Raw genomic sequence first — 112,224 nt, forward strand, 5'->3', positions numbered from 1 at the left:
GCCCGCCAACCAGGCGCGCAGCGCCCGGCGCGCGAAGCAAAGCGAAGCGCCTCCCCCGAGGAGCGGCCCCTCGGGGCCCGACGAGCGGGAGGAAAAAAGAAGAGCGTGGGAGAAAAAGAAAACACGCGGGAGAAAAAGAAAAGGAGCAAAAGAACCCACCCGTCACCGGGCCCGGCGGCGACCCAGGAGCACCGAGCCCGCCAGCAACGCGAGGAGCGCCGCGGCGATCAGCCACGTGGAGGCGGTGCCGCCCGTGGCGGCGATGGGGCCGCCGTCGGGCCGGGCGGGACCGACGGGCTCCGTCGGATCGGGGGCCGGCTCCGTCGGGTCGGGATCGGGGTCCGGCGTCGGGTCCGGCTCGGGGTCCGGCTGCGGGTCCGGGCCGGGCTGCGGGTCCGGATCGGGGGCCGGGAGCGCTTCGTAGGCGAAGGCCCGCGGCGCCGTGGCGGTGCCGGCCGGCGTGGTGACGGTTACGTCGACCTCGCCCGGCGCGTGCCGCGGCGTCGTGACCTCGCAGACGTCCTCTCCCCCGACGCGACCGCACGTCACGTCCGTGCCGGCCACGCCGCCGAACGCGACGGAGGGTTGCCCCGCCGCCCGCTGCAGGAGAGCGGGGGGCGGGAACAGGTCGGTGCCCGCGATGCTCACGCGCGTGCCCCCGCTTTCGGGCCCGCGGTCGGGAGAGACGCGGGTGATCGCCGGCGGGGCTGCAGCCACCGTGACGGTGAAGCTCGTCGCCCCGCAGGCGCCGCCGTCGTCGCACACGCGGACGGTGACGCTGAACACGCCGGGCCGGTCGAACCGGTGCTCGATCGCGAACCGTGATCCATCGAGCGCCAGGGGCTCCGGCCCGCCGCCGAAGTCGACCGTGGCCGTCCAGGTGTTGTCACCGGGATCGGCGAAGGTGCCCTCGGCGCGCAGGGTTCCGCCCGGGGCGAGCTCGGCGTCGTCGATCGGCGACAGCGCCGGGGCCACGTTCGTGACGGTGATCGTGCGGCGAGCGGTGTCGGCCAGGCCACGTTCGTCCGTGACGCGCACGGCGACGTCCCGCGTGCCGAAGGAGCGCAGCTCCACGTCGACCTCCGCGGTCGCGGCGTCGTCGAACTCGCCGTCGCCGTCGAGGTCCCACGCGAACTCCAGGTCGCCCTCGCCGGTCGAGGCGGCGGCGCTGTACGTCGCGGTCGTGCCCTCGGCGACCTCGGTCGGACCGGCGATCGCCGCGACCGGCGGCGGGAGCTCGCCAGGCGTGATGGTGCCGGTCCCCCGGGTCGCGATCACGTCCCGCCCGGAGGACGCGCTCGCGGCCGAGACGTCGAGCAGGAAGCGCTGCGGCGCCTCCCGCTCGCCCGCCTCGACCGTCACCTCGACGACCGCGGACGGGTTCTCGGCCGTCAGCTGTACGACTCCGGACCCCGCCACGCCGTCCGGGGTCGGGTCGCCCTCCTGCCAGGGCGCCGTCACCGACCAGGGCACCGTGACGGTGTCGCCGGGCACCAGTTGGGGGGCCGAGATCGTGAAGGGCACGACCACGGTCTCCGCCGGGGCCGGGACGATCTGGTCGCTCGCCTCCACCAACACGGGCTCGTCGTCGACGATCGTCGCCTCCGCCGTCCCGGTGCCGATTGTGACTCCCCGCGGGTCGAACAGCTCGACGGTGAACGTCTCGTCCGGCTCCAGCACGGTGTCGCCGTTGACCCCGACCGGGACCGTCGCGCTCGTCTGCCCCGGCGCGAACGTCAGGGTGCCGTCGGCGCCGATGTAGTCGCCGGTCGAGTGCGCGGTGCCGTCGACCGTGCGCCACGACACGGACGTCTCCGCGTGGCTGGGACGGTCGAGCGTGACCTCGAAGACGACGTCGCGGCTGCCGGTGTGTCCCTCCGTCACCGGCGCGGGTGACGAGACGGAGACGGCGGGCGCGGGATCGTCGTCGGAGATGGACACGGTCGCGACGTCGTCGCCCAGCGACGCCCACGCCGGCGGCGACGACAGGACCACCTCGAAGGCGCGCTCGAGACCGTCCTGGGCGATGTCGTCGTCGAGCGTCGGCACCTCGATCACCGCCGTCGTCTCGCCCGCGGGCACGACGACGCTGCCGCTCGTCGCGACATAGTCACGGCCTGCCGCGGCGGACCCGTCCCGCGTCTCGTACGCGACCTCCAGGTCGACGCGCGCGGGATGCGTGATCGTCACGTCGATCCGCGCGACATCCCCCTCGGCGACTGACGCATCCGCGACGGAGGCCTCGATCCCGGGGCCCCGCACCTCCGCCAGCCGCTCGAGCGGATCGCCGACCTGCGCGAGCGCGAGACTCTGGTGGAACGCGCCGCTGATCGCGGCGTCGATGGCCGCCACCGGACGGTCACCGGGCATCGGAATCAGGGTGGGCACGTCGACACGCGTGCCGGCCGGCAACCCGATCTGGCCGTTGCGGTTCCAGCCCCAGCCCAGCACGCTGCCGTCCTCGCGGATCGCGAAGCTGCCGACCGTCCAGTGCTCGATCGCCACCACGCGGGGTCCCTCGGGCAGGTGGATCTGCTCGGGCAGCGGGCGGACGCGGTCCGGCGCGGACTGTCCCTCGGTGCAGCCGAGCGCGCAGTCGTAGTCCTGGCCCCAACCCCAGACCGTGCCGTCCGTCTTCAGCACGAGCGTGCTCTGCAGGCCCGCCACGACCTGGGCGACCTCGCCGGGACCCATGCCCTGCACCTGGCCGACGATCCACCCGTGCGTGTTCGGCGGCAGGGTGCGGCCGATGTAGCCGTTCACGCCACACGAGAGCAGCTCCCCGTCGCGGGTGAGGAAGAACGCGCTGCCCGCGGTCTGTTGAACGACGGCCTGGCGGATGTCGTCTCCCACGCTCTCGATGACGACGGGGAGGTTGCCGACGTTGCCGCCGCCGGGTGCCTTGCACGGGTCGATAGAGCCGCTGCCGAAACCGAGCACGCGCCCGTCCTCCAGCACGGCGAGGTTGCCGTGCGTCGCGACGGCGATCTGCGCGACACCCGTCAGCGGTTCCGTGCCGGTCGGGTCGAGCACGAGGGTGGGATGCGGTCGGTATCCCTGCGGCACGCCGTCGCCCGCATGGCCGCCGCTGCTCCCCCAGATCGCGACCTGCCCGCCGTCGAGGATCGCGGCGAACTTGCCGCCGTGCCCCACATGGGAGCCGAAGGCGCGCGCACGAAGCTGGGACCCCTCTGCTCCGCCCACTCCGAGCACGGGACCCGGGACGAGCCGCGTCGGTCCACCCGGCCCCGTGTGCCCGGCACCGAGGTGCGAGGCCGAGCCCCACGACCAGACGAGCCCCTCCCGGTCGATCCCCGCCCCGGCGACGCCGTTGAAGCGGATGTCGCGGAAGGACGGCAGCGTCGAGACGGTCGGGGCGAGGTTGTCGCCGAGCACGCCGATTCCCGCCGTGCCGTAGGAGGCCGTGCCCCACACCACGAGCGGCCGGCTGCGGCTGAGCACCGCGTAGGTCACCTCGCCCGCGTCCCCGACCGCCGCCGAGTAGACCGCACTGCCCCCGGCGACCTGCTCCGCCTCGGTCGGCGTGGCCGTGCCGCCTCCCCACGTCACGAGCGTCCCGTCGGCGCGCGTCACCGCCGCCCGCGCGCCGCCGGCCGAGAGCCCGGTCACCGCCGCGCCCTCCGGGAGAGCCACCGCCCGCGGGACCGAGCGGTCCGCACCGGGCGCGCCGCCGCCGAGCTGACCGACGTCGTCGCGTCCCCACGCCCACGCGGTTCCCGCGGCGTCCAAGACGAGCGAGAACCCGTCTCCGGCGGCCAGGCGCGCCGGTCGCGCGCCGTCCTCCCCGAGCTCGATCGCCACGGGAGCGCCGATCTCGGCCGGCCCCTCCCCGAGCTGGCCGCGGTCATTGGCGCCGCAGCCGTGCAGCGTGCCGTCGGCGAGCGCGATGAGGAGGTGCCCGGCGCCGCCGGCGAGCGCCACAGCCGGCCCCGGAAGCCCGGGCACGCGCGCCGCGGTGCGACCGGCCTCGGTGCCGCACGCTCCTCCCGTGACGTAGACGTCGCCGTCGCTCACGACCGCGGCGAAGGTCCCCGCCGCGGCGACGGCCGTGGCGTCTGTCAGCACACCGTCGGGGCCTCGGACGAGCTCGGGCACGTTGCGCGACGTCGCGGCACTGCCGGTGCCGAGCGCCCCGCGGGCGTTCGGCCCCCAGGCGGCGGCGGTGCCGTCGGCGAGGAGCGCGATCCCGATGCGGTTGCTGTCCATCTCGGTCACCGCGGGTCCTTCGACCCCCAGCTGTCCCGTGCCCGACAGCCCTGTGACGGCCACCGGTGTACCTGCCTCGGCGTTGCTGCCGCGGCCGAGCTGGCCGTCGGTGCCGTATCCCCACGCCCACAGGGCCCCCGTGTCGGTGAGTGCGAGGCCCATGCGATGTCCGGCCGCCACGCGCCGCACGCCGTCGAGGCCGCGGATGTCGGCGGGCGTCCGGGACAGCTCGACGTTGCCCGCCGAGCGCCCGAGCACGAGCGAGTTGACCTCCGGAAGCTCACCCCAGGACGAGACGGTGCCGGCCATCCCGTCGCCCGGCACGTCGGACGTGCCCGGGTTGCAGTCGTCGTCGACCCCGTTGCCCGGGATCTCCGTGCGCCCCGGGTGGACGAGCGCATCGGTGTCGTCGCAGTCGGCGGTGGCGACCCAGCCGTCGGCGTCGTCGTCCACGTCCACGACGCTGAGGTACCAGTTCTCGACGGCACTGCCGCCGTGCGGCGCGGTGACCACGAGGTCCAGGTGGAAGACGCCGAGGTCGTCGCGCGTCGGCGTGAAGACGAAGGTGTCCCCGCTGCCCGCGGGCTCGCCGTCGAGCAGCCACTGGGCCGTGCCCCCCGAGAACGGCACCGAGAGCGTGAACTGCTCCCCCGCCTTGGCCGTGAGGAACACGCTGCCGTCGTTGTCGATCGTGGGGCGGTCCCCGCGATCCAGCGTCAGCGGCGCGTACGCCACCGACACTGCGCCGTCCTCCGCGGTCACGCGCACGCCGATCACGCCCGGCGTGGTCACGGTCGGCACGAATGACGCCGACTCCCCGGCCGCGTCGTCGAACGCGCCGTCGCCGTCGAGGTCCCACTCATACGCGGAGATCGCGCCGCCCGTCCCGGCCACCGAGGCACGCGCGTCCACGGCGAGCTCTTGCCCGACCGCCGCCGTGTACGGGCCGCCGGCATCCGCGACCGGCGCGGTGCGGGGCACGGCCGACTGCGCCTCGAGCCCGGCGATGACGCCCTCCAGCCGTTCGGCGTAGGCGCGCAGCTCGGCGGCCATGGCCCCCTGGCCGGTCTCGAGCCGCCCGAGGTTCTCCTGCATGGCCGCGACCGTCCGGCCCGCGGCGTTCGCGAACGGGCCGGCATCGCTCGCCACCCGGTGCGCCTCGGTCATCTCCTCCGGCGTCAGACCCAGGTTCAGCAGCGTCTGGCGCTGCGCGGGCGTCCACGTGCCCGTCCGGAGCCGACCTGCCTCCACCACCATCCCGTACACGGTCTCGTCCCAGCGGGTCAGCTCGCCGACGCTCTCGCGCAGCTCCGCGACGGCCTCGCCCGTCGACTCGCTCGCCACCGCGAGCGCCAGGGCCAGCTGCCGCAGCTCCCGCGCGTGGATGAGCGCCCACTCGCCGTCCGACGCGTACGTCGCCCCCTGATAGCGCTCGAGCGCGTGCAGGAACGCGTCGGCGAGCGCGGTCTCGGTGGCCGAGGGCGCGGCGAGGCCCTCGAGCGCGGCCTTCGGCCCGAACGCGGACGCGGCCGGCAGGGTCTCGATCGGCTCGATGACCGTGGGCTGGCGGTAGTCGTGGTCGGGCGGGTCCTCCGCGATCGCGAGCCAGCGGTTGGCCTGGGAGGCGGCGAGGTCCACGGTGCCCTGGATGACCGCGGCAGGTCCGCCGGAGGCGGGCGTGAGCTTCTTCTTCAGCGCGACCATCTCGTCGATGAGGGTGATGAACCACCCGGGCGACGTGATGATGGCGTCCACGAGCGACTTGGGGTCCTTGCCCTCGTACGCGCCCTTGAGCGCCTGGACGAGGATGCTGGTGGTGATCCATAGTGCTGCCGACTCCGCGGCCTGCCGCTTCAGCTGTCCGATCGAGTCCCGGTACGGCGGCAGCACCGCGGGGTACTGCACCGTGATCGCGCCCGGGAAGACGCTGTCGTAGACCGGGTTGTAGACGCCGTCCTGGCAGTTGTTGATCACGACGTCATAGGTGCCCTCCCCCAGCGCGCCCTGTGGTCCGGTGATCGCGAGGATCTCCTCCAGGAACGCCCCCGAGCTGCCGAAGCCGATGACCGTGGCGGGTTTCGTGCCGTCCGCCTGCGCGAGCTTCTGGAACGGCCGCGCCGAGCCCGCGGCGACGATGAAGATGTCGGACGCCGGAAAGGCGAAGTCGTTGGTGCCGCCGGGCAGGCAGGTCACCACGGAGCGCAGCGCGCCGTGGGCGCGGATGACGCCGTTCGCGCCCGCCGTCATGCGCGGTTCGCCGTCGCCGAAGTACAGCAGGTCGCCGCCGGCCGCCCCCGCGGGGCTCGCCGGAGCGGCCACCATCAGGGACACGAGCAGGATCACCGCACCCAGGGAGGCGACGAGCCGACGGAGCGGAGATCGGAGGGAGGACGGACGCAGGAGGGAGGCGGTCATGGGCACACGGTCTCGGGTTCGGCGCAGGCGGGGGCCGCGCGGGCGCGACCTGCGCCCAAGGGCATGGTGACGCACGTGTGTCCCGGGCGGACAGGGACGGCCGTCCTCGTCCGACCAGGGACATCCGCCGTCGGTTCCGCGACCGCCAGACGGTGCCTATGCCATGAAACCGAGCGCCTCGCAAGGTTCATGCGCTCGAAACAGCCTGCCCCTACGCTGGCGAGATGACGGTGGCGGGAACTCTGGGCGTGGAGGAGGAGTTCCATCTGATCGACGCCGGTAGCCGCAAGCTGTCGGCGCGTGCGCCGCAGCTGCTCGCCCGCCTCCCCGCGCGCAGCTACTCCGCGGAGCTGCAGCGCACGACGGTCGAGACGAACTCCGGGATCGCGCGGACGCTCGACGACCTGCGGCAGGACATCCTGGGCCTCCGACGCGGGCTCGCGACGGTCGCGGCCGACGCCGGCCTCGCGATCGCGGCGGCCGGCACGGCTCCGCGCTCGGAGTTCGCCGACTTCGAGCTGACGGCCAACGGAAGGTTCGGGCGGATGCAGGAGCAGTACCGGCTGCTCGTCGACGAGCAGCTCATCTGCGGCGCGCACATCCACGTCGGGGTCGACGACCGGGACCTGGCCGTCGAGATCGCGCAGCGCGTGCAGCGCCACCTGCCCACCCTGCTGGCGCTGTCTGCGAGCTCGCCGTACTGGAACGGTCACGACACCGGTTACGCGAGCATCCGCACGATCATCTGGCAGCGCTGGCCCACGACCGGAGCGACGGGCCCCCTCGCGTCCGCCGCCGAGTACGACCAGCTCGTGGCCGACCTCATCCGCACGGGCGTCATCGCCGACGAGAAGATGGCGTACTTCGACGTGCGCCCGTCCTCGCACGCTCCGACGCTCGAGCTGCGCGTGTGCGACGCATGCCCGGTCGTCGACGACGCGGTGCTGCTCGCCGGGCTGTTCCGAGCCCTCGTCCTCGCGACGGCGCGCGACGTCGAGGCGGGCGTCCCGTTCACGCCCGTCGCCCCGCCGCTGCACCGCGCGGCCATCTGGCAGGCGGCGCGCGGGGGCCTCAGCGGCAACCTCCTGTCGCTCGACGCGCATCCGCGTCCCGTGCCCGCCGCGGCGGCCGTGCGCGGCATGATCGCGGGCCTGCGTCCCCAGCTCGAGGAGCTCGGCGACTGGGACGAGGTGCAGCGACTGGCCGAGACGCTGCTCGTGCGCGGCAACTCCGCCGATCGCCAGCGGGCGGGCTTCGCCGAGCGCGGAGACCTCGACGACGTGGTGGACCTCGTCGTGGCCGAGACCCAGGGGCCCGCCGAGGGCATCGTGCCCGAGGTGCCGGCGCTGCGCACCTACGCCTCGCGCGCCGGCGACGAGGCCGTCGGTCCGGGCGCGCGCCCCCGGCCGCAGTACCGCCGGATCGTCGACTTCTACCGCCGGCTCAAGCCCGCCGCGATCGAGGAGCGCCAGGAGCTTCGCGACCGGCTGGCGGCCGAGGCCGAGCTGTCGTTCACGGTCGACGGACAGACGCGCGGGTTCCACGTGGACCTCGTGCCGCGCCTGGTCAACTCGTACCAGTGGTCCGAGCTGCGGGCCGGGCTCGAGCAGCGGGCGCGCGCGATCGAGGCGTTCCTGCAGGACGCCTACGGCGAGGGGCGGATCTTCCGCGACGGCGTCGTGACGGCCGCCGAGATCAAGGACGGGCCCGGATGGCGTCCCGAGGCCCTGCGTCTGCCTCCCACGGCCGTGCGCGCGCCGGTCATGGGATTCGACGTGGTGCGCAACGAGTTCGGCGGCTGGCGCGTGCTGGAGGACAACGTGCGCACTCCCAGCGGCATGGCCTTCGCGATCGCGGCCCGCGAGATCATGGACGGCGCCGCCGCCGAGCTCGTGCGCCCGCCGCGCCTGCTCGATCCCCGCGCCGCGCTGCCCGCCCTGAGGCGGACGCTCGCGGCCCATGCCCCGGGCGGGACGATCGTGCTGCTGTCCTTGGGCGGCGACAGCTCCGCATGGTACGAGCACCGCCGGCTCGCGGCGGGCGCCGGTATGCTGCTCGCCACGCCCGACGACGTGACGGTCGCGGACGGGCGCGTCGTGCACCTGCCGACGGGCGCGCCGATCGATGCGCTCTACCTGCGGCTGGACGGAGAGCTCGCCGACCTCCGGTCGGTGGCGCATCCCGAGCTGGGACGCGCGATCCTCGACGTCGCGGCCGAGGGGCGGGTGGTGCTCGCCAACGCGCCTGGCAACGGCATCGCCGACGACAAGGCCGTGTACTGCCTCGTGCCCCAGCTGATCTCGTATTACCTGGGCGAGCGGCCGCTCATCGAGTCCGTGCCGACCTATCGGCCGGGCGACGAGGCCGAGCGACGCATCGTCCTCGAGCGGGTAGGAGAGCTCGTGACCAAGCCCGTCGACGGTCTCGGGGGTCACGGAGTGCTGATCGGTCCGACGGCGACCGCGACGGAGGTCGCGGAGCGGCGCGCGCAGATCGCGCGCGAGCCCGACCGCTGGGTCGCGCAGGAGGTCGTCACCCTGTCCTCGCATCCGACCTTCGCGGGGACCGTGCTGGAGCCCCGGCACATCGACCTGCGCGCCTTCGTGTTCGTGCGCGGGACAGGCCCGGACGACGTGGAGCTCGCCGACCTGGGCCTCACACGCGTCGCCGCCGCCGGGAGCATGATCGTGAACTCCTCCCAGGGCGGGGGCGCGAAGGACACCTGGATCCTGGGACCAGAGGACTGACGACAGGAGGAGACCCATGTGCGGACTCGCCGGCGAAGTGCGCTTCGACGGACGCCCGGCCGACCTCGACGCGCTCGCGGAGATGACCCGATGCCTCGTGCATCGCGGCCCGGACGGGACGGGAGTGTGGGGTAACGGTCCCGTCGCGCTCGGACACCGCCGCCTGTCGATCATCGACCTCAGCCCGGCGGGCGGGCAGCCGATGGTCGACGCGCACCTGGGGCTCACGATCGCGTTCAACGGCTGCGTCTACAACTATCGCGAGCTGCGCGCGGAGCTGGAGGCGGCGGGGCACCGCTTCTTCTCGACCTCGGACACGGAGGTCGTCGCGAAGGCCTACGCGCAGTGGGGCAGGCAGTGCGTGGAACGCTTCCTGGGCATGTTCGCCTTCGCGATCGTGGAGCACGCGTCGGGCCGCGTCATGCTCGCGCGCGACCGGCTCGGCATCAAGCCCCTCTACCTCGACGCCCGGCCCGGACGGCTGCGCTTCGCATCGACGCTGCCGGCGCTGCTCGCCGGCGGCGGCGTCGACACGTCGATCGACCGCACCGCCCTCGCCCACTACATGACCTTCCATTCGGTGGTGCCCGCGCCGCGCACGATCCTGACCGGCGTGCGCAAGCTGCCGCCGGCGACGGTCCGGATCGTCGAGCCCGACGGCACGCAGCGCGACCACGTGTACTGGGAGCCCGAGTTCACGCGCGATCCTGCGCGCGCCGACTGGACCGAGCGCGACTGGCAGGACGCGCTGCTGGAGGCGCTGCGGACGGCGGTGGACCGCCGCATGGTCGCCGATGTCCCGGTCGGGGTGCTGCTGTCGGGCGGCATCGACTCCAGCCTCGTCGTCGCCCTGCTGGCGGAGGCCGGGCAGACGGGCCTCGCGACCTTCAGCATCGGCTTCGACTCCGCCGGCGGCGAATCGGGCGACGAGTTCGAGTACTCGACGCTCGTGGCCCGGCGGTTCGGCACGGATCACCACCGCATCCGGATCGACGCCTCGCGGCTCCTTCCCGGCATCGACGGTGCCGTGCGGGCGATGAGCGAGCCCATGGTCAGCCACGACTGCGTGGCGTTCTATCTGCTGAGCGAGGACGTGTCCCGCTCGGTCAAGGTCGTCCAGTCCGGGCAGGGCGCGGACGAGGTGCTCGGTGGTTACGACTGGTACCCGCCGCTCGCGAACGTGCCGCGGGACCAGGCCGCCGAGGCGTACGCGCGGGTCTTCTTCGACCGCAGGTTCGCCGAGCTCGACGGACTGCTCGCGCCGGAGTGGCTGCCGGACGAGGACGCGCCGTCGGCCTTCATCGCGGAGCGTTTCGGGCGCCCCGGCGCCGAGACGTCCGTGGACGCCGCGCTGCGGAACGACACCACGATCATGCTGGTGGACGATCCCGTCAAACGCGTCGACAACATGACCATGGCGTGGGGGCTCGAGGCCCGCGTGCCGTTCCTCGACCACGAGCTCGTCGAGCTGGCCGCGCGCATCCCGCCCGCGCTCAAGCTCGCCGACGGCGGCAAGGGCGTGCTGAAGCGGGCCGCGCGCGGCATCGTGCCCGACGAGGTGATCGACCGGAGGAAGGGCTACTTCCCCGTGCCCGCGATCCGACAGCTGGAGGGGCCGTACCTGGACCGCGTGCGCGACGTCCTCACGGACCCCGCGACCCTCGAGCGCGGCCTGTTCGACCGTGCCGCGGTCGACCGGATGCTCGCCTCCCCCAACGACACCCGGACCACGCTGGGCTCCAACGCGCTCTGGCAGCTCGCGCTGCTCGAGCTGTGGCTGCACGAGCACGGGATCCGCTGACGACCGCCCCGGCTACGACCGCGACAGGATCGAGGCGACCGACATGACCGACATGACCGACACCACCGACACCACCGCCGACATCCCCGCGACGCGGGACGGCGCCGAGCCGACCGACGCGGTCGCGCTGGGCGACGCCCTCGCGGAGGCATGGGGCAGCTGGGGTCCGACCATGACGCCCGACGCCGGCCGCGTCGCCTTCATCAGCGACCGCTCCGGCCGCCCCGAGCTCTGGGTGCAGGACGTCGACCCGGACCGTCCCCCGGCGCCTGCTCGGCGGATCCCGCTCACCGAGGACCCGGTGGTGGCCGTGCAGTGGTCGGCGGACGCGTCCTGGCTCTCGGTCGCGATCGCGACCGACGGCGGCGTGCGCACCCAGGTGTGGGTCGTGCGACCCGACGGCTCCGACGCCCGCCGCATCTCCGGCCCCCCGTCGGTCCACGCCGAGCTCGGCCCGTGGACCCGCAGCGGCCACCACGTCGTGGTGACCTTCCCGGGCGAGGAGCCCGAGGAGCCGACGCGGTCCTTCCTGGTCAACCCGGTCACGGGCGAGTCGCGCCTGCTCGCCGTCGGCGATCTCGTGCACGTGCTGGACCTCTCGCTCGAGGAGCGCCTCGTGGTCCTGCTCGACGGGCGCCGGGGTCAGCAGTTCTGCGTGGTCGTCGACCGTCTCTCGGACGAGAGCCATCCGCTGCTGCCCGGCGAGAGCACCGGGTCGACCGACGTCGCGCTGCTGCGCCGGGCGCCCGACGACGTACCCGCCCCGCTCGTCGCCTACGTCGTCACCGACGTCGGGCTGCCCCGCCGGCAACTGGTCTCGATGCCCCTGCACGTGGAGGGCTGGCGCGGCCAGAAGCGCGTGCTCGCCGCGCGCGAGGACGCCGAGCTGGAGGCGTTGGACGCCGACGACGCCGGGCGGCTGCTCCTGCTGGTCTGGAACGTCGCCGGACGCAGCGAGCTCGAGCTGCTCGTGACGTCGACCGGCGAGCGGATCCCCGTGCCCGAGCTGCCGGGCGCGGTGGCGGCGACGCCCGTGCTCAGCCGCGACGGGCACGCGGTGATCCTCGCTGTGGAGGGACCGGCGCAGCCGCGCTCGCTCTGGCACCTGGACACCGGCACGCGCCGCTGGAGCCGGATCAGCGAGAGCCCGCGCCTGCCCACGCAGGAACTGATCGAGCCCACGCTCGAGACCTTCACCGCCAGCGACGGGCTGGAGCTCACCGGGTGGCTCTACCGCGCGCGCGGCGGCGACGAGGGGCCCGGCCCTGCCATGCTCAGCCTGCACGGCGGGCCCGAGGCGCAGGAACGGCCCGTGTTCCACCCCCAGCACCAGGCGCTCGCGGCGGCGGGGATCACGGTATTCGCGCCCAACATCCGGGGTTCCTCCGGTTTCGGGCGGGCCTTCGTCCAGGCCGACGACGTCGGGCGCCGCTACGACGCCTTCCGCGACGTGCTCGACGCGCGGCGCCACCTCGTCGAGGCGGGTATCGCCGATGCCGACCGCATCGCCGTGACCGGCCGATCGTACGGGGGCTATCTCACCTTCGCGTCACTGGCCTTCTCCCCCGGCGAGTTCGCGGCCGGGGTCGCGATCTGCGGGATGTCCGACATGCTGACGTTCTATCGGGACACCGAGCCGTGGATCGCCTCGGCGGCCTACAGCAAGTACGGGCATCCGGTGAGCGACCGGCCCCTGCTGAAGGACATCTCCCCGCTGCGCGCGGCGGACCGGATCGAGGTTCCGCTGCTGGTCGTACACGGAGAGCTCGACACCAACGTGCCGCTGGGCGAGTCGCTGCAGATGGTCGAGGCGTTGCGTGAGCGTGACCGCCCCGTCGACCTCCTGCTGCTGGAGGGCGAGGGCCACGAGTTCCGCCGTGCCGAGTCACGCAGGACCCTCGTCGAGCACATGATCCGCTTCCTGCGCGAGGCGCTCGGCGTGCCCGTCCCAAGAGGAGAAGCGTAGTCGCCGACCCGGTGCTCAGGCCAGGGCGACGGCCATTCTCGACGCGCGCGCGAGCGCGGTCTAACCTGCGATGACAGCACCCCGAAACGACGCCACGAAAGGGGCTTCCATGACCGACGTCGCCTCCCAGGGACCGGCTCCGAGCGAGGAGAACCGCCCGATCCTGACCAACCGTCAGGGGCATCCCGTCTACGACAACCAGAACTCCCGGACCGTGGGCGACCGCGGGCCCGCCACGCTGGAGAACTACCAGTTCCTCGAGAAGATCAGCCACTTCGATCGCGAGCGGATCCCCGAGCGTGTGGTGCACGCGCGCGGTGCGGTGGCCTTCGGGCACTTCGAGGCGACCGGCACGTGGGGCGACGAGCCGATCGCGAAGTACACGCGTGCCAAGCTCTTCGCCGAGCCGGGCAAGAAGACCGACCTCGCGATCCGCTTCTCGACCGTGATCGGCGGCCGCGACTCCTCGGAGGCGGCGCGCGACCCGCGCGGGTTCGCCGTGAAGTTCTACACCGAGGACGGCAACTGGGACCTCGTGGGCAACAACCTCGCGGTGTTCTTCATCCGCGACGCGATCAAGTTCCCGGACGTAATCCACGCGCTCAAGCCCGATCCCGTGACGTTCCGGCAGGAGCCGGCGCGCATCTTCGACTTCATGTCGCAGACGCCCGAGGCGATGCACATGCTCGTGAACCTGTTCAGCCCGCGCGGCATCCCGGCCAACTACCGCACGATGCAGGGCTTCGGCGTGAACACGTACAAGTGGGTGAACGCCGAGGGCGAGACGCACCTGGTGAAGTACCACTGGATCCCGCGCGCCGGCGTCAAGAGCCTCACCGAGAAGGACGCCGCGAACATCCAGGCCACCGACCTCGGGCACGCGTCGAAGGACCTGTACGAGGCCATCGAGCGCGGCGATCACCCCCAGTGGGACCTGTACGTGCAGCTCATGAGCGACGACGAGCACCCCGAGCTCGACTTCGATCCGCTCGACGACACCAAGGTGTGGCCGGAGAACGAGTTCGAGCCGAAGCTCGTCGGCACCATGACGCTCACGAGCAACGTCTCGGACCACCACAACGAGAACGAGCAGATCGCGTTCGGCACGGGCGTGCTCGTGGACGGCCTCGACTTCTCGGACGACAAGATGCTCGTCGGCCGCACCTTCTCGTACTCCGACACGCAGCGCTATCGGGTGGGGCCGAACTACCTGCAGCTCCCGGTGAACAGCCCCAAGAACGCACGCGTCGCGACCAACCAGCGCGGCGGGCAGATGTCGTACGGCGTGGACCTCGGGGAAGGCCAGAACCCGCACGTCAACTACGAGCCGTCGATCACCGGCGGCCTGCGCGAGGCCGAGTACCCCACCCACGACGAGCAAGGGCCGGAGATCCGCGGGCGCCTCACGCGCAAGCGGATCCCCCGCACGAACGACTACACGCAGGCGGGCCAGCGCTACCAGCTCATGGAGCAGTGGGAGAAGGACGACCTCGTCGCCAACTTCGTCGACCTCATCGGCCAGGCCGCCCGTCCCGTGCAGGAGCGCATGGTGTGGCATTTCCTCATGGTCGACGACGAGCTGGGTCTGCGCGTGGGCGAGGGGCTGGGCATCTCGGTCGACGATGTGAAGCACCTGGAGCCGCTGCAGAGCCAGACGCTCAACGACGAGGAGCTGCAGCGCCTCGCAAACCTCGGCAACAACGGCCCGCGCGACGTCACGGGTCTGAAGATGACCCACGTCGTTCCGAACGAGCACGTGGTGATCGAGCGCTGACGCGCCCCGGGAGGGGCATCCCGTCAGGGACGTCCCTCCCGGGACTCGCGGGTCAGCCGGGCGGATCGCCGAGCTCTGACAGCTCGAGCAGCTCGCGCAGGTCGCTGACGATCCAGGCGGCGCCGGCGTCGCGCAGCCGCTCCGGGCCCGCGTAGCCGCCCGCGACGCCGACCGGCTGGAAGCCCGCCTGCCGTGCGCACCTCATGTCGTACTCGGTGTCGCCGACGTACACCGCCCGGCGCCGCAGGGGGCGGTGGGCCCGCAGGATCGCGAGCTTGTCCGAGGTGGACGTGTGCACGGAAGCGAGCAGCTCGCGAAGGCCGAAGCGGGCGGCATCGGCCGCGACGCTCGCGTGGGACGCCGCGGACACGACGCCCACGTGAGCGCCCCCGGCCGCGAGTGCCGCGAGCGATTCGCGGGCACCCGGCCGGGCAGCGGCGCTTCCACCGATCATGGCCTCGTTCCACTCCGCCTCGGCTCGCGCCAGGTCCGCCGGCGCCACCCCGAGGGCGCGGAACATGTCGTCGAACGGCAGGTGGAAGCGCTCGCCGAACGCCGCGGGGTCCAGCCGGCCGAGGCCCCGCGGCTCCAGCACGCTGTTCAACGCGCCGCGGGCACGGTCGTGATCGAGCACGACGGTCCCGTTCCAGTCGAACAGCACCAGCAGGTCGCCGAACTCGACGGCGGCGGGCGTGCGATCCGCGGAGGCGACGGGGCCGCTCACGCGGCCTGCCCGACCGCCGCGCCCAGCTCGGCGGCCGAACCGACGCGGAGGCCCGTTTCCGAGCTGTACACATGCACCCGGTCGGCGCTCGTGCCGACGGTCACGCGCTGACCGGGCCGCGGCGCCTCAGCGATGCCGCACCGGAACGAGACGGCCTCGCCCCGGTCGCTGATCATCTGGACGACGCGATCCATGCCGGTCGCCTCGACCAGCCCCACGACGCCGGAGACGCGCCACGGCGCGTCCGCGGCGCCGACGAGTCCGAGGTCCTCTGCCCGCACTCCGAGGGTCACGCCCGCCTCGCGCGGCACCGGGCCTTCGAGAGACGAGTCGCCGGCCGCCGTGACCGCCAGGAGGTTCATCGGCGGGCTGCCGATGAATCCCGCGACGAACAGCGTGGCGGGCCGGGCGTAGAGCTCGTCCGGCGTGCCGACCTGCTCGAGCCTGCCGTTGTGGATGACGGCGATCCGGTCGGCCATCGCCATCGCGTCGAGCTGGTCGTGCGTGACGTTGATCCCCGTGGCTCCCGCCGCGCGCAGCATCGAGGCGATCTCGAGTCGGAGCACGGCGTGCAGCTGCGCGTCGAGGCCCGACAGCGGCTCGTCGAGCAGGACCACGCCGCTGCGCCGGGCGAGCGCGCGGGCGAGCGCGATGCGCTGCCGCTGCCCGCCCGACATCTCACGCGGCTTGCGGTCGAGCAGGTGCTCGACCTGCATCCGCGTCGCCAGCTCCACCGCCCGCGACTCCGCCTCCGCCTTCGACAGCCCGAGCCCGTGGCGCAGGCCGAGCGTGATGTTGGAGCGCGCCGTCAGATGCGGATAGAGGGCGAAGTGCTGGAAGACGATCGCCACATCCCGCCGGTGGGGCGGGACATCGCGCTGCGGCGCGCCGTCGATGAGGATCTCGCCGCCGTCGGCCGGCTCGAGGCCGGCGATCACGCGCAGCAGGGTGGACTTCCCCGACCCGGACGGGCCGAGGATCGCGACGTTCTCGCCGTCGGCTACCGAGAGCTCGACGCCGTCGAGCGCCACGACATCGCCGAACGACTTGCGCACGCCCTGGATGTCGACCGCGCCCACGTCACTGCCCCAGGATGCTGTCGACCGTGGCGGCCGCGCCGCTGACGGTGGCCTCGGGGTCCGCACCGGTCTGGAGCTGCTGGGCCATGGTCCGGAACGAGTCATTGATCTGCGCGGTCACGTCGCCGTCGAAGCCGCCCCAGGGCGTCAGCTCGTAGTCGTAGGTCCACGCGTAGGTCAGCTGCGGCGTGGCCGAGGGGCTGGCCAGCAGCTTCTCGGCCGCGGCGGTGTCGACGGGGATGTAGCTGAAGCCCTCACCGCTGGCCGCGAGCACGCCCTCTTCGGAGAGCAGGTTGCCGACGAGCTCGTTCGCGAACGCCGCGTGGCAGGCGTCGTCGCTCAGCACGATCCAGCCGTTGCCGCCCGCCGGGAGGGGACCCTGCACACCCTCGACCGTCGGCAGGTCGATCGGGAGCCACTGGAACGAGTCGCCGATCGCGTCCTGCAGCATGGCGACCACCGAGGTGGTGCTCACGAGGAACGGCACATTGCCGCTCATGAACTGGCCCCACGCGTCCTGGTCGTCGACCACGCCGAGCTCGAGGCCCGCCTCGTGCATGCGCGTCCAGATCGACAGCGCGTCGATCCCGCGCTCGTCGGCGAACCCGGCGCTGCCGTCCGGCGCCACGAACGTGCCGCCCGCGCCCTGCACGAACGCCTGCGCGAACCAGTCCGCGAGCCCCAGCGTGGGGATCGACACCGACGGCTTGCCCGTGTGAGCGGTGACCTTCTCGGCGGCCGCCATCCACGCGTCGTAGTCGGAGATGTCCGCCGCCGCGCCGGCGCCGGCCGCCTCGAGCGCGTCCTGGTTGACCATCAGCACGGGGGCCGAGATCTGGGCGGGCGCGAGGTAGACCGTGCCGTCGATCGTCCCGGCGGGCAGGAACTGCCGCTGGTAGGTGTCGGGCAGGGCGTCGACATCGATCGGCGCCGGGTCGTAGGTGTCCACCCAGAACCGCAGCTGTCCGAGCCCGGCCATGATGAGGTCGGGGCGCTTGCCCACGGCGATGTCGGCGACGATGGTCTGCGTGAGGTCGTCGTAGCTGGAGGTGGGCGACGCGACGGCGCTCACCTCCACGCCGGGGTAGTCCTCCCGCAGCTTGGCCACGGCGACCTCCATCGCCTCCTCGGCCTGCTGGCCGAACGTGACCGTGAGCGAGACCTCGCTCGGCTCGCAGGCGTCGATGCTCGCCGCCTCGGCGACGGCGGCGCCCGGGCCGGCGGTCCCGCCGCCGCATCCGGCGAGGACGAGGGAGCCGGCGGCGAGCGCCGACAGGGTGAACGGGGCGTGCTTCTTCATGGGGGGCTCCAGTTTCTTCGGGTGGGTGGGGAGGGGCTCTGGGGAGGGGGGCGGCGGGTCAGCCGGGGATCTCGGTGCCGCTCATGCCCTGTACGAAGCGCTTCTGCGCGAACAGGAACAGCAGCACCACGGGAGCTGTGACGATCGCGGCCCCTGCGGCGAGCGCTGCGTAGTCGAAGCCGATGTCCATCTGCTGGAACACGGCGAGCGCGAGCGGAGGGGTGCGCAGCTCGGGGCTGCGGGCGACCAGCAGCGGCCAGAGGTACTCGTTCCAGTGGACGAACACCGAGAACACGCTGAAGGCGGCGATGCCGGGGGCGGCGAGCGGGGCCACGACGGTCACCAGGATGCGGCCGTGTCCCAGGCCGTCGGCGCGCGCCGCCTCGAGCAGCGCGTCCGGGATGGCCGTCATCTGCTGCCGGAGCAGGTAGATGCCGAACGCGCTCGTCATGAACGGCAGGATGAGCGCCGCCATCGAGTCCGCCAGACCCACCGCGTTGATCCCGATGAAGGTCGGGATCAGGGTGGCCTGCGAGGGGATGAGGAGGCAGGCGAGCACCAGCGAGAGCGCGATGCCCCGCCCCGGGAATCGCACCTTGGTCAGGACGTAGGCGGCGGGGACGCAGGTCAGCAGTTGCAGCAGGAGGATGCCGCCCGTGACGATCACTCCCGTGACGATCGCATCCCCGAGTCCGCCGCGTTCCCAGGCTCGGGCGAACCCGGACAGATCGATCTGCGAGGGCACCAACGAGATGCCCTGGAAGAAGATCTCGTCCGCGGGCGAGACCGCCGTGCGCAGCATCCAGTAGAAGGGGAAGATCGACACCAGCACCGCACCCGCGAGCACGATCCCGGTGCCGAGCTGTGCCAGCGTCCGCAGCAGCCTCGCCCGGGCGGCGGACGAGCCCCGCGTGGGGGAGGTCGTCGAGCTCGCGCCCGCCGTGCTCGGACTGGTCGTGGTGGCGCTCATCGCGCTCCTCCCGTCAGGGTGCGCCGCTGCAGGATGCCCACGGTGATGAGCGCGAGGAGCAGCAGCAGGGACAGCGCGGATGCCGCGCCGAGATCGAAGTAGCTGAAGCCGAGCTTCCAGATCATGGTCAGGATCGTCTCGCTCGAGCCCTGCGGGCCTCCCTGCGTCATCACGTTGACGGTGTCGAACACCTGAACGGACGCCAGCACCGACAGCACGGTCGCGAACACGACCGTCGGCCGCATGATCGGGAGGGTGACGCGGGTGAGCTTGGCCCACCCGCGGATGCCCTCGGCGCGGGCCGCCTCATCGATCGCCACGGGGATCGTCGCGAGTCCCGCGAAGAAGATCATCATCGTGAGGGAGGCCGTGCGCCAGACGCCCACGAGCGCGACCGTCAGCAGCGAGGTGGAGGGGTCCCCCAGCCAGTTGACCGGGGCCAGCCCCAGCACGGCCAGCAACTGGTTCGCGAATCCGTCCTGCGCGTTGAAGATCCAGCGGAACACCACGGCCATGGCCACGAGGTTCGCGGTCATCGGCAGGAACAGCAGCGTCCGCACGAGCGGACGCGCCCGCCCCGCCCGGTTGGCGAGAAGCGCGAGTGCCAGGCCGAGCGCGAGGCTCGGCACGATCGTGAGGGCGGAGTAGACCAGCGTGTTGCCGATGGCCTGCAGGACGATGGGATCCGTGAGCACGCGCTGGTAGTTCGCGAGCCCCACGAACGTCCACGGCCCGCCGGCGATGGGGATGCGGAAGAAGCTGCCCACGAAGGAGAGCAGGGCCGGCACCAGGACGAAGAGGACGATGCCCGCCGCCGCCGGCAGCACGAGCAGGAACGGCACGAGCCTGCCTCGGCGCGCACGACCCGCCGCCGCACGCGTCGCCGAGACCTCCGCCGTGGCGCGCGCGGGGGGCGGCGCCGTCTCCGCGAGGGTCATGCTCCCACCTCGGCCCGCGCCGAAGCGGTGTCGACGAGCGTCTCCGCGGCGAGGGCGACGACGTTGCCGTCGGTGCCCAGCGCGAGCACGACGTCCCGACCGGATGCTGCGTCGCCGGCGACGACGAGGCCGCCGGCGAGGGGCGACGCGAGCTGGACCCGGCCGGTCTCGGCCCCGTCCAGGCCGATCGTGCGGACGGTGCCGTCCAGCCCCGCGAGCAGCAGCACGTCGCCGTGGAGCACGGGCGGGGCGAAGACCGGATGGGCGCGCTTGGTGTACGACGCCATCGGGAACGGCGCGTCCCCGTCGATCGGGAGGTCCCAGATGGTGGCGCCCGTGGCCGGGTCCAGCATCCGCAGGCCGTGGCCGGCCACCGTGACGACATAGCCGCGGGGGGTGACCACGGGGCTGGCCGGGCTGAAGCCGCCCGGGTGGGACGTCGCCCAGCGCGCCGTGCCCGTCGTGCGGTCGACGCACGCGGTGCCGCCGAATCCCGGAAGGAGGACCGCGTCCTCGCGCGGATCGTGCACGGCCGTGCCGGTGATGAGCAGAGCCTTCAGGTCGAAGAACGACGCCCCCTGGTCGACGGACGCGGTCGCCCACACGGTCTCGCCCGTCCGCGCGTCCAGTCCGACCGGGTACTGCGGCGTGGGCCAGAATCCCATCACCAGCAGGTCCCCGATGACCAGCGGCGCCCCGTGGTTGACGAGGTTGTGGTGCGGCGAGAGGTCGGTGCGGCGCCAGCGGACCTCGCCGGTGCGCACGTCGATCGCACGCAGGTCCGAGGGGTCGCCGAGGAAGGCGAGTCCGTCGGCGACGGTGGGAGAGCCCCACGCGAAGCGGCGCAGCGGATCGCTCGAGGGCAGCGTCCACAACACCTCGCCGCTCTCGCGGTCCAGCGCGTGCACGTCGCCGGACACCTCGCCGACGATCACCCTGTCGCCCGCGATCGCAGGGGTCGACTTCACGGCGGATCCCAGTGGAGTCCGCCACACGAGCGCGCCCGACCCCAGCTCGAGCGCCTCGACCCAGCCGCGTGGCTCGTCCTCCACCTGGGTTCCGGCGAAGACCCGGTCGCGGTCGACCGCGATGCGCTGGCGGTGCCCCGCTCCCCCGGTCCTCGTGCGCCACAGCGCGCGCTCCTCGCGCGGTGCGGCGGTCGTCGAGAACGTGGCGCGCGTGACGTCGGCGAGCGCAGCGGGCCGGGCTGCGGGCAGCGTCTCGGTCCGCATCGAGACGCGCTCGCCGTCCCACGTCACCCTCCGGTACGCCGGGGGCGAGTAGTCGAGGCTCGCGAAGAAGGACGTCGGGCTGTTCACGTGGAGCGTGCCGTCGACCTCGACGACGCGCGAGGTGTGCCAGTGCCCCGAGAAGGCGGCGACCGGCTGCCACGGCAGGTGCGCCGTGAGGGAGTCGTTCGGCTGGTCGTGGAACAGCAGGATCCACGGGGCGCCCTCCGGCAGCTGCGCGAGGTCGTTGCGCACCCACGCGTTCTGCAGCTCGTGGTCGAGACCGAGCTCGTGGCTGTGCCAGTCCATGGCCACGACGTGGCAGCCCGGGATGTCGAAGCTGTACCAGCGCGGCCCGAGGTGGGCCTCGTAGAGGGCGGGGTCTCCCTCATTCGTCAGGTAGTTGTTGCGGCTGATCCGGAACCCGTGCGTTCCGTTCATGTGGTCGTGGTTGCCGGGGATGACGTGCACGGGAACGGGGCTCGCGGAGAGCGCCTCGGTGTAGGCGCGGAACTCGGCGTCCAAGCCGTGGTCGACCAGGTCGCCCGTGATGAAGACCGCCTGTGCGCCCGGAGCCCGCTCGGGAAGACGGCGCAGGAAGTCGACGAGCTCGTGCGGGAGGCTGCCCTCGCGGTAGAGCCCGAAACCGGCGTCGTCTCCGTACACGGAACGGTCGGGGTGGGTCATGTGGGTGTCGGTGAGGTGCACGAACTCGAACGGCAGCTGCTGAGGGTGCTCGCGCAGCTCGAACCGGAGCGGTTCGTCGCGCTCCGCCCCGGGATCGACCCGCACCCACCATCGGTCGGTGTCGTAGCCCGCGGGGCGCGTGATGGAGATGAAGGACGTGACGACGGGCAGCTCGAAGCGTCCGTGTTCGTCCGTGCGGACGACGTCGCGGCCGTTGGTGACGGCGACGCCCTCCAGAGGCCGGGAGTCGGTGGTGGTGACGTGTCCGAGCATGGGGGCTCCTCGGGTCGGGGATCGGGTTAGATGCGGTGCTCGATGAGCACGTCCTGGGTCATCAGGAGCGCGTCCTGGCTGTGGGGCTGCTCGAGCGCGATCAGCACGTAGAGCGCGTCCAGCACGGCGAGGTGCACGATGCGGCTCGCCATCGCCTCGACGCGGTAGGCCGTCTCGGCGCTGCCCGCGATGAGGCTGAGATCGACCACCTCGGTCAGCGGCGAGGTCGCGAAGCTCGTCAGAGCCACCGTCGTCGCTCCGGATTCCTGGGCCGCGCGCGCGGCGGCGAGCGTCTCGAAGGTGGAGCCGGTGTGACTGATCGCGAAGAACAGGTCCTCGGGGCCGAGCATGCGGGCGGTGACGTGCTGGGTGTGCACGTCCGGCACGAACGTGGCGGGGATGCCCACGGTGGTGAGCCGATAGGCGATGTCCTGGGCGAGCGGGGCGGACGTGCCCACGGCCCCGACCAGCACGCGGCGAGCCCCCATGATCCGCCGCGCGATCGCCGCGAGCACCGACGCGTCGAGGGAGTCGGCGGTGCGGGCGAGCGCGTCGGATGTCGTGCCCAGGACCTTGCGGGCCACTGCGTGGGCGTCGTCCCCTTCCGCGACCGCGTCGTGCACGGCGCGGGCGCCCGGGAGCGCCTCGCGTGCGAGCGTGATCTTCAGCTCCTGATAGCCGCGCAGTCCCAGCGTCGTGCACAGGCGCACGACGGTGGCGGCGGAGCTCTCCGCTTCCTGCGCGAGCTGGGAAACGGACTTGTGGATCACCGCCAGCGGATCGCGCAGCACGACGCCGGCGACCCGGCGTTCGGCCGGCGTGAGTCCGGCGAGGGCGGCGCGCAGCCGCTCGACGAGCGGCGCGTCACCGAGGTTGCTCGGGGCCTCTGGAGTAGTGGTCGTCACGTCGAACGACGCTAGGCAGCCACAGTGAACGCACGTCGTTCCAGAGATGAACGGAGAATGAAAGTTTCATTCACCGCACTCGCTGAAACTTAATTTCACTGCGGCTGCCGCGCCCGTTCGCGCAGCGACCGATTCAGCGGCCCAGGCCGGCGCGATCCACCCGGCGGTGGTAGCGCATTCCGCCGATCCCGCCGAGCACGGCGCCGCCGAGGCTCACCAGCAGCGCGCCGATCGCGGTGATGATGCCGGCGGTGGTGAGCTCGCCCTCGTTGAACGGCAGGCGCGGGAACGTGTTGACGTTGGCGAGGATGTTCCACTGGGCGCCGGCGATCGCGGTGATGATCGCGACGACGACGGCGATGATGAGCGCCCACAGCCACACGGCGACACCCTGCAGGGCGCCGCTGAACCGCGCCATGCGTCCGGCGACGTAGCCGCCGGCGTAGTAGGAGATGAAGAGGATGACGAGGACGGCGATGGCCCCGACGATGCCGATCGTGTCGGCATTCTGCATGGCGTCGTCGGCGGCCTGGCCGGGATCGACGTTCGCGCCCAGGCCGAGGGCGGCGCCCGCGCCCGCGACGAGCGCCGTCAGGAGCACGGTCATGCCCATGGCACAGAGCCAGCCGAAGAACGCCGACCCGAACTTCATGCCGCCGAACTCGTCCTTCTCCCGCGCGACGACCTCCTCGCGGACGGTGCGGCCCGCGCCGGGCGTGATGCCCGCGCCAGCGGCGCCCGCGGCGCCCGCCGTCGCAGCCCCGTCGCGGTCGCCGTCTCCGTCGCGGTCCCGCGGCCGATCGTCGTCGTGACGCCGCTCGGCGTCGCGCGTGCGGTCCGCGTCGCGGTCTCGATCGCGGACATCGTCGCGTCGCTCGCGGCCGTCGTCGCGGCCGTCGCGATCGCGGTCCGCGTCGGTCGCATAGGCGCGCGTCGGCTCGTCGCTGCGGTACCCCGCGTCGCCGTCGCCGCCGACGTAGGTGCCGTGCTCGGCGGCGCGCGAGTCGCCGCCGTCGCGCACTCCGTCCCCGGCTCGATCCGCGCGCACGTAGGTGTTGCCGCTCTCGTCGCGGATGTAGTCGGGGGCGGGCGGATTCGGCTCGCCGCCCTCGCGGCGCGGTTCGGGTGAGTTCGTGGGAGTGCTCATGGCGGTGGTCCTTTCGAGCTCAGTTGCCTGTCCGTCCAGTCAATTCGCGGCAACGAGGACCGGCAAAGGCATTGCGAAACGCCGCGATGAGGCGTATGGGACGCGGCCGGTTTACGAAGTGTGTCGTCACGATGCGGGAATCGGCCGCGGTGCTGACTACCGTCGCTGTGTGCCCCGGCGCGCGCCGCGGAGCAGGACGACGACACGAGACGAGGCGATCCGGGCGATGACCGACACCCCTGGCGCCGCCCCGCACGCGCCGACGGTGCCGGCTGTGGAGCTCAGCGGGGTCGGGCGGACGTTCGAGACGCGAGGGCAGCGACGTCGCGTCCTGCGGGATGTCTCGTTGCGCATCCCCGCGCGCAGCATCGTCGCGATCATCGGCGCGAGCGGCTCGGGCAAATCCACGCTCCTGCGCCTGATCGGGGGTCTCGGCAAGCCGTCCGACGGGACCGTGTCGATCGACGGCACGCCGGTCGTCGCCTATGACCGCCGCTGCGCGTTCGCGTTCCAGGAGCCGCGCCTGCTGCCCTGGCGCACCGTCGAGCGGAACGTCGCCTACGGCCTGCCCCGCTCCCAGGATCGCGAGGCCGGCGCCCGGCGCGTCCGCGAGCTGCTGGGCCTCGTGGGCCTGGCCGACTTCGCCGGGCACCGCCCCCGACAGATCTCCGGCGGGATGGCGCAGCGCACCTCCCTCGCCCGCGCGCTCGCGCGCACGCCGCGCGTGCTGCTCCTCGACGAGCCGTTCGGCGCGCTCGACGCCCTGACACGGCTGCGCATGCACGACCTGCTGCTCGACGTGCACGCCGCGGAACCGACCACCGTCGTCTTCGTGACGCATGACGTCGACGAGGCGCTCGTGCTCGCCGACACGATCGTGGTACTCGGACACGACGAGAGCTCGGACGAGCCCGGCGCCACCATCCTCCGCACGGTCTCCCCCGAGCAGCCCCGACCGCGCGACCACGCGCACCCGGAGTTCGTGGCTCTGCGGCACGAGCTCCTCGCCGCGCTCGGCGTGCACCTCCACTCCGAGATCTGAGACCCCGGACCCGACGTCCGTCCGCCCCCGAAAGGACCCCGATGAGAACCCCCACGAGACTGTCGTTGCTCGCACTGACCGCCGGTGCCGCTGTGCTGCTGAGCGGCTGCGCCGGGGAGGGCTCGCGGGCCGGCTCCGGCGACGGCGATCTCACCGAGCTGAACGTCGACTACGCGACGTACAACGTCCTGAGCCTCGTCATCAAGGATCAGGGCTGGCTCGAGGAGGAGCTCGACGGGGTCGCCGTGAACTGGGTCTTCTCGGCGGGTTCCAACAAGGCGAACGAGTTCCTGCGCTCGGGCTCCATCGACTTCGGCACGACGGGCGGCGGCCCCGCGCTCCAGGCGCGCGCCAACGGAACCGAGATCAAGACGGTCTACATCACGCACGCCAGCGAGGGCTTCGGCCTCGCCGTCCCCGCCGACTCGCCCCTGCAGGACGTCGAGGACCTCGTCGGCGAGTCGGTCGCGGTCACGCGCGGCACGGACCCGTACTTCTTCCTCCTGCAGGCGCTGGACCTGTTCGACGTGCCGGTCGAGGACGTCACGCTCGAGAACCTCCAGCACGCCGACGGCCGCGCGGCGCTCGACAACGGCACGGTCGACGCCTGGTCCGGCCTGGACCCGATCCTCGCGGGCGCCGAGGTCGCCGGCTCCCGTGTCATCTACACGAACCCGGAGCTCATCAGCCCCATCTTCCTCAACGTCACCGAGTCGTTCGAGCAGCGTCACCCCGAGACCGTGCAGCTCGTCATCGACGTGTACGAGCGCGCCCGCGCGTGGGTCCTCGACAACCCCGAGGAGGCGCTCGAGATCTACGCCGCAGAGGCCGGCCTGGAGCCGGAGGTGGCCGAGCTCGCCTTCAGCCGCTTCAACCACGACGTCGACGGCGTGCCGGACGCCGCCCAGCTGGCGCCCGTGCTGACGACCATCGGAGGGTTCATGGTCGAGTCGGGCGATGTGCGCGATCAGGCGTCGCTCGATGACGCGCTCGAGAGCCTGTTCGAGCCGAAGTACGCGCAAGCGGCCGCGGAGTAGGCCGTGGCCACGCCGACACCGCCGACCAAGGAGCGGCGCAGGACCGGCGCGCCCGTGGCGCTGCTGGGCGTGCTGGTGCCCGCGCTGCTCGTCGGCCTGTGGGTGTGGAGCACGTCGGCGGGCGTCTTCACACCCGTGCAGCTGCCGCCGCCGCAGGACGTGTTCCGCGCCGCGGTCGACCTGCTCGAGCGAGGACAGCTTCTCCCCCACATCGGGATCTCCACGCAACGCGTCCTGCTGGGCTACGCCATCGGGGCGGCGCTGGGCATCGTCGTCGGCGCGATCGTCGGGCTCTCGCGCCTCAGCGAGGCGCTCTTCGCCCCGACGGTCGGCGCGTTCCGCGCGGTGACCGGACTCGCGTGGGTGCCGCTGCTGGCGCTGTGGGTCGGCATCGGCGAGGACTCGAAGGTGACGCTCGTGGCGATCGGCGCGTTCTTCCCGGTGTACACGACCGTCGCGGCGTCGCTGCGGCACGTCGACGCGAACCTGGTCGAGGCCGGGCGCGCCTTCGGCCGCGGCGGGCTGTCGCTGCTGCTCAGCGTGCAGCTGCCCGCCGCCACGCCGTCCGTAGTCGCCGGGCTGCGCCTGGCACTGGCGCAGTCCTGGCTGTTCCTGGTCGCCGCCGAGCTGCTCGCGTCGTCGATGGGGCTGGGCTTCCTGCTGATCGACTCCCAGAACAACGGACGCACCGACCGGATGATCCTGGCGATCATCCTGCTCGCCATCCTCGGCAAGCTGTGCGACAGTGCCTTCGCGCTGGCCCAGAAGCGCGTGCTCGACCGCTGGGCCTGAGCGGGCCGGTTCCCGCGCCCTGGGGCGGAGGACGACGCGTCAGGAGGCGTCGCGCAGCGCCTCGAGGCGCCGGACCCGCGGGATCACCTGCTCCGCGAAGCGGGCGAGCTCGGGCAGGTGCGGGGAGAACTGCAGCAGGAACGTCGACACTCCCACCTCCGCGTAGCGCAGGAAGCGCTCGGCGACCTGGTCCGGCGTGCCGATGAGCTCGGGACGCAGCCCGCGGTTCGACACCGAGTAGTCGCGCAGGCCCACCTCGGTGTCGAGCTTCGACTTGCTGACGAAGTCGCGGTAGGACTCGTATCCGGGGCCCGAGCGCACGTCCGTGATGCGGTCCAGCTCGGCGCGCGCCTCGTCCTCCGTGTCGCGCACGATCGCGTAGGCCGCCATGCCGAAGGCCTCGAACGGCGGCCGCCCTGCTTCCGCGCGGCGGCGGCGCATGTCGGCCACCTTGGTGCTGAGCTCCTCGACCGTGCCCCCGTGCGTGAGGTAGGCATCTGCGAACGCGGTGATGGCGGCGCGGCCCGCCTCGCTCTCGCCGCCCGCGTAGATACGCGGCGTGACGCGCGGCTTGGGCGCGAGCTGCGTGCCCTCGAGCGTGTAGTAGTCGCCGCGGTAGCTGAACGGCGTCTCGCTCCACAGGCCGCGCAGCACCTCGACGAACTCCCGCGTGCGCGCGTACCGGTCGTCGTGTTCGCTGAACACGCCGCCGTACTGCCGCGCCTCCTCGGCCCACCACGCCGAGACGACGTTGAGGGTGAAGCGCCCGCCGCTGATCTCGTCGATCGTCGCCGCCTGCTTGGCCGCGACCGCCGGGTTGTGGAAGCCGGGGCGGACGGCTGCGAGCAGCTCGAGCTTCTCCGTCACGGCGGCGAGCGCCGTGGTGACGGTCCACGCGTCCAGCGAGGGCGCGCCGGGCCCCTTGATGTCGTTGAGATTGAGCTCGGGGATGAGCGTCAGCTCGAATCCGCCGGCCTCCGCGACGCGCGCGATCTCCTTCAGATGCGCGAAGTCGACGGGCGTCTGCTCGTCCTCCACGTTGCGCAGCCATCCGCCGAAGATGGGGGTCCAGTAGCCGAATCGGATGGGAGCGGGGCGCGACGACGAAGCGGACATCCCATCCATCTTCCTCTCGCCCGGGCGGGGCCGCCCGAAATATGACGCCGCGTGACGCGATGCGGCGCGACAGGCCGGCGGGATGTGCATGCGATCGTGAGCGGGCGCGGAAGTAGGATGACGGAACGCACACCACGAAACCGGGATATCCACGATCATGGCTGAGTTCGTCCTCGTCGCCGTTCTGGGAGTCCTCCTGCTCAATGTCGTGGGCGCGCTCCTCGCCTCCATCCGGCAGCGCTCGGCGGATTCCTGGCTCCTCACGCTGCTCCTGGCGAGCACCTCCGCTGCGGCGATCGTGGCGGTGCTCGCGGTGATCACCGACGCTCCTCGGCTCGTGGAGATCTCCCTCGTGTTCACCGCGACGGCTGCGGTGACCGCGGCCATCCGCCTGACCGCGCAGCGCCGACGCGCCGGCTCGGGCGCCGGCTCGAGCGCGGGAGGACGGTGAGGATGGCCGTCGTGCTCGAGGTCGCGGGGCTCGTGCTCGTGGTCGCCGGGACGGCGTTCTTCACCGCCGGCACGCTGGGCCTGATGCGGTTCCCCGACGTCCGCACCCGCCTGCACGCGCTGACGAAGGCCGACAACCTGGGACTGGGCCTCCTCCTCGGCGGGGTCGCGCTCCTGCTCGGCGAATGGCGTACGGCGGCTCTCCTGCTGATCGCGTGGCTGTGCGCGCTGATGGCGGCATCGGTCTCGGCGCACGTCCTGGGCTCGCTGAACGCGAGCGCCGACCCCCGCGAGCGCGAACGCGCCGCGTCGCCCCGGGACGGCGCGTGACGCCGGCCCCGCTCACCGCGGTCGACATCGCGCTCGGGATCGCGGCGATCGCGGCCGCCGCCGTGACGCTCGCGGTGCGCTCGCGCGCGACGCAGGCCCTGGGGTTCCTCGTGCTCGGGGCCCTCCTCACCGGCGTGTGGCTGTCGCTCGGAAGCATGGACGTCGCGCTGGCGGAGGCGGCGCTCGGCAGCGGCATCCTCGGGGCGATCCTCGTGTGGCTCGCCGTGTCCGGTCCCCGCCGCGCGGACGCCTCCGCGCCCGCCCGCCCGCCCCGACGAGCCGCGCGCGTCGCGATCGGTGCCGTGACGGGCGCGCTGGTCACGCTGGTCGCCGCCACCGCGTGGGTCCGCGTCGCGGACACGCTGCCGCGGTGGGACTCGCCGCTGCGCGCGCGGCTGCCGGACACGGGCGTCGCCCACGACGTCACGGGCGTGCTGCTCGCGTTCCGCGCGTACGACACCCTGCTCGAGTCTGCCGTGCTGCTGCTGGCCGCGGTCGCCGTCCTCGCGCTCGGCCGCGACGACGGCCTGACGCAAGCGGCGCACCGCCGTCCGACGCCGCCGTCCACGCTGGTGTGGGCCGTGCGGATCAGCGCACCGCTCCTGCTGCTGTTCGGCCTCTGGCTGCTGTTCGCCGGCAGCTCCGACTCGGGCGGCGCCTTCCAGTCCGGCGCGGTGCTGTGCGCGCTGCTGATCCTGATGCACACCGCGGGCTTCTCGATGGCCGGGTTCGCGCGGCACTGGATGCGCCCGCTCCTGGTGGTCGGCGTGATCGCGTTCATCGTCGCGGGCGGCGCCGGCCCCGTGCTGGGTGATCCGTGGCTGACGTGGCACCCGGCCTGGGCCTTCGCGGCGATCCTGACCGTCGAGACCCTGCTGACGGCGGGGATCGCCGCGGGGCTCTTCGCGATCTACCTCGCGCTCGAGAACCCTCGCGGCCTCTCCCCCGCCCGGCCCGCGCGGCGCGGGGAGCGGGAGGACTCCGGCGCATGACCGTCACGCTCTGGTATCTGCTCGTCGGCAGCGCGATCGCCGTCGCGGCGTGCGCGCGCATGCTGCTGTCGCGCGACCCGGTCGGCCGGCTGATCGCGATGAACGTCGTGGGCGCGGGCGCCTTCCTGATCATGCTGGCCCTCGCCGCGCGCTCGGAGCAGTTCGACCCCGTGCTCGCCGCGCTCGTGATCACCGGGCTCGTCATCACGGTGGCGTTCACGGGGCTGGGCGCCGTGCTGATCCGCCGGATCGAGGGCGCCGAGGCGGCGGACGGGGACGACGACGGGGACGACACGGGCGACGACGGCCGCTCCGGCGACCGGGCGGGAGGTGAGTGATCGTGACACACCTCACACAGCTCGCCCCCGCGGCGCTGGTCCTGCTGCCCCTCCTGGCCTCCGCGGTCAGCGTCACGCTCCGCGATGTGCCCCGCCGGATCCTCGGCTGCGTCGTCGGCGTGCTCGTCCTCGCGCTCACGGTGCCCGTGCTCGTCGCCGTGTCGGGCGGCACGGTCGTGGCGATGCCGCTCGGCGGCTTCGCCGCGCCGCTCGGGATCTCCGTGCGGGTCGACGGGATGTCGGCGGCGTTCCTCGCGCTCACCGCGCTGGTGGGCGCGGCGGTGTCCGTGTACGCCGCGGCGATGCCGTCGTCGACCGGGGTCGCGCTCGTCTCCGACGGCACGCGGCCGGCCGCATGGCGGGCCTCCCATCCGGGCTTCTGGCCCCTGTGGCTCGGGTGCTGGTCCGGCCTGAACGCCGTGTTCGTGTCGGGCGACCTCTTCAACACCTACGTCGGCCTGGAGCTGGTGGGGCTCACCGCGGTCGCGCTGGTCGCTCTCGGCGGACCGGGTTCCTGGGCTGCGGCGCTGCGCTACCTGTTCGTCGCGGTGATCGGCTCGCTCCTGCTGCTGATCGGCGTCGCGATGGTCGTGTCGCTCACCGGCACGCTCGACATCCCGCAGTCGGCGGACGCGCTGCGCGCACTGCGGAAGACGGACCCCGCGAGCGCCGAGCCCGCGCTGGGTCTGGCGATCGTGCTCATGACGGTCGGGATGGCGCTCAAGGTCGCGCTCGTGCCGATGCACCGGTGGCTCATCCCCGCGCACGCCGGTGCGCCCGGGGCGGTCTCGCCCCTCATGTCCGCGCTGGTGGTGAAGGCGGCGCTGTTCGTCGTGCTGCGCATCTGGCTGGACCTGCTCGGCCGGCCGACGCCACCCCTGGTGGGTCTCGGCTGGATGCTGGGTGTGCTGGGCGCCGCGGCGCTGCTCGTCGGCTCGGTTCTCGCGCTGCGGCAGTCGCGCCTGAAGCCGCTCATCGCGTACTCGACGGTCGCCCAGGTGGGGTACTGGTTCCTGCTGTTCCCCGTGCTGGTGGCACCCGACACGGAGAACCTCATCGACCAGCCGGCGATCGCGCCGGAGACGGCCGAGGTCGTCGCGGGGGCCGTCGCGGCCACGGTCATCCTGGCGCTCGGGCATGGGCTCGCCAAGGCGTCGCTGTTCCTCGCCGCGGGGTTCCTGAAGGACGCGTACGGCACGGACGAGATCGCGCGCCTGCGCGGCGTGGGACGTCACCATCCCGCCCTGGTGCTCTCGATGGGTCTGTCCGCGATCGGGCTCGTCGGGCTCCCGCTGTCGCTGAGCTTCGCCGGAAAATGGCAGCTGGCCACCACGGCCGTGGCCGCCGGCCACTACTGGATCCTGGCCGTGCTCGTCGTGGCGACCCTCCTCTCGGGTGCCTACATGCTGAAGATCCTGGCTCCGCTCCTGATCGAGGCGCAGGACGGCCTGCCCGGCGACGCCGCTCCGAGCCCGGCGCCCGGGGATCACCCGGCGCTCGCCCGGGCCATCCCGCTGGCCCTGGCGATCCTGGTCATCGCCACGGGCTTCGCGGGAGCCTGGCTCAACGACCTGCTCGCGGTGGGTGATCTGCGATGACGGCTCTCCCCGACGCGCTCGTGGCGTCCGTCCCGCTGATCATGGTGCTGCTGTCACTGCTCGCGGCCGTGGTGATCTTCGCGCTGCGCGACGACCAGGTGCGCCCGCGCACGGCCGTGAACCTGGTCGCCGCGGTCGCCAAGATCGGCCTCATCGTCGTGCTGATCCCGCCCGTGGTCGAGGGCGGAGCCCGGCCCGAGTTCGTCATGCCGTTCCTGCCCGGCATCGATTTCGTGCTCCGGGTCGACCCACTCGCGCTGTTCTTCGGCGGCCTCTCGGCGCTGCTGTGGCTGCTGACGACGATCTACGCGATCGGCTATCTGCGGGGCAAGCCGCACCTGAGCCGGTTCTTCGGGTTCTTCTCGCTGTGCGTCATGGCCACCGTCGGGATCTCGTTCTCGGGGAATCTCCTGACGTTCCTGGTCTTCTACGAGGTGCTCACGGTCGTCACGTATCCCCTGGTCGCCCACTGGGGCGACCGCCCGTCGCTGCGGGCCGCGCGCGTCTACCTGCGCTACGCGATCACGGGCGGCCTCGCCGTGCTGATCGGCGTCGTAACGCTGACGATCTACGCCGGACCCGTCGACTTCGCCGAGGGCGGTGCCCAGGGCGTGGCCGACCTGGCCGCGGAGTCACCCGCCGTCGCGATCACGATCTTCGCGCTCCTCGTCGGCGGGCTCGGGGTCAAGGCGGCGCTGTTCCCCTTGCACGGCTGGCTGCCGCGCGCCATGGTCGCGCCGGCGCCGGTGTCGGCGCTGCTTCACGCCGTCGCGGTCGTCAAGGCCGGCGTCTTCGGGATCGTCCGCGTGGTCGACGACGTCTACGGCGTGAACCTGGCGCAGAGCCTCGGCGTGCTCGCGCCCCTGGTCGTGGTGGCGTGCTTCACGATCCTGTACGGCTCCTACCAGGCGCTCCGCTCCCGCGATCTCAAGCAGCGCCTCGCGTACTCGACCGTGTCGCAGGTGAGCTATGTGGCCCTCGGGATCGCGCTGGCGACACAGCTCGCCGTGGCCGGCGGGGTCGTGCACCTGGTGCACCAGGGCATCATGAAGATCACGCTGTTCTTCTGCGCCGGCCTGTTCGCCGAGCAGCTCAAGGTGTATCGCATCGACCAGCTCGACGGCCTCGGCTACCGGATGCCGCTGACCTCCGCCGCGTTCACGGTGGGCGCGCTCGGCATGATCGGGCTCCCCCCGACGGCGGGCTTCATCTCGAAATGGGAGCTCGGCCAGGGCGCTCTGGTGTCGGACCACCCCTGGGTCCTGTGGGTGCTGATCGCGTCCTCCCTGCTCAACGCGGCCTACTTCCTCCCCCTCGTCTACCGGCTGTGGTTCCGGGATCCCGACGCGTCCCCGGGCCTCGCCCGCGTGACGGAGCCCGCGATGATGTCCGTCCCCGCCGCCATGACGGCCGCCTTCACACTGCTCGTGGGCCTGGCCGCCTCCGTCCCGTTCTCGCCCCTGGCCATCGCGTCGTACATCGCGGAAAGGGTCTTCGGATGACGCCCGCGCCCGCGCTCGGCAGCGCGCTCGTCCTCGTGACGCTCGCGGCGCCACTCGCGCTCGTCGCCCTCCTGGCCGTCGCCGGCTGGGCCCCGGACGAGCGTCGGCACCGGTTGCGCCGCGCGCTCGTCTTCCTGTCCCCCGCGGCGATCGTGCCCGGCGTCGCACTCGCGCTGCTGGCGGACACCGGCGGGGGCACCGCGGGCGCCTCGGGGACCTCTCTGACGATCCCGTGGCTGCTGCTCGGCACGCACTTCGCCGTCGACGACCTGGGGCGGCCGCTGCTGATGATCGCCGCCGTGCTGTACGGCGGGGCCCTGAGCGCCACGGGCTGGATCAAGATGCGCGACGCCGAGCGCCGCGGGGCCGCGCTGTGCGGGTTCCTGCTGACCGCCTACGTCGGCAACATCGGGACCTATCTCGCCGCGGACTCCGTGACGTTCTACCTCTCGTTCGCCGTGATGAGCTTCTCGGCCGCGGGCCTGGTCGTGCACTATCGCACGCCGACGGCGCATCGCGCGTCGCGCGTGTACCTGACGCTGTCGGTGCTGAGCGAGAGCGCCATCCTGGCCGCGCTGCTGCTGACGGTGTCGGCGGGAGGCATGCTGCTCGCCGACGTCCCCGCCGCGGTCGCGGAGTCGGATCGCACCGGGCTCGTCCTGGGCCTGCTCCTGTTCGGGTTCGGGGTCAAGGCCGGAACGGTGCCGCTGCACATCTGGCTGCCCCTCGCCCACCCGGCTGCGCCGCCGGCGGCCTCCGCGGTGCTGTCGGGCACGATGGTCACCGCGGGCCTGATCGGCTGGCTGCGCTTCGTGCCCGTGCCCGGCGCGAACGGACCCGGTGCCCTCGGCTCCGGCCACGACGCCGGGATCGTCGCGAACGCGGGCTGGACGCTGCTGATCCTCGCGCTGGCCGGAGCATTCCTGGCGGTCCTCTTCGGAGTCCTCCAGAACGACCCCAAAGTGATCCTCGCGTACTCCACGATCTCGCAGATGGGCTTCATCAGCGCGGTCATCGCGGTGGGCATGATCGTCCCCGAGCTGTGGCCGGGCACATCCACGGCGGCCATCCTGTATGCCGTGCATCACGGTCTCGCGAAGGGCGCCCTGTTCCTCGGGGTCCCCGTGATGAAGCACTTCGGAAGCGGCGCCGCGAGCGTCGTGGCGATGCTCGGCATGATCGGGGCTGGCCTCGTGATCGCAGGAGCACCGCTGACGTCGGGCGCGCTCGGCAAGTACGTGTCCAAGGACGCCGTGGAGGGGATCGCCCTCGCGGCGGTCGAGCTGCAGTACATCCTGCCGCTCGTGGCGACCGGGTCCACGCTGCTGCTGATGCGCTTCGGATGGGTGCTGTGGCACAGCGAGCGCCGGCCCTCACGCGCCGTCGACGGCGAGTTCGCATCGTGGGCGGTCATCACGGTCGCGGCGCTGGCGCTGCCCTGGTTCATCGGCGTTGCCTGGTTCGACGAGGGCGCGCTTCCGCTGCCGTCCTGGATCCTCGGAACCGTGTGGGACGCGACCTGGCCGATCCTGCTCGGCATCGCGCTGGGCGCGGGCGCGTGGTGGCTGACGGCGCGCGGGCTCATCCCACGGCGGCTTGCGGCCGCCGACGGCACGCTCGTCGCGCCGGGCGATCTGCTGGTCCCCGAGGAGCGCGCGCTGCAGGGTCTGTCCCGGGGCGCGCAGGGCGGCCAGGCCGCCGTGCACGCGTTCACGGGGCATGTGGCCGCGCAGTGGGGGCGGATGTGGCGCGCCGTCGCGGCGCGCACGCGCCGCGCAACCGGCCGCGCGGAAGCCCGCCTGTCGGCCGCGGAGGTGTCGGGGGCCGCGGTGCTTCTCGTGCTGGGCGTGGCCGCCGCCTTCCTGGCGATCGGAGGTCTGTGGTGAGAACCCCGTCCGCATCCCCGTCCCCGCCCACCGGCCCGGGCAGGGCGCTGCGGATCGTGCGCGCGGTGGTGCTGCGCGGCGCCGTGCTCGCGCTGGTCTGGGTCGTGCTCGCGGGATGGGATGCCGCCTACGCCGGGTACGGGGCGGTGTCCGTCGGGGCCGCGACCGCGCTCAGTCTGGCGATGTTCCCCGTGACGGCACCGCCGCCGGGCACCGTGCCGCCGTGGCGACGCGCGCGGGCGATCGCGGAGCTGCCGCTGTGGTTCCTCGGCAAGTCGATCGTGGGCGGCGCCGACGTCGCCTGGCGCGCGCTGAAGCGACCGGTCGACATCCAGCCCGCCGTGGTGCGCGCGCCGTGCGTGCTCTCCGAGGGGAACACACGACAGCTCGCGCTGCTGATGATGAACCTCATGCCCGGCACGATGGTCCAGCGCGTCGTCGACGACGGCGCGACGGTGGAGCTGCACACGCTGGCCGAAGCGCTCCACCCCGCGCGCCAGTGGGAGGAGCTGCAGCATCGCGTGGCCGCGGCCTTCGGCCAGCCGACACGCTGACCGAAGGCCGCGCCGAGGCGCCCGTGGCGGCTCAGGCCCGGGGCAGGCGGAGCACGCTGGCGTACTCGCCGCCCGTGCGCACCGTCCAGGTCCCTTCGTTGCGAAGGCTCTCGTGCAGGATCTGGAGCGGCGGGACGCCGTCGGCCGGCGGCCGCTTGATCCAGTCACGACCCTGGACGGTGAGGACGAGCTTCTCCCCCGCGTGGAAGACGGTGCCCGACGCCCAGATCTCGATGTCGAGCCGCACCGGCTCTCCCGGCGTGAGCGGCTCCTCCCGGCGATGCGGATGGACCGGCACCAGGTTCGTCGAGGCGTCATCGTCGAGCTCGCGGTGGCTGGCACGCAGCCACCCCAGCGCGACGGGCCCGTCCGCGAAGAGCGCGTTGAACGGGAAGTAAACCTCGGAACCGTCGGCACGCAGCTTGCGCAGCACGACGAAGACGTCGGCATCCGTGGCCTGGTCGGCACTGAGCCAGAGCGTGAGCGAGGCCGGTCCGATGATCTCGGTCTCGGCCGGGAACTCGTACACGAAATCCGCAGACTCCGTCATCGGGTCGAACGTGCGGACCGACCCGTCGGCCGGCGCGCGTTCCGCGAGGGCGCCGGACGCGGCGTCCAGGTGCAGCGAGGTGAACTCGTCGGCCGCCGGCCATTCGGGCAGCACACGCCAGGAGGAGTCGGCCGGATCGCCCGTGTCTCGCACCTCCACGCGCACGCGAGGCCAGTCCTCGATGCCGCGCTCCTGGCCCTTCAGGAACGTGTCGAAGAAGGCGCGCTGCCGCTCCATGCTCTCGGGCTCGTAGAAGTACGCCCACTTCTTCTGGCCGTGCACCTCGAGCCACTTCTGCTCGGATCCCATGAGCGCAAAGGCGTTCAGGGTGCCGCGCGAGTGCAGCCCGTGGTCGCTCCACGACGCCACGACGTAGGCAGGCACCTCGATGTCCTCGAACGGGCCGTACTTGTCGGCGTAGTACCAGTCGTCGAACGGGTGGGCCTCGAGGTTCGCCGCCGTGTTCTCCGTGCGGGACAGCCCGTAGGAGACGTTCGTCGACACCCGGGGCCTGAAACCCGTCTCGGGAATGCCGCCGTGTGTCGCGAACTCCCGGTACCAGTCCGCGAAGCACTCCCACGGGCTGATGGCCTTGAGCGACGGCGGACGGACGGAGGCGGCCTGGTACTGCGCTCCCGCGAGATACGAGACGCCGAGCATGCCGACGTTGCCGTTGGACCATGCCCGCGACCCGAGCCACTCGATCGTGTCGTACAGGTCCTCGCGCTCCTGAGGCCCGTTGTGCGAGAAGTCCCCCTCCGAGTGCCACAGTCCGCGCGGGTCGGCGAACGCCACGGCGTACCCGTGCCGCGTCCAGTAGACCGGGTCCGGCGACTCGAATCCCGTGAAATCCGAGATCCATGCGGGGTCGACTCCCGACCCGCTGAAGGTCCGCGACGTCACCCAGTGCTTGCCGTACGGCCCCCATGCGAGGAGGACGGGAAGATCCGTCGCTTCGAACGAGGGACGATAGATGTCGAGGTAGATCGTCGTGCCGTCGCGCAGTTCCACGGCGGCGTCCTTCTCGACCACCAGGGTGTCGTGCCGGACGAGCTCATGGCCCAGCGGCGGGGGCGGCGGCTTGCCGAACACGGTGGCGGGGTCGACGCCCGGCCGCGTGATGATCTCGCGCGGCACGTCTTCTGCTGTACTCATCGGGTCCTCCTCAGAACCGCACGTCGGGGCGGGGAAGGCCGAGCTGATCGCGCAGCGTCGGACCGGCGTACTCGCTGCGGAACAGGCCGCGGCTCTGCAGCTCCGGAACGAGCTTGGTGCAGATGCGCTCGAACCCGTCGGGGTTGTACGGCGAGTTGAGGTTGAACCCGTCACATGCCGGGGTCTCGAACCACTCCTGCATCCGGTCGGCGATCGTCGCGGGGGTGCCGGCGATCCACTGATGCCCGGTCGAGCGGGCGCGGTCGAAGATCAGCTCACGCAGCGTCAGGCCCTGCTCCACCGACTTCCGCCGGTAGATGCCCTGACGGCTCGAGAGCTTGCCGATGCCGTCGAAGCGCTCGACCGGCACGGGCTCGTCGAGCTCGAGGTCGGACAGGTCCACGCCGAGGTCGCCCGCGATCTGGGTGCGCCCCTGTTCGACGTCGAGGAAGGAGCTGAGCTCCGCGGCGATCTCGTCCGCTTCGGCCTGGGTGTCGGCGACCACCGGAACGATGCCGGGGAGGACCTTCACCTGGTCGGGGTTGCGGCCCGCGTCCGCGATCATCTTCTTCACCGACGCATAGAACTCCACGGCCTGCCGGTAGTCGGGCTGTGCCGTGTAGATCGCGTCGGCGACGGCCGTGCCGAGCGCCATCCCGGGCCCGGACGAGCCGGCCTGGACGAGGACCGGACGCCCCTGCGGCGATCGGGGCATGTTGAGCGGTCCCTCGACCTGGAAGAACTCGCCCTCGAAATCGATCCTCCGCAGCTTCGCGGTGTCGAGCCAGGCGCCGCTGGCGCGGTCGACGACGACCGCGTCATCCGACCAGCTGTCCCACAGCTGGCGCACGACGGACACGAACTCGGCCGCCCGGCGGTAGCGCAGCTCGGGGTCGGGGGCCGCCGGGATGCCGAAGTTGCGATAGCCGTCCGCCGACGTCACGATGTTCCATCCGGCGCGCCCGCCCGAGAGGTGGTCGAGCGACGCCAGCAGTCGCGCGGCGTTGTACGGCTCGTACATCGACGTGGACAGCGTGCCGATGAGGCCGATGTTCTCCGTCCGTGCCGCCAATGCCGCGAGCGTGGTCATGGGCTCGAAGAACCCGTTCATCATCGTGTCGCCGCGCATCGTGGCCGTCGCATGGACGATGTCCCCGAAGAACAGCGCGTCGAGCTTCGCGGCCTCGGCGGTGCGCGCGATGTCGGTGAGGAAGTCCAGACCCGGCACCTCCTCGGCGCGGCTGCCGGGACGGCGCCAGCTGTTGCGGTGATAGCCCAGCGGCATGACGAACGTCGTCAACGCCATCTGTCTCATGTCGTACTCCTTCGTTGCTTCGTGCGGATGCGCGCTATCGGCGCGAGCCCTTGAGCGCGGCGCGGCTGGTCGCGAGCGTCTGGGTGGCGCTGGCCTCCACGGGGGTCGACGGGGTCGGCCCGAGCGTGGGGACGGGCGGCTCGGCGCCGCGCGGCGGGAGCGCGAGGCGCCGGATGACGAGCCGCAGGAGGGTCGCCAGCAGATACAGCGCGGCGAACCCGAGGATGAGCAGCACGAACGCCGCCGCGGCGACCGGTGCCCGGCCCTCGGTGTACAGCTTGTAGACCTCGACCGAGAGGAACGTCGCCTGCGGCCCCGCGAGCAGCAGCGGCGCCGAGAGCGTGCCGCAGATGATGACGAAGCACAGGACCCACCCGCTGACGAAGCTCGGCAGGATGAGGCGCCCGACGATCATGAACAGTCCCTTGGCCTTGGACGCGCCGCTGGTCCACGCCGCCTCCTCGAGGGAGCGAGGGACCTGCGCCATCGCGCCTCGCGTGGCCTGGCTCGCGATGGGCATCGTGATGATGAACAGCGCGAACATCAGGATGATCGGCGTCCCGTAGAACTGGTGGAGGAACGGCAGCCCGAGGAAGAGCCACAGCACGCCCAGCGCGAGCACGAGCCCCGGCATGGCGAGGCCGATCCACTGGCTGAACTCGATGATGCGCGCCATCGGGCCGGCCCGGAAGCGCGCCGTCCAGGTGAGGATCATCGAGGCGGTCACCGCCAGGAGCCCGCCGATCGCGGCGATCGCGGCGGTGTTGCCGTACGCCTCGATCATGCGGCTGTCGCCGAGGACCGCCTCATAGTTGCGCAGCGAATACCCGCTCGTCGCACCCAGGAAGGGCGAGAGCGAGACCATGACGAGCTGGATGCTCGGCAGCACCGTCGCGAGGAGGGCGTAGATCACGATGAGGCCGCTGAACAGCCACTTCCACTTGCCGACGTCGCGCAGGAGACCCCGGGCCTCCTTGCCGCCGACCGTCGTGAAGGAGCGCCGGCCGAGGATCCTGATCTGCACGAGCACCAGCGCGAACAGGATGATCATCAGCAGGATCGACAGCGTGCTCGCGTGGGCGTACTGGGGGCCGGTGGACTGCGACAGGTACGCGTAGATCTCGGTCGGGATGACGTAGATGTTGGCTGGTACGCCGAGGATCTGCGCGACGTCGAACGACTCCAGGAAGAGGATGAACACGAGGATCATCACGCCCGAGATCGCCGGCAGCAGCACGGGCAGCTGAATCTGGAAGAAGGCGCGCGTCGGGCTCGCACCGCTCATACGAGCCGCCTCGTCGAGCGAGTTGTCCATCGCGAGGAACGGTCCCAGCAACAGGAAGAACTGCAGCGCGACGAGCCGGATGGCCGAGGCGAACACCACGCCCCACCACGACTCCATGTTCACCACGCGCGCGGCCTCGCCGAACAGGGCCGCCAGGCCCTCGTTGATCAGGCCGATCCGCGGGTTGCCGAGGAGGCCCCACGAGATGGCGAAGAACAGACCCGGCGTCGCGACGACGATGCCCATGATGACCGGGATCAGCGTGCGCAGCGGGGTGCGGGTGCGCGTGTACACCGCCGCGAACGTCGCCGCGACCAGCGTCGAGACGAGGACCGTCACCAGGCCCATGCCCACGGTCGTCCACACCACGTCCCACGTCCGCGGGCGAGTGAGGACCGAGAGGAATGACTCGGTCGTCCAGTCCGTCTGGCCCACGGCTGCGGTGCGGAACGCGCCGCGGATGACCATCACCGCGGGTGCGACGAAGCACACCACGCACACGATCACTGCGGTGATCTGCGGGTTCGTGACGACCGCGCGGATCCGGTTCCGGCTGCGGACGAGGGTGTCGCTCATGATCGGCCGTAGCCGCCCCCCACGACGCGGTTCTGCTCGGACGCGGCGGCGAGCTCGTCGTCGTGGTCGGGCGCGTGGACGCGGAACCACAGCTTCGAGATCTTCCACTCGCCGTCGACCCGGCGGTACTCGGCGTCGTACTGCCCCTCGGACCACGGCCCCCAGATGCGCATGACGCCCAGCGCGGTCTTGAAGTCGGCCTGCAGCCGGTGCCACGTCCAGATCGCGTGGGCGGTGTCGCCGTCGACCGTGATGTTCGGGGAGGAGAGGATGTACCCGTCCTTGGAGTGGACGACCGGCAGCAGTTCCTCGGCGAACATCCCGTCGATCGCCTCCCGTCCCACGTGCACGCCGTGGTGACGGATGTCGCAGATCGCGTCCTCGGTGTAAGCCGCGGCGACGGCGCTCCAGTTGCGCGCGGCGAGGTTGCGGACGTAATCGTTGTGGAGCTTCGTGATCGCCTGGATCGACTCGAGCCGGTCGATGCGCTCGAGGAGCTCCGCGATCTGAGCCTCGGTGTTCTGGGTGGTCATTTCTGTCGCTTTCAGATGTGGGGAGGGGCGGCCACGACGCCGCCCCTCCGGTTTGTTGTTATTCCGTGAAGATCGACTGGAACATCGGGGTGTACTCCGCCATCGCCGGGCGCAGCACCTCCTGCGGCTCGAGCGTCACGAAGTCGACGTCCTCCAGCGCGGGCCACCCGTACGGCGAGGTGAGCGACGGGTCCTGGTTCGTCGGGAAGTTCCCCGACTTCAGCGCCTGCTCCTGCGCGTCGACCGTGTGCAGGTAGTTGAGGAACACCTTCGCGGCCGCCTCGGCGGGAGCGCCGTTGGCGAGCATCCACTTCTCGGTCGCGATGACGTTGCCCTCCTCGAGGAAGTGCACCTCCACGGGCGCGCCCTGGTTCGCGGCGTTGATGATGGAGGTCGTCGCCGACAGCGGCTGCAGCGGGAACTCGCCCGAGGAGATGCCCTGCAGCGCGAGCTGGTCCGTCGCCACGATCTTGGTGTTGGCGCCGATAGCGCGCAGGTCGTCCTCGGTGAGCATTCCCGCGTTCACGAGCTGCGTGAGCGTGGTCATGGTGCCACCCGGCGTCCCGGGGTTCATGAACGTCAGCTTGTCGTTCCACTCGGACCCGCCCAGCTCCGCCCACGTCGCGGGAAGGTCCGCCTCGTCGAGCAGCTCGGTGTTGTACGACATGTTGAACATGAGGGTCCACGGCGAGTAGTACATGTGCTCGCCGTCGGTGAGCTGGGTCGGGTCGACACGGCCCTCGAGCGCGGGGTTGACCTCCCACACGGCGAGCTCGTAGGGCTGCACGAAGCCCTGCTCGGCGTAGCGGTCGCCGTTGGGGTTGGAGATGACGGAGGCGACGTGACGGCCCGTCTCGTTCTCCGCCTCCAGGAGCGACTGCAGCTCGGCGCCGTAGTAGCTGCCGGTGCTGACGGTCAGCCCGGGGAAGCGGGCCTCGAAGCCTTCGTAGATCGCGACGAACTCGTCGTGGTGCCCCGCGTAGATCATCACGTCCGTCTGGCCGGACTCGATGGCCTCGTCGTACAGGGCCGTGAGCTCCTCCTCGACCTCGGCCGAGAGCCCGAGACCCTCGAAGTCGGGGCCCGAGCCGGCAGCCGCTCCGCCCCCGCCGTCCGAGGAGCAGCCGGTGAGCACGAGGGCCGGGATCGCGGCGCCGGCGATCGCGATCGGCAGGATTCGCTTGGTCAACTTCATCGTTGGTCACTCCTGTCTGCGCCGCGTGCATCCTTGAAACGCGACGGGGATGGCTGTGTTCAGGTGGAAGCGAGACTAGGGTTTCGTACCGGATTCAGTCAACTCCTGAATCAGATTGGCGGGCGTGTCGTCGAGCTATCCGCAATAAATCGCGGTTCGGTCTCTGACATGGGGACACAGTGTGAACCATCCGATTCACAACTTTACTAGTTGCGGGATTCCGGCTACAGTGCTGCTCACGGTCGGCGCGCAGGTGCGCCGGCAACAGCAGGGAGCCAACAAAGATGTGGGACCTCATCGTCGTCGGAGGCGGGTCGGCGGGAGCCGTCGTCGCCAGCCGACTCAGCGAACAGCCCGACCGCCGCGTCCTGCTGCTCGAGGCGGGGCTCGACTACGTCGGCCGGGACACGCCGCACGAGTTCCGCGATCGCACGCGCGGGCTCGGCATGCAGCTGGCCACACCGCCGACCATGCGCAGCCCGCACTTCTACTTCCAGGGCGTCACGGCGCGCCGCGGCGAGGGGCACGAGGTCTTCGGTTATCGCCGCGGACGGGGCCTCGGGGGCTCCTCCACGGTCAACGGGCTGTACGCCATCCGCGGCGTGCCGGACGACTTCGCACACTGGGAGGCCCTCGGGGCCGACGGCTGGGGGCCCGAGCAGATGCTCGAGAGCTACATCGCGATCGAGGACGAGCACGACTTCCCGGAGGCGCCGTGGCACGGGGCCGGCGGCCCCTTCCCCGTCTACCGGGAGCCCGAGTCCGGCTGGGGCGGCATCGATCGCGCCCTGCGCGACGCCGCGCTCGACGCCGGGTACGCGTGGGCACCCGACCACAACGATCCGGCGAGCACGGGCGTCTCCCCGTTCGCGATGCACATCCGCGACGGCCTGCGCGTGTCGACCAACCACGCGTGGCTCGACCCCGCGCGGGGGCGCGCCAACCTCGAGATCCGCGGGGACGCGCACGTCGACCGGGTGCTCATCGAGGGCGAGCGCGCCGTCGGCGTCGTCGACGCGGACGGCACCGAGTACCGCCTCTCGCCCCGAGGCGAGGTGGTGCTGTGCGCCGGAGCGGCCCACTCCCCCGCCATGCTGTGGCGATCCGGGATCGGGCCCCGCGAGGATCTCGCCCGGATCGGCGTGGACACGATCGTCGACGCCCCCGTCGGCGTCGGCGCACAGGACCACGCCGTGGTCTTCGCCGAGATCACGGTCCCCGAGAGCGAGCAGCGCAGCGTGGGCAATCGCCCCACGAACATCATCGTGCGCTACTCCTCGGGCATGGCCGGGGCACGCGAGAACGACATGATGCTGCTGGCGACGAACCACAACTACTGGTTCGGCCAGCCCACCGCGGGGGTCGCGATCTCGATCGAGCAGCCGCTCTCGACGGGTTACATGACCCTCGCGTCCGCGGATCCCCGCGTCGATCCGCACTTCGAGCTGAGGATGCTGTCGGACGACCGCGACCTGGACCGCATCCGCGATGGCGTCGAGCGCACGCTCGCGCTGATGGAGCACGACGCGTTCACGTCGCGGGCGACGGGGTCCGTGTCCGCCCCTCGCGACGACGCCGCGCTGCGGGAGACCGTCAAGGACACCATGCACCTGACGTCGACCGTCCGAATGGGTGCCCCGGGCGATCGCGACGCCGTGCTCGACCCGGACCTGCGAGTCCAGGGCGTCGAGGGCCTGCGCGTCGTCGACGCGTCGGTGATGCCGACGGTCGCGTCCGCGAATACCCTGCTGACGGTGCTGGCGATCGCCGACAGGTTCGTCCGGCGCAACCCCGAGATCGGACTGTAAGGAGCACGCGATGCACGACGACACCGCAGCCCGCGAGTGGTACGACCGCCTGCACGAGACGCTCGGCGCGCACGGCGTGACGGTGCCGGAGGACACGCCCCGGGCGCGCCGGGTGACCGTGCCCTGGCGCCGGGAGTGGGGATTCTGGCACCTGGACGCCACGCCCGAGCAGGCCGACGCCGCCGTCGCGGCGGCGCGCGAGGCGGGGAAGGCGTGGCGGGCCGACGAGGGTGCCCGCCGCGAGGCGCTGCGGGCGCTGGCCGACGCGGTCGCCGCCAACTCCGAGGTGTTCACGCGACTGATCTCGTTCGAGAACGGCAAGCTCGCTCCCGCCGCGGCCATGGAGGTCGGTGCGTCCGTGGGCTCCCTCCGGTTGTTCGCCGATGCGGAGATCCCTGTCGAGGTGCTCCGCCGGACGGAGACCGAGACGCTGCGGCTCGTCCGCGAGCCGATCGGCGTGGTGGTCGCGATCACGCCGGCCAACATGCCGCTCCTCATGCTCGTCAACAAGGTCGCCACTGCGCTGCTGACGGGGAACACCGTCGTGGCGAAGCCCTCCCCCTACACGCCCCTGTCGGCGTTGCTGCTCGGCGCTCTGGCGGCCCCGGTGCTTCCGCCGGGTGTGTTCCAGGTCGTCCCCGGGGACGCGGAGATCGGGCGCGCGCTCGTCGAGCACCCCGACACGGGCATGATCACGCTCACCGGATCGCGGGCCGCGGGCAAGGCCGTGATGGCTGCGGCCGCGGGCACGCTGAAGCGGGTCCAGCTCGAGCTCGGCGGAAACGACCCGGCCATCGTGCTGCCCGACGCCCCGCTGGACGAGGTGCTCCCCGAGATCTTCCGTTCGGCGTTCGCGTCGAGCGGCCAGGCCTGCGTCGCCACCAAGCGCGTCTACGTGCCGGCCGAGCGGGCCGAGGAGGTCACGGCGGCGCTCGTGCGGCTTGCCGACGCCGCGCGCGTCGGAACGCCCTTCGACGCGGAGGCCACGCATCCCGCCCTGACGAACATCGACCAGTATCGCCGCGTCGCCGCGCTGATCGAGACCGTCGGCGCCGACGGCGGTCAGGTGCGCACGGGGGGCGTGGTCGACACCGACGAGGGGTTCTTCATCCGGCCGACGGTCGTCTCCGGGCTCGGTGACGGCGCGGAACTGGTCGACGAGGAGCAGTTCGGCCCCGTGCTGCCGGTCATCCGGTACGACGACGTCGACGCCGTGATCGACACGGTCAACTCCGGCCCCTACGGCCTGGGCGCCACCATCTGGACCGCGGACGAGGCGGCAGCCGAGCCGCTTGCACGCCGGCTCGACGTCGGAATGGCGTGGATCAACCGCACGCCCCGCCCGGACCCGACGATCCCCTTCGGCGGCATGAAGGAGAGCGGCATCGGCCGCGAGGGCGGCAGCGCCGGCCTCGACGCGTTCTGCGAGCTCAAGGTGATCGGCGCCTCGGGAGGTGCGGCATGAGCACCGGTGTGGAGCGCATCACCGTCAACGGGTTCTCGGATTTCGTCGCCCTCGCCGAGGAGCGCGCGCGGACGGCGTTCGGCGGATCCGCGGAACGCCAGCACGCCGTGACCATCGGGTTGTTCATGCGCCGCGTGAACACGCTCATGGGCGTGGACGCGGAGCGGGAGATGGGATTGACCTGGACGGCGTTCCGCGTCGGCTTCGCGCTGTGGGTCGCCGGCCCTCAGGAGCCGCACCGCGTCGCGATGATGGCGTCGATGAGCCGCGCCGCCGTCTCCGCCGCACGCAAGGCCCTCGAAGCCCTCGGCTACGTCGCGACCGTGTCGAGCGAAGCGGACCTGCGCTCGGTCGTGATGTCGCTGACGCCCGAGGGCGCCTCCCACATCGAGGGCGTCTACCGACGACACCTCGAGCTCACCGAGGAGTGGCTCTCGCCGTTGTCCGACCCCGAGAAGCTCATCCTGATGGGCCTGCTGGGCAAGATCATGTCCAGTCCGCGCGCGAGCGAGTACGGCCCGGGCCGGGTCGTCAACACGTGATCCCGGGGAAGCGATGAACTTCACGCAGGCAGCCAAGAGCATGATCGACCAGCAGGGCGGCGCACTGTAGCGCCCGGCCCTCCCATCGGAAAGGAACTCGCGTGGGCGACATCCTCATCGAAGGTCTCGACAAGACCTTCAACTCCACCAGAGTGCTCCACGCTCTCGACCTGCAGATCACGCAGGGCGAGTTCGTGACGCTGCTCGGCCCGAGCGGGTGCGGCAAGACCACGACGCTCCGCTGCGTGGCGGGGCTCGAGACGCCGACGTCCGGACGCATCAGCATCGGGAAGCAGACCGTCGTCGACAGCCGCCGCGCCGACTTCGTGCCGCCGCACAAGCGACGCGTCGGCATGGTCTTCCAGAGCTACGCCATCTGGCCCCACATGTCGGCGCTCGCGAACGTGGAGTTCCCGCTGAAGCGCCGCAAGCAGGGAAGCCGCACCGAGCAGCGCGCCGCGGCGGAGCGTGCGCTGAGCGCCGTCGGCATGAGCGCGTACGCCAACCGCTATCCGCACGAGCTCTCCGGCGGGCAGCAGCAGCGCATCGCGCTGGCACGCGGGCTGGTCGCCGCGGGCGAGGTCATGCTGTACGACGAGCCGCTGTCGAACCTCGACGCGAAGCTGCGCGTGCAGATGCGCGACGAGGTGCGCCGCCTTCACGACGAGTTCGGGCACACGTCGATCTACGTGACGCACGATCAGGAGGAGGCGTTCGCGATCTCGGACCGGATCGTGATCATGAACGGTGGACGGATCGAGCAGGCCGGCACGCCGCGCGAGATCTTCCACGCTCCCCAGACCCGGTACGTCGCGGACTTCATGGGCTACGAGAACATCCTCAACGTCGACAGCGTCGACGCGGCGAGCGGTACCGTCCAGGCCGGCGGGCTGCGGATCTCGGGCGCGGACTCGGCCGACAAGGACAGCGGCGTCGCCTTCCGCAGCTCGAAGGTTCAGCTCGGCACCGGCGGGCCGGCCGCGGCGCTGACGTTCGAGGCCGTGCCCACCCGCGAGGTGTACATCGGCGAGGAGACCGTGCTGCACCTGCGGACCGAGCACGACACGGACATCGTCGCGCGGGTCCCGGCGTCCGTCACCGTGCCCGCCGGAGAGCGCACGGCCTTCCACGTCGACCGCCAGGACCTGGTCTTCCTCGCCAGCTAGCGAGTCTCCATGCGCGCGGGGCCGCGGTCCGTGAGGAAACCGCGACCCCGCGCGCGGGCGGATCAGGCCGTGACGCGGCGCTTGCGCAGAGCCATCAGGGCGAGCGCGCCGCCGGCGCCCAGGGCGACCGCGCCGACGCCGACGCCGACGAGCACCTCCCCGCCCGTGGCGGCGAGGCCTGCCGTGTTGGGCGTGCCCGGCGCGAGCACCTCGATCGCCGCCCAGCCGATGAGCGTGCCGTCGGCCTCCGTGACGGCGAGCCGGTGCGCGCCGGGCTCGACGTCGGCCGGAATCACGAAGCTCACCACACCACCGGCGTTCACAGTGGCGGCACCGAGCGAGATCGGGGTGGAGTAGAGCCAACCGTTCACGGTCGTGCCCGCGTACCGCTCGCCGACCTCGACGAGAACCGCGCTGCCCGCGATCACGATGTCGGGGACGCTGATGCCCCCGCGGGCGCCGTCCGTCAGCGCGCCGGTCGAGGGCGCGACCGGCGTGCCCGGGCCGGGCGCGGGAGGCGCGCTGGGGCCGGGCTCGCTGGGCGCGGGCGGCTGGGTGGGCTCCGGCGACTCGCTGGGCTCGGGGTCGCTCGTGCCGGGGTCGCTGGGCTCCGGGTCCACGGGATCCGTCGGAGTTCCCGACCCGGGGACGGGGATCGTCAGGCAGGCTGCGTCGCTCCACGCGTCCTCGACCGTGGCGCAGCGGAACAGCGACGGGTTGATCTGCTCGGGGGAGCGCCATACCTGTGCCGCCTGCTCGTAGTCGTACGCGAGCGAGAGCAGGGCCGGCTCGCTCCACGCGGTGCCGAGGAACACCATGGACGAGGGCCGCTGGTTGTTGGCGGCATAACCGATCGGCACGCTCACGGACGGGTAGCCGGCGCGGGCCCCCACGCCCGTCGTGCCGGAGTTCGACACGATCGCGTCGAGGTCGTGCGACTCGAGCACAGAGTCGATCGCGGCGCGCGTCTCGGTGATGCCGCGGTCACGGTTCGCCTCGTACGCCGCGAGCTGATCCGGGTCGTCCAGGTCCACCTGTGCGCCCTGGTCGAAATAGACCTGCCCGAACTTCCTGCCCTCCGGGTGGTCGATGTTGAACTGGCGGATCTCGTCGAACGTCTTGATCGGCGCATCATCCGGCAGCCGCGACAGATACGCGTTCATGTCGCGCTTGAACTCCTGGACGAGGATGCTCGGCGCCGACGTGTTGCCGACGGACACGGGAACGAGCGTCGCTCCCTGCGCCTCCAGTTCCCCGAGTGCGGCCTGATACAGCGCATTGTTGCTGGAGACGAACCCGATGCGGGCCCCCTCGAGCGCCGTCTCGGACAGTCCCTCCGTGAAGTCCACGTCGACGAGCGGGTTGTCCGCCGTTGCCGGATCCTCCGGGTCGATGCCCGTCATGGCGGTCAAGAGAGCGGCGGCGTCATAGACGGTCTTCACCATGGGTCCGGCGGTGTCCTGCGAGCTGGAGATGGGGATGATCCCGGTGCGGCTGGACAGGCCGACCGTGGGCTTGACGCCGACCACGGAGTTCGCCTGCGCGGGGCTGAGGATCGAGCCGGACGTCTCGGTGCCGACCGTGAGCGTCGCCAGCCCCGCGGCCGCTGCCGCGCCGGAGCCCGAACTGGAGCCGCTGGGCGTCTGGCTGGCGTCATACGGGTTGAGCACCTGGCCGCCGAGCGAGCTGTAGCCCGACGGCATGCCGGACGTGATGAAGTTGGCGAACTCCGAGAGGTTGACCTTGCCGAGGATGATGGCGCCGGCCTCGCGCAGCTGGGCCGTGAGCGGGGCGTCCTCGGCGGGGAAGGAGTCGGCGAGCGCGATCGAACCTGCGGTCGTCGGCATGCCCACGGCGTCGATGTTGTCCTTGAGGAGGACGGGTACACCGTGCAGCGGCCCGCGCACGGTGCCGGCGGCGCGCTCGGCATCGAGCTGAGCGGCCTCCTCATAAACGTCGGGGTTGATGGAGCGGACCGCATTGAGGTGCGGCCCGCCGATGCTGAGGTCGCGGATGCGGTCGAGGTATGCCTGCACGAGCTGCACGGAGGTCAGCTCGCCGTTCTCGAGCGCGGTGCGCACCTCGGGCACGCCGGCAGTCGCAAGGTCGATCGTGAGGGGCGGCGTCGTGGGGCTCGCGGAGGCGAGCGACGGTGCCACCGCGATCGCCCCTGCGAGCAGGAGCGCGGCGGAGCAGGCGGCGCCACGGCGGCGCCACAGGGGCCGGGGGGTCTGGATGGACAAGGGGTTCCCTTCTTCACCGGCGCCGCGGGCACGGCGCCTGGCGCTATTCGAGCGGTGTGGGATTTCCCCTCCATATCCCGAGCGTTTCGGGCAGATGTCGCGAGGTGAGACACGCGGCCTCCTTGCGCCTTCCCCGGCCCCGTGCGGCAATTCACTCCTCCGCCCGCTGGCAACCAACCCTCGCGCGAGAGGCGGACTTCCGGCACAATGACCGCGTGAGCGCGTCGACCCCGGACCGGACGGCGCCTCGGCGCGTTTCCCGTCATGCGCGGTCGGTCGCTGTGGTCGTACTCACAGGCGCCGGTGTCGCCGGCTTGACCGCTGCGGGAATGGTCGCCACCGCGACATCCGCCAGTGGCGTTGCTCCGTTCCGGGCGCAAGCCACGCTTCTGCCGGCTCTGCCCGCGGATCCGGTCACGAGCGGAACGGGGAGCGCGCAGGTCGAGATCCCCGTCGCTGCGCCGGCGTTTCCGCTGGGCGAGCTCGAGGCGCTTGCACAGGACGCACTCGCGAGGGACGCGGTCCCCGGCATCCGCCTCACTTTCGGCGGCCCCCTGAACGACGGATCCGGACTGCAATTCGGGGTCTGGGAGCTCCCGCACGGGCGGACGCTCGAGCAGATCGCACAGGACATCGGCACCGATCTCGACAGACCCGACATCCCGATCACCGTCGTGGTCGCGCGGATCGTCGCGGCAGGTGGCTGAGGACCGCGCCGTGGACACGACGCGACGCGCGCACCGGGGCGCGGCCCTGGCGACCCTCGGGGCGGTCGTGCTCGGTGTCACCGCGTGCGCGCCGCCGTTCGCCGCCTGCACCACGGTCGGCTGGGTGAACGAGCTCACGGTCGTGCTGGAGGGCGACGTGTCCGATGTCGCGGCCGTGCGGCTGTGCGTCGAGGACGGCTGCGTGCCGAGTGACGCGCCGGCCAGCACGCCCCCGCCGCAACTGGAATCGGTCACACCCGGGCCCGACACGGGCGCGGGAGAGTCGTGGCTCTTCACGACCGGGATGAGCAGCCCCGAGCAGTTCTCCGTACGGGTCGAGGACGGCGACGGCGCCGTGCTGACCGACACGCCCGTCACCGCGGAGTGGGCTCAGGTGGGAGGCAGCGACCGCTGCGGAGGCCCCGGCGTGGCGGTGGTCACCGTTCGTCTGTAGGGAGCGAAGCGCGGCGGCGATCCCCTCGCGTGCGCATGAGGCTCGCGATCGTCGCGACGGCGATCGTGGCCGCGATGAACAGCAGGGAGAACCAGATGGGGATCTCCGGCGCCCACAGCATCGGCTCCCCGTCGTTGATGAACGGCAGCTCGTTGACGTGCATGGCGTGCAGCACGAGCTTGACGCCGATGAAGGCGAGGATGACCGCCAGCCCCTGCGAGAGGTACACCAGCCGCTCGAGAAGGCCGCCGATGAGGAAGTACAGCTGGCGCAGGCCCATGAGCGCGAAGGCGTTCGCCGTGAACACGATGTACGCCTCTTCCGTGAGGCCGTAGATGGCCGGGATCGAGTCGACCGCGAAGACGAGGTCGACGAAGCCGATCGCGATGATCACCAAGAGCATGGGGGTGACGAAGCGCTTGCCGTCCTTGAGGACGGTGAACTTGTCCTCGTGGTACTCGTCCGTCACGGGCAGCTTCCGGCGCACGAACCGCATGAACCTGCCGTCCGCGGGATTGCTGTCGTGCCCGCTGAACGCCTGTCGGTACGCGAGCACGAGCAGCAGCGCTCCGAACACGTAGAAGATCCACGAGAAGTTCTCGATCAGCGCCGCGCCCACGGCGATGAAGATGCCGCGCAGGATGAGCGCGATCACGATGCCGATCATCAGCACCTTCTGCTGGTAGATCTTCGGCACTGCGAAGCCGGTCATCACGATCAGGAAGACGAACAGGTTGTCGATCGACAACGCCTTCTCGGTGAGGTAACCGGCGAAATACTCCCCGCCGTACGTCCATCCGGACACCACGCCCACCCCGACGCCGAAGAGCAGCGCGAGGCTGATGTAGAACGCCGACCAGCGCGCCGACTCGCCGATCGTCGGCTCATGCGGCTTGCGGATGTGAGCGAAGAACTCGTAGACGAAGAACGCGATCGTGACCGCGATCGTGATGATCCAGACGAGCGGAGTGATGTTCAAGGAGTCTCCAGACATGGCGCATGGTTGAGCGGCACCAAGGTCTTCTCCATCCTCATATGAGGACCGGTGACCCGGGATGCGATGCATCCGTAATGACGAGCCGACCGTACCGGAGTACTCCCCTTAGACATCGGAAGTCTAGAAGCTTGCGCGCTCGGTGTCTGTAAGGAAGCTGGGCGTGTTCCGTCTCACCGACGCGCTTTGGGACACTGGGCGCGGGGGCGGGCAGCCCCTCCGGGAGAGATCGCATGGAAGTAGTCCGGTGGCGGGGTCTCGCTGCCCCGAGCACGGAACGCTGCGTCGTCATCGAAGACGACGGGGGCGTGCACGTTCGCAGCGTCATCCACGGAGCGGACCAGGAGTGCGAGTACGAGCTGCGCGCCACGACGGGATGGGTGTTCCGCGCTCTGACCGCCCGGGTCGACAGCCAGGTCCTGGAGGTGACTCGATCCGATCGCGGGTGGGCCGTGGACGGCGAGCCACGTGCCGACCTCGAGGAGGCGGTCGATGTCGACATCTCCGTGTCGCCCCTGAGCAACACTCTGCCGATCCGCCGCCTCGGTCTCGCCCTCGGCGAGAGCGCGGACATCGTCACCGCGTATGTCACCCTGCCCGATCTCGCCGTGAGCGCCGATCCGCAGCGGTACACGCGCGTGGGCGAGCGGGCCTACCTCTACCAGTCCCGCGACTCCGACTTCGAGAGAACGATCACCGTGGATGACGACGGTCTGGTCATCGACTATCCGGGGCTCTTCGAACGGGAGGATCCGCCCGGCTGAGGTCAGGCGATCGCGGCGGCGATGAGTCGGTCGAGCGCGGCGTGTGCCTGCGGCCGCGCGGATTCGGGCGCCTCGTGCTGCGCGATCCACAGTGCGGCCTCGTTCATGGCCCCGGACAGCTGAGCCGTCAGTGGGTCCAGCAGCCCCTCGGTCGCGCCGGCGTCCTGGAGCGCCTCGCGGAGGTGGACCGCGGAGTTCTCCGCGTCCAGGCGCCGCCACTCGTCCCATCCGATCACCGAGGGGGCATCGATCAGCAGGATCCGCACGACGGGGGCGGCCGTGATCGCGTCGAGGAACGCGTGGAAGCCCGCTCGGAGCCGCTCGGCAGGCTGCTCCTCCCCCTCGGCGGCGGCGACCACCGCCGCGGCGACCTGTTCTTGAAGCCTCGCGGCGACCGCGCGGAACAGCCCCGGCTTGCTGCGGTAGTGGTGATAGACCGCGCCTCGGGTCACCCCCGCCGCCCGGGCGACATCGTCGAGGGACACCGCGGCGAATCCCTCGGCGGCGAAGAGCGCGGTCGCGGCATCGAGCACCTGCTGGGCAGTCAGCGCAGCAGCAGCGGCGGAAGCACGTGGCATGACCTCTTCCTTTACGTGCGTTGTGTATGTATCCTGCTCTTACATACCCAGTGTACGTAAAGGGGAACACGATGTCCGTCACCAGCTTCTATCCCGTCATCACCTCGCAGGACGTCGCCGCCGCAGCCTCGTTCTACCGCGAGACCCTCGGGTTCGAGGTCACCTACGAGTCCGACTGGTACGTCAGCATGCGCCTCGGCGCGTTCGAACTGGCGATCCTCTCCCACCAGCACGAGACCATCCCGCCGGGCCACCGCGCTCTTCCGAAGGGGGTGATCCTCAACCTCGAAGTGGACGACGTCGACGCCGTGCACGACCGGCTCACCGGCGAGGCGGGCCTCGAGCCCGTCCTCACGCTGCGCGACGAGGACTTCGGCCAGCGGCACTTCATCGTCCTCGCCCCCGACGACGTCCTCCTGGACGTCATCCAGCCCATCCCCCCGAGCGCGGAGTACGCCGACGCCTATACCCAGGGGTGAGTGGCAGCCTCGCTCAGGGGGCTTACTGGCGGTGCGGCCACACCGAGACGTGTGTTCCTCGGGATGAAGTCTGGCGACCTCACCGGCTCAATAGCCGCCCGATCCGATTCAGGATCGCCTCCGCAAACCCTGCATTGTGATGCCTGCGGAAGATGCTCGTGCCGCGGCGCATGAGTTCGACGTTCAGTCGGTACGCCGCGTCGAGGATCGGCTCGCTCTTCAGCAGCCGCGTTGCCTCCGCGAGACCCGGTGCGCATAGCGAGACGACGCCGGAGGCCTGGCGGTACGCGGGATCATGCGCGTCGATCAGGGTGCCGTCTTCGAGAAGCTCGTCGCCGATGGACCCCAGCGCTGCATCGTCCTTGATGTTCAGCTGCACCTGTACGCCGCGCTGCCCGCCCTCCCGCCACTCGATCAGGTACAGCGTCTCAAGTCCTCCACAGTTCAGGGTCGCGAGCCGCCGTGCTTCGCGGCTGCGACCCGTCGATGGAAGCGCAGTGACGTTCCACAGATGCTGCGCCGTGGCGATCGGATCCGGGACCGTTTCGTGCACATACCTCGCGAGGACGTCGAGGAGCGCATCGTAGTCAGGACGCCTTACCAGCCCCCAGTGGCGACGACGCGCACTCGACGCCTGGTCGAGCGCCGTCCTCCGCTGGCCGCGCTCCCAGGGCAGGATGACCTGCTCAACCTCCTGGATCACGACCTCGAGGGGCTCGTTGCCGCCGGGAAGCTCCGTCAGGGCGATGTTGCGTAGGCTGACGAACCTCTCTTGCTCTGCGATCACCGCCCGTTCGAGCGAATCCAGCTCGTCCGCAGGCGCCGCGGCGAAGGCGAAGGCGCGAACGTCGCCGTGTAATCGACGATGGGCAGCCAGGCGCCGGACGATGTTGGTCGTCTTGCCGACATACCGTTCCCCGTTCGCGAACTCGAGAATGTATATCCCCACCATCTCGAGAGGAGCCCGGCCTGCGAAGAACACCGCGGCGGATCCGACTTCGCCGAGGACGTGCCTGGTGAAAGCGAGGGAGGAAGCACCCACGCGCGCGACCTTATCAGGCCTGCAGAGACGCGATCAGGCCGCGAGCTGGTCGACCGCGACACTGAGGAGCTCGTCGCCCGTCATGCCCCACTTGGGGGTGCCGAGCTGCCCCGCCCGCTCCAGGGCCGCGATGCCGTGGGCGGTGGCGAGCAAGAGCGCGGCGCCCTGGCGCGGGTCCTCGACCTGCGTGGCGTCCGAGACGAGAACCAGGAACTCGTCCTGCGCCTCCCCCGCTGCCGCGATCAGCACCTCCGGGTTCCGGGACGGCGGCGCGAACATCAGCGCGTACAGGTGCGGGCGGCTACGGGCGAGTTGCAGCCAGCTCGCCAGGGCCTGCGCCAAGCGCTCCTTCGCGGTGTGGCTCTGGTCAGCCCGAAGCACCGCCAGTCGCTCCGCGGTGCGGGTCCATTGCTCCGCCGCCAGCGCAGTGAGGAGGTCGTTTTTCGTGGGGAAATGACCATAGGGCGCGCCGCGCGAGACCCCGGCCGCACCGCCGACCGCCCGAAGGGTGACGGCATCCGGCCCTCCCTGGTCCAGCAGGGCTCCGGCGGCCTCCAGTAGCGCGCGCTTCGTGGCAGCGGCAGTCTCGGCTCTCGTCGCCATAACGACAATCATAGTTGACAACGTCATATGAACTCCGTACTCTGCCCATATGACATTGTCACATGAAAAAGCAGACCTCGTCGTTGTCAGCGGCGCCTCCACCGGACTCGGTGCGGCCACCAGCCGAGCGCTGGCGGCACGGGGCTTCCACGTCCTCGCTGGGGTGCGGCGCGAACAGGACGGCGAGCGGCTCGACCAGGCTCGGATCGAGCCCGTCATCCTCGACATCAACCGCGGCGAGGACATCGCTCGCCTCGCGGCGCGCGTCGACTCCTCCGGGAAGCGGCTGCACGCGATCGTCAACAACGCGGGCATGGCCGCCAATGCGCCGGTGGAGACGCTGCCGCTGGACGACTGGCGAGCCGTGTTCGACGTGAACGTCTTCGGCGCCGTCGCGCTCACGCAGGCGCTACTGCCCGCGCTGCGTCGCGACAGGGGGCGAGTGGTGAACATCAGCTCGATCGGCGGCAAAGTCGCGATGCCCGCGTTCGGTGCCTACTCCGGCAGCAAGTTCGCCCTCGAGGCGATCAGCGACGCCCTGCGACAGGAGGTCGCCCCTCACGGAGTGCAGGTCGTGATTGTTGAGCCGGGTGGTATGCGCACGGAGATGGGCGCACGCGGTACCGCCGCCGCCAAAGCGCAGCTCGAGCGGATGACTCCGCAGCAGCGCGAGGCCTACAGCGGCACGATGCGCGCGTTCCTCGGCTACGCCGCCGCCCTCGACCACACGGGGCTGACTGCCGACAAGGCCGCCCGCACCGTGGCGTCCGCGATCACGACGCCGCGACCGCGGACGCGCTACACGATCGGCCGCGAGGCCGCGTTCCTGTCCCGACTCGTCCGGTTCACGCCGGACCGTGTGCTCGACCGCATGATCGCGCAGACCCTGCGCAGCCAGAGCAAGGACACCGCGACCGCTGCCGCTTAGGACCGCGGTCTTCGAAGGACCTCGCTCGACGCAGGGCGGTCAGCACGAAGTAGCTGCCGAACCGGGCGACGGCCATGGCGGCCGCCAGGTGGTCGCGCCCGCCGCCGCGCACCGAGCAGGCGAGCGCGACGACGCCCGGGAGCGAGATCCGGACGGCGCCCGTTCCGGTGGCGGACGCCCCGCCCTCCGAGTGTTCGATCGACACGCTCAGCGTCGTCAGGTCTCGGAGCAATGAGCGGCGGCCTCTCGTAGCGGCTTTCGTGCCCGTGATGCGGCCATGGCAGCGCCGGCCGTCCGTGTAGCTCAGGTCGTAGCGCATGTACAGGCCGTCGCCGCGCGCGCGAGGGAACAGCGTGAGATCGCCGCGCACCTCGGCACGGGCATCGCCGAGATCGAGGACACCGGTCACGGACGCGACCGGAGCCGGCTCGCCGACCGGCACGCCGCTGTCGGGCAGCTCGACCGCGAGGCGCAGGCGCAGGGCTCTCGCGCTCGTCGAGCCCGACTCGACCAACTCGACCTCGCCCGACAGCACCTCGCGGAAGACCACTGGCCGCGGCGAGGGGTCGTACGAGTGCCGGTGGACGTGCCGCCACTGCTGCACGGCGAGCATGGCCTCGTCCTCCGGCACGGCGGCTCGAGCCGCGTGCGCTCGCTCGGGGGCACGCCACGTCTCATCCCCCGTCAGCTCGCGGATGGCGGCCTCGACGCGACGCTCGGCGACCGCGGTGATCGTCGCCGAGGGGTTCACTCCGGTGGACGCGGGGATGCCGGCGCCATCGACGACGTACAGCCGGGGATACCCGTGCACCTGGCCCGAACGGTCGATGACGCTGGAACACGGATCGTCGCCCATCGGCGCGCCGCCGAGATTGTGCACGGTCACGCCGGTGCGCAGGAACACCCACGACGGCAGGAACCTCACGCGCCCGCCGAGCTGACGGGCCGCTTGTCTGGCGGCGCGCATCTCGGCTCGGTACAGGGGGGCGTTGGGCCGGTTTCGCCAGGCGACGCGGGCCTCGCCGTTGTGGTCGAGAGTGAGCACACCATCGGCGGTGTCCCGGCCCATCATCAGCAGCGCCATCGTGCCTCGGCTGCGGGAGCCCTCGGGCCGGCGCCGAGCGCGCGGATTCCTCGCCCTGGCCGGACGACGCAGCGGGTTGAGGGAGCGCACGAGCTCGCTGAGCTGAGCCGGATAAGCCCCGTCCTGCACCTGGAACCAGACCTTCTCCTTGCCGATGTGGCAGTCGACGATCGTCGTGGTCGTGATCGTCGGGCCACGCTGCGGGCTGAGTTCGCTCCTCGGCCGGGAGACAAACGCGAGGAAGTCGCCGTTGCCCGAGAACCCACGCCCCAGCGCTGGCGAGAGGTCAGGCAGCGTCCGAAGCACGTCGCGATTGCGCAGCAGCAGCTCAGTGGTGCCCACCGCACCGGCGGCCAGGAACACCGCTCGGGCCTGCACCAGTCCACGCCGCCCCGCGGCGCGATCCAGGTAACCCACCTCGTATCCGAGTGCGGACGGCGCGATGCGATCCACTTCGCAGAGCGTGCGTGCCTCCGCTCCGTGCTCTTCCGCGATGCTCAGGTAGTTGCGGTCGACGCTGTTCTTCGCGCCTTCGTTGCACCCGAACATGCACTCGCCGACGAAGGTGCACTCCCCCGCGCGCGGCGGTCCCGGATGATCGGCGAAGGTCACGGCCAGAAGCGGGCGCACCGTCCCCGCTGGCCGATGGAGCCGGGACGCCGCGCCCTCCATCGCAACGGTCCGGGCAGGGACCTGGCCCGTGAGCGGGTCGGTTCCGACCGGACGCACGCGCAGCATGTGCGCCGCCACGTCGTAATAGGGGTCGAGCGCATCGCGATCGTAACCGTCGGGCCAGGAATCGAAGACCTCCCTCGGCGGACGGGCGAACACGTTCGCATACACCAGAGAACCGCCGCCCCACCCCGCAGCCTGCACGCTGGCCATCCGGTCGAGCCAGCGGATGTCGTAGAGGCCCTGGTCCTTGCCCCAGAGCCAGTCGTCCTCGAGCTTTCCGACATCGCGTGGAAAGTCGCCCGGCTTCCACCGACGGCCTCGTTCCAGCACGACCACCGACAGCCCCGCCTGCGCGAGGCGGGCCGCCGCGGCCGCGCCGCCGAATCCGCTTCCGACGACCACCGCATCGACGCGCACGTGCTCCACGGTGCACCTCCCTTTCGAATGAGTGATTGACCACTCACTACGGGTGAGTGTACAGTCACTCTCATGGCAACGCGAAGCTCGATCCTTTCCACAGCCGACACGCGCCGACCGATGGTCGCGGCGGCAGCACTCTCCGAGTTCGCGCGCGGCGGATACCACGGCACCACCGTGGCTCACGTGGCCCGCGCGGCGAAGATCTCCCCCGCCTACGTCTTCAAGCTCTATCCGCGCAAGGAGGCCCTCTTCGTCGCCGCACTCGAGGCGTGCTTCGACCGCATCCTCGACGCACTGTCCGAAGGAGCGGACGCCGCCCCCTCCCCCTCGCCCGCCGCGGTACTGGAGGCGATGGGCGACGCGTACGCCGCGCTCATCCGCGACCGAACCCTGCTCATGCTGCAGGTCCATGCGCAATCGGTGGCGGAGATCGAGGAGATCGGGTCCGCGCTCCGCGCGGGACTCGCGCGAGTGACCGAGTTCGCCCGAGACCGGTCAGGAGGAAGCGATGACGACGTGCAGCGATTCATGGCCTACGGGCAGCTCTGCCACCTGATCGTCACCGCGCGCATCGACGAGAGTCCCGCACGCTGGGCGCAGATCCTCTCGCAGGGCATCCGCCACCCCGACTAGCGACCCCCGCTCCGGGCGCGCCCACGCATGCCCGAAAGAGTGAGTGATGAATCACTCTCCCCCGTGTTTCCTCAGAACCTCACCACCGAAAGGAGTCCCTCATGACTGTCACCGCTCCCCTCGCCGCACCCCCGCGATCGACGCACAGCGCGCGGCGCTGGCTCGCCCTGAGCGTCCTCGCCCTCGCACAGTTCCTCGTGGTGCTCGACGCCTCCATCGTCAACATCGCCCTCCCCGTCCTCGGATCCCAATTGGGAATGGGCACCGCCGCGCTCGCCTGGGTCATCACGGCGTACGTCCTCGCCTTCGGCGGCCTGCTCCTCCTCGGCGGACGCCTCGCCGACCGCTACGGACACCGCCGGGTCTTCCTCATCGGAACCGCCGGGTTCGTGGCCGCCTCCGCTCTGGCCGGCCTTTCCCTCACCAGCGAGATACTCCTGGCAGCCCGTGCCATCCAGGGGGCGTCGGCGGCGCTGCTCGCGCCGGCGGCGCTCGCCCTGCTCACCGGGTTGTTCCCCGACCCGACGGAGCGCACCAAGGCGCTGGGTGTGTGGGGCGGCGTCGCGGGAGTGGGGTCGGCAGCGGGCGTGCTGCTCGGCGGCGTCCTGACGGCCGCGTTCGGGTGGCAGTCGGTGTTCTTCGTCAACATCCCCATCGGGGCCGTCGTGCTCGTCGCGGTTCCGCTGCTGATCGCCCGGGACACATCGATCGTGCGCGGCAAGCTCGATCTGCCGGGCGCGGCCACGATCACCGGAGCGCTCGTCGCGGCCGTCGGGGCGCTGAGCGCCGTCGAGCAGATCGGACTCGCGCATCCGCTCACGATCGCTCTCGCCGCAGCCGCGCTCGTGCTGGGCGTCGCGTTCGTCCTCATCGAGCGTCGGACCGCTGAGCCGCTCGTGCCGCTCGCGGTGTTCGGCAACCGCAGCCTCAGCCTGGGCAACATCGTCATGGTGCTCATCGGTGCGGCGATGGTCGCCCTGTTCTTCGCGCTCTCCGTGTTCATGCAGGCCGTGCTCGGCTACGACGCGCTCACGACGGGACTCACACAGCTGCCGCTCGCGGGCGCCCTCGTGATCGTCGCCGGCCTCGCACCCGTCGCCATCCAGCGCGTCGGCACGAGGACGACACTCATCGGGTCGCTCGCGGTGCTCGCCGCGGGCCTGGTCTGGCTGTCGCTCGCCCCTTCCGACGCCGGATTCCTCACGCACATCCTCGGGCCGAGCCTTCTGATCGGGATCGGAATGGGCGGCGCATTCGTCACGACCACGCAGCTGGCGGTCGACGGCGTCGACGGCGGGGAGGCCGGGCTCGCCGGCGGCCTCGTCAACACCAGCCAGCAGATCGGCGGCGCCCTCGGCCTCGCCGTCCTCGGCACGCTCGCGGCGGTCCGCACCGACTCGCTGATCGAGGCCGGCGTAGCCGCCCCCGAGGCCGCCACCAACGGCTTCTCCTGGATCTTCCTCGGAGCCGCCGTCGCCACCCTCCTCGCTGCCGCGGCGGCCTCGTTCCACCGCGGGCGTTGATCCATGTCCCGCGCGACCGATCGCGCACCGCCGCGGGCGCATCGCGCGCCGCGGCGGTGCGGCTACTCGGTGGCGCGGGTGGCGGCGAGGGAGCCGAGCAGGCCGAGGGCCTCGGCGCTCGCGCTGCCGGGCGGGGCGTGATGGACGATGAGCTGCAGGCCCGGGGTGCTGCGCACATCGAAGGCGTCGTAGTCGAGGGTCAGCAAGCCGACGTCGGGATGGCGGAACTGTTTGGCTTCACGGGTCTTGCCGCGCACATCCTGGCGGCTCCACAGGTCGCGGAACGCGCTGCTGTGGGCGGTGAGCTCATCGAGGAGCGCGACCAGGCGGGGCGCCTGCGGGTCATGTCCCACGGCCAGGCGCAGGTGCGCGGCGACAGAGTGGGCGGCGCGATCCCAGTCCACGTAGAAGTCGCGTCCGGCGGGGTCGAGGAACGTCATGCGGGCCAGGTTGTCCGCTTCGCCGAACGCCGAGTGCAGGACGCGGGCGAGGTCGTTCGCGGCCACGATGTCCAGGGCCCGGTCGATCACGTACGCCGGGGTCGCACTCCAAGCCTCCAGCAGCGCGGCCAGCTCCGGTCGGACGATCTGACCCGGGGCGTGGCGCTGCTCGGGAGCGGCGTGCCCGGCGAGCCGATGGAGGTGCGCGCGGGCGTCGGCGCCCAGCTCCAATGCGCGGGCGAGTGCGTCGAGGATCTGGGTGGAGGGGTGCCGCTCGCGGCCCTGCTCGAGTCGGGTGTAGTAGTCCACGCTGAGCCCGGCGAGCACGGCGACCTCCTCGCGGCGCAAGCCCGGGACTCGCCGGTGGCCGGACGAGCTGAGCGCCTCGGGCTGCGGGCGCAGCGCGGCGCGGCGGGCGCGGAGGAAGCTCCCCAGCTCGTTGCGGTCATTGCCGTCCATGATGTCGACGGTACGCCGCCTCCGCCCCACGTTCCTGCGTGGGCTGCTCCCAGGAAACGGTCGGCCTGGTTGCGGGCGTCGGCGCGATCGAGCATGGAATCACTCCGCGACGCGCCCCGATCGAGGCGCGGGCGGGAGCGTTCACGACTCCGTTCCCGATCTGAAGGACATCATGCGCTACACCTTGCTCGGCCGCTCCGGCATCCGCGTCTCCGAGTTCGCGCTCGGCACCATGACCTTCGGCGACGACTGGGGGTGGGGCGCTCCGGCTGAAACCAGCACAAGGATCCTGGACGCGTACGCCGAGGCGGGCGGCAACTTCATCGACACCGCCAACCTCTACACCGGCGGCAGGGCCGAGACGATTCTCGGCGACGCGTTGAAGGGGCGCCGGGACCGGTTCGTGCTCGGCACTAAGTTCACGCTGCAGACCGAGGCCGGAGACCCCAACGCCGCCGGCAACCACCGCAAGAATTTGACCCGGTCGCTCGAGGCAAGCCTGCGTCGCCTGCAGACCGACCACATCGACGTGCTGTGGGTGCACGCCCGCGACACGCTGACGCCGCTGCCGGAGCTGATGCGGGCGCTGGACGACCAGGTCCGGGCCGGGAAGGTTCTCCACGTCGGCGTCTCGGACTGGCCGGCGTGGGAGATCGCCGAGGCCACCACCCTCGCCGAGCTCCGGGGATGGTCACCGTTCATCGGCGTGCAGCTGCGCTACAACCTGCTCAGCCGCTCCGTGGAATCCGAACTGATACCGATGGCGAAGGCGCACGACCTCGCCGTACTCGCCTGGGGTCCGCTGGCCGAAGGGCGCCTGACCGGGAAGTACCTCGACGGTGGTGAAGGGCGCCTCACCCGCGGCGGCTGGGACTTCAGCGGCGAGAGCGGCGACCACATCGTCCGCGAGGTCGTCGCGATCGCCGAGGCCGGCGGGTGGACGCCCGCGCAGGTCGCATTCGCCTGGTTGCGCTCCCGCCCCGGCACCGTCATCCCGCTGCTCGGCGCCACGAGCGAGCAGCAGCTGCGGACGAACCTCGCCGCCGCCGACATCCTCCTGGACGCCGACATCCTGGACCGGCTCGACGAGATCAGCGCCCCGCGGCGTGGTTTCCCGCACGACGTCATGGCGGGCGAGGACATGATCGGTCTCGCCTATGGTGACCAGTGGCGCCGGATCGTCGACCGCAGACGCGCGTCGCGCCGCCCCGTCAACGACGACGACCGGCTCGCGTCGGTCACCGCCCCGCAGGGATGATGCCGCAGAACGACGCCGGGAGACCGATCATGACCGCCGAGCACACCGGACCGCTCGTGTTCACCGACGCCACCGTGCACCTCACGCCCACACGCACGGTGCGCGGCGACGTGTGGACGGACGGCCGTACCATCACCCACGCGGGCCCCGTGGGACCCAACGAGCGGCCCGACGATGCCCGGACAATCCACGCCGGCGGTGCGACGATCGTGCCGATACTGGTCGACAGCGCGCTGCGCGCCCGCCCCGCGCACGAGCGGGACGCCTACGACCTGGCGCCGGGGAACCCTGCGACCTTCGCCGTCACCCGCGCCCGCGTCACCGAACCGCAGGTGCGCGGCTCGCTCATCATCCGCCCCGCCGACCTCCTCGCGATCGTCGTCGACGGGGAGATCCTGGCCAGGAACGGCGCGCCCACCACCCGCGCCGCGGTCAGCGATCCGGACGCCTGGATCGGGGCGTGGATCGACCGCTCCCAGGCCATCGAACAGCACCTGCTCCCGAATGGCCGCTACACCGAGACCCGCAGCGGGCGCGTCGACGCGTGGGTCGGCGCGTACTGGACTCGCGGCGACCGCATCGCCTACCTCGATGACACGGGATTCTGGGCGTTCGGAGTGCTCGCTGACGACGTCCTGCACCACGCCGGCTTCATCATGACGCGCTGACCGACGCCGGGGCGTCATCACCGCCCGAGCCAACGCGCGATGCGGTCGCGCCGAGCCGCCCGCCGTTCGCAGCGCCGCCGAGTCGCGGCATCCCGCCGCGCCTGCTCGCGCTCGGTACGCCGGATCTCATCCTGAACGATGGCCAGCAGTTGCTCGGGGTAGACATCGCGGTGGATGTCGAAGTGGGGCATGGTCTTCTCCCAGTCAGCTCGTGTGGGTGATCGAATGATCGACGTTCGAAAGAGGCACATTTCGACGTCTGCGGCGAGCGTACGAATGTGAGCGCGCTCGAAATCAAGCACCCGGCGTCGAACCACGCGGGCCTGTACTTAGAGCGCGGTCGAAGGCCTATCGTGTCCGCATGGACGGGTACACGATCGAGGAGGTGGCGGCGCGCACGGCCCTGAGCAAGCACACGCTGCGGTACTACGAGCGCGAAGGGCTCCTGCCGCCGATCGGCAAGGCGCCGAGCGGGCATCGCCGCTACACCGAGGACGACATCGGCTGGATCCGCTTCCTGCAGCTGTTGCGTGCCACCGGCATGCCCATCCGGGAGGTGAAGGAGTTCGTCACGCTCACCTGGGCCGGCGACCACACCATCCGGCAGCGCGTCGCGGTGCTCACCTCCTACCGCGCGGCGCTCGTGGAGCGCATGGCGCGCGACGCGGACCACCTCGAGGCCCTCAACCGCAAGATCGGCTACTACGAGGACGTGCTGGCGGCGCAGGACGCCACGCCCGAAGACATCACGGCGCCGAGGGTCATCGCGGAGCGCGCCCACCGGGATTGACGATGCGCGGGATGCCGGTGCTGCTGACGAGGATCGCGGCGACGGTGAACGGGATGACACCGAGGGCGAGCATGGCGGCGCCGGTGTCGCCGGCGAAGTCGACGGCGTCGTGGCTCAGGATGAGCTGGGATCCGGTCTGGAAGGCGGCGTGGAACCCGATCGGCATCCACACCGAGCCGGTGATCATGCGCAGGTAGCCGAATCCGACCCCCATCGCGAGGAAGAGCGAGAGGTCGACCGGGTTCCAGTTCTGCCGCAGGAGTCCCGCGAAGAGCGTGAACAGCACCGCTTGAACGATGATGACGCCCCACCCGCGCGTGAGCGCTCCGAGTACGGTCGTGATGTAGCCGCGGAAGAGCGCCTCCTCGGGAATCGCTTCCGCGAGCAGCACCGCGAGGAGGAGAAGGACGACGGTTCCCGCGAGATCCGGGAGGGGAACGGTGACGGTCAGCGGGGCACCGACGAGCGCGAGCACCCCGAACGTCAGCGCGGCCGGGACGGTCCAGACGACGGCGCCCCAGATCGCGAGCCTCCATCCGGTGCGGATGTTCGTCAACCCGGCATCGCGCAGGCGTTTGCGGTCGACGTAGCGGACGAGCAGCGCGACCACGGCGATGGTGAGCGCGCTGATCACCAGGCCGGCGAGGATCCGGATTGCCAGGGTCGCCGGGTCCGAGAGGTCTTGCGCAGCGGGGAGCAGGGTCGTCGCGAGGGTGAGGCCCAGACCGAGCGGCAGCACAGCGAGCGCGATCCTCCAGGCCGCGGAGCCGATTCGGCGGGATCGTGCTGCAGTCGCGTGCGTCATCTCGTTCCTCGGTATCTCTGTGCGAGGGCGTGGAAAGCGCGCTTCGGCGTCCACGTGCCGTCAGGGTGGGCGGCGACGATGCCGTAGCTCGCCAGGTCGAGGTCCCGACCGGGCTCGTCGGAGGTGGTCAGGGCGGGTTCGCTGAATCCCCAGACGAAGGTCCCGTCCACTCCGACGCGATCGAAGGTGTCGAGCACGCCGGTGATGTAGTCGGCCTGTTCCTGCTCGTCGCGCACGAGATTTGTCGGAACGGTCAGTTCCGTGCGTCCGCCGAGCACTCCTGCGGCGGTCGAGGCCTTGTCGGCGGCGCCGCGGTAGGTGCAGGAGCCGAACTCGAACACGTAACAGGGCTTGCCGTGAGCGTGGGCCTGATCGGCGAGCGCGCGGATGTCGTCCTCGAATCGCCACGCGTTGCGTGCATCCCGGTAGCGGTCCGCGCCGACGACGTCGAAGATGGACCAATCCGGTCGCTCCCAGTCCCCCGCGCCGTACGAGATGGGCCCGGCGAAACGCGCTCGCGCATCCTCGACGAGTTCGGCGAGCAGGCGCCGCAGCCGTCGGTTGGCGATCGGGAGCAGCGGGAAGGTCACCGTCAGCAGTGATCCTCGGCTCCAGAACGTCGGGCCGGGAAGCATGCCCGGGATCGACAGCGTGAGCTCGCACCCCACCACCAGCCCGGCCGTGGCCCCGGACCTCCGAAGGCGCTCGGCGTCGTCGGCGGCGGACCGCACGGCCGCACGCAGCTCGTGCGCGGGACGATCGAACGGGCGCGGTTGCAGCCAGACCGCCAGGCCCTCCTCGGCGGCGAGACCCGCCGCAGTGCCGAGGCGCCGCGGATCGCTCGCCATGACCAGCACGGCGGTGCAGCCGAGATCCTCGCGGATGGCCCGGAAGTCGCGTCGCGCTGCCTGCTCGGTGAAAGAGGGGTTGCTGTCGAAGCCCTTCTCGTAGATGACACCGGCGTCGTACCCGATCCCGCGAACAGGATCAGCCATCGTCGACTCCCAGCGCCCGGAACAGGTACGGCACGACGTGCGCGCGCAACTCGCCGAGATCGACGCCGGGGTCGCGCTGCACGAGAGTGATCGCGCGATCCAGCACGCTCTCGACGAGCCCCGTCGCCACATCCAGCGGAATCTCCGTGAATGCGCCCTGTTCCATACCGGCGCGCAGGATGCTGCGCAGCAGTGCGGTGTCGTCATCGTCGTTGATGAGGTACAGAGGAGTGCCCTCGGCGGTGCGGTGCGAGACCGCGACCTCGACCGCCGCGGAGATCGCGTGCCGGTGGGCGTCGACGTGGGCGACGTATGCCTCGGCGTAGGCGCGCAACCGCGCGGCGGGTTCCTCGATCACCTCGACCGCGGCCAGCACGCTCTCGCCGAGAGCGGCGAAGACCGTGCCCACGAGCTCGAGCAGCAGCCCTTCCTTGGACGCGAAGTAATACACCACCGCGCTCTTGGCGATCTGCGCCCGGCGCGCGATCTCCGCCAAGGACGCACGGTGATACCCGACCTCGTTGACCGTCGCGACGGCAGCATCGACGAGCTGACGACGGCGGGCCAACTCGATGAACGTGCGCGCGCCCTCCCGAGGCTCCGCCGGGGGCGGCGCGGGGGTCGGTTCAGAACGCACGGACTGATTTTAGAACGATCGGTCGAAGCGTGTCCACACCTCGCGGCGCGTGGGCGTGAAGCCCGGGTCACGAGCCGAGCGGAGCAACCCCTTCACAGCCGGCGAGCGGAGCGTGCCGGTGGTCTCATGCTGCGTCGTTCTCGGCAAGGGCCGCGAGGGCACTGGTCACCGCGCTCCATCCGTCGAAGAAACCGAGTTCCTCGTGTCGGTCACGGTCCGCGGGGTTCCCGTGCCGCACCACCACGCGATAGAGAGTGCCGTCGGGGTGCTCGGCGAGGCTGACCTCGGCGGCCATCGGGACCGGGGCGGGAGCAGCAGGGCGCAAGGTGCTGCTGATCGCGTTGGTGAAGACGAGCCTGGCCTGTGGTTCCACGATCAGGAAGAGACCATCGGCGTGAGGCACGAAGGTGTCGCCGTCGTCGCTCATGCTGGTGACGAATGCTCCGCCTGGCTGGACGTCGAGACTGTCGATGCGCGCGATGGTCGGCGCAGGAACCCACCACTGTTGCAACCGCTCCGGCTCGGTCCAGGCACGCCACACGACCGAACGTGGTGCGCGGATCACGCGCTCGATCGTGAGGTCGAGACGGGGATCGAACGTGGTCATTGGTCCTCCTGCTGATCGGTGACGAACTGTTCGAGACGGTCGGTGCGCTGCTCCCAGAGCTCGCGCTGCTCGGCGAGCCAGCCCTCGACGAGCAAGAGGCGGTCGCGGTTGAGCGTGCAGGTGCGGACCCGCCCGGACTTGCGCGTGCGGATGAGCCCCGTGGACTCGAGCATGCGCACATGCTTCACGAACGACGGCAGGGTGATCGGAAACGGCTCCGCCAGCTCACCCACGCTCGCCGACCCCGCACCGAGACGCCGGATCACAGCGCGCCTGGTCGGGTCGGCGAGCGCGACGAACAGTCCGTCCAAAGCACGATGCTTAGCCATGTGGAAAAGTATTTCAGGCCCGGATACTTAGCGCAAGGGGAAAGTATTGGGGACGTGCAGGACGGGCACTGCCGCGACGTCTGTCCGTGCCGCACGTGGCAATCGGAAGGAGGTCGAGCCGAGCGAGACGCCCGGACGCTCCGCGATCGTCACCGCGGAAAGCAGGCTCCGGCTTGAGCTTCGAGCAGGGTCCACAATCGTGCCGCCTTCTTTCGATCGCGGAACACTCGCCAGAGGCGTCGCTCGGCCGGTCTGCCGGTGGACCCGATCAATCCGCCCGGACCGTAGAATCGTCCGCCTGCGTCCGTGGCCCTGGCGGCGAGCACCGCAGGTCCGGCGCCGTCGCGAGCGGTCTGGATGAGACCCGCCTTGATCATCCAGTTGTCCGATCGGTGCTGGCTCTTGACGAACCCGGAAGCCGCGGCGATGTCGGTCGCCGCCGCCCCGGGGTGCGCGACCGCGGCGCTGATGCCCCAACCGTGCTCTCGCGACCTCCGGTCGAGCTCGCACGCGAACAGACCGAGGCCGATCTTGCTCCTCGCGTACTGGGAGATCGGACGATACGGAGCGCCTTCCGTCCACGGGCCGGCGGCCGCCTGCGACAGAACCCGGCTCGGAAGCCGACCGATCTGCGCGGAGAGGCTCGTCTGAGCGACCACCCGTGCGCCGGATTGACGAACAGGAGAGTTTCGCAGGAGGGGGAACAGGAGCGCGGTGAGCGCGACATGGCCCAGGAGGTTGGTCTGCCACTGCAGCTCGTAGCCGTCCGGAGTGTAGCTCGGCGTGCGCGGCGCGAAGATGCCAGCGTTGAGGACGAGCACGTCGATCGCTCTTCCGTCCGCGAGCAGCTCTGACGTGTAGTGGCGCACCGATGCAGACGACGACAGGTCGAGTTCGGCTCTGGTGGGTGCGAGGACCTCGAATCCGGCGGCCACGAGTCCCGCCAGGATGTGAGCGCCGATACCGCGACTCGCGCCGGTCACAAGAGCGAGCCGCTGCCGGGAGCCATCCCCGATGTCAGGCACGCTTCACCTTCCCCACGGCGGTGGGAGCTGGCGCGGACGCGTTCCGTCCCGGGCGCGGGGCTCGACGCATACAGACCTCCGAAGTCAGCTGGGCAACCTCACCAACATGGCCGCTCCGGGCGGAGCGGGGCTAGTCCTCGAAAGTTGACACTTCCGCTGACACCGTCGGTCTGAGGTGGGAGAGCCCGGACGTGACCGCGCCCAGACTCGTAGGCGAGGATCGACAGCAGCGATGACCCGCCGGAGTTCCCGCTCCAGTCTCGTGATCCGCGACCGCACGGCATCTATTTCAGCGGTGGTCTCCGGACGTGCACAGTTCCCGGGCTACCGAGCGCCCCTCGAATCGTGCGTGGTGCGCAAAGAAAAGACCCGGCGCCAGAGGCGCCGGGTGGTATGGCCCCATGGTAGCACTCGTCACCACGGCGCCGGATTCGTGATCCGCGACGAGATGACGTTCGGGAGCTGATGCGAGGAGAGGTCGTCGGGCGCAAGGCGGTACCACCAGTGGCTGCCAGCGCCTTCGCTTGGCGTTCCTGCGAGCTTCCCCGCGCGGACGCCCTTCGTCGGGTTGATCAGCCCGACCGGGACGTGCTCGCGCGCGACGCTGATCGGGTAGGCCAGATCGCTGTCGTTGCTGATGACGACAGCCGCATCGACCTTGCGGGTGAGCACGTCGATCAGCAGATGGGAGGCGACATTCACATCGCTGCCCTTCTCCTCGCGCCGAGCGACGGAGGCCATGAACGTCGCGCCCAGGACATCCTGACCGCTGTGATCCTGGATCCTGATCGGCCAATCCGGTTCGACGAGAACGGGCTTGCCGTTGCGTCCTTTGACGGCCAGCGGAGCCGACCCGGCGCGCGATGTACGTGCCGAAAGACCAAGCCCACAGCGATATGGCATCAATATCAACCGCTATCCCGAAAGGTTGAAAGACCCTTCTCGGCTGCTCCGAGCTTCTGCTCTAGATCGTCCAGCTGCGGGTAAGCCCACGAAAGCGCCTCGGCTGGGCTATGAACATCGATGGCGGGCAACATGTCACCCCTCGGGGGGTACTGTCCTGCGAGGACGCTAAAGAGGACGTCCTTAATCTGCGCTAGAACGACGGCGCCGCTATAGCCGTACGTTGGCGCCTCCGGACGAAGCCCGTATTCTTCGCGATGCGGCTTGGGCAGTGCCCAGTATCGAGCGTGGGCCGAGGCAGCTCTCTTTGGTAGCGCTCGGACCTGCTCAAGAACGATCTCATCAGCCGCTATCGCCTTGAGATCCATGATCGATGTGACGTGCACGTTGCTCTTGTGGGTCACGGCAACTGCGCCGCTCTGAGCCCCGGACTCGGACAGCAAGATCCCACGATCTGCACCGACGTCCTCGACGATCGATCTCAGAGTCAGCACGTGGGACTTGTCGACTGGTCGCTTCCAGTGCTTGCACTCGATGACCCAGTTCACGGCCAATCCAGCACGCTCGAAACTCGCGTAGACATCTACGTCATGGCTCCCACGCGCCCCAATAACTCGCAGGTCGGTGCGCACGTCGAAGCCGAGCTCTTGGAACAGTCCTGCTGCCTGTTCTTGGTAATCACGCCAACCCGTCAACCTAGTTCGCCGCTTCCGTGAGCAGGCGCACGGTCGCACGCGCGATGTCGGCTGGCCTATGGCTGATAGTAAGAAGCCGCAACAGTTCTTCGTCACGGTGAGGACCAATAGCGGCACTAGCGTATGCGTCATGCAGCGCGTCCAGCGCGACTAGGACCTGTGCGTCCTCACTGTCCGCGGGGTACGCTCGGGGCGCCCAACCGTCGAAATACTGTGGATATAGACGCTGCGCGACTGCCGCTGCTGCGCCACCGTACCCTCCAGCGACGAGGAGCAGGCATCCGGACTGAATCGTCAGACGGGCCTCTTCGATCACGCCGGGTTCGGCGCCGACGTAGCCCGCGAGGCGCCCCCCAACAATCAGACGGGCTGTTGTTCCGCTCGCGACATACTCGCGCATCGCGGTCAATGCGCTGCCCGCGTCGTGACTCCAAGAGCCGTCCAGGGCACGTGAGATCGGCACCGTCTTACGCGACTCGGAAACCAACGTCAGCCTGCCGATGTCACCGAGATTCCTGTCTGCCGCCATCAGCTCGTCTGCCGTGAGCTTCCGGTACTCAGATTCGGCGAGTGTGATCTCGAGCGCGGATCGTCCGCTGCTGAAACGTTGTGCCTCTTCGATCAGGATCTCGGTGTAGCCACCGGGATTGAGGTGACCCCCGTATACGACCGTTCCTTCCGCGAGCATGATCGCTCTGCCTACTTCGGCGACGACCAGTCGGCAGTGTTGCTCAGTGAGACCAAGACGTGAGAGATCGGCGCTCTCAGAGACTGATAAGGCGACTTTCTGGCCCGACAGAGCGTCTCGCGAGATGAGGGTGGGCTCGCTCATGTCTTGAGTGCTCCACCGCGCGCAGCGAACGTTCGGGGCGTCAAGATGTCGACGTCGACATCGTGGCCTGCCACCGCGCACAACTGCAGCAGCACCTCTCGTTCCGCGGGCCCGAGCGGCGGATCGGGGTGAATGATCCAGAGGTGCTTGTCATCTGGCTGCGTCTCTTGATGTGAAGCGAGCCAGGGGGCGAGCGTGGTCGGCTCAGGCGATTGCGCAGGAAGCCAATCGAACCCGTCCTCCGAGAGATAGGACGTCTGCGCTTGCCAAAGAGTGTTCTTGAGCGTCTCGTCGACGAGCCTGTTGAGAGCAAGAGCAACCCCGGGATCAGGATCGGCGAGGTCACAGACCACCGAGGGGACGTGGTCCATCAGGAAGGAGCCCCGCTCCTCACCGGCAGTGAGCGCGTACATGCAAACGACCGACATGCCGCTGTGCTTTGCGGCGTGGACCTCACGTTGCGTCCACTCTCGTGCGGCGTACACGTCGGTGCGGATCATCAGCAACGCGCTGCTGCCAGCGGCGTCCTTAAGCGTCCTCTCCCAGTCGCCACCCGGTTGGATGTCTTGCGCGTCGAAGAACGCCGACAGGTGAGACTGCTGGATGTGGTCACGCACACGCTCGAACATCGCGGGACCGGAACGCGAAGCCTCCTCTGAAGAACGGTGCTTCGTGTGACTCACGAACACCGTCAGTCGTGCGGGGAAGTTCGCCTCCTGCTGGAGCTGCTGGGTGATCGCCTGCGCCAGCTCGCGCCCGAACAAGCCGGCATCCGTGTTCACGTCAGCGGGCAGGGTCTGGATGCCGCCGAGGATCTGATTGACGATGCTGGTGCCCCATTGCAAGCCTTTCGCCACGACGGGGTAGACGCCTACGCCAGCGCTCTGGTTCAGTTCGGCGATCTCGCGAAGATACGTGTTCCATGGATTGGCCGCCTCGGCCGCTGCGCGGAGCAAGTTCGTGTCGATGATCGGGACGATTGCATTGAACTGTGCGGTCGGGAGTCCCTCGCCGAGCGGCGTCGCAATGCCCAAGGGCCGTGGCGGCCCTCCGTCGTCCCAGGGATCGCTGCGCGCATACACCTCAACGGCACCGCCAGCCAGGCCCGAGAATGCGGGGCTATGGAAGTGCTCATGGAGCTCCGCGAATCGCTCGGCGCCGATCGCGTCGTCGGGGTGCCAGACGACGAATACGTCAAGGATCGGCGGGATCGGCACGCGCTCTCCTTTCGAAACGCCGCCTCATCGGGGCGATGTCGGTGGTCAAAAGTAGACTATCCCTGGAAGGGAGGAGCCCGACATGAGCAACCAGCACAACATCTTCATCAGCCACCGTCACGAGGACGACGCGCTGGTCGGAGATCTCAAGAAGATGCTCTCCGGCAGCGGAGCCGAGATCCGGGACTCGTCGATCACGAGCGAGACCCCGAACAACGCGAAGAGCCCCGACTACATCAGACAGATCCTGGCTGACCAGATCCGATGGGCCGGAAAGATCATCGTCATCATCTCCCCCGACACGAAGAACCACGAGTGGGTCGACTGGGAGATCGAGTACGCCCGCAAGTTCCCCGACAAGCGGATCGTCGGGGTCTGGGCACCAGGCACCACGCACGACGACATGCCCGAGCCGCTGGAAGACTACGCGAACGCGATCGTCAACTGGGATGCCCAGGCGATCATCGACGCTCTTGACGGCAAGGACAACTGGACAGAACCCAGTGGTGCTCCCGCGCCTGTGCAGTCGATTCCGCGGGCTGCCTGCTGAATAGGGAGGGCGATCGTGAAGGTGTTCAGCTACATCGTGCGCTACGACGTCGGGTTCGCACCAAACCCCTTTCACGGGATCTGCTCTCTCGCCACGTGCAAGCAGGACATCCGCAAGGTCGCCCAGGTCGACGACTGGATAGTCGGCACCGGCTCCAGACCAAACGGCAAAGCAGGCAACCTCGTCTACGCCATGCGCGTCTCAGAGATCTTGAGCTTCCAGGAGTACTGGGACGATGACCGCTTCGCCGAGAAACGGCCAAACCTTCGGGGCAGCCGCATGCAGCACTTCGGCGACAACATCTACCACCGCGATCCGGCCGGTGAATGGATCCAGGAGAACTCCCGCCACAGCAAAGACGACGGCTCTCTAGAGGCGGGTCACATGCTGCGCGACACGAAGAGCGAGCGAGTGATGCTCGGAGACGAGTTCGTGTACTTCGGCGGAGACGGCCCAGTCATTCCCGAATCACTGCGCAACGACTACGGCTTCGACCTCGTGCACTCGACACCTGCATACCGCAGCAACTTCACCAACGAGCACGTCGCCGCCATCATCGAATGGGTGCGATCGCTCGAGCCGGGCGTGCAGGGACGCCCGCACGATTGGCCACGTCGCCGGCAGCCAACAGCAGAAGCCGCGTGAGCGCGCTCACCTAGAACATGGGTTCGAGGACGCGCGCACGCGCGAACCCAGCACCTCGTTCTGAGGAAGGTGACCGTTGATCCCCCACTTGGGCGGGAAGAAGAGCGTCATCGGCTCCGGCGTGGAGACGTAGCGAGATTTGATCCGGCTTCTCGCACTGGCAAGCTCCGGAACCGCCTCACGGCAGTACTTGTCCGTCTCGCAGAAGAGATTCTGAGCGTCGATCGCCTGGATCGGCCGGCCCCAGAGACCGCTGAAGTCAAGTTCCAAGCGGGCGAACTCAGCCTCCTGGTTGTCCACCATCCACATGATCACCTCTTGCGGCGTGAGACCACCGAGGTCGGAGAACACCTTCTTAATGCCACGCAGCGCGCCCGGACCAGGCTTCGTGAAGTCGTTCTCAGAGAAGTTCACGTGCTCCGAGTAGTTCAGGTCAATCGCCATCTGGTAAGACATGAAATCACCCATCAAGGGGAAAGTGTGGAGCAGGTCGTAGACCTCTTCCAGCGACTCCGCCTCAAGAACCCGCTCCGCAAGGCACGACCGCACGAACATGTCCCGGAACAGCTCCACATGGTTCAGATGCTTGGTCTTTCGACCGTAAGCATCCGTGGCGCAGAGGATGAACGCCCCCGTGTAGAGGCCGCCGTTGCGGTCCTTCGCGTCGGTGAGCGCCGCCTCGAACACACCGGTCTCCAGATCTGCAATCCGAGGCGACCGCCCAAGTATCTCAACGACGGTCTCCCACGTACCGACATTGCTGAAGTTTCGGAACGCGACGATCTGGAACAGACGATCGGCAGGGCTTGAGTCGTCATCGCGGTAAGCAACGTCGCGGATGAGGTACTGGCTGACACGGTCAGCCGCTCGATAGACGTTGCAGAACTTGTACTCCTGGAGAATCCGGTCCTGCGTCCACGGTCCCGGGGCTCCAGCGACGCGCGCCTCAAAAACACGCTGCCGCTCAGCGGCGAACTTCCAGTAGAGCTCGTAGACCCCGTCCCGGGGAGTCGGTGCTCGCATAACCTGTGCCTGTCTCCGATTTGCGCTGCCTAGGGCCATCCGCTTCTCGTAGCGAGATGTAAGTCCGACGCGTCGTGTACGGTTCGCTCCATCATCGCTCCCCGGACGCGTCGCAGCCCGCCAGAACCGCCGTCACGGCCGTCCCGCATCGCGGCGTAGCGCGTCGACTCCATCCGGGTCGGACAGCGCGACTGCGAACACCAGCCGTAACGCCGTCGCTGTCAGGCGCTCGGCCAGCACGAGCTTCTCCATCCACTCGGCCTGAGGGTGGAACTGAAGGAAGGTGTCCAGCTCGTCGAACGCCGTGGAGGCCTCTGCGGCCTCCGCCTGAACGGTCCCGACCTCGCCGACGACCTCACGCGCCCGCATGAGTTCCTCGAAGCCATCCGGGCCGTCGCTGAACCGCTCGCCGCCATTCGTGAAGATCTTCTCGGCGACGTCGGTCGACTGGTCCGCGAGGAAGGTCTCATATTTGATTGCATAGACGAGGAGATCGATCACGGTGTCCAGAAGTGCCTCACTTCCCGCTGCCGCACCGCCCACCACCTGATCGATGCGATCGATCTTACGGGCGAGGTTGGCGGCGATGCTGGTCAGCTCCCCGCGCCTCTTCCACGAGTTGCCGTAGGCGGCATCCTTCGACCGATGTAGATCGATAACGAACTCGCGCAGGTCGGTCCAATCCACCGTGGAGACGGGCGGGGACAGTAGCTGGGCGGAGTCTCGAAACAGTTGCTCCCGGAGTGCGAAAGCGATGTCGCTGTGGCCGAGGTCGTCGACGAGTTCACGTTGCCGCGCATTGTCGGCGCCCGCGGCGATCGCCCACTTGATGGCGATCGCTTGCAGGAACTGGCGTAGTAGGGGATCGGGGAAGCCAGCGATTTCCGCGTGACAGTCTTCCCCGGACGCCAGTCGAGCTTCGACGTCGAACCAGCGATCGAGCACACCCGCGAAGTCCTCCCACGGAGTCCCGAACTGAGCACCCGCCCACCCCTCCTCATAGCCGGTGGCGCCGCCAAACCCGCCGAGGGCACGGTCAGCTTGCTCATTCCGCTCGTCGTAGAGATGAAGGGACGAGATGAAGAACGACGCGTGACCGACTCGGGCACCGAGCCAGAAGGCCATCATCTCGTGCAGCACACTCCATTCGAACGTGTTGATGCCGGAGAATCCCCACAGGATGTCGTTGGAACGCACGGTCACGTTGAGGTGGACGCTGCCATTCCTGACGAGGAAATGCAGCCAGTTGTTGCAGGGCACATCGAGCGTGTCCGCGAAGTCGCACGCCGGATCGAACAGGACAGCGACCGCTCGGCGAGACTCAGGGTCCGAACTGAGGAGCTTGCGGATCTCATCCACTTGATCGACTCCACCCCAATCGCGCAACCGTGGCCCATAGCCACCGCGCCATGTCACCTGGTCGTCCGAGAACTGCAGCGCGCGGCCGAGGTAGCGGGCTAGATACTCCATGTCATTGCGCCCAGCAAGCACCCACATCGTCTCGGCGATGGTCGCGAACACATCGTTGCGACGACCCGGTACTGTGATGAAACGTTCCGTTGGCTGCGCCAAGGTCACAGTACGTGCGAGACGCTCATGAGTCGGCAGTCCGCGAACTGTCACCGGTTGCCCACTCGAACGAATCTCGGCAAGCTCAGCGATGAAGGCTCGCGCAGCATTCCGATAGAGCATGCATACCCTCCCCGAACCGCTTCGATCTTGAGATCGAGTATCCCGCGCGGCGCGAAGAATCCGGCGACCGAACGAGTCCGGCTCCAGTCGTGTCGTCAGAGAGACTGTCGGCTCAATTTCTCCGCGACGGTCCCGCGAGGATGCGACGACTGCCTCGGTCGTGCCGGTGCGTTAGCGCGTGACCTCTTCATATCGCGCAGGGCTTATGGGCAGAGAAGAGTGAATGGATCCTTGATCTAGCGGCGGAATGACGCGGTGAAACGGGGGCCGGTATGGTCCGCGACCCTTAGTCGTGGATCTTCCGTCGAACTCGGCGAGTTGTCTGGTATGCGCATCGCGGTTGGTGAAGAACGGCCGACATCCATCGGGGACGCAACGCTGGCGTTGGAAGGAGTGCGGCTCCTCGACCGTCCGCCGCCGCCCTGATGTCGCCCGTCGGGAGCAGCTGCGCAGGTTCCTGAGCTGGCTGACCGGGAAGCGCACCCAAGCCGAAGTCGGTGGCGGGACGGGTCGCTCGTTCCGTGATCAGACGGCATGGTGCTGGGACCTTACAGCCCCGCATGCCCGTCACGGGTGAGGTTCACGACGCGGTCCTTGTCGACGGGATCTGGATCGGGTCCTGGTGCCTGCTGATCGCCCTGTCCGATACCGGGCACGTCATCGCCTGGCAATGGGCCGCCCGCGAGTCCACCGCCGCCTGGGAGGCGTTGTTCGACCAAGTCCCGCCACCGGAGGTCGTCGTCACCGACGGCGGATCCGGGATCCGCTCCGCCCTGGCCAACACCTGGCCAGACACAGCGGTTCAGCGTTGCATCTTCCACCTGCAAATGAACGTCACCCGCGAACTGACGCGCAACCCCAGGCTGAAGGCCGGACGGGCGCTGCGCGCCCTGGCGACGAACCTCAGCACCATCACCGACGTCGACGCAGCCATCCGATGGCGACTCGCGCTCGAGGGATGGTGGCAGAAGTTCGGGCATCTCACCAAGGAGCGCACCCTCTACAGCAACGGCCAGTTCGGATTCACCCACGACCGGCTCCGCAAAGCCTGGGGCATCCTGCACCGCGCCACCAAAGCCGGGCACCTCTTCACGTTCCTCCAGCACGGCAACCCGCGCACCACCTCACCGCTGGAAGGCGGCATCAACGCGCAAATCCGGCACCTGCTACGCCACCATCGCGGCATGAGCATCGAACACCGCCGCCGCGCCGTCGAATGGTTCCTCCTGCTCCGCGAGGTCCCCATCGACCGCGTCCACGAGCACCCACACATCCCCGAGCCGACACCACTGCAAGCGATCGAAGAACACCCCGAACCCGAGCTCTACGGCACCGGCCTGGACCCCAACGAAGGCCTCTGGCACCGCTCAGGATGGATCGGCGACCACTGACACGCCCGACCCCATCCACTCTTTTCTGCCGATAAGCCCGATAAGCCCCCGACGACACGAACCCACGAAAAAGTCCTGAGCCGCGACTCGCTCGTAGACGATGTCGCGACTCAGGACACTGTCGGGATGACAGTGTCTGAGTTCAGGACATGTGTCACAGGTGATGTGTCGCTGGTGAGTCGCGACATGCGTCACAGTCGAATGAGCGGGTGTCGAAGCACCGTGTCGTCGTTCTGAAGATCATCGCCAAGCAGCTCACCGTCACCGAAGCGGCCGCCGAGTACGGGCTCTCCCGTCGGCAGTTGCACAGGCTGCTGGCCCGTTACCGGGAAGGCGGCATCGACGCTGTCGAACCGCGCCCTCGACGCCCGAGATCGAACCCGGCCTCGACGCCTGCGGAGATCCGCGAGCGGATCATCGCACTGCGACGACAACTGGCCGCGGGAGGGCATGACGCAGGTCCCGTCACGATCGCCTGGCACCTCGAGCAGGACGGCCACCGCCCGCCGTCGACCTCCACGATCCGCCGCATCCTGCACGCAGCGAACCTGATCACCCCGGAACCGCGAAAACGCCCCCGCAGCTCCTACATCCGCTTCGAGGCGGCTCAACCGAACGAAACCTGGCAGTCCGACTTCACCCACTGGCGCCTCGCCGACGGCACCGACGTCGAGATCTTGAACTGGCTCGACGACCACTCGAGGTTCTTGCTGTCCTGCACCGCCCATGCCCCCGTCACCGGTGACGACGTCGTCACCACTTTCCTGACCGTCGTCGACGAACACGGCGCCCCGGCATCGACACTCACCGACAATGGCCGCGTCTACACCGCCCGCTTCGGCGGCGGCCGCAACGCCTTCGAATACCTCCTGCCCCTCCTCGGAGTCCGGCAGAAGAACGGCTCCCCGGGGCACCCCCAGACCCAGGGCAAGATCGAACGCTTCCACCAGACCCTCAAACGCTTCCTCGCAGCCCAGCCCGCAGCCCAGACGATCACGCAGCTGCAGGCCCAGCTCGACGCGTTCCAAGAGCACTACAACAAGCACCGCCCACACCGCGCTCGCGACCGATCCACCCCAGCTGCCGCCTACCAAGCCACGCCGAAAGCACTGCCCGCCGGCGGCCGCGACGCCCACTACCGGCTCCGCTACGACAAAGTCGACAAGACCGGCCGCATCACCCTCCGCAGAGCCGGACGCATGCACCACCTCGGCATCGGCGCCCACCACCGCGGCAAACGCGTCCTCGCGATCATCGACGACACCACCGTCACCATCACCCACCTCGACAGCGGGGAAATCATCGCGACCAACCTCATCGACCCGGCCCGCGGATACTGGCGCAACCAACAACGAGAGCCCGGCCGATGGCCGGGCTCTCGTCTGTGACATCTGTCGCGACTCATCTGAGACACATGTCCCGACTCATCACACTGTCGGGATGACAGGATTTGAACCTGCGACCCCTTGACCCCCAGTCAAGTGCGCTACCAAGCTGCGCCACATCCCGTAGCCCGCGCACGCGCGGACAACTCGACTAGTCTAGCCGCTCGCCGAGGGTGCTGCGAACTCGCCCCCTGACGCGTGTCGGGGTGCCGCGTAGCCTTTCCGCATGGGGCAGATCACCACCAAGGTCGCCACCCTGGACGAGTGGGACGACGTGCAGGCAGCGCTCACCGGCGGCGGGGACGGGCGGGCATGTCAGTGCGCGTGGCCGCTCATGCCGAGCGCGCAGTGGCGCAGCAGCTCGCTGGAGGAGCGCCAGGAGATGCTGCACGCGGAGATCGCGGGCGGCCCACCTCCGGGGGTCGTCGCCTATGTCGACGGCGGCGCGGCGGGGTGGATACGCGTCGGGCCGCGGACGTCGCAAGCGCGGATCCCACGCAGCAGGATCGTGAAGGGCGGTTCCGTCGAGCCACCGGAGGATCCCTCGGTCTGGGCCGTCACGTGCTTCTCGGTGCGCAAGGAGCACCGCCGCAAAGGCCTCAACGCCGCGCTCCTCGACGCGGCCGTCGGGTACGCCAGGGAGGCGGGGGCCCGCGTACTTGAGGGGTACCCCATCGCCACCGACACCGTGACGCCGACCGCCAACGAGCTGTTCGTCGGATCGCTCTCGACGTTCCTCGGCGCAGGGTTCCGCGAGATCGCCCGTCCGACCGCGAGACGGGTCGTCGTCGCGCTCGACCTCGCCGGGACGGGCACGCCCCGCTGAGGATCCGACGGAACGGATCGGCCGAATAGGATGATCCGACGATGACCGAAGCCGCCTCCGTCCGCGTCGACAGCTGGCTGTGGGCGGTGCGCGTGTACAAGACCCGCTCCGCCGCCACCACGGCCTGCCGGGCCGGGCACGTGCGCGTCAACGGCGAACGCGCCAAGGCGGCCCAGCCGGTCCGTCCCGGCGACGAGCTGCGGGTGCGCATCAACGGCTTCGACCGGATCCTCGTGGTGCGCCAGCCGATTGCCAAGCGCGTCGGCGCCTCGGTCGCCGCAACCGCGATGGAGGACCGCACTCCTCCCCCGCCGCCGCGCGAGGAGGTCGCGTTCGTCCCCATCCGCGACCGCGGCGCGGGGCGCCCGACCAAGCGCGAACGCCGCGACATCGACAGACTGCGCGGACGCTCCTGACGCAGGCCGGTCCGCGGATCAGTCGAGCAGGTCAGTGAGCCAGCCGGCGCCGTGCACGGTCGCTCCGGCCTCCGCCGCGCGGGCCCGCAGGCCCCGGTCGCTCGTCACGACAGTCACCACCCGCCCGTCGTCGACGAGCGCCGCCGCCTCCGCCGCGATCGTGTCGTCGCCCTCACCCGCGGCGCGCACGACGCGCACCCCGTCGACATCCGGGACATCGCGCGCCTGACCCTCGGTCACGACGACGAACTCGGGGAACCAGTGCGTCGCCCCCAGACCGAGCCGCTCGGCCGGGACGCCCCGCTCGGCCAGCGCGCTCACGCGCGTCAGCAACCGCGTGGCCGCGCCCGCGCGATCCTTCCACCATCCGTCCGGCACGGATCCGACGACGTTCGCGCCGTCCACGACGACGACCGGGCGCACACGGAGCAGCTCGCGCAGCCCCGTCCAGGCACCCGCGAAACCGGGATGCAGCGGACGGTGATCGACCTCCTCGACCGGCGCCCACTCGACCGCGAAGCTCTCCGGATCCGTCACGGCCGCCGCGAACCGCTCCACCACGTCCGCGACCACCGTCGTGTACGACCAGACCTCCAGATCCAGCACGTTCGTGAATCGGGGCCGGACCGAGGCGACCGGGACGCCCGCCTCCTCGCTCGCCTCGCGCAAGGCCCCCGAGATCGGCGACTCGCCCTCGTGCAGCGCCCCGCCCGGCAGCGCCCACGTGCCGCCGTGGTGGCTCCAGCCGACGCGGTGCTGCAGGAGGACGCCGCGCTCGACGTCGAATGCCATGAGCCCGGCCGCGCCGAAGCGCCCCCAGTACCGCTCCCCGGAATCCGTGATGACCCACGCGTCACCGGGATCGCGCGGTCCGGTGAACCGGGGTGGCTCGCCGGGGCGGGGTGGCTCGATCGTCACCCCTCAAGGGTGACACAGCGTCCCGCGCACGCACGCGGAGGGCGACGCCGCATGTCATGCCGGGGCGTGTGGAGGGGCGTTTCGACTCGCTTCGCTCGCTCAACGAGCTTGGGTGACGGCCGCTCGCTCAACCAGCTTGGGTGGAAGGTCAGCGCTGGCGGCGCTCCCGCACGCGCATGTTGATCACGATGGGCGTGCCCTCGAAGCCGTACAGCTCGCGCAGGCGGCGCTGCACGAAGCGGCGGTAGCCGGGGTCGAGGAAGCCGGTCGTGAACAGCACAAACGTCGGCGGACGCGTGCCCGCCTGCGTGCCGAACAGGATGCGCGGCTGCTTGCCGCCGCGCAGCGGGTGCGGGTGCTCGGCCACGAGCTCGGACAGGAACGCGTTGAACTTGCCGGTCGGGATGCGCTGATCCCACGAGTCCAGCGCGGTCTCGAGCGCGGGCACGAGCTTGTCGAGGTGGCGGCCGGTCTTCGCCGAGATGTTGACGCGCGGCGCCCACGCCACGTGGGCCAGATCGGTCTCGATCTCGCGCTCCAGCATGCGCCGGCGGTCGCCGCCGCGGCGGTCGTCCTCCAGCAGCTCGTCCCACTTGTTGAACGCGAGCACGAGCGCGCGTCCCGACTCGAGCACGAGGTCGATGATGCGCACGTCCTGCTCGCTGATCGGCTGGCTCACGTCGATCACGACGATCGCGACCTCGGCCTTCTCCAGGGCCGCGGACGTCCGCAGCGACGCATAGAAGTCCGCGCCCTGCTGCAGGTGCACACGGCGACGGATGCCCGCCGTGTCGACCAGCGTCCACAGGCGGCCGCCCAGCTCGACGATCTCGTCGACGGGGTCGCGCGTGGTGCCGGCGAGCTCGTTGACGACCACCCGCTCCTCGCCCGCGGCCTTGTTGAGCAGCGATGACTTGCCGACGTTGGGACGCCCGAGGATCGCGACGCGACGCGGCCCGCCGATCTCGTGCTTGGCCACCGCCGACACCTCCGGCAGCACCTTCATGACCTCGTCCAGCAGGTCGGCGACGCCGCGCCCGTGGATCGCCGAGATCGGGTGCGGCTCGCCCAGGCCGAGGTTCCACAGCGCGGCGGCCTCGGGCTCGTGACGCGCGTCGTCGACCTTGTTGGCGACGAGGAACACGGGCTTGTCGGACTTGCGCAGCAGGCGCACGACGTGCTCGTCGGTCGCGGTGGCGCCCACCATCGCGTCCACCACGAACAGGATGACGTCGGCCAGGTCGATCGCGACCTCGCTCTGCGCGGCCACCGACCGGTCGATGCCGCGCGCGTCGGGCTCCCAGCCGCCGGTGTCGACCAGCGAGAAGCGACGCCCCAGCCACTCGGCCTTGTAGGTCACGCGGTCGCGCGTGACGCCGGGGGTGTCCTCCACGACGGCCTCGCGGCGGCCGAGGATGCGGTTCACCAGCGCGGACTTGCCGACGTTCGGCCGGCCCACGATCGCCACGACCGGCAGCGCCGGCAGGTACTCGATCCCGTCCTCGCCGCGCTGCACGCCGGCCAGCAGCTCGGCGTCCTCCTCGTCGAGGTCGTAGTCCTCCAGGCCCTGGCGCAGCGTCGCGGCGCGGCGCTCGATGAGCTCCTCGTCCAGCTCCGCCATGCGCTCGGCGAGGCGGTCGGGGCCGCCCTCGTACTCGTCGTCACCGGCCATTGCGGCCTCCCTGCTTCGGGTTGATCTTGCGGTCGATCACCGTGAGCACGGCGTCGATGGTCTGCTCGAAGTCGAGCTCGGTGGAGTCGATCACATCGACCCCCGGATCCGCCAGGGCGAGATCCAGCACGTGACTGTCCGATTCGTCGCGGATCCGCATCGCCTCGGCCACCGTCCCCGTGTCGGACCCGAGCTCCAGCCCGCGCCGCGCGGCGCGCACCTCGGGCGACGCGGTCATCAGGATGCGCACGGGCGCGTCGGGGGCGACGACCGACGTGATGTCGCGTCCCTCGATCACGACGCCCGCGAGCCCCGACTCCCCCGCCAGCCGGCGGAAGACGCCGTTGAGGTACGCCCGCACCTCGGGCACGCGGGTGAAGCCGGCGATCGCCGCCGTGACCTCGGGCGTGCGGATCTCGGCGGTCACGTCCACGCCGCGCACCGTCACGGTCCGGTCGTCCGGCTGCAGGCCGAGGCGCAGGTCGAACGAGGTCAGGGCGTCGAGCACGGCGTCGGGGTCGGTGGTGTCGGCCCCGAGGTCGAGCACGTGCCACGACAGCGCCCGGTAGCCGGCGCCGGTGTCCAGGTAGCCGTAGCCACGGCGGCGCGCGATCTCCTTCGAGACGCTCGACTTGCCGGATCCGGCCGGCCCGTCGATCGCGATGATGGGCGTCTGCACGGCCGCGCCCGCCGAGGCGGCCCAGCCGTCGGTCGTGCCGTGGGCGTCAGTCATGGGTCGTGCTCGCAATCCGCCAGCCGCGGCTCTCCAGCCCGTCGACGGCGCCGCGCACGGCGCCCGGCACGACGCTGATCTCGGCCAGGCCGAACTGCGCCCCCGGCGAGTGCTCCAGCCGCAGGTCCTCGATGTTCACGCCCAGCTCACCCAGGTCGCCGAACAGGCGCCCCAGCTGCCCGGGGGTGTCGTCGATCATGACGACGAAGGAGTCGAAGCGGCGGTTCTGGCCGTGCTTGCCCGGCAGTCGCTCGACGCCCTCGTTGCCGCGGCGGATCGCGTCGGCCAGCGCGCGGCGCGCGCCCACGGCGTCCGGCTCACGCAGGGCCTGCGCGATGCGCGACAGGTCCGCGGCGAGCGCGTCCAGCACGTCCACCACGGGCGCCGCGTTCGCATCCAGGATCTGCACCCACAGCTCGGGAGCGGAGTGGGCGATGCGCGTGGTGTCGCGCACGCCCTGGCCGGCCAGGCGCAGGGATTCCTCGGGAGCGTCGGCGAAGCGGCCCGCGAGCAGGCTCGCGACCACCTGCGGCACGTGCGACACGAGCGCCACGGAGCGGTCGTGCTCCTCGGGCGTCATCTCGATCGGCATCGCGCCGACGTCGAGCGCCAGCGCCTCGACCAGCGCGAGGTCGGCGGCGGGCGTCTCGCCGTCGCGGCAGACGACCCACGGACGTCCCGTGAAGATGTCGGCGCGCGCCGAGATCGCGCCGCCCCGCTCGCGGCCCGCCATGGGGTGCGATCCGATGTAGTGCGTCAGATCCACGCCGCGCCGGCGCAGCTCCTCGAGCGGGCCGAGCTTGACGGAGGCGACGTCCGTGACGACCGCGCCGGGGTATCGCTCCAGCTCGGACTGCACGACATCGGCCGTGACGTCCGGCGGCACGGCGACCACGATGAGCGACGGCTCGTCCTGCGGCGTCTCGGCACGCCCGGCGCCGTAGTCGATCGCGAGACGCAGCTGCGTGGGCGAAGTGTCGGTCAGCACGACGTCGACGCCGAGGGCCCGCAGCGCGTGCCCCACGCTGGCCCCGAGCAGTCCGGCGCCCACCACGCGCACGGTGCCGCTGACGCGCGCGGTGCGCCCCGGCACCAGCGGATCGCGCGACGGCGCGCTCGTCGTATCGGTCACGAGTTCTCCCGGTCCTCCCCCGAGGGATCCGCGCCCGTGTCGGTCTGATCGGATCCCTGGCGCGAGAGAGTCAGCAACGCGCCTCGCTCCACTTTAGTCAACTCGCGCACCTTGCCCACTGGGAGGGTTCCCAGGTGCAGCGGGCCGAACTGGCGCCGCACCAGCTCGGTGACGGGGTGCCCGACGGCCGCCATCATCCGGCGCACGATGCGGTTGCGGCCGGAGTGCAGGGTCAGTTCGACCAGGCTCGAGCCTCCCGAGGAGTCCAGCAGGCGCGCCTTGTCGGCCTGGATGGGGCCGTCCTCCAGCTCGATGCCGCGCGTGAGCGTCGCGATCGTCTGCGCCGTGACGCGACCGTCGACCTTCGCGATGTAGACCTTGGTCACCCCGAACGACGGGTGGGCCAGCACGTGCGCGAGCTCGCCGTCGTTGGTGAGCACCAGCAGGCCCGACGTGTCGGCGTCGAGCCGTCCGACGTTGTAGAGCCGCTCGGGCCAGTCCTGGGTGTAGCGCCGCAGATCCGGGCGGCCCCGATCGTCCTTCATGGAGCTGACGACGCCGGTCGGCTTGTTCAGCATGACGTACCGCTTGGTGGTGTCGAGCTGCACGGCGGTGCCGTCGACGTCCACGAGGTCCTTCTCGGGATCGATGCGCGACCCCAGCTCGGTCACCACCGTGCCGTTGACCCGCACGCGCCCCTCGACGATCAGCTGCTCGGACACGCGCCGCGACGCCACGCCGGCGTTCGCCAGCACCTTCTGCAGCCGGATTCCCTCAGCGCCCTGTTCCATGTCCCACTTTCTGCCTGAATACCGCCCCATTCCGTCAGGAAGTGGGACATCATTATCGTCTCAGCCGACGAGGGCTCAGCCGACGAGGGCTCAGCCGACGACGTCGTCGAAGCCGTCGGAGCCGTCGTCGAGCAGGGGCGAGATCGGCGGAAGCTCGTCGAGCGAGTTGATGCCGAGCTGCTGCAGCAGCAGATCCGTCGTGCCGTACAGGATCGCGCCGGTCTCCGGATGCGCGCCCTGCTCGGTCACGAGGCCCCGCGCGAGCAGCGTGCGGACGACCGAGTCGACGTTCACCGCGCGGATCGACGCCACCTGCGACCGGGTCACGGGCTGCTTGTACGCGATGACGGCGAGCGTCTCGAGCGCCGCCTGCGACAGGCGCGCGGGCGCCTGCCCGCCCACGAAGCCCGCGATCATGTCGTCGTACTCGGCGCGCGCATAGAACCGCCAGCCGCCGCCGACCTCGCGCAGCTCGAACCCGCGCTCGGGCGTGCCGCCGCGCCCGTCGTAGTCGTCCACGAGCGCCGCGAGCGCGCGCCGCACCGCCGGCACGGGTGCGCCGACAGCCGTCGCGAGTGCAACCAGACTGAGCGGCTCGTCCGCGATCATCAGGATCGCCTCGAGGCGCTGCGCGACGCCGCCCGGGTACTCGGCGGGCTCTTCCGCCGCCTGCTCCACGGGTTCCAGCTCGGGCTCGCCCACCGGTGCGTCCGCCGCCATGGCGGTCTTCGGGTCATCTGTCATAGTCGGCTCCCAGGGTCGCCAGCGTCTCGTCGGACCAGTGCTCGGCCGTCCACGTGAGGGTCAGCTCGCCGAGCGGCTCCAGCTGCTCGAACGACACGGCCGCGTGCCGGTACAGCTCCAGCACCGAGATGAAGCGCGCCACCACGACGCCCGCCTGGTCGACGCCCGCGACGAGCTCCCGGAACGTCAGCCGCTCCGCGTTCCGCAGCAGCGACACGACGACCGCGGCCTGCTCCCGGATGCTCACGAGCGGCGCGTGCAGGTGATCCAGGCCCACGCGCGGGATCTCCCGGGGCGCGAACGCGAGCGTCGCGATGGCCGCGAAGTCCTCGGGTGTGAGCGTCCAGATCAGCTCCGGTGTCTTGGCCCGGTACTTCGGCTCGAGGGGGACGTTGCGGGGATGGCGGCGGTCCTCCCCCTGCAGCCGCTCGGCGAACCACGCGGAGACCTCCTTGAAGGCCCGGTACTGCAGCAGCCGGGCGAACAGCAGATCCCGCGCCTCGAGCAGCGCGACCGATTCGGCGTCGACCAGCTCGCCCTGGGGCAGCAGCCCGGCGACCTTCATGTCCAGGAGCGTGGCCGCCACGACGAGGAATTCGGATGCCTGATCCAGCTCCTCGTCCGGACCGAGCTCGCGCAGATACGAGATGAACTCGTCCGTCACCTTCGACAGCGACACCTCGGTGATGTCGAGCTCGTGCTGCGAGATCAGGGTCAGCAGCAGGTCGAACGGCCCGTCGAAGTTCCCCAGCGAGACGCGGAACCCGCCCTCGGACTCGGCGTCCTGGGGCCCGGTGGCCCGGGGTCCGGTGATCTCGGGCCCCGTCGGCGCGGACGTCGGCTCAGGCGACGGCGCCACGCGCCACCAGCTCGCGCGCCAGTCGCAGGTACGCCTGCGCCGCGGGGTGCTCGGGCGCGAACTCGGTGATCGGCACGCCCGACACCGAGGCGTCGGGGAACTTCACGGTGCGGCCGATCACGGTCTCGAGCACGTCGTCGCCGAAGGCCTCGACGATGCGCTCCAGCACCTCGCGCGAGTGCAGCGTGCGGGGGTCGTACATCGTCGCGAGCAGGCCGTCGAGCGTGATGGACGGGTTCAGCCGGTCCCGCACCTTGTCGATCGTCTCGATCAGCAGCGCAACGCCGCGCAACGCGAAGAACTCGCACTCGAGGGGGATCACCACGCCGTGCGCTGCCGTGAGGGCGTTGACGGTCAGCAGCCCCAGCGACGGCTGGCAGTCGATCAGGATGACGTCGTACTCGGCGGCGACGCGCCGCAGCACGTGCGACAGGATCATCTCCCGCGCGACCTCGTTGACCAGGTGGACCTCGGCCGCCGACAGGTCGATGTTGGCCGGGATCAGGTCGAGACCGGGCACCTTCGTCTGCACGATCGCGTCGTGCGGATCCCGCTTCGTGTCGAGCAGCAGATCGTAGATCGTCGGCGCGTCGTGGGTCTGCACCCCGAGGCCCGCCGACAGGGCGCCCTGTGGATCGAAGTCGATCGCGAGCACCTTGCGCCCGTACTCGGCCAGCGCCGCGGCCAGGTTGATCGTGGTCGTCGTCTTGCCGACGCCGCCCTTCTGGTTGCACAGCGCGATGATGCGCGCCGGCCCGTGCCCGTCGAGCTTCTTCGGGGTCGGGAAGCCCTGGTACGGGCGGCCGGTCGGGCCGAGCACGGGCTCATCGCCCTTCGCCGGCTTTCGCGCCCGGGTGTCCGCCTTGTCCGCCACCGTCTCTCCCGCCTTCGACATGCTTGCTCGATTGTAAGGGTGCGCCCCCGCCACAGCGGCGACGCGCGCCGCGCATTTGCGGGTCTCCGCGCCCCAACCCCCACCGGTCACTAGCGTCCGTGCCGTTTACTAGCGCAGGGAGCGCTAGTAAACGGCACCGGGGCTAGTCAACGCATGCGGGGTCTGACAGCGGGCGCGGCCGGGGTCGGCGCGGGCGTCAGGAGCCGCGCAGTGCCGTGACGGGTTCGATGCGGGCGGCCCGGCGGGCGGGGTACCAGCCCGAGACGAGGCCGACGAGGGCACCGAGCAGCGCGCCGCCCACCGCGGCGAGCGGATCGACCACGGGCACCCACTGCTGCACGACCGCGACGGCGACCACGGCGAGCACCCCGAGGGACGCGCCGATGAGACCGCCGAGCAGGCCGATCACGACCGACTCCAGCACGAACTGCGCCGAGATCTGCCGCCGCGTCGCCCCCAGCGCACGGCGCAGACCGATCTCCCCCACCCGCTCCATCACCGACATGAGCGTGACGTTCGCGATCCCCACGCCGCCCGCGAGGAGGGCCACGAGTCCGAGCGCGATGAACACGAGGTTGACGTCGGCGCGCACGCTGTCGCTGAGCTCGGATCGCCCGGCGGGCGCCCGCACGTCGATGGTCTCGGGCGATCCGGGCGCGAGCGCGAGCCCCGCCTGCTGCGCGACCTGCGGGCCCGCGCCCACGACGATGCGCGCCTGCGCCGAGGCCGGAGCCGGCAGCCCGAAGTCCGCGCGGGCGCTGCCCGTCGGGATGATGATGCTGTCCAGCAGATCGGCGCGCGTGACGGGGCTGTCGAGCGTGCCGATGACGGCGTACGCCACGCCGTCGATGAAGATCGACGGCTGCCGGTCGACGCGCTGCACGGCGAGCCGCTCCGCGGCGCGCACGCCGAGCACCGCGACGCGATCGCCGCGCGCGTCGTGCCCCGCGTCGAAGAAGCGCCCCGCGATGATCCGCGCCTCGACCACGTCGACGAGGCCTTCGGAGGCCGCGACGACGGGCGGCGGCGCGGCGGCCGGAGCGGACGGGTCGTTCACCGGCACGGCGGTCACGGTCGCGCCCTCCGCGAGCACCACGTCGGACACGAGCGCGGCGCGTTCGACCCCCGCCAGGCGCTCGACGCGGGCGGGGGCGTCCCACGGCAGGGCGCCGGTCGCAACGGTGCGTCCGCCGCCGGTGCGGGCCTCCGCGGGCGAGATGACGACCTGCGTCGACGCCGCCGCCTGGAACTGGTTCGCGATCTGGCCGGCGGCGGTCTGCGCGAACCCCACCGTCGCGACGAGCGAGCCGATGCCCAGCACCGTGCCGAGCACCGTCATCACGAGGCGACCCGGTCGCGAGCCGATGTCGTTGGTCGCCTCGACCACCAGGTCCTGGAATGTGAAGCGGTCCGCGCGCGGAACCTCCTCCACCAGCCCGCCCGCGAAGCCCTCGGCGGGGGCCTCGCGGTCGCGACGTCTCCGGCCGATCCAGGCCCACGGGCGACGGCGCTTCGGAGCCTCGGGGGCCGGGGCGCTCATGCGACCTCGCTCAGCCGGCCGTCCGCGATGCGGATGCGCCGTCGCGCGCGATCGGCGACCGCTCGGTCGTGCGTGATCACGACGAGCGTGAGGCCCTCGTCGTTGAGCTCCTCGAAGAGGTTCATGACCTCCCGGCCCGTCGCCTGGTCCAGGTTGCCGGTCGGCTCGTCGGCGAGCAGCAGGCGGGGCCCGCTCACGACGGCGCGCGCGACCGCGACGCGCTGCCGCTCACCGCCCGAGAGCGAGCCGGGCCGGAACTCCAGTCGGTGCCCGAGCCCCACGCGCTCGAGGGCGCGCCGAGCGCGCTCCTCCCGCTCGGCGCGCGGTACGCCGCTGTAGAGCATCGGGACGAGCACGTTGTCGAGCACCGTGCGGCGCGGCATCAGGTGGAAGGCCTGGAAGACGAAGCCGATGAAGCGCGCCCGCACGGCTGCGCGCTCGTCCTCGTTCAGCGCGCCCGTGTGCGTGCCCGCCAGCCGGTACTCCCCGACGCTGGGGCGATCCAGGAGGCCCAGGATGTTCAGCATCGTCGACTTGCCGGATCCGCTGGGGCCCACGATCGAGACGTAGTCCCCGGGCGCGAGCGCGAGACTGACGCCCTTGAGCGCCTGTACCTCGGGCGGCCCGGGGAACGAGCGGGTGACGTCGCGCAGCTCGACGAGCGGGGCCGTCACGACCCGACCACCACGAGGTCTCCCTCGGACAGCTCGCCTTCCACGGGGGTGACCTCCACGTAACCGCCGGCCGCGAGACCCGTCTCCACGACCACGAGGCGCGTCTCGGCGCGCGGTCCGTCTCGCGGATCGCCGACCACGACCTCGACGCGCGACTCGCCACCGGGCCCCGCCGTGAGCGCCGCGTACGGCACGGAGAGCACCTCGCCGTCGGTCGCCCCGACCGGGATCTGCACCCGCACGTTGCTGCCCTGCACCTGCTGCATCTGCTCGGGCGACAGCGGCGCTGGCTCGAGCACCACGGTCCACCGGCCGCTGGATCCCGATCCGCGGTCGAGCGAGACGATCCGGGCGGGATGCTCCCCGCCGTCCGGCAGCTCGAAGACCGCCTCGGCTCCCTCCTGCAGCAGGCTCGCATCGGCGTCGGCGACCGACCCGGTCAGGCTCACCGTCGCCCCCGACACGGTCATCGCGGGACCGGAGAGCACCGAGCCCCGGCTCACGGAGACCTCGTCGACGCGGCGCGGCAGCTCCATGAGGTACAGCACCTCGCCGGCCGGCAGGAACGGCTGCACCTCGGCGCGCGCCGCGGCGAGCGCCTCGCGCGCCGCGGTGAGATGCTCCTCGGCCGCAGCGAGGGCCGCGCGCTGCGGCGCGACGTCGCGGGGCGCGTCGAGCTGGCTGCGGCGCAGGCGCGCCAGGTCCAGCTCGTCGCGCAGGTTCCCGATCATCACGACGTCGCCGCTGGCCTGCGCCTCGGCGAGCGCCCGAGCGGCCGCGGCCACGGCGTTGTCGTACTCCTTGACCTCGACCGGCGACGGGCCCTTGCCTGCCTCCTCCAGGTCGCGGCGCGCCGCGGCGACGCCCTCCTCGGCGGAGCGCACCCCGTCCTCGGCGGCGCGCACGGCGTCGGCGGCGCCCTCCCCGGCCGACGGCGGGGTGTACCCGACCTCGGAATAGAGGCGACCGAGTGCGTCGGCCGTGGCCTGGTCGAACACGTCGGAGGTCACGTCGCCGGGGCTCAGTCCGACCTCGGCCAGCGACTGCTTCAACTGGAGCACGTCGGGGCCGGACGCGCCCAGGCGAAGATCCCGGTACGCGGGCAGCTCCCCGGGCAGCACGATCACCGGCCGCCCCGCGATCTCCAGGGCGACCGAGAGCGTGTCGAGGACGTCGCCCGGGCTCGGGACCTGTCCCGTGACCACGGCGGCGCCGGCGATCGACGACGTGTCGAGCGTGAGCTGCGTCGCGTCGACGTACCCGATCTCGCCGCGGATGGTCACGTCGTTGCTGAGGCGGCCGTACTCGACGGGTACGGTCACGAGTCCCGGCGCGGGTGCGTCATCGGAGGCCTCCGCGGGCGCGACCGCGAACCTGCCGAGCGCGAGTCCGGCCACGAGGCTGACCACCGCGACGCCCGCGACGATCCACAGGGTCCGGTTGCCGCGGAACACGCGCGCCCAGCCCGCGACGCGCGCGGTCGATCCGGCGGCCGACGCATCCGCGGCCGCGTCGCCCGCGTCCTCGTCGGGGGTCGCCAGCACCGCGGTCGCCGTGTCCGCTCCCGGGTCCGCGACGAGCTCATCGAAGGCGCCGTCGGCCGGCTGCGCGCCCGCGGACCCCGACTCTGCGGGGGCGCCGGCCGCTCGGGCGTCGTCTGCGCCCCTTCTCCTGCCGATCATGCGTCAGCTGCGCTGCTCTGCCGCGGCCTTGAGGGCGTCCAGCTCGGCGCGGTGGTCCTCGATGAACTGCTCCTCGAGGGCGAACTGGATGCGCTGGCTCTCCGCGCGGTAGTCGGTCTGCTTCCGGCACGCCAGGTCAGCCAGGGCCAGTTCCACCTCGCGCTCCCCCAGCTCCTGCATCGCGGGGTCGTCCCGCGGATCCGGCAGGGACTCCCAGTCGAAGTTCTCCGGGTCCTCGATGTTCTCCCACTGGGACGACTGCTCCTCGTAGAACTTGTTGAGCTCGTCGTAGATCGAGTTCGAGGCGTCGGCCTGCACGCTGAAGCCGGAGTACCCCGCCTCGGTCATGCAGTCGGCCCACGCGGCGTTCAGCTCGCTCATCCCGGGGGCGGTGTCCAGGTTCATCCAGAGCCCGTCCATCGCCTCGAACAGCGACGCGAACTCCTCCGACTCGTAGAGGCTCTCCTCCCCCGTGCCGCGCACCTGGTGGTCCGCCCAGCCGTAGCAGCCGTGGTCCTCCCACCTGTACTCGTAGTGCATCTCCTCGTCGCCGGGCTGGGGCTCCTCCATGCGGCCGTGCAGGGTCTCCCAGTAGGCCGCCTGCTCCGACTCGGACAGCGATTCGATGTAGTCCTGGTTGGGGTCCACCCACACCTCGTCGTCCCCCAGCGGCGGGTCGTCCTGACCCGGCCAGTTGACGGCGCCGTACCCCCACTGGGACACCCACTCCTCCGACTCGGGATCCCACTCCGCGCCGGACGAGTAGCTGACCGAGCTGGACTGCGGCACGTACTCGAAGCCCTCCTCCGCCATGCACTCGGCGATGAGCTTCTGGATCTCCGCCTCCTCGCGCTCGTGGCGCTCCTGCCACTCCTCGTCCGACAGGTTCGAACCCCACACGGCGGACAGGTACTCGCTGAGCGGCGACTCCGCGTCGGAGTCGGAGCCTCCGTCCTGGGGCGAGCATGCGGTCAGCCCCAGGCCGAGGGCCGCGACGGCCGCGAGCAGCGTGAGGGAGCGGGATCGAGGCATGGCGGTTCTTTCTTTCTCGCGACGGCATCGTGCCATCGCCGCGATCCGGCGCGCACCGCAGGCGGGGGGACCATGGGCGGGGAACCGGAGAGGAGCAACTGCCCCTCACTCTGTTTGTGTCACGAGAACGCCGTTTCGCGACACTGCGGCAGCACACGTTACCGATTTGTTATTCGCCTGTTCAGGCTCTCGTCGAGAAAAGCGCGTGTCCCAGACTGCGATTCGCGCGCGGGATCACGGCTCCCCGGCGACTCACAGCGCGGAACGCGCCGCGGCGAGGAGAGCCGCCGCCGCCGTATCGCGCTCGGCCGCCGATGGCGCCCCGAGGATGACCACGATGATGTGCTCGTCTGAGCCCTCGGCCACCGGCGCCGTGACCACGATCGAATGGCCGGCGGCGTCGGTCATGCCGGTCTTGAGGCCGTCCACGCCGCCGAATCTTCCGAGCAGCCCGTTGGTGTTGACGTAGGTCCGGGGCGGCGAACCCTGCGCCGACGCGATCCTGGTCTCCGGCATCTCGACGATCTCGCTGATGAGCGGATCGGCCAGCGCGAGCCGGGACAGAGCGATGAGATCCCGCGCCGTCGCTCTCGTCTCCGGCGCCATTCCCGTCAGATCCGCCAGCTCGATCCCGTCCAGCCCGTTGTCGCGGAGCCACTCCCGCGCATGGTCGAGAAACTGCCCTTCGTCGCCCGACACGAACCTCGCGAGCGAGCGCGTGTGGTTGTTCGACGATGCGACCAGGGCGGCCTCGAGCATCTCCCGATACGTAAGGGCGGACCCGGCCGAGACGTCGATGACAGCGCCGCCCGCCGCCCGCTCGTGAGCCGCGATCACCTCGTCCGTCGAGTCGAACACGTGCCACCCTTGCAGGGCGCCGCCGTCCGGGGGCACGAGATCGAGCGCGACGAGCGCCACGACGAGCTTCGCGATGCTTCCCATCGCACGCGGCCCCTCGGATCCGGGTCCGCCCACCACGGCCTCGCCGACGGCCACCGATGCCACGCCCCTCGTTGGCCAGGGCAGATCCCGGCCATCGAGCGCCGGGCGCGCCGGTGCGAGAACGAGCACGAGGGCCAGCACGAGCCCCAGCACGCCCGCACCGGCAAGGCCCGCGCCGAGCTGCACCCGGTGTGCGCGCAGGCCGGGCATCGCGCCCTGCCGCCCCGATGCCGCACGATCGCCGCTCTCTCGTCGCCGGAGCACCGGACGCGCATTTCCCATGGTCCCTCACCATAAAGCCGCAGTCCAGAAATGACGAAGCTGAGACGTTGCGGGCGGATCGAGACGAATCGCGTCGCGCCTTCTTATATCGATATTCCGCCATCTCGTGGAAATCTTGAGCAGAAATTGCGGTTCGGTTCGTCGGTGTCAGGTGGTCTCGAAAATCGAAAACCGATAGACACTTTGGAGGGCATAGCGGCCGCGTGTCGCGATCCGCCTTCGCGGGACCCGCCCGCGACACCCAGGAGGAAGAACGTGTACCTTGCCGCGCTCGCGCATACCCGTCCGTCCAGACCCCGCGCGCGGAACATCCGCACCGCCCTGGTATCGCTCGTCGCCGCCGCGCTGCTGCTGAGCAGCACGAGCGGGGCCGCCTTCGCGTCGACGGAGGCGCCGCCGGCCCCGCCCGCGGCGTCGATCTCGGGCACGGTCACGGACGACTCCGGCGCGCCTGTCGCCGGCGCCGAGGTCACCGTGCTCGCGGCAGACGGTTCGCAGTCCGCTCAGGCCCTCACCGTCTCCGACGGCGGGTACACGGCAACCGGACTGGTCCAGGGCGACTACATCGTTTCGGTCGCCGCCGCGGGATACGAGGCGCGGTTCTTCCCCGGTGTGCCGACGCTCGCTCAGTCGACCGCGGTGACGGTGGACGCGGGCGAATCGCTCGTCCAGGTCGACCTCACCCTCTCCGCGGTCACGGCCGCCGCCACGCCATCCGAGGCCGCCGTAGGCCCCAGCGATCCCGCCTCCACCGCCGACCCCGTCTCCTCAGACGACGAGGCGGCGCACACCGCCTCGCGCGCGCCGCATGGCGCCGCTGACACTCCGGTCGACCCCAGCTCCGCCGCGGCCGCGGAGCCTGGCGCCGCCTCCACAGACGTCGCCGTGCCCACCTACGGGTTCTCCGGTCGTGTGACCGACCGGGCCGGAGATCCGATCGCCGACGTGCGGATCATTCTGACCGGGTTCTACGCAGGCGGTCACGTGGAGAGCACGTCGACGCAGTCCGGATCCGACGGCCGCTACGAGGTCGATGGACTGCGGCCGGGCAACTACTCGGTGTCGTTCAGCCGGAGCGGGTACACGAACGAGGCCCATCACGACGTGTGGATCAGGGACTCCGGTTACACCGATTTCGATGTTGTCCTCGAGCGCCAGGCGACGCTGACCGGCGTGGCCCTGACTCCTGAGGGCGACCCCGTGCCGTCTGTGCGCGTCGATCTCTACACCGTTGACGGCCGAGTGGCGACGAGCTCCTGGTTCTGGGGCGGTGCCGCGTTCGCCGTCGGAGTGCCCGCCGGATCCTACTTCGTCGTCGCCTCCAACCTGGCCGGAGGCGAGCTCGCCGACACCTACTACCCCAGCTCGCTGAACGCCGCGTCCGCGACCCTCGTCACCGTGGCAGAGGGCGAGCGCCTTGAAGGCCTCGACATCACCCTCCGCAAGGGCTACAGCATCAGCGGCACTCTGACGCCCGTGGAGGCCGCGATGAGCGGTAACTTGACTGTCACGGCCACTCCGACGTCCGGCGCGGGAAGCCGCAGTGCGACGGCCGACGCCGACGGGAGCTATACCATCGTGGGGCTCAACGAGGCGGACTACGTCCTCAGCGCATCCGGGCGACACGACGGCATCTCCTACCACGGATACTTCGGCAGCGTCCTGTACCCCGGTACGCACGTGTCCGTCACTGACGCGGACGTGACCGGGATCGACATTCATCTGCTCGGCCGGGGCTCGATCTCGGGGACGATCAGCGCGCCGGCGGCCGATTCGCCCGTGTCCCAAACGCTCATGACCGCTTACCGCTGGAACGGCGCGACGTGGGACGAGACGCTGTCGACGACGGGGTGGGGAAACTACTCTCTCGGTTCCGGACACACCCTGTCCGAGGGCGAATACACCGTGGCCTTCACCGACCCGGGTCCCCCTCGCGGCGTCCACCCGTCGGACTGGGAATACGCGTACTGCCCCCAGTACTGGAACGGCAAGGGCACACTCGACTCGGCGGATCGGTTCGCCGTGGAGCCCGGCCGCACCACAACCGGCATCGACGCTGAGTTGAGGCTCAAGAGCGAGGGGTGCGCCGACGTCGGCGCGATCACGCCGGGCGAGCCGGCCATCTCCGGACACCCCGAGGTGGGCCAGCCCCTGACCGCCGACCCCGGCACCTGGGAGCCGGCCCCCGTCGAGCTCGCGTACCAGTGGCTCGCGGACGGCCTGCCGATCGCCGGGGAGACGGACAGCACGTTCACTCCGGCACCGGCCCACGCCGGCGCACGCATCGCGGTCACGGTGACCGGTTCCCGCCCCGGGTATACGCCGGTCTCCGCGACGAGCCCGGAGACCGCACCCGTCGACGAGCCGTCGCTGACGGCGGGGACGCCCTCCATCAGCGGCGATCCGATCGCCGGGAGTGTGCTCACCGCCACGCCGGGCACGTGGTCCCCTCTCGATGCCGCCCTCTCGTACCAGTGGGCCGCGGACGGCGTGCCGATCGGTGGCGCGAACGGCACCACGTTCATCCCCGGAGAGTCCGAGGTGGGCAAGCGCCTGACCGTCACGGTCACCGGCACCATGCCCGGCTATCGGTCGGCCGCGGCAACGAGCGCGGAGTTCGGACCGATCGTCCCCGCGGGGCTGCCCGACCTCAGCCCCGGCACGCCGCGCATCACCGGCGACGCGCGCGTCGGAAGCACGCTGACCGCCGAGCCGGGCGAGTGGGGTCCGCAGGGCGTCGCGCTCACCTACCAGTGGCTCGCCGACGGCGCCGCGATCGCCGGGGCGACGTCCGCGACGTACGAGCCGACGGCGGCGGATCTCGGCGCACGCCTGTCCGTGACCGTCTCCGGGTCGCTGCCGGGCTACACCGGGGCGAGCCGGACCTCGTCGGAGGTCGGTCCGGTGGCCGAGGGCGTGATCGACGCGGGAACGCCGCGCCTCTCCGGCGATCCGCGCGTGGGAGCCGAGCTGCGCGTCGACCCCGGCGTCTGGTCCCCGGGCGACGTCGAGCTCCGCTACGCCTGGTACGCCGACGACGTCCTGATCGAGGGCAGCACCGGGCCCGCATACGTCCCTGGGACGGCGGACGTCGGCAAGGTGCTGCGCGTCGAGATCAGCGGCTCGAAGACCGGTTACGCCACGGCGACGCGTTCGGTGACGAGCGCGGCGGTGCAGCCCACGATCTCCGTCGACCACGCGGCGCCGTCGCCGGGCGCACAGGTCACGGTGAAGGGCGAGGGATTCGTTCCCGGGGAGACGGTGCGCATCGAGCTTCACTCGCAGCCGACGCTCCTCGTCACCACGCAGGCCGGACCCGACGGCGCCTTCACGGCACGAGTGACGATCCCGGTGGCGACCGCGCCCGGGGCGCACACTCTCGTCGCGATCGGCGAGAGCGGCCGCACCGCGAGCATCCCGGTCACGGTCGGGGCGGTCCCGGGCACGGACACGCCGGGCACGGACACGCCTGGCACGACGGACCCCGGTCCCGCCGCGCGCGGACCGGAGACGCCGCCGCGGCTCGCGGCCACGGGCGGGGCGCTTCCCCTCGCGCTCGCCGTTGCCGGCATCCTGTTCCTGATCGCCGGCGCGAGCGTGATCGGGACGCGCACGAGATCGCAGCGCGCTCGATGAGCGGTGGCCGGTCGGGTGCGGGCCGTGCCCGCACCCGACCGGCCCGCGCCGTACTCCCGGCGTCGGTGCCGCCGGACCAGCGCACGCACCCGGCCCGTCCATCCACGGGGCGGGCCGCCACGGGGCGGACCGGCGGGCGACACCGTCCCGCGCACGTCGCGCTCGCCCTCGTGTGGGTCGCGCCCGTCCTTCTGCTGCCGGGCCTCGCCCACCGCTGGGGATGGCCCACCCTGGTCGCCGCGGTCGTCGCCGTCCTCATCGCGCTGTGGGCACCGCCCGCCGGCCGCCTTCCGCGCTGGCTCCTGGTCTCCCTCGCCGTCATCGCAGGCGGCCTGCTGGTGTCGGCAACGCTCAGCGCGGATCCGTGGGGGTCCCTGTTCGGAAGGGCTCCGCGCTACGAGGGACTCGTCGCCCTCCCGGTCCTCATCGGCGGGACCTGGCTGGGCGCTCGCCTGCTGGGCCCTCAGGCGGACTCGTCCGCGTACCGGTCGGCGACGACCGCCATGTCGCTCGCCGCCGCCGCGCTCGGAGCGATCGCGCTGCTGGAAGCCATGGGGCTGCGTCCGATCGACACGGATCTGGCACGGCCGGGTTCACTCGCCGGCAACGCGACCGACCAGGGGATCCTGGGTGCCCTGTTCGCGGGCGTCCTCGCGCACGTGATCATCGGCACCTGGCGCCGGGTCGGCCGGCTCGCCTGGTGGCCTGTGTGCGGGGTCCTGGGCGGAACGATCGCCCTGACCACCTCGGCCTCGCGAGCCGCCCTCGTCATGGCTGTCCTCATCGCGGGCTCGCTCGTCGCCCGCATCGTCCTGACCGCCCGCCGCAGGGCGCGTGCGGGTGCGCTGTGTGCGGCGCTGCTCGGGGCGGTCGCGGCCACGGTCCTGGCGATACCGGCCGTCCGCGCGCGCGTCCTCGGCACGGATGCCCTCGCGTCGAAGACGGTGCAGGATCGCTTCACGATCTGGCAGGACGCGCTGGAGCTCATCGGCGCCCGGCCGTGGACCGGATTCGGGCCGAGCGGCTATATGGACGCCGTCACCGCGGTCTACGACGAGGACTGGTACCGGCACGTCGCCGCGCCCGACCATGTGCTCGACTCCCCGCACAACGTCCTCCTGCAGCTCGCCGTCGCAGGCGGCGTTCCGATCGCGCTGCTCGCCCTGGGGCTGTTCCTCGCGGTCTGGATCGCAGGCCTCCGGGCCGTCCGCTCCGCCGACGGGGTTCGGTCCGATCTGCTGATCGGGGCGCTCACGGTGCTCCCGGCGGCCGGCATCGCCCTCCTGACGACCCCGACGTCGCCGAAGACGCTGCTCCCGCTCGCTGTGCTCGCCGGTGTGCTGGTTGCCCCGTCCGCGGCGTCGGCCGTCGCGCCGGCGCGACGCTGGGTCGCACGGGTCCTGGTCTCGATCTGGCTGGCGCTGCTTCTGTCGTGGACCATCGCCGACGCCCACCTTCTCGCCGGCACCCGTGCGGCGATGTCCGGGCGGGCCTCCGACGCCGATTCGGCGTTCAGCGTCGCCGCGTCGTTGCGTCCGTGGGATGCCGACATCCCGCTGACCGCCGCCCGGGCTCTCGGCGGCGCTCTGGTCAACGGCATGAGCGGCGCGTCCGACGCGGCTCGGGCCTGGTCGGCACGCGCGGCCGAGCGGCTGCCCGCCTCCGCGGCGGCGCAGGAGATCGCCGGGGCGATCGCACTCGAACGTTCCGAGTTCGACCTCGCACGCGCCCACCTGGAGTCCGCCGCGGCCCTGTCGCCGACCAATCCGCGCATCGCGCACGCGCTGGGTCTCGCGTCCTTCGCCGCGGGAGATCTGGAGCAGGCCCGAGCCGCGCTGCGCGATGCCGCACGCCTGGCCCCCGATTCGGAGGAGACCCGCCGCGCGCTCGTGGACGTCTGCACGCGGTTGAACGACCGGGCATGCGTCGCCGACGCGATCCGGTGAAGCAGTCCCCTACAGCGCCCGCGGGTGGCTCGTGACGTAGACGTCTCGCAGAGTGTCGACCGTCAGATGCGTGTAGATCTGTGTGGTCGCGACCGAGGCGTGGCCCAGCAGCTCCTGCACGACGCGCACATCGGCGCCGCCCTGCAGCAGGTGCGTCGCGAACGAGTGCCGCAGGGTGTGGGGCGACACGTGGGCGGAGAGCCGGGCCGCCTCGGCCGCCGCGCGGATGATGAGCCACGCGCTCTGACGCGACAACGGGCCGCCGCGCGCGCCCAGGAACAGGCGCGGACTCGCCTTCCCCCGCGACGCGAGATCGGGGCGCACGCGCGTCAGGTAGGCGTCGAGCGCCGCGCGCGCGTACGAGCCGACGGGAACGATGCGCTCCTTGGAGCCCTTGCCGCGCAACCGCAGGATCTCACCCGTCGCGAGGTCGTCCACGTCGAGCTGGACCGCTTCGGACACGCGCGCTCCCGTGGCGTAGAGCAGTTCGAGCAGGGCGCGGTCCCGGATCCCGAGCGGCTCCTCCGGCGAGGGTGCCTGCAGCAGGCGCTCGACCTGGTCCACGGTGAGCGCCTTGGGCAGCCGGCGAGGCTGCCGCGGCGGTCGCAGGCGCTGCGTCGGGTCGGCGTCGGCGACGCCCTCCCGCGCGAGGAAGCGGTGCAGTCCCCGGACGGACGACTGCAGTCGCGCGAGAGAGGATGCCGCGGGCGGCGGATCGGCCGAGGCGCGCTCCGCCGCGAACGCCGCCACCAGGGCGGGTGTCACCGCGCTCGTGTCGGACACTCCTCGCCCGGCCAGCCACGTGGCGTATCCGCTCAGGTCGCGCCGGTAGGCGGCGACGGTGTGGTCCGACAGTCCCCGCTCCAGCGCGATGTGCCGGAGGTAGGCGTCGACGGCGCGTTCGACGCGCACGTCACTCCCCCGGCGCGGCGCCCCCGCGCAGCCGCTCGGCCGCGAGCAGCACGCCGAGCATCATGGCGCCGTTGACGACACGGCCGCTGCGCACGGCCGCCACCGCCTCGTCGAGCGGCACCCACGCGATCCGGATGTCGGCTTCCTCGGCGTCGCGCGCGAAGGTCTCGCCCGACGACGTCAGGCCGGTCGCGAGGTACAGGTGGATGATCTCGTCGCTGCCGCCGGGCGTCGGCGCCATCCGGCCGAGCTTCTCCCAGTGCGCCGCGTGGAGATCCGCCTCCTCCGCGAGCTCCCGCTTCGCCGTCTCGAGCGGGTCCTCGCCCGCCACGTCGAGCAGACCCGCCGGGACCTCCCAGTCGCGCATGCGGATCGGATGCCGGTACTGCTGGATCAGCAGCACGCGGCCCGCGTCATCGACCGCGACGACCGCGACGGCGCCCGTGTGGTCGACGTAGTGCCGCACGAGTTCGTGTCCGTTGTATGCGAACCGGTCCTCGCGCACGTCCCACACGCGGCCCTCGTACACGGCGCGCGACTCGCGCACCTCGACCTCGAACGGCTCGTCCCGCACGTGCGCGGACGCGGCGGCCTCGTCGCCCACGTCAGGCGCTCTCGACCTCGAAGAGCTCGCTCGCCCGGTGCCGCTCGACCGCGGCGCCGACGAGGCCGCGGAACAGCGGGTGCGGGTTCGTCGGCCGCGAGCGCAGCTCCGGGTGCGCCTGGGTGGCGACATAGTACGGGTGCACCTCGCGCGGCAGCTCGACGAACTCGACCAGGTCGAGGTCGGGGTTCAGGCCCGAGAACGACAGCCCGGCCTCGGCGATCCGGTCGCGGTAGGCGTTGTTGACCTCGTAGCGGTGGCGGTGGCGCTCCTGCACCTCGGTCGCGCCGTACGCCTCCGCGACGAGCGATCCCTCTGCCAGCCGAGCCGGGTACATCCCGAGCCGCATCGTGCCGCCGAGGTCGCCGCCCGCGAGGATGTCGACCTGCTCCGCCATCGTGGCGATGACGGGGGCCGTCGTATCGGGGTCGAACTCCGTGGACGACGCGTCGGCGATCCCGGCCACGTTGCGTGCGTACTCGATCACCATGCACTGCAGGCCGAGGCACAGGCCGAGCGCCGGGATCCCCTGCTCGCGCGCGAAGCGCAGCGCGCCCAGCTTCCCCTCGATGCCGCGGATGCCGAAGCCGCCGGGCACGCAGATCGCGTCGAGGTCGCCGAGCTGCTTGGCGGCGCCCTCGGGCGTCTCGCACGTGTCGGAGGGCACCCAGCGGATGTTGACCTTGACGTCGTGGGCGAAGCCGCCGGCCTTGAGCGCCTCCGTCACCGACAGGTAGGCGTCGGGCAGGTCGATGTACTTGCCCACCAGGCCGATCGTGACCTCGTGCTTGGGGTTGTGCACCGCCTGCAGCACCGTGTTCCAGCGCGTCCAGTCGACGTCGCCCGCGGTCAGGCCGAGCCGGCGCACGATGTACGAGTCCAGCCCCTGCTCGTTGAGCGTGGAGGGGATGTCGTAGATGCTGGGCAGGTCGACCGTGTTCACGACGCCCTCGACGTCGACGTCGCACATGAGCGCGATCTTGTTCCGGTTGGCCGCGCTCACGGGACGGTCGCTGCGCAGCACGAGCGCGTCGGGCTGGATGCCGACCTGGCGCAGCGCCGCGACGGAGTGCTGCGTGGGCTTGGTCTTCTGTTCCCCCGACGCGCCCATGAACGGCACGAGCGAGACGTGCACGAAGAACACGTTGTCGCGGCTGAGCTCGTGGCGCAGCTGGCGCGCCGCCTCGAGGAACGGCTGCGACTCGATGTCGCCCACCGTGCCGCCGACCTCGGTGATGATCACGTCCGGGCGGGGCTCGTCCTGCGCCTGCAGGCGCATGCGGCGCTTGATCTCGTCGGTGATGTGCGGGATCACCTGCACCGTGTCGCCGAGGTACTCGCCGCGGCGCTCGCGCGCGATCACCTGCGAGTAGATCTGGCCCGTCGTGACGTTGGCCGCCTCGCTGAGGTTGATGTCGAGGAAGCGCTCGTAGTGGCCGATGTCGAGATCCGTCTCGGCGCCGTCGTCCGTGACGAACACCTCGCCGTGCTGGAACGGGTTCATCGTGCCCGGATCGACGTTCAGGTACGGATCCAGCTTCTGCATCACGACGTGCAGACCGCGGGCGGTCAGGAGGTTGCCGAGACTGGCCGCCGTGAGCCCCTTGCCCAACGAGGAAACGACACCGCCCGTCACGAAGATGTGCTTGGTGGTGTCGTTCTTGCGTCCCGCGTCAGGTGTCTGCATCACGGGCTTCTATCCTAACAGTCCGGTGTCCACGTCCGCCTCGCTCGGCGCTTGCCCGATATCGTGTCACGCCCGGGGCTCACGGGCCAGCGGCGCGGCGGCCGGATGCGCCCTCCGCCCGAGTGCGCGTCGCCACGAGCGACCAGATCGCTGCGGCGACGCTCCCGAGGAACAGGAGGCCGAACACCGCAAAGGCGGGCTCGTCCCCGGACCAGTCCGCGGTCATCCACACGAAGACCGGCAGCTGCGCCGCCGCGGCGGCCGGAGCGAGCCCGCGCGCCAGGTCTCGCGCCAGCCCCCGGCGGAGACGACGCCCGCGCGCGATGCCGATGGCCGCGGGCGCGAGCACGGCCGCCACCAGGACGCCCATCAGGACGAAGGGGGTGATCCGCCAGCCGGCCCAGAGCAGCCAGGGCACACGGTCGGGCTCGGCGACCGCGCCCTCGGGAAGCAGCAGGCGGAAGCCGACGTGGCGGTGGTCGTCGCCCGGGTCCGGCTCCATCCGGTACGTCACCGTGTCCCCTGCGGAATCGACCGCGTCGGCGGGTCGCACGCTCGCTTCCTCGCCGGGGCGGTGGTCCAGCGCCCCGGCCTCGTCCGCGGCCTCGGCCAGCTCGCGCGGCAGGGTGAGCGATGCCGCGACGCGCTCGACCTCCACGCTCTCGCCGCCGAGATCGAGCAGCCCGTCCCATCCCCAGCCCCAGCCGGGGTCCAGCGCGCTCCAGCGGAGCTCGTCGCGCCAGGCGCCGTCGGCCCACACTGTGCTGACGGGCGCCTCGAGGCGGTACGACACCACGACGTCGTGCTCCCCGGCCCACCCGTCGGCCAGGGTCGTGCGCAGGAGCATCTTGCCCTGCAGGCGCTCGGTCTGGAACGGCACCTCCGCGCCGTCGATCGACACGCTCGTGACCGTGAGTGCGAGGTCCTTCCCGGTGGGGCGATCGGTCCACTGCCGCATCACCTGCGGGACATGGCGCGTGCCGTCGGCCACAGCGACCGCGAGGCGCTCCTCGACCTCGAGCACGAGGCCGCCGTCGGCGTCCCGGCCGACCACGGCGGCCGCCTCGAACTCGCGGACGAACATCCCGTAGGAGCCGGGGAGGTCCCCCCACACGGCGTCGTCGGGCGGGCGGACGGTCGGCGAGGCCACGAGGGTCGCGAGGAGGAAGGCGGCGACGACGAGCAACACGGAACCGGTCCGCACGGCGAGACGGCCGCCGCCGAGGAAGTCGGGATCGGCTCTGACGTCGCGGGGCACCCCCGCGTCGTCCAGGGCGCGGCGCACGATGGCCGCGGCGCGGCGGGGGCGCGAGAACATCACCGCGTACGGAAGCAGCGGGTCCCGCAGCGTTCCCCGGTCGGCCACGCTCGTCTGCTCGACGAAGAGCCGCAGACCCAGCAGGTGCTCGCGAACGAAGGCGCCCGGGCGCGTGAGCGGGCGCGCCGACAGCGCCAGAACGAGCACCGCGCCGGCGAGCAGGAAGGCCAGCGCGACGACGGCGACGGGCCACCAGTACACGCTGAGCGGGAACTGGTGCGACAGCTGCCGGGCCAGGCCCAGCTGCAGGGTCGGCAGGGCGAGGGACGCGCCGATGAAGTTGTCGCGCACGTAGCCGCGCGGCACGCGGCGCAGGCGGCGCGAGAACTGCTCGCGCCACGCGGGCGCCCGCAGGTACTCGGTCCAGGCACGGGGCCAGTTGCCGAGCCGCCCGGCACGGTGAGTCTCGCGCACGAGGTCTCGCCGGGCGCGCGTGCCCGCGCCCGCTCCGCCGCGGTACGCGGCGAGCGCGCGCACGAGCGGCGCCGTGCCGACCGCGCGCCACACGCGCGCGGCGAGCTCCGGGCCGACATCGCGCTGCGGTGCGGACTGCGGCACGTACCACGCCCGCCCACGAGCGTCGCCCCAGGCGACGGCGCGCGCAGCGAGCGCGAGGAGCAGCGCGACTCCGGCGAGCAGCAGCGGCACGAACGGACCCACGACCATCACCCAGTACAGCGGCGACGGCGCGGGCATCGCGATGGTTCCCGGCTCGAAGTGGAACCGGAACCAGAACTGACTGTGCGGGGGCAGGCGCTGGTCGTTGGACATCGCGTACGTGACGGTGGTCGCAGTCTCGTCGTCGGGCGTGAGCGCCGTGCTGTCGGATACGAGCAGCCAGGCGATCCCTCCGCGCGGCTGCCGCGCAGACGCGTCCGCGAGCGCGCGCGGGAGCGTGATGGTGACGGATGCGGACGCGGTCCCGTGCGCCCAGTCCGGGCCGAACGCGTCCCAGTCGAGCGCCTGGGTCCACTGCCGCGTGGATTCGTCGAACGCGTCATAAGCGAGGTCGTGCAGGACGTACCGGAGAACGACGCGGTGCTCCCCCGTGAGGGCGTCGTCGCTCTGGACCGCGAACTCCACCCGCGTCGCCCCGCGGTCGACGCCGGCTCGCACGGCCGTGCCGTCGAGCTCGGCGGAGACGAGTTCGGGACGTACGTCGTGCCCCTCGTACTGGCCGAGGACGACACGCTCGATCCGCCGTTCCTCGACGCCCTCGGGGATGTGCACGTCGATGCGTTCCTCGACGTCGACGCGAAGGCGGCCGTCGTCGTCCTGCGCGACGGTGTAGTCCGCGTGGAAGTCGCGCGCGATCCACGTCTCGGCGCCCGTCCGCGCGGCATCCAGGTAGTCCTCGAACCCCCGGGGCTCGTTGATGACCGGACCGACCAGCAGCAGCACGCCGATCGCGGCGACGACGGCCCACGTCGCGGCCGCGAGAAGCCGGGAGCGTCGCGAGCCGCGCGCGCGGGCGCGTGCCTCCGTGCGCAGCAGCCACGCCGAGAGCCGGCGATACAGCGGCGTCGGGCGGCGCTGCTCCAGACGGATCGCACCCCCGGGCGGGTCCTCCGGAGATCCGCCCGTGCCGTCGCGGCCGGTCATCGGCGCACGGTGCCGGTCATCGGCGCACGGTGCCGAGGTCCAGCAGCTCGCGGGCGTGCGTGAGGGCGGCCTCCGAGTCGGTCAGGCCGGACAGCAGGCGCGCCATCTCCGCCTCGCGTTCGGCGCCCTCCAGCCGCGTCACGCTCGACGACGTCACCGACCCGTCGTGAGCCTTCACGACGCTGAGGTGGTTGCCGGCGAACGCCGCCACCTGCGCCAGGTGCGTGACCGCGATCACCTGCGAGGACTCGGCGAGCCTCGCCAGGCGACGGCCCACCTCGATCGCGGCCGCCCCGCCGATGCCCGCGTCGACCTCGTCGAAGACGAAGGTGGGCACCGGATCGGTTCCGGCGATCACCACCTCGATCGCGAGCATCACTCGGCTCAGCTCTCCGCCGGACGCTCCCTTCGCGACGGGCCGGGGCTCCGCGCCCGGGTGGGGCGCGAGCAGCAGCGCGACCTCGTCGCGCCCGTGGGCCGACTCGGCGCCCTCGCTCACCTCGACGACCAGCCGCGCGTCGGGCATGGCGAGGGCGCGCAGCTCCTCCGACACCGCGTCGGCGAGGCGCGCCGCCGCCTCGGTGCGCGCGGCGGTCAGGGTCGCGGCCCGCTCGTCGAGGAGAGCGCGCGCGTCCGCCAGCTGCGTGCCCAGGCGCTCGATCCGCTCGCCGTCGTCGTCGAGTTCCGCCAGGCGCGCCGAGCCGGACTCGAGCAGGGCGATCGCCGCGTCCAGCGAGCCGTGCGCGCGCACCAGCCCGTTCAGCACCGCGCGGCGCTCCTCCACCGCGGCGAGCTCCTGCGGGCCCGTCTCGTCGAGGTCGGCGAGGAAGCCCGACAGCTCGACCGCGGCGTCCGCGGCCCGGTAGCCGATGTCGGCGAGCTGCTCGGCGATCGGGGTGAGCGCGGGGTCGTCGACGCGCTCGAGCGCGCGCCGCGCATCGGCCAGCAGCGTCGACACGTCGATGCCGCCCTCCTCGCTCGACAGCGCCTCCCGCGCCAGGGCGGCCGCCGCGCGCAGTTCCTCGGCGTTCGCGAGCCGTTCGGCGCGCTCGGCGAGGGCCGTGTCCTCGCCGGGCTCCGGGGCCGCCTGCTCGATCTCCGCGAGCGTCTCCCGCAGCGTCTCCGCCTCCGCGGCGCGCGCGGCCCGATCGGCGACCAGACCCGCGAGCTCGCGATCCAGCCCCCGCCACGTGTCGTACGCCTCGCGATACGCGGCGAGCGCCTCGCGCACCGGTTCGCCGGCGAAGCGGTCCAGGGCGTCGCGCTGGGCGGCCGCCGACCTCAGGCGCAGCTGGTCGGACTGGCCGTGCACGACCACGAGCGCATCCGCGAGCTCCGCGAGCACTCCCGCGGGCGCGGTCCGGCCACCGACGCTCGCGCGGCTGCGTCCCTCGGCGAGCGTGCGCGACAGGTACAGCTCGGCGCGGCCGCCACCGATCGGCTCGAGGTCGCCACCGGCCTCCCGCACGCGATCGGCGACCTCGCCCTGCTCGGGCACGATCCAGACGCCCTCGACCGACGCCTGGGCCGCGCCCGCGCGCACGGCGCCCGAATCGGCGCGCTGCCCGAGCAGCAGGCCCAGCCCCGTGACGACCATCGTCTTTCCGGCGCCGGTCTCCCCCGTGATCGCCGTGAACCCCGGGCCGAGCGGCAGGACCGCGTCGCTGATGACGCCGAGGTCGCGCAGCCGCACCTCTTCGATCATCCGTTCACCTCCCGGTAGGAGCGGCATGCCGCCGCAGGGGGCCCATCCGTCGCGTGCGATCCGGAGCCCACGGAGCAGTACCGGGCTCTCACGCCGGCTCCTCCGGCAGCGGCGGCTCGACCGAGTCGATCACGCCCGTCGCCGTCGGTCCCACGGGGCCTCGCCAGCCGGTGACCGACAGCTTGAACTTGCGCACGAGCCGATCCGTGAACGCCGCCGGATGCAGGCGCGCCAGGCGCACGGGGCGCAGCGAACGCCGCACCGACACGCGCGCGCCGGGCGGCAGCGGGTGCGAGCGGCGACCGTCGCACCACAGCACCGCGGAGGCACCCGTCCCCTCCAGCACCTCCACCGCGACCGCGTGCTCGGGGCCGACCACGAGCGGGCGCGCGAACAGCGCGTGCGCCGACAGTGGTACGACCGCGATCGCCTGCACGGTCGGCCAGATGACGGGTCCGCCGGCGGAGAAGTTGTAGGCGGTCGATCCGGTCGGCGTCGCGATCACGACGCCGTCGGCGCCGAACGTCGACAGCGGCCGCCCGTCGATCTCCATCACGACCTCGATCATGCGCTCGCGGCTGTCCTTCTCGACCGTGGCCTCGTTGAGGGCCCACGTCTCGTAGACGACGCGACCCGACCGGTCCTTCACCCGCACGTCCAGCGCCAGGCGCTCCTCCACGACGTAGTCGCCCTCGATCGCGCGATGCACCGCCGCGTCCATCGCGTCGCGCTCGATCTCCGCGAGGAAGCCGACATGGCCCATGTTGATCCCGAGGACGGGGGCGGTGCCGGCGCGCACCAGCTCGGCCGCGCGCAGGATCGTGCCGTCCCCGCCCAGCACGATCGCCAGATCGATGTCGGCCAGCGCGATGTCGGTGCCGAGCTCGGGGACCTCGCCCAGCACGGGCGCGATCGCGGCGAGCTCCGCGCGGTCCTCCGACGCGAGCACGGGGACGGCGCCGGACGAGCGCAGCAGTCCGACGACGCGCACCGCGGCGTCGACCGTGTCGTCACGGTGGGCGTGCGCGACCACCAGGATCTTCCGCTCGCTCATCGTCCTCCATCCGCACCGCCGGCGCAGCACCGGTCGATCGTGGTCTTCCATTCTGTCGGATCCGAGCCTCGCCCCGGGGCGACGTGCACAAGCACCTCGACGTTCCCGTGCGTCCCCTGGATGGGAGACGCCAGGACGCCCAGGGTGCCCATGCCGGCATCCCGCGCGCTGAACAGCACCTCGGTCACGGCATCCGAGCGCAGGCCGGGATCCGTCACGACTCCCCCGCGCACGCGGGTGCGTCCGACCTCGAACTGCGGCTTCACGAGCAGCACGACGTCCGCATCCGGGGCGGCGACCCGCGCGACGGCGGGAAGCACGTGGGTGAGTGAGATGAACGACAGGTCGCCCGTGATGACGGACGGGGCGGCAGTCACCCCGCTGGCGGCGGCGAGCGTCTCCGCGGTCATGTGGCGGACGTTGAACCCCTCGACCACCCGTACCTCCGCGTCGAGCGCGACCTGCGGGGCGAGCTGGCCGTGACCGACGTCGACGGCGAGCACCGGCTCCGCGTCGCGCTCGCGCAGCACCTGCGTGAAGCCGCCGGTCGACGCCCCCATGTCGAGCGCGACGCGGCCGGCCGGGTCGATCCCGAATCCGTCGAGCGCCCGGACGAGCTTGTGCGCGGCCCGGCTGACGTAGTGGTCGAGCGCGGTGACCGTGATGTCGGCAGCCGCGTCGACACGCAGCGACGCCTTGGCCGCGACGCGGCCGCCGACCAGGACGCGGCCCGCCTCGATCAGCGCCGCGGCATGTGTCCGCGAGCGCGCCAGTCCGCGGGCGGCGAGGGCGGAGTCGAGGCGCGAGCTCATTCGCGCGGCGACGACCCGCCGGGATCCGCGGGCCCCTGCTCCAGACGGCGCGCCAGCTCGTCGTGCAGGCTCGCGTATGCGGCGGCCCGATCGGCCAGCGGCTGCGCCTCGATGATGCGCACGCGGCTCACCAGGCCCTCGCCGGGTCCGTCGTCGGTCGCCTCGCTCACCCCTCCAGCGTACGGCTTCGACGCGGTCCGGCGCCGGTGCTCACGCCGGCGCTTCGCGGCGCGTGGTGTGTCAGCGCCGCGGCGAGAGGAACGGGTCGGCGGTGAGGCGCTCGGGCACGCGGAACCCGAAGATCTGGCGGCCGGTGTCCCAGATGGCCTTCGCGGCCGCGCGCAGCAGGTCGATCGGAGCGCCCTCGGAGACGATGCGCACGTCGGGTCCGTCGATGCGAACCGCCGCGTCGCGCACCCACACGGTGTCGCCCTTCACGCGGGCAACCGGGTACGGCTCGAACAGCTCGCGCAGGTCGGACAGGATGTACGTGGGGCGCCCGTCCTTCGGCGCGGCGAGCACGTGCTTGGGGCGGTCGATGCCCGTGAGCACGAGCGCGGAGGGCACTCCGGCGCGGTTCGCCCCCAGGATGTCCGTGTCGAGCCGGTCGCCGAGGAACAGCGGCGACTTCGCCGAGAAGCGGGCCACGGCCTCGTGGAAGATCGGCGCCTCGGGCTTCCCCGCGACCGTCGCGAGCCGCCCGACGGCCGTGTGCACGGCGGACACCAGCGTGCCGTTGCCCGGCGCCACGCCGCGGGCCTGCGGGATCGTCCAGTCCGTGTTGGTGGCGATCCACGGGATGCCGCCGTCCTCCTCGGGCACCTGCAGCGCGTAGGCGGCCTCCGCGAGCTCGACCCACGAGACCTCGGGCGCGAAGCCCTGCACGACCGCCGCCGGGTCGTCGTCGGCGCTGCGCGTCACCACGAAGCCCGCCTTCTCGACCTCGACGACGAGACCCTCACCGCCCACGACGAGGATCGTCGATCCCGCCGGAAGCCGGTCCGCGAGCAGGCGCATCGCTGCCTGGGGACTCGTGACGACCTCGTCCGGCCGCGTCGGCAGGCCCAGCTCGGCGAGGTGCGCGGCGACGGCTGCGTCCGTGCGGGAGGCGTTGTTGGTGATGTATCCGAGCCGACGCCCGCCGTCTGCGGCCCGACGGAGGCTCTCCACGGCATGCGGAATCGGCCCGGGCCCCGCGTAGACCACGCCATCCAGGTCGGCGAGCACGACATCGACGCCCTCGATCGGCGCCGGGCCGGTCTTCTTAGAAAAGAGCGCCATCGGGTCGGTCCCCCTCCTCGCTGTCCGCGGCGGTCCCCTCCCCGCTGCCCGGTTCGGCCGCCGTCTCGATGGCGGACGAGCCATCCGCCTCGCCGGCGCCCGCTTCCGGGGCGCCATCGACCTCGGCGAGGATCTCCGCGACCTCGTCCTCGACCGTCAACTCGTCCTCGTCCTCGACCGTGACGTCCTCGCCCGCGATCTCGGCAGGCGCTTCGGCCGATTCCGTCTCCTCGCCGACCTCGTCCCCGTCGTCGGACGAATCGAGGTCCACGGGCAGCTGCTCGGTGTCGGCGTCGTCGAGCTCGACGATGTCGAACTCGTCCTGGTCGCCGCCCAGCACCTCCTCCGCGATCTCGGCGCGACGTCGCCACTGCGCGGCCTCGTCCTTCAGGCAGAGGTCCTCGAGCACGTTCGCCCGGGCCGCGAACAGGCCGGGACTCCACTCGAACGCCCGATCGGGGTCGAGTTCGGGGATGTCCAGCTCGACGAGCGCGAGCTGCGTCTGTCCCAGGTCGAGGCGCGCACCGGACATCGCGATCGCGAGCTCGACGCGCACGGACGCGGACAGCGTGTCGCGGTCGACCGCGCGGCCCTCCTCCAGCGCCCGCTCGGGACGCCCCATGCCGCGCTCGCTGTCGACGATGAGCGCGATGAGGTCGTCTCGTCCCGTGATGCGACGGTGCGTCCTCAGCTCGCGCAGCGCGAGCGCATAGTCGCCGATCGTGTAGGCGGTGATGGCGAGCGTCTCGCGCGCGACCGCCACGCGGCCGGCATGGCGAACCGCCGCGAGGGCGTGCTCGTGCGCGAGCTCGGGGGCCTCGTCGAGGCTCCGTGCGGCCATCGCGAGGTGCCGCGCCACGCGCTCCGCATTCTCCTTGCTCAGCGTCTTCAGCTCGTTGCGCGCGGAGCCGGGAAGGTCACGTGCCTGGATCTCGTCGGGAAGGGGCGGGTCCGGGATGCGCACAGACTCCGGGGGACGCGAGCCGGTGCGGCCGTCGTCTCGGCCGCCGTCGCGGCGTGCGGCGGGACGACGATCACCGAAGCGCCGGTCGCCGTCGCGCGCCGGACGACGGTCGCCGTCGCGGAACGGACGCGGCCGATCGCCATCACGGGCCGGACGCCCACGCTCACCGTCACGGAACGGACGCCCACGCTCACCGTCGCGGGAAGGGCGTGCACGATCACCGTCGCGCTGGGGACGACCCGATGAGCCCCCGCGCGGAAAACCGGAGCGGTCGTCGTCGCGCTGCGGGCGCCCCGAGGAGGAACCGCGGCCGAAGCCCCGCCGCTCACCATCCCGCTGCGGACGGCGCTCGGCCGAGCTATGGCGCCGCCGTTCGCCATCCCGGTGGGGGCGATCCTCACCGCGGCCATAGCGCGGCTTTTCGCCATCGCGCTGGGGACGCCCGTCGCTGCGGGCACCGCCGGCCCCGCGGGCGCCATCGCGTCCGCCCCGCGGACCGCCGCCCGGGCGCTGCTGAGAAGCGTCGCGGCGATCACCGCGATCCTGTCGCCCACGGTCTGGGCGGTCGCCGTCCTCCGCAGCCATATCCACTCCTCTATACTGCCCGGTAAATGCAGAAGGGCCACCCAGCGTTGGGTGGCCCTTCTGTTAAAGGAAGTCCGGCGGTGTCCTACTCTCCCACA

At 71.2% G+C, this 112,224-nt stretch carries 97 protein-coding genes and 1 tRNA gene; 39 read left to right on the forward strand and 59 right to left on the reverse strand.

The features are described 5' to 3' along the window. Positions 1 to 162: 162 nt before the first annotated feature. Positions 163 to 6,642, reverse strand: coding sequence for a Calx-beta domain-containing protein (locus IEX37_RS10655; RefSeq protein ID WP_188756255.1), 6,480 nt, complete (start codon positions 6,640 to 6,642; stop codon positions 163 to 165). Positions 6,643 to 6,866: 224 nt separating this feature from the next. Here IEX37_RS10655 and IEX37_RS10660 point away from each other — a divergent pair, with 224 nt between their 5' ends. From IEX37_RS10660 to IEX37_RS10675, 4 genes are all read left to right on the forward strand, one after another. Continuing rightward, positions 6,867 to 9,389: a carboxylate--amine ligase/circularly permuted type 2 ATP-grasp protein gene (locus IEX37_RS10660; RefSeq protein WP_188756256.1), complete on the forward strand. Its 2,523-nt coding sequence runs from the start codon at positions 6,867 to 6,869 to the stop codon at positions 9,387 to 9,389. Positions 9,390 to 9,405: 16 nt separating this feature from the next. After that, positions 9,406 to 11,190: an N-acetylglutaminylglutamine amidotransferase gene (locus IEX37_RS10665; RefSeq protein WP_188756257.1), complete on the forward strand. Its 1,785-nt coding sequence runs from the start codon at positions 9,406 to 9,408 to the stop codon at positions 11,188 to 11,190. Between the two features lie 43 nt (positions 11,191 to 11,233). Beyond that, positions 11,234 to 13,156, forward strand: a complete 1,923-nt coding sequence (locus IEX37_RS10670) for a S9 family peptidase (protein ID WP_229663212.1) — start codon at positions 11,234 to 11,236, stop codon at positions 13,154 to 13,156. Positions 13,157 to 13,265: 109 nt separating this feature from the next. Continuing rightward, positions 13,266 to 14,930, forward strand: coding sequence for a catalase (locus IEX37_RS10675; protein WP_188756258.1), 1,665 nt, complete (start codon positions 13,266 to 13,268; stop codon positions 14,928 to 14,930). A gap of 52 nt (positions 14,931 to 14,982) precedes the next feature. On the opposite strand, the gene IEX37_RS10680 is transcribed toward IEX37_RS10675, so the two are convergent. The 8 genes from IEX37_RS10680 to IEX37_RS10715 all read right to left on the reverse strand — a co-directional run bounded on the left by IEX37_RS10680 (position 14,983) and on the right by IEX37_RS10715 (position 24,182). After that, on the reverse strand, positions 14,983 to 15,654 hold the full coding sequence (locus tag IEX37_RS10680; protein WP_188756259.1) for an HAD family hydrolase: 672 nt from the start codon (positions 15,652 to 15,654) through the stop codon (positions 14,983 to 14,985). Then, the gene (locus IEX37_RS10685; RefSeq protein ID WP_229663213.1) at positions 15,651 to 16,733 is read right to left on the reverse strand and encodes an ABC transporter ATP-binding protein; all 1,083 of its coding nucleotides are present in this window, start codon (positions 16,731 to 16,733) and stop codon (positions 15,651 to 15,653) included. The genes IEX37_RS10680 and IEX37_RS10685 overlap by 4 nt, the downstream gene beginning before the upstream one ends. A gap of 1 nt (position 16,734) precedes the next feature. After that, positions 16,735 to 18,033, reverse strand: coding sequence for a type 2 periplasmic-binding domain-containing protein (locus IEX37_RS10690; protein WP_188756261.1), 1,299 nt, complete (start codon positions 18,031 to 18,033; stop codon positions 16,735 to 16,737). Between the two features lie 58 nt (positions 18,034 to 18,091). Further along, positions 18,092 to 19,003, reverse strand: coding sequence for a carbohydrate ABC transporter permease (locus IEX37_RS10695; RefSeq protein WP_229663214.1), 912 nt, complete (start codon positions 19,001 to 19,003; stop codon positions 18,092 to 18,094). After that, the gene (locus tag IEX37_RS10700) at positions 19,000 to 19,941 is read right to left on the reverse strand and encodes a carbohydrate ABC transporter permease (RefSeq protein WP_188756262.1); all 942 of its coding nucleotides are present in this window, start codon (positions 19,939 to 19,941) and stop codon (positions 19,000 to 19,002) included. The genes IEX37_RS10695 and IEX37_RS10700 overlap by 4 nt, the downstream gene beginning before the upstream one ends. Beyond that, positions 19,938 to 22,130 (reverse strand): outer membrane protein assembly factor BamB family protein, encoded by a 2,193-nt coding sequence (locus IEX37_RS10705; RefSeq protein ID WP_188756263.1) that lies wholly within the window; start codon positions 22,128 to 22,130, stop codon positions 19,938 to 19,940. Before IEX37_RS10705 ends, IEX37_RS10700 begins: the two co-directional genes overlap by 4 nt. Before the next feature lie 26 nt (positions 22,131 to 22,156). Beyond that, positions 22,157 to 23,035, reverse strand: coding sequence for a MurR/RpiR family transcriptional regulator (locus IEX37_RS10710; RefSeq protein ID WP_188756264.1), 879 nt, complete (start codon positions 23,033 to 23,035; stop codon positions 22,157 to 22,159). Between the two features lie 133 nt (positions 23,036 to 23,168). Then, entirely contained in the window at positions 23,169 to 24,182 is a 1,014-nt protein-coding gene (locus IEX37_RS10715) for a TIGR04086 family membrane protein (RefSeq protein ID WP_188756265.1), read from the reverse strand. 226 nt (positions 24,183 to 24,408) lie between these two features. Here IEX37_RS10715 and IEX37_RS10720 point away from each other — a divergent pair, with 226 nt between their 5' ends. Genes IEX37_RS10720 through IEX37_RS10730 form a run of 3 tightly spaced genes read left to right on the forward strand, consistent with a single transcriptional unit; the run spans position 24,409 to position 27,053 of the window. Then, positions 24,409 to 25,224 carry an ABC transporter ATP-binding protein gene (locus IEX37_RS10720; protein WP_188756266.1) on the forward strand — a complete coding sequence of 272 codons (816 nt, stop codon included), beginning with the start codon at positions 24,409 to 24,411 and terminating at the stop codon, positions 25,222 to 25,224. 41 nt (positions 25,225 to 25,265) lie between these two features. Next, positions 25,266 to 26,261 (forward strand): aliphatic sulfonate ABC transporter substrate-binding protein, encoded by a 996-nt coding sequence (locus IEX37_RS10725; RefSeq protein ID WP_188756267.1) that lies wholly within the window; start codon positions 25,266 to 25,268, stop codon positions 26,259 to 26,261. A 3-nt stretch (positions 26,262 to 26,264) separates the two neighbouring features. Beyond that, on the forward strand, positions 26,265 to 27,053 hold the full coding sequence (locus IEX37_RS10730) for an ABC transporter permease (RefSeq protein ID WP_188756268.1): 789 nt from the start codon (positions 26,265 to 26,267) through the stop codon (positions 27,051 to 27,053). A gap of 39 nt (positions 27,054 to 27,092) precedes the next feature. Here IEX37_RS10730 and IEX37_RS10735 read toward each other — a convergent pair whose 3' ends face one another. Continuing rightward, positions 27,093 to 28,169, reverse strand: coding sequence for an LLM class flavin-dependent oxidoreductase (locus IEX37_RS10735; protein WP_229663215.1), 1,077 nt, complete (start codon positions 28,167 to 28,169; stop codon positions 27,093 to 27,095). Between the two features lie 157 nt (positions 28,170 to 28,326). Here IEX37_RS10735 and IEX37_RS10740 point away from each other — a divergent pair, with 157 nt between their 5' ends. From IEX37_RS10740 to IEX37_RS10775, 8 genes are read left to right on the forward strand one after another with little or no spacing between them, the layout of a single operon-like run. After that, on the forward strand, positions 28,327 to 28,620 hold the full coding sequence (locus tag IEX37_RS10740; protein ID WP_188756269.1) for a hypothetical protein: 294 nt from the start codon (positions 28,327 to 28,329) through the stop codon (positions 28,618 to 28,620). 2 nt (positions 28,621 to 28,622) lie between these two features. Then, positions 28,623 to 28,949, forward strand: coding sequence for a cation:proton antiporter (locus IEX37_RS10745; RefSeq protein ID WP_188756270.1), 327 nt, complete (start codon positions 28,623 to 28,625; stop codon positions 28,947 to 28,949). Further along, entirely contained in the window at positions 28,946 to 29,941 is a 996-nt protein-coding gene (locus tag IEX37_RS10750; protein ID WP_188756271.1) for an MnhB domain-containing protein, read from the forward strand. Before IEX37_RS10745 ends, IEX37_RS10750 begins: the two co-directional genes overlap by 4 nt. Further along, on the forward strand, positions 29,938 to 30,279 hold the full coding sequence (locus IEX37_RS10755; protein ID WP_188756272.1) for an NADH-quinone oxidoreductase subunit K: 342 nt from the start codon (positions 29,938 to 29,940) through the stop codon (positions 30,277 to 30,279). The genes IEX37_RS10750 and IEX37_RS10755 overlap by 4 nt, the downstream gene beginning before the upstream one ends. Before the next feature lie 2 nt (positions 30,280 to 30,281). Further along, entirely contained in the window at positions 30,282 to 31,877 is a 1,596-nt protein-coding gene (locus IEX37_RS10760) for a complex I subunit 5 family protein (RefSeq protein WP_188756273.1), read from the forward strand. Further along, entirely contained in the window at positions 31,874 to 33,379 is a 1,506-nt protein-coding gene (locus IEX37_RS10765) for a complex I subunit 5 family protein (protein ID WP_188756274.1), read from the forward strand. Before IEX37_RS10760 ends, IEX37_RS10765 begins: the two co-directional genes overlap by 4 nt. Continuing rightward, positions 33,376 to 35,265, forward strand: coding sequence for a proton-conducting transporter transmembrane domain-containing protein (locus IEX37_RS10770; RefSeq protein WP_188756275.1), 1,890 nt, complete (start codon positions 33,376 to 33,378; stop codon positions 35,263 to 35,265). The genes IEX37_RS10765 and IEX37_RS10770 overlap by 4 nt, the downstream gene beginning before the upstream one ends. Then, entirely contained in the window at positions 35,262 to 35,819 is a 558-nt protein-coding gene (locus IEX37_RS10775; RefSeq protein ID WP_229663216.1) for a Na+/H+ antiporter subunit E, read from the forward strand. Before IEX37_RS10770 ends, IEX37_RS10775 begins: the two co-directional genes overlap by 4 nt. A gap of 31 nt (positions 35,820 to 35,850) precedes the next feature. Here the strand turns inward: IEX37_RS10775 and IEX37_RS10780 are convergent, their stop codons facing one another. The 5 genes from IEX37_RS10780 to IEX37_RS10800 are packed head-to-tail and all read right to left on the reverse strand — an operon-like array spanning position 35,851 to position 42,422. Then, positions 35,851 to 37,524 carry a CocE/NonD family hydrolase gene (locus IEX37_RS10780; RefSeq protein WP_188756276.1) on the reverse strand — a complete coding sequence of 558 codons (1,674 nt, stop codon included), beginning with the start codon at positions 37,522 to 37,524 and terminating at the stop codon, positions 35,851 to 35,853. Positions 37,525 to 37,534: 10 nt separating this feature from the next. After that, positions 37,535 to 38,839, reverse strand: coding sequence for an LLM class flavin-dependent oxidoreductase (locus IEX37_RS10785; RefSeq protein ID WP_188756277.1), 1,305 nt, complete (start codon positions 38,837 to 38,839; stop codon positions 37,535 to 37,537). A gap of 34 nt (positions 38,840 to 38,873) precedes the next feature. Further along, the gene (locus tag IEX37_RS10790; RefSeq protein WP_188756278.1) at positions 38,874 to 40,700 is read right to left on the reverse strand and encodes an ABC transporter permease; all 1,827 of its coding nucleotides are present in this window, start codon (positions 40,698 to 40,700) and stop codon (positions 38,874 to 38,876) included. Next, positions 40,697 to 41,233: a nuclear transport factor 2 family protein gene (locus IEX37_RS10795; protein ID WP_188756279.1), complete on the reverse strand. Its 537-nt coding sequence runs from the start codon at positions 41,231 to 41,233 to the stop codon at positions 40,697 to 40,699. Before IEX37_RS10795 ends, IEX37_RS10790 begins: the two co-directional genes overlap by 4 nt. A 58-nt stretch (positions 41,234 to 41,291) precedes the next feature. Then, entirely contained in the window at positions 41,292 to 42,422 is a 1,131-nt protein-coding gene (locus tag IEX37_RS10800) for an ABC transporter substrate-binding protein (RefSeq protein WP_188756280.1), read from the reverse strand. A gap of 290 nt (positions 42,423 to 42,712) precedes the next feature. Here IEX37_RS10800 and IEX37_RS10805 point away from each other — a divergent pair, with 290 nt between their 5' ends. From IEX37_RS10805 to IEX37_RS10820, 4 genes are all read left to right on the forward strand, one after another. Then, the gene (locus IEX37_RS10805; RefSeq protein WP_188756281.1) at positions 42,713 to 44,236 is read left to right on the forward strand and encodes a GMC family oxidoreductase; all 1,524 of its coding nucleotides are present in this window, start codon (positions 42,713 to 42,715) and stop codon (positions 44,234 to 44,236) included. Positions 44,237 to 44,246: 10 nt separating this feature from the next. Further along, positions 44,247 to 45,701, forward strand: coding sequence for an aldehyde dehydrogenase family protein (locus IEX37_RS10810; RefSeq protein ID WP_188756282.1), 1,455 nt, complete (start codon positions 44,247 to 44,249; stop codon positions 45,699 to 45,701). Next, complete coding sequence (locus IEX37_RS10815; protein ID WP_188756283.1) at positions 45,698 to 46,243, forward strand: helix-turn-helix domain-containing protein; 546 nt, start codon at positions 45,698 to 45,700, stop codon at positions 46,241 to 46,243. Before IEX37_RS10810 ends, IEX37_RS10815 begins: the two co-directional genes overlap by 4 nt. A 101-nt stretch (positions 46,244 to 46,344) precedes the next feature. Next, positions 46,345 to 47,409: an ABC transporter ATP-binding protein gene (locus IEX37_RS10820; RefSeq protein WP_188756284.1), complete on the forward strand. Its 1,065-nt coding sequence runs from the start codon at positions 46,345 to 46,347 to the stop codon at positions 47,407 to 47,409. A 62-nt stretch (positions 47,410 to 47,471) separates the two neighbouring features. On the opposite strand, the gene IEX37_RS10825 is transcribed toward IEX37_RS10820, so the two are convergent. Beyond that, complete coding sequence (locus tag IEX37_RS10825) at positions 47,472 to 49,652, reverse strand: amidase family protein (protein WP_229663217.1); 2,181 nt, start codon at positions 49,650 to 49,652, stop codon at positions 47,472 to 47,474. Between the two features lie 329 nt (positions 49,653 to 49,981). On the opposite strand from IEX37_RS10825, the gene IEX37_RS10830 reads away from it, so the two are divergent. Together IEX37_RS10830 and IEX37_RS10835 are read left to right on the forward strand one after the other, a co-directional pair. Continuing rightward, positions 49,982 to 50,359 carry a hypothetical protein gene (locus IEX37_RS10830; protein ID WP_229663218.1) on the forward strand — a complete coding sequence of 126 codons (378 nt, stop codon included), beginning with the start codon at positions 49,982 to 49,984 and terminating at the stop codon, positions 50,357 to 50,359. A gap of 10 nt (positions 50,360 to 50,369) precedes the next feature. Next, positions 50,370 to 50,813: a hypothetical protein gene (locus IEX37_RS10835; protein ID WP_188756286.1), complete on the forward strand. Its 444-nt coding sequence runs from the start codon at positions 50,370 to 50,372 to the stop codon at positions 50,811 to 50,813. On the opposite strand, the gene IEX37_RS10840 is transcribed toward IEX37_RS10835, so the two are convergent. Then, on the reverse strand, positions 50,797 to 51,792 hold the full coding sequence (locus IEX37_RS10840) for a TerC family protein (RefSeq protein WP_188756344.1): 996 nt from the start codon (positions 51,790 to 51,792) through the stop codon (positions 50,797 to 50,799). The two genes, IEX37_RS10835 and IEX37_RS10840, sit on opposite strands and share 17 nt — an antisense overlap. A gap of 248 nt (positions 51,793 to 52,040) precedes the next feature. Between IEX37_RS10840 and IEX37_RS10845 the strand changes: the two genes are divergently transcribed. Continuing rightward, positions 52,041 to 52,571 (forward strand): putative glycolipid-binding domain-containing protein, encoded by a 531-nt coding sequence (locus IEX37_RS10845; RefSeq protein WP_188756287.1) that lies wholly within the window; start codon positions 52,041 to 52,043, stop codon positions 52,569 to 52,571. 2 nt (positions 52,572 to 52,573) lie between these two features. Here the strand turns inward: IEX37_RS10845 and IEX37_RS10850 are convergent, their stop codons facing one another. After that, positions 52,574 to 53,149: a TetR family C-terminal domain-containing protein gene (locus IEX37_RS10850; protein ID WP_188756288.1), complete on the reverse strand. Its 576-nt coding sequence runs from the start codon at positions 53,147 to 53,149 to the stop codon at positions 52,574 to 52,576. 71 nt (positions 53,150 to 53,220) lie between these two features. Here IEX37_RS10850 and IEX37_RS10855 point away from each other — a divergent pair, with 71 nt between their 5' ends. Then, complete coding sequence (locus tag IEX37_RS10855; protein WP_188756289.1) at positions 53,221 to 53,628, forward strand: VOC family protein; 408 nt, start codon at positions 53,221 to 53,223, stop codon at positions 53,626 to 53,628. Between the two features lie 79 nt (positions 53,629 to 53,707). On the opposite strand, the gene IEX37_RS10860 is transcribed toward IEX37_RS10855, so the two are convergent. Then, positions 53,708 to 54,670, reverse strand: coding sequence for a GIY-YIG nuclease family protein (locus tag IEX37_RS10860; protein ID WP_188756290.1), 963 nt, complete (start codon positions 54,668 to 54,670; stop codon positions 53,708 to 53,710). A 33-nt stretch (positions 54,671 to 54,703) separates the two neighbouring features. Continuing rightward, positions 54,704 to 55,273, reverse strand: a complete 570-nt coding sequence (locus IEX37_RS10865) for a TetR/AcrR family transcriptional regulator (RefSeq protein ID WP_188756291.1) — start codon at positions 55,271 to 55,273, stop codon at positions 54,704 to 54,706. 49 nt (positions 55,274 to 55,322) lie between these two features. On the opposite strand from IEX37_RS10865, the gene IEX37_RS10870 reads away from it, so the two are divergent. Continuing rightward, on the forward strand, positions 55,323 to 56,201 hold the full coding sequence (locus IEX37_RS10870; RefSeq protein ID WP_188756292.1) for an SDR family oxidoreductase: 879 nt from the start codon (positions 55,323 to 55,325) through the stop codon (positions 56,199 to 56,201). Here the strand turns inward: IEX37_RS10870 and IEX37_RS10875 are convergent. Next, positions 56,119 to 58,386 (reverse strand): GMC family oxidoreductase, encoded by a 2,268-nt coding sequence (locus IEX37_RS10875; protein ID WP_188756293.1) that lies wholly within the window; start codon positions 58,384 to 58,386, stop codon positions 56,119 to 56,121. The genes IEX37_RS10870 and IEX37_RS10875 overlap by 83 nt on opposite strands. A 63-nt stretch (positions 58,387 to 58,449) precedes the next feature. Here IEX37_RS10875 and IEX37_RS10880 point away from each other — a divergent pair, with 63 nt between their 5' ends. Together IEX37_RS10880 and IEX37_RS10885 are read left to right on the forward strand one after the other, a co-directional pair. After that, positions 58,450 to 59,013 (forward strand): TetR/AcrR family transcriptional regulator, encoded by a 564-nt coding sequence (locus tag IEX37_RS10880; protein ID WP_188756294.1) that lies wholly within the window; start codon positions 58,450 to 58,452, stop codon positions 59,011 to 59,013. 101 nt (positions 59,014 to 59,114) lie between these two features. Beyond that, positions 59,115 to 60,536: an MFS transporter gene (locus IEX37_RS10885; RefSeq protein ID WP_188756295.1), complete on the forward strand. Its 1,422-nt coding sequence runs from the start codon at positions 59,115 to 59,117 to the stop codon at positions 60,534 to 60,536. Positions 60,537 to 60,598: 62 nt separating this feature from the next. Here IEX37_RS10885 and IEX37_RS10890 read toward each other — a convergent pair whose 3' ends face one another. Further along, positions 60,599 to 61,435, reverse strand: coding sequence for a helix-turn-helix transcriptional regulator (locus IEX37_RS10890; protein ID WP_188756296.1), 837 nt, complete (start codon positions 61,433 to 61,435; stop codon positions 60,599 to 60,601). Positions 61,436 to 61,607: 172 nt separating this feature from the next. Here IEX37_RS10890 and IEX37_RS10895 point away from each other — a divergent pair, with 172 nt between their 5' ends. After that, positions 61,608 to 62,693 (forward strand): aldo/keto reductase, encoded by a 1,086-nt coding sequence (locus tag IEX37_RS10895; protein WP_188756297.1) that lies wholly within the window; start codon positions 61,608 to 61,610, stop codon positions 62,691 to 62,693. 29 nt (positions 62,694 to 62,722) lie between these two features. After that, a complete protein-coding gene (locus IEX37_RS10900; RefSeq protein WP_188756298.1) occupies positions 62,723 to 63,361 on the forward strand; it encodes an Atu4866 domain-containing protein in 639 nt (212 codons plus the stop codon). A 17-nt stretch (positions 63,362 to 63,378) separates the two neighbouring features. Here the strand turns inward: IEX37_RS10900 and IEX37_RS10905 are convergent, their stop codons facing one another. Next, positions 63,379 to 63,552: a hypothetical protein gene (locus tag IEX37_RS10905; RefSeq protein ID WP_188756299.1), complete on the reverse strand. Its 174-nt coding sequence runs from the start codon at positions 63,550 to 63,552 to the stop codon at positions 63,379 to 63,381. 170 nt (positions 63,553 to 63,722) lie between these two features. Here IEX37_RS10905 and IEX37_RS10910 point away from each other — a divergent pair, with 170 nt between their 5' ends. Then, a complete protein-coding gene (locus IEX37_RS10910) occupies positions 63,723 to 64,151 on the forward strand; it encodes a MerR family transcriptional regulator (protein WP_188756300.1) in 429 nt (142 codons plus the stop codon). Here the strand turns inward: IEX37_RS10910 and IEX37_RS10915 are convergent. From IEX37_RS10915 to IEX37_RS10960, 10 genes are all read right to left on the reverse strand, one after another. After that, a complete protein-coding gene (locus tag IEX37_RS10915; protein ID WP_188756301.1) occupies positions 64,123 to 64,956 on the reverse strand; it encodes a CPBP family intramembrane glutamic endopeptidase in 834 nt (277 codons plus the stop codon). The genes IEX37_RS10910 and IEX37_RS10915 overlap by 29 nt on opposite strands. After that, positions 64,953 to 65,951 (reverse strand): glycoside hydrolase family 113 protein, encoded by a 999-nt coding sequence (locus IEX37_RS10920; RefSeq protein ID WP_188756302.1) that lies wholly within the window; start codon positions 65,949 to 65,951, stop codon positions 64,953 to 64,955. Before IEX37_RS10920 ends, IEX37_RS10915 begins: the two co-directional genes overlap by 4 nt. After that, positions 65,944 to 66,588: a TetR family transcriptional regulator gene (locus IEX37_RS10925; RefSeq protein WP_188756303.1), complete on the reverse strand. Its 645-nt coding sequence runs from the start codon at positions 66,586 to 66,588 to the stop codon at positions 65,944 to 65,946. The genes IEX37_RS10920 and IEX37_RS10925 overlap by 8 nt, the downstream gene beginning before the upstream one ends. A 124-nt stretch (positions 66,589 to 66,712) precedes the next feature. Then, entirely contained in the window at positions 66,713 to 67,195 is a 483-nt protein-coding gene (locus tag IEX37_RS10930) for an SRPBCC domain-containing protein (protein WP_188756304.1), read from the reverse strand. Next, entirely contained in the window at positions 67,192 to 67,524 is a 333-nt protein-coding gene (locus IEX37_RS10935; protein WP_188756305.1) for an ArsR/SmtB family transcription factor, read from the reverse strand. Before IEX37_RS10935 ends, IEX37_RS10930 begins: the two co-directional genes overlap by 4 nt. A 149-nt stretch (positions 67,525 to 67,673) precedes the next feature. Further along, a complete protein-coding gene (locus tag IEX37_RS10940; RefSeq protein WP_188756306.1) occupies positions 67,674 to 68,549 on the reverse strand; it encodes an SDR family NAD(P)-dependent oxidoreductase in 876 nt (291 codons plus the stop codon). A 414-nt stretch (positions 68,550 to 68,963) separates the two neighbouring features. Further along, entirely contained in the window at positions 68,964 to 69,452 is a 489-nt protein-coding gene (locus IEX37_RS10945; protein WP_188756307.1) for a PIN domain-containing protein, read from the reverse strand. A gap of 5 nt (positions 69,453 to 69,457) precedes the next feature. After that, a complete protein-coding gene (locus tag IEX37_RS10950) occupies positions 69,458 to 70,264 on the reverse strand; it encodes a restriction endonuclease (protein WP_229663219.1) in 807 nt (268 codons plus the stop codon). Continuing rightward, positions 70,149 to 70,979, reverse strand: coding sequence for a hypothetical protein (locus IEX37_RS10955; protein WP_188756309.1), 831 nt, complete (start codon positions 70,977 to 70,979; stop codon positions 70,149 to 70,151). Before IEX37_RS10955 ends, IEX37_RS10950 begins: the two co-directional genes overlap by 116 nt. After that, positions 70,976 to 72,196: a toll/interleukin-1 receptor domain-containing protein gene (locus IEX37_RS10960; RefSeq protein WP_229663220.1), complete on the reverse strand. Its 1,221-nt coding sequence runs from the start codon at positions 72,194 to 72,196 to the stop codon at positions 70,976 to 70,978. Before IEX37_RS10960 ends, IEX37_RS10955 begins: the two co-directional genes overlap by 4 nt. Positions 72,197 to 72,278: 82 nt before the next feature. Here IEX37_RS10960 and IEX37_RS10965 point away from each other — a divergent pair, with 82 nt between their 5' ends. Next, on the forward strand, positions 72,279 to 72,746 hold the full coding sequence (locus IEX37_RS10965) for a TIR domain-containing protein (RefSeq protein WP_188756310.1): 468 nt from the start codon (positions 72,279 to 72,281) through the stop codon (positions 72,744 to 72,746). 15 nt (positions 72,747 to 72,761) lie between these two features. Beyond that, positions 72,762 to 73,391, forward strand: a complete 630-nt coding sequence (locus IEX37_RS10970) for an Nmad2 family putative nucleotide modification protein (RefSeq protein WP_188756311.1) — start codon at positions 72,762 to 72,764, stop codon at positions 73,389 to 73,391. A gap of 6 nt (positions 73,392 to 73,397) precedes the next feature. On the opposite strand, the gene IEX37_RS10975 is transcribed toward IEX37_RS10970, so the two are convergent. Together IEX37_RS10975 and IEX37_RS10980 are read right to left on the reverse strand one after the other, a co-directional pair. Next, complete coding sequence (locus tag IEX37_RS10975) at positions 73,398 to 74,453, reverse strand: nucleotide kinase domain-containing protein (protein WP_229663221.1); 1,056 nt, start codon at positions 74,451 to 74,453, stop codon at positions 73,398 to 73,400. Positions 74,454 to 74,546: 93 nt separating this feature from the next. Next, positions 74,547 to 76,106 (reverse strand): thymidylate synthase, encoded by a 1,560-nt coding sequence (locus IEX37_RS10980; RefSeq protein ID WP_188756312.1) that lies wholly within the window; start codon positions 76,104 to 76,106, stop codon positions 74,547 to 74,549. Between the two features lie 292 nt (positions 76,107 to 76,398). Here IEX37_RS10980 and IEX37_RS16170 point away from each other — a divergent pair, with 292 nt between their 5' ends. From IEX37_RS16170 to IEX37_RS10990, 3 genes are all read left to right on the forward strand, one after another. Continuing rightward, on the forward strand, positions 76,399 to 76,683 hold the full coding sequence (locus IEX37_RS16170) for an IS1/IS1595 family N-terminal zinc-binding domain-containing protein (RefSeq protein ID WP_444543226.1): 285 nt from the start codon (positions 76,399 to 76,401) through the stop codon (positions 76,681 to 76,683). Continuing rightward, positions 76,667 to 77,497, forward strand: coding sequence for a transposase (locus IEX37_RS10985; protein WP_188756313.1), 831 nt, complete (start codon positions 76,667 to 76,669; stop codon positions 77,495 to 77,497). The genes IEX37_RS16170 and IEX37_RS10985 overlap by 17 nt, the downstream gene beginning before the upstream one ends. 209 nt (positions 77,498 to 77,706) lie before the next feature. Beyond that, a complete protein-coding gene (locus IEX37_RS10990; RefSeq protein ID WP_188756314.1) occupies positions 77,707 to 78,885 on the forward strand; it encodes an IS481 family transposase in 1,179 nt (392 codons plus the stop codon). A 47-nt stretch (positions 78,886 to 78,932) separates the two neighbouring features. Here IEX37_RS10990 and IEX37_RS10995 read toward each other — a convergent pair. Continuing rightward, positions 78,933 to 79,006 (reverse strand) — tRNA-Pro (locus IEX37_RS10995). Positions 79,007 to 79,108: 102 nt separating this feature from the next. Here IEX37_RS10995 and IEX37_RS11000 point away from each other — a divergent pair. Together IEX37_RS11000 and IEX37_RS11005 are read left to right on the forward strand one after the other, a co-directional pair. Further along, on the forward strand, positions 79,109 to 79,708 hold the full coding sequence (locus IEX37_RS11000; RefSeq protein ID WP_188756315.1) for a GNAT family N-acetyltransferase: 600 nt from the start codon (positions 79,109 to 79,111) through the stop codon (positions 79,706 to 79,708). A 41-nt stretch (positions 79,709 to 79,749) separates the two neighbouring features. Then, positions 79,750 to 80,124, forward strand: coding sequence for an RNA-binding S4 domain-containing protein (locus tag IEX37_RS11005; protein ID WP_188756316.1), 375 nt, complete (start codon positions 79,750 to 79,752; stop codon positions 80,122 to 80,124). Positions 80,125 to 80,142: 18 nt separating this feature from the next. Here IEX37_RS11005 and IEX37_RS11010 read toward each other — a convergent pair whose 3' ends face one another. From IEX37_RS11010 to IEX37_RS11070, 13 genes are all read right to left on the reverse strand, one after another. After that, on the reverse strand, positions 80,143 to 81,042 hold the full coding sequence (locus IEX37_RS11010; protein WP_188756317.1) for an NUDIX hydrolase: 900 nt from the start codon (positions 81,040 to 81,042) through the stop codon (positions 80,143 to 80,145). 148 nt (positions 81,043 to 81,190) lie between these two features. Beyond that, positions 81,191 to 82,714: a ribosome biogenesis GTPase Der gene (der, locus tag IEX37_RS11015; protein ID WP_188756318.1), complete on the reverse strand. Its 1,524-nt coding sequence runs from the start codon at positions 82,712 to 82,714 to the stop codon at positions 81,191 to 81,193. After that, the gene (gene cmk / locus IEX37_RS11020) at positions 82,704 to 83,447 is read right to left on the reverse strand and encodes a (d)CMP kinase (protein ID WP_188756319.1); all 744 of its coding nucleotides are present in this window, start codon (positions 83,445 to 83,447) and stop codon (positions 82,704 to 82,706) included. The genes der and cmk overlap by 11 nt, the downstream gene beginning before the upstream one ends. After that, positions 83,440 to 84,579 (reverse strand): prephenate dehydrogenase, encoded by a 1,140-nt coding sequence (locus tag IEX37_RS11025; RefSeq protein ID WP_188756320.1) that lies wholly within the window; start codon positions 84,577 to 84,579, stop codon positions 83,440 to 83,442. The genes cmk and IEX37_RS11025 overlap by 8 nt, the downstream gene beginning before the upstream one ends. After that, complete coding sequence (locus IEX37_RS11030) at positions 84,576 to 85,370, reverse strand: pseudouridine synthase (RefSeq protein WP_188756321.1); 795 nt, start codon at positions 85,368 to 85,370, stop codon at positions 84,576 to 84,578. Before IEX37_RS11030 ends, IEX37_RS11025 begins: the two co-directional genes overlap by 4 nt. 90 nt (positions 85,371 to 85,460) lie before the next feature. Next, the gene (gene scpB / locus IEX37_RS11035; protein WP_188756322.1) at positions 85,461 to 86,114 is read right to left on the reverse strand and encodes an SMC-Scp complex subunit ScpB; all 654 of its coding nucleotides are present in this window, start codon (positions 86,112 to 86,114) and stop codon (positions 85,461 to 85,463) included. Continuing rightward, on the reverse strand, positions 86,104 to 86,973 hold the full coding sequence (locus IEX37_RS11040; protein ID WP_188756323.1) for a segregation and condensation protein A: 870 nt from the start codon (positions 86,971 to 86,973) through the stop codon (positions 86,104 to 86,106). The genes scpB and IEX37_RS11040 overlap by 11 nt, the downstream gene beginning before the upstream one ends. Then, the gene (locus IEX37_RS11045; RefSeq protein WP_188756324.1) at positions 86,957 to 87,868 is read right to left on the reverse strand and encodes a ParA family protein; all 912 of its coding nucleotides are present in this window, start codon (positions 87,866 to 87,868) and stop codon (positions 86,957 to 86,959) included. Before IEX37_RS11045 ends, IEX37_RS11040 begins: the two co-directional genes overlap by 17 nt. Positions 87,869 to 88,064: 196 nt before the next feature. Then, positions 88,065 to 89,408, reverse strand: coding sequence for an ABC transporter permease (locus IEX37_RS11050; protein WP_188756325.1), 1,344 nt, complete (start codon positions 89,406 to 89,408; stop codon positions 88,065 to 88,067). Further along, complete coding sequence (locus tag IEX37_RS11055) at positions 89,405 to 90,082, reverse strand: ABC transporter ATP-binding protein (RefSeq protein ID WP_188756326.1); 678 nt, start codon at positions 90,080 to 90,082, stop codon at positions 89,405 to 89,407. Before IEX37_RS11055 ends, IEX37_RS11050 begins: the two co-directional genes overlap by 4 nt. Beyond that, entirely contained in the window at positions 90,079 to 91,764 is a 1,686-nt protein-coding gene (locus tag IEX37_RS11060) for an efflux RND transporter periplasmic adaptor subunit (RefSeq protein ID WP_229663222.1), read from the reverse strand. Before IEX37_RS11060 ends, IEX37_RS11055 begins: the two co-directional genes overlap by 4 nt. A gap of 3 nt (positions 91,765 to 91,767) precedes the next feature. Beyond that, positions 91,768 to 92,796 (reverse strand): ribosome biogenesis regulatory protein, encoded by a 1,029-nt coding sequence (locus tag IEX37_RS11065; protein ID WP_188756327.1) that lies wholly within the window; start codon positions 92,794 to 92,796, stop codon positions 91,768 to 91,770. A gap of 252 nt (positions 92,797 to 93,048) precedes the next feature. After that, positions 93,049 to 94,002 carry a D-alanyl-D-alanine carboxypeptidase family protein gene (locus tag IEX37_RS11070; RefSeq protein ID WP_188756328.1) on the reverse strand — a complete coding sequence of 318 codons (954 nt, stop codon included), beginning with the start codon at positions 94,000 to 94,002 and terminating at the stop codon, positions 93,049 to 93,051. Between the two features lie 273 nt (positions 94,003 to 94,275). Here IEX37_RS11070 and IEX37_RS11075 point away from each other — a divergent pair, with 273 nt between their 5' ends. After that, positions 94,276 to 97,656, forward strand: a complete 3,381-nt coding sequence (locus tag IEX37_RS11075) for a carboxypeptidase regulatory-like domain-containing protein (protein WP_188756329.1) — start codon at positions 94,276 to 94,278, stop codon at positions 97,654 to 97,656. Continuing rightward, positions 97,653 to 99,602 carry an O-antigen ligase family protein gene (locus tag IEX37_RS11080; RefSeq protein WP_188756330.1) on the forward strand — a complete coding sequence of 650 codons (1,950 nt, stop codon included), beginning with the start codon at positions 97,653 to 97,655 and terminating at the stop codon, positions 99,600 to 99,602. Before IEX37_RS11075 ends, IEX37_RS11080 begins: the two co-directional genes overlap by 4 nt. A gap of 9 nt (positions 99,603 to 99,611) precedes the next feature. On the opposite strand, the gene xerD is transcribed toward IEX37_RS11080, so the two are convergent. The 10 genes from xerD to IEX37_RS11130 all read right to left on the reverse strand — a co-directional run bounded on the left by xerD (position 99,612) and on the right by IEX37_RS11130 (position 111,541). Then, a complete protein-coding gene (xerD, locus tag IEX37_RS11085; RefSeq protein ID WP_188756331.1) occupies positions 99,612 to 100,514 on the reverse strand; it encodes a site-specific tyrosine recombinase XerD in 903 nt (300 codons plus the stop codon). 1 nt (position 100,515) lies between these two features. Next, a complete protein-coding gene (locus IEX37_RS11090; RefSeq protein ID WP_188756332.1) occupies positions 100,516 to 101,118 on the reverse strand; it encodes an NUDIX domain-containing protein in 603 nt (200 codons plus the stop codon). Between the two features lies 1 nt (position 101,119). Beyond that, positions 101,120 to 102,805: a CTP synthase gene (pyrG, locus tag IEX37_RS11095; RefSeq protein WP_188756348.1), complete on the reverse strand. Its 1,686-nt coding sequence runs from the start codon at positions 102,803 to 102,805 to the stop codon at positions 101,120 to 101,122. Positions 102,806 to 102,884: 79 nt separating this feature from the next. Further along, positions 102,885 to 105,725, reverse strand: coding sequence for a DUF2207 domain-containing protein (locus tag IEX37_RS11100; protein WP_188756333.1), 2,841 nt, complete (start codon positions 105,723 to 105,725; stop codon positions 102,885 to 102,887). Positions 105,726 to 105,741: 16 nt separating this feature from the next. Further along, on the reverse strand, positions 105,742 to 107,430 hold the full coding sequence (gene recN, locus IEX37_RS11105; RefSeq protein WP_188756334.1) for a DNA repair protein RecN: 1,689 nt from the start codon (positions 107,428 to 107,430) through the stop codon (positions 105,742 to 105,744). An 88-nt stretch (positions 107,431 to 107,518) separates the two neighbouring features. After that, the gene (locus IEX37_RS11110) at positions 107,519 to 108,484 is read right to left on the reverse strand and encodes an NAD kinase (RefSeq protein WP_188756335.1); all 966 of its coding nucleotides are present in this window, start codon (positions 108,482 to 108,484) and stop codon (positions 107,519 to 107,521) included. Continuing rightward, a complete protein-coding gene (locus tag IEX37_RS11115; protein ID WP_188756336.1) occupies positions 108,481 to 109,296 on the reverse strand; it encodes a TlyA family RNA methyltransferase in 816 nt (271 codons plus the stop codon). The genes IEX37_RS11110 and IEX37_RS11115 overlap by 4 nt, the downstream gene beginning before the upstream one ends. After that, positions 109,293 to 109,466, reverse strand: a complete 174-nt coding sequence (locus IEX37_RS11120) for a hypothetical protein (RefSeq protein ID WP_188756337.1) — start codon at positions 109,464 to 109,466, stop codon at positions 109,293 to 109,295. The genes IEX37_RS11115 and IEX37_RS11120 overlap by 4 nt, the downstream gene beginning before the upstream one ends. Before the next feature lie 70 nt (positions 109,467 to 109,536). Further along, positions 109,537 to 110,577, reverse strand: coding sequence for an HAD-IIA family hydrolase (locus IEX37_RS11125; protein WP_188756338.1), 1,041 nt, complete (start codon positions 110,575 to 110,577; stop codon positions 109,537 to 109,539). Continuing rightward, positions 110,561 to 111,541, reverse strand: a complete 981-nt coding sequence (locus IEX37_RS11130) for a hypothetical protein (RefSeq protein WP_188756339.1) — start codon at positions 111,539 to 111,541, stop codon at positions 110,561 to 110,563. Before IEX37_RS11130 ends, IEX37_RS11125 begins: the two co-directional genes overlap by 17 nt. A gap of 360 nt (positions 111,542 to 111,901) precedes the next feature. Here IEX37_RS11130 and IEX37_RS15980 point away from each other — a divergent pair. Then, positions 111,902 to 112,224: hypothetical protein (locus tag IEX37_RS15980; protein ID WP_229663223.1), on the forward strand; the 323-nt coding region annotated here is incomplete at its 3' end.

This window comes from Microbacterium album (assembly GCF_014643695.1).
Lineage (GTDB): Bacteria > Actinomycetota > Actinomycetes > Actinomycetales > Microbacteriaceae > Microbacterium > Microbacterium album.

Coding starts and splice junctions, on each gene's coding strand:
- IEX37_RS11100 (WP_188756333.1), bottom strand. CDS start 105,725: ATGACCGGCCGCGACGGCACGGGCGGATCTCCGGAGGACCCGCCCGGG.
- IEX37_RS10780 (WP_188756276.1), bottom strand. CDS start 37,524: ATGAGTACAGCAGAAGACGTGCCGCGCGAGATCATCACGCGGCCGGGC.
- IEX37_RS10770 (WP_188756275.1), top strand. CDS start 33,376: ATGACGCCCGCGCCCGCGCTCGGCAGCGCGCTCGTCCTCGTGACGCTC.
- scpB (WP_188756322.1), bottom strand. CDS start 86,114: ATGACAGATGACCCGAAGACCGCCATGGCGGCGGACGCACCGGTGGGC.
- IEX37_RS10855 (WP_188756289.1), top strand. CDS start 53,221: ATGTCCGTCACCAGCTTCTATCCCGTCATCACCTCGCAGGACGTCGCC.
- IEX37_RS10815 (WP_188756283.1), top strand. CDS start 45,698: ATGAGCACCGGTGTGGAGCGCATCACCGTCAACGGGTTCTCGGATTTC.
- IEX37_RS10810 (WP_188756282.1), top strand. CDS start 44,247: ATGCACGACGACACCGCAGCCCGCGAGTGGTACGACCGCCTGCACGAG.
- IEX37_RS10765 (WP_188756274.1), top strand. CDS start 31,874: ATGACGGCTCTCCCCGACGCGCTCGTGGCGTCCGTCCCGCTGATCATG.
- IEX37_RS11005 (WP_188756316.1), top strand. CDS start 79,750: ATGACCGAAGCCGCCTCCGTCCGCGTCGACAGCTGGCTGTGGGCGGTG.
- IEX37_RS10920 (WP_188756302.1), bottom strand. CDS start 65,951: ATGGCTGATCCTGTTCGCGGGATCGGGTACGACGCCGGTGTCATCTAC.
- IEX37_RS10720 (WP_188756266.1), top strand. CDS start 24,409: ATGACCGACACCCCTGGCGCCGCCCCGCACGCGCCGACGGTGCCGGCT.
- IEX37_RS11125 (WP_188756338.1), bottom strand. CDS start 110,577: ATGGCGCTCTTTTCTAAGAAGACCGGCCCGGCGCCGATCGAGGGCGTC.
- IEX37_RS10890 (WP_188756296.1), bottom strand. CDS start 61,435: ATGGACGGCAATGACCGCAACGAGCTGGGGAGCTTCCTCCGCGCCCGC.
- IEX37_RS11065 (WP_188756327.1), bottom strand. CDS start 92,796: ATGCCTCGATCCCGCTCCCTCACGCTGCTCGCGGCCGTCGCGGCCCTC.
- IEX37_RS10945 (WP_188756307.1), bottom strand. CDS start 69,452: ATGCCATATCGCTGTGGGCTTGGTCTTTCGGCACGTACATCGCGCGCC.
- IEX37_RS10735 (WP_229663215.1), bottom strand. CDS start 28,169: ATGTCCGCTTCGTCGTCGCGCCCCGCTCCCATCCGATTCGGCTACTGG.
- IEX37_RS11030 (WP_188756321.1), bottom strand. CDS start 85,370: ATGGAACAGGGCGCTGAGGGAATCCGGCTGCAGAAGGTGCTGGCGAAC.
- IEX37_RS10880 (WP_188756294.1), top strand. CDS start 58,450: ATGGCAACGCGAAGCTCGATCCTTTCCACAGCCGACACGCGCCGACCG.
- IEX37_RS10845 (WP_188756287.1), top strand. CDS start 52,041: ATGGAAGTAGTCCGGTGGCGGGGTCTCGCTGCCCCGAGCACGGAACGC.
- IEX37_RS10665 (WP_188756257.1), top strand. CDS start 9,406: ATGTGCGGACTCGCCGGCGAAGTGCGCTTCGACGGACGCCCGGCCGAC.
- IEX37_RS10715 (WP_188756265.1), bottom strand. CDS start 24,182: ATGAGCACTCCCACGAACTCACCCGAACCGCGCCGCGAGGGCGGCGAG.
- IEX37_RS10700 (WP_188756262.1), bottom strand. CDS start 19,941: ATGACCCTCGCGGAGACGGCGCCGCCCCCCGCGCGCGCCACGGCGGAG.
- IEX37_RS10740 (WP_188756269.1), top strand. CDS start 28,327: ATGGCTGAGTTCGTCCTCGTCGCCGTTCTGGGAGTCCTCCTGCTCAAT.
- recN (WP_188756334.1), bottom strand. CDS start 107,430: ATGATCGAAGAGGTGCGGCTGCGCGACCTCGGCGTCATCAGCGACGCG.
- IEX37_RS10955 (WP_188756309.1), bottom strand. CDS start 70,979: ATGAGCGAGCCCACCCTCATCTCGCGAGACGCTCTGTCGGGCCAGAAA.
- IEX37_RS10895 (WP_188756297.1), top strand. CDS start 61,608: ATGCGCTACACCTTGCTCGGCCGCTCCGGCATCCGCGTCTCCGAGTTC.
- IEX37_RS10850 (WP_188756288.1), bottom strand. CDS start 53,149: ATGCCACGTGCTTCCGCCGCTGCTGCTGCGCTGACTGCCCAGCAGGTG.
- IEX37_RS10755 (WP_188756272.1), top strand. CDS start 29,938: ATGACCGTCACGCTCTGGTATCTGCTCGTCGGCAGCGCGATCGCCGTC.
- IEX37_RS10915 (WP_188756301.1), bottom strand. CDS start 64,956: ATGACGCACGCGACTGCAGCACGATCCCGCCGAATCGGCTCCGCGGCC.
- der (WP_188756318.1), bottom strand. CDS start 82,714: ATGGCCGGTGACGACGAGTACGAGGGCGGCCCCGACCGCCTCGCCGAG.
- IEX37_RS10830 (WP_229663218.1), top strand. CDS start 49,982: ATGGTCGCCACCGCGACATCCGCCAGTGGCGTTGCTCCGTTCCGGGCG.
- IEX37_RS10805 (WP_188756281.1), top strand. CDS start 42,713: ATGTGGGACCTCATCGTCGTCGGAGGCGGGTCGGCGGGAGCCGTCGTC.
- pyrG (WP_188756348.1), bottom strand. CDS start 102,805: ATGCAGACACCTGACGCGGGACGCAAGAACGACACCACCAAGCACATC.
- IEX37_RS10670 (WP_229663212.1), top strand. CDS start 11,234: ATGACCGACATGACCGACACCACCGACACCACCGCCGACATCCCCGCG.
- IEX37_RS11045 (WP_188756324.1), bottom strand. CDS start 87,868: ATGTCGAAGGCGGGAGAGACGGTGGCGGACAAGGCGGACACCCGGGCG.
- IEX37_RS10655 (WP_188756255.1), bottom strand. CDS start 6,642: ATGACCGCCTCCCTCCTGCGTCCGTCCTCCCTCCGATCTCCGCTCCGT.
- IEX37_RS10660 (WP_188756256.1), top strand. CDS start 6,867: ATGACGGTGGCGGGAACTCTGGGCGTGGAGGAGGAGTTCCATCTGATC.
- IEX37_RS10870 (WP_188756292.1), top strand. CDS start 55,323: ATGACATTGTCACATGAAAAAGCAGACCTCGTCGTTGTCAGCGGCGCC.
- IEX37_RS10785 (WP_188756277.1), bottom strand. CDS start 38,839: ATGAGACAGATGGCGTTGACGACGTTCGTCATGCCGCTGGGCTATCAC.
- IEX37_RS10745 (WP_188756270.1), top strand. CDS start 28,623: ATGGCCGTCGTGCTCGAGGTCGCGGGGCTCGTGCTCGTGGTCGCCGGG.
- IEX37_RS10725 (WP_188756267.1), top strand. CDS start 25,266: ATGAGAACCCCCACGAGACTGTCGTTGCTCGCACTGACCGCCGGTGCC.
- IEX37_RS10980 (WP_188756312.1), bottom strand. CDS start 76,106: ATGCTCTATCGGAATGCTGCGCGAGCCTTCATCGCTGAGCTTGCCGAG.
- IEX37_RS10910 (WP_188756300.1), top strand. CDS start 63,723: ATGGACGGGTACACGATCGAGGAGGTGGCGGCGCGCACGGCCCTGAGC.
- IEX37_RS11060 (WP_229663222.1), bottom strand. CDS start 91,764: ATGATCGGCAGGAGAAGGGGCGCAGACGACGCCCGAGCGGCCGGCGCC.
- IEX37_RS10965 (WP_188756310.1), top strand. CDS start 72,279: ATGAGCAACCAGCACAACATCTTCATCAGCCACCGTCACGAGGACGAC.
- IEX37_RS10885 (WP_188756295.1), top strand. CDS start 59,115: ATGACTGTCACCGCTCCCCTCGCCGCACCCCCGCGATCGACGCACAGC.
- IEX37_RS11050 (WP_188756325.1), bottom strand. CDS start 89,408: ATGAGCGCCCCGGCCCCCGAGGCTCCGAAGCGCCGTCGCCCGTGGGCC.
- IEX37_RS10675 (WP_188756258.1), top strand. CDS start 13,266: ATGACCGACGTCGCCTCCCAGGGACCGGCTCCGAGCGAGGAGAACCGC.
- IEX37_RS10900 (WP_188756298.1), top strand. CDS start 62,723: ATGACCGCCGAGCACACCGGACCGCTCGTGTTCACCGACGCCACCGTG.
- IEX37_RS11110 (WP_188756335.1), bottom strand. CDS start 108,484: ATGAGCGAGCGGAAGATCCTGGTGGTCGCGCACGCCCACCGTGACGAC.
- IEX37_RS11115 (WP_188756336.1), bottom strand. CDS start 109,296: ATGAGCTCGCGCCTCGACTCCGCCCTCGCCGCCCGCGGACTGGCGCGC.
- IEX37_RS10690 (WP_188756261.1), bottom strand. CDS start 18,033: ATGAAGAAGCACGCCCCGTTCACCCTGTCGGCGCTCGCCGCCGGCTCC.
- IEX37_RS10695 (WP_229663214.1), bottom strand. CDS start 19,003: ATGAGCGCCACCACGACCAGTCCGAGCACGGCGGGCGCGAGCTCGACG.
- IEX37_RS10905 (WP_188756299.1), bottom strand. CDS start 63,552: ATGCCCCACTTCGACATCCACCGCGATGTCTACCCCGAGCAACTGCTG.
- IEX37_RS10865 (WP_188756291.1), bottom strand. CDS start 55,273: ATGGCGACGAGAGCCGAGACTGCCGCTGCCACGAAGCGCGCGCTACTG.
- IEX37_RS10705 (WP_188756263.1), bottom strand. CDS start 22,130: ATGCTCGGACACGTCACCACCACCGACTCCCGGCCTCTGGAGGGCGTC.
- IEX37_RS10930 (WP_188756304.1), bottom strand. CDS start 67,195: ATGACCACGTTCGATCCCCGTCTCGACCTCACGATCGAGCGCGTGATC.
- IEX37_RS10795 (WP_188756279.1), bottom strand. CDS start 41,233: ATGACCACCCAGAACACCGAGGCTCAGATCGCGGAGCTCCTCGAGCGC.
- IEX37_RS10975 (WP_229663221.1), bottom strand. CDS start 74,453: ATGGCCCTAGGCAGCGCAAATCGGAGACAGGCACAGGTTATGCGAGCA.
- IEX37_RS10790 (WP_188756278.1), bottom strand. CDS start 40,700: ATGAGCGACACCCTCGTCCGCAGCCGGAACCGGATCCGCGCGGTCGTC.
- IEX37_RS10985 (WP_188756313.1), top strand. CDS start 76,667: ATGCCCGTCACGGGTGAGGTTCACGACGCGGTCCTTGTCGACGGGATC.
- IEX37_RS11080 (WP_188756330.1), top strand. CDS start 97,653: ATGAGCGGTGGCCGGTCGGGTGCGGGCCGTGCCCGCACCCGACCGGCC.
- IEX37_RS10935 (WP_188756305.1), bottom strand. CDS start 67,524: ATGGCTAAGCATCGTGCTTTGGACGGACTGTTCGTCGCGCTCGCCGAC.
- IEX37_RS11000 (WP_188756315.1), top strand. CDS start 79,109: ATGGGGCAGATCACCACCAAGGTCGCCACCCTGGACGAGTGGGACGAC.
- cmk (WP_188756319.1), bottom strand. CDS start 83,447: ATGACTGACGCCCACGGCACGACCGACGGCTGGGCCGCCTCGGCGGGC.